The following is a 110,613-nucleotide window of genomic DNA, read 5'->3' on the forward strand; positions in this document are numbered from 1 at the left end:
GGCCGGCCCGCAGCGGCCCGGCGCCCGCCCTGCCGCGCGGTGCGCTGACGGAGGGCGAGGCGAAGCGGCTGCTCGCCGCCTATGGCATCCCTGTCACGCGGGAGGAGAGTGCGGCGACGGCGGATGATGCCGTCGCCGCGGCGAAGCGCATCGGCTTTCCGGTCGTGCTGAAGGGTGTCAGCCGCGCGGTGGTGCACAAGTCGGACCTAGGCCTCGTGCGGCTGAACCTGCGCGACGAGGCGGCGGTGCGCGGCGCCTTCGCGGAGGTCGCCGCTGCGCTCGACCGCGCCGCGCCGGGCAGCGGCGAGGGCTGCGTGATCCAGGAATTGGCGCGCGGCGAGGCGGAGCTGTTCCTCGGCGCCACCCACGACCCGCAATTCGGCCCGATGGTGCTGGCGGGCGCCGGCGGTGTGCTGGTGGAGTTCCTGAAGGATGTGGCGACGGCACCCGCTCCGCTCTCGCTCGCGGATGCGCGGGCGCTGATCGCCGGGCTGCGCGTCGCGCCGCTGTTGGGTGGCCTGCGTGGGCGACCCGCCGCGGACATCGATGCCGCGGCCGATGCGCTGATGCGCCTGTCCTGGCTCGCGGCCGATCTCGGCCCGCGCCTCGCCGAGCTTGACATCAACCCCCTGATCCTGCGCGCGGCCGGGCAGGGGGCGATTGCCGTAGATGCCCGCGCCACTCTGACGGAGGAAACGACGCCATGACGGTCCGCCTGTCGCGCCGCGTACTCGGCGCAACCCTGTTGGCCCCGGCCCTGGCCCGGGCGCAGGAGGTCTGGCCCACGCGACAGGTCGTGCTGGTCGTCCCCTATCCGCCCGGCGGCAGCACGGATAACGTCGCGCGACCGCTGATGCAGGAATGGTCGAAGATCATCGGCCAGACCATCATTATCGAGAACCGGGGTGGTGCCGGCGGCACGATCGGCGCCGAATACGTCGTCCGCTCGCGGCCGGACGGCTACACGCTGCTGCTGTTCCCGACGGCGATCTTCACGATCAGCCCGACGATGATGCGGCCGCCCTACGATACCGACAAGGATCTTGTCCCGATCGCCCGCGCGGCTGCCTCGGATGCCTTCGTCGTGGTCAACCCGAACGTGCCGGTGCGCAGCATCCAGGAACTTGTCGCCTACGCGAAGGCGCATCCGGGAACGCTGCGGTTCGGCTCCGCCGGCAACGGCACCATCACCCAGCTTCAGTGCGAGATCTTCGGGGACCATGCCGGCGTGCGGCTGGAGCATGTGCCCTATCGTGGCTCGGGTCTCGCGGTGAATGATCTGGTCGCCGGCCATATCCAGATGATGTGCGACCCGGCGACCCTTCCCATGGTGCGGCAGGGCCAGTTACGGCCGCTCGCGACCTTCGGCGAGCAGCGGCATCCCGAGTTCCCGAACGTCCCGACGCTGATGGAATCCGGCCTCGCCGATCGCGGCGCGATGTCCTGGTTCGGCATCGCCGCGCCGGCCGGGACGCCGCTGCCGGTGCGCGAGCGGATTGCCGCTACGCTGGAGCAGGCGCTGAAGTCCGAGGATGTCGCGCGCGGTCTCGCACTCGGCGGGCTGCGGCCGGCCTTCGAGCAGGGCGAGGCCTTCGCCAACCGCATCACCGGCGATCGCGCCATCTTCGCCGAGATCATTCGTCGTACCGGAGCAGGAGTGAACTGACGTGGAATTGGTGAAGGTCTCGGACGAGGGTCCAATCCGCATCGTCTCGCTGAACAACCCGGCCAAGGGCAACGCCATCAGCAAGCCCATGGCCGAGCAGTTGCAGCGCGCGATGCAGGAATTCGAGCAGCGGGCCGATCTGCGCGTCGCCATCATCACCGCCGAGGGCACGCGCGCCTTCACCTTCGGGGCTGATGTCAGCGACCCGCCGGAGCTGTGGCGGGCGATCCCGACCGTCGGCTTCAAGCCGCTGAAGCCGGTGATCTGCGCGGTGGAAGGGTGGTGCGTCGGCGGCGGCATCGTGCTCGCCATGATGTGCGACCTGATGGTCTGCGGTGCGAGTGCGAAGTTCTACTACCCGGAGGCGAAACTTGGCCTGACAGGCGGCATGATCGCCGGCCTGGTCAGCCGCATTCCGCACAAGATCGCCATGGAGATCGCGCTGCTGTGCCGCACTATCGACGCGCAGCGCGCCGAGCGCGTGGGGCTGGTGAACGAGGTGGTGCCGGAGGGCGAGGCGCTGGCCAAGGCGAAGGAGTGGGCGACCGACCTGCTCGGCATGGCGCCGATGGTACTGGGCGAGATCAAGCGCATGGTGACGGAGGAGATCATCCCGCGCGGCCCCTCCGAGCAGATGGCGATCCATGGGCAGCGCATGGCCGCCATCCGCAACTCGGAGGACTTCAAGGAAGGCGTCGCGGCCTTCCGCGAGAAGCGGCCGCCGAACTTCGACGGGCGCTGAGCGGTGCCCGGACCGCTCGCCGGCCTGCGCGTGCTGGAATTGGCGGGGATCGGGCCGGGCCCGTTCTGCTGCATGATGCTGGCGGATCTGGGCGCGGAGGTGCTGCGCATCGACCGCCCGGACGGGCCGCCGGGCGGGCATCCGGCGGATGTGCTCGGGCGCGGGCGGCGCAGCGTGGCGATGAACCTGAAGTCGCCGGCCGCCATCGCCGCGGTGCTCGGGCTGGTCGGGCGCGCGGATGTGCTGGTGGAAGGCTTCCGTCCCGGCGTGATGGAGCGGCTCGGACTGGGGCCGGCGGCGTGCCACGCGCGCAATCCGCGCCTCGTCTATGGGCGCATGACCGGCTGGGGACAGGACGGCCCGCTCGCCCAGGCGGCGGGGCACGACATCACCTACATCGCGCTGACCGGCGCGCTGTGGTCGATGGGCCGCGCGGGCGAACGGCCGGTGCCGCCGCTGAACCTGGTAGGCGATTTCGGCGGCGGCGGGATGCTGCTTGCCTACGGCATCATGGCCGCGCTGTTCGAGGCCGGGCGGAGCGGGCAGGGCCAGGTGGTGGATGCGGCGATGACGGACGGGTCCGCCACGTTGATGGGCGGATTCTTCGGGCTGCTGGCCCAGGGGCGCTGGCGGAACGCGCGCGAGAGCAACATGCTCGACGGCGCCTGCCCTTACTACGACACCTATGAATGCGCTGACGGGAAGTTCGTCGCGGTCGGCGCGCTGGAGCCGCAGTTCTTCGCGCTGCTGCTGGACGGGCTTGGCCTCGATGCCGCGCGCTTCGCCGACCGTACCGATCCGGCACGCTGGCCGGCGATGCGCGACGAATTCGCCGCTATCTTCCGCACGCGGCCGCGTGACGAATGGGCGGCCGCGTTCGACGGTACGGATGCCTGCGTGGTGCCGGTCCTCGACCTCGAGGAAGCACCGCGCCACCCGCACAATGCGGCGCGCGGCACCTTCCTCGCGCGCGGCGGAGCGATGCAGCCGGCGCCGAGCCCGCGCTTCTCCCGCACGCCAGCGGCGATGCCGGCCCCGGCGCCGGCTCGCGGGAGTGGCGGCGATGCTGCGCTCGCCGACTGGGGCCTGTCCGCCGAGGTGATCGCGGCCCTTCGCGGCGGCTGACAAGCCGACCGACCGCACGGTAGGCTCGCCGGAACAGGCGAGGAAACGATCATGGACTCAGCAGCCCGGACGGGCGGGATGGCGCGTGGCGTCTTCACGGCCGACCACGAGATCTTCCGCACCCAGGTGCGCCGCTTCTTCGAACGCGAGATCGTTCCTTTCCATCGCGACTGGGAACGCGCCGGCATCGTGCCGCGCGAGGTGTGGCGCAAGGCCGGCGCCGAGGGGCTGCTCTGCCCCATGATGGCGGAGGAACACGGCGGGGCGGGAGCGGATTTCGGCTATGCCGCCGTCATCATCGAGGAGATCGCGCGCAGCAACGCCTCGGGCATCGGCTTCCCGCTGCATTCCGACATCGTCGTGCCGTATGTGGAGGAATTCGCGCTGCCGCAGAAGAAGCGCGAATGGCTGCCGCGCATGGCGAAGGGCGAGATCATCACCGCCATCGCCATGACCGAGCCCGGCATGGGTTCCGACCTGAAGGCGGTGCGCACCACCGCTCGGCGCGACGGGTCGGACTGGATCATCAACGGGTCGAAGACCTTCATCTCGAACGGGCAGAATTGCGGGCTGGTCATCGTGGTCTGCAAGACCGATCCCGGCGCGGGGCGGAACGGCATCAGCCTGATCTGCGTGGAAGAAGGGACGCCCGGCTTCACCAAGGGACGCAACCTGGAGAAGGTCGGCATGCATGCCGCGGACACCTCCGAACTGTTCTTCGACGAGGTGCGCGTGCCGGCGGAGAACCTGCTCGGGGAGGAGAATGCCGGCTTTTCCTACCTGATCAGGAACCTGCCGCAGGAACGCCTGGTCATCGCCATTCGCGCGGCGATGTCGATGGACGTGATGCTCCAGAAGACCATCGACTACGCCAAGGACCGCAAGGTCTTCGGCCAGACCGTGTTCGACTTCCAGCACAACCGCTTCAAGCTGGCGGAACTGCGCGCCAACGCCACCATGTTCCGCGTCTTCGTCGACCACTGCCTGGCGGCGCACATGAATGGCGGGCTGTCGATCGAGATGGCCGCGCAGGCCAAGCTGCTCGGCACGGAGATGCAGAACCGCCTGCTGGATGACTGCCTGCAGATGCATGGGGGCAATGGCTACATGGCCGACTATGAGATCGGCCGCGCCTGGGCCGACGCGCGGGTCGGGCGCATCTATGGCGGCAGTTCCGAGATCATGAAGGAAATCATCGCGCGCAGCCTTTGAGTCACCAGGGAGGAACAACAAGAATGACCATCACCCGACGCGGCGCCATCGGCGCCGCCCTGGCCGTGCCCTTCATCCGCGGTGCCGCGGCGCAGGAGCGTTTCCCAAACCGGCCCATCACCATCCTCGTGCCCTTCACGCCGGGCGGTGCGACCGATGTGCAGATGCGCGCCCTGGCGGAAGCCGCGACGCGGCATTTCGGTCAGACCGTGCTGGTCGAGAACCGGCCCGGCGCGGGCAGCACGCTTGGCGCCGCCGCGGTCGCGCGGGCACGGCCCGATGGCTATCTCGTCGCGCAGATCACGCTGCCGGTGCTGCGCCTGCCGCATATGCAGCGCATGCCCTACGACGCGACCAAGGACTTCACGCCGATCATCCACCTGACCGGCTACCTGTTCGGCGTGCTGGTCTCCGTCAACAGCCCCTACATGACCTGGCAGGATCTGGTCGCGGATGCGCGGCGCCGCCCGGGGCAGGTGCGCGTCGGTAATACGGGCGCGAACGGCACGCCGCATTTGACCATGGTCGACCTGGCGGCGCGCGAGAACATCGAGTTCATCCACGTCCCCTTCCGCGGTGAGTCGGAGGCCGCGCCGCAACTCATGGGTGGCCATATCGAAGCCCAGGCCGCCGGCTCCGGAATCGGCGCGCTGGTCGATGAAGGCAAGCTGCGCATGCTGAACGTCTGGGTGCGGGAACGCTCGCCGCGCTGGCCCACCGTCCCGACGCTGATCGAACTCGGCTACCGGGACATGGTGGTGACCTCGCCTTACGGGCTCGCCGCGCCGGCGGGGCTCGACCCCGCGGTGCGCGCCGCGCTGCATGATGGCTTCAAGGCGGCGCTCTACGACCCGTCGCATCTCGCCGTGCTGCGGCGGCTCGACCAGCCGGTGGAGTACCTCAACGCCGAGGATTACGGGCGCAACCTGCTCCAGGTCTATGAGGAGGAGCGGCAGCGCGTGGAGCGGCTCGGACTCAGGACGGGGTGAGGTAGCGTTCCTTGAGGATGCGGCGCAGCAGCTTGCCCGCTTCGCTGCGCGGCAGTTCCTCGGCGAATTCCCAGGAGCGCGGGCGCTTCGGCCCGGCGAGCAGGTCGCGGCACAGCGCGTCGAGTTCCGCGCGCAGTACCGCCTGGTTGGCGCGCGGGTCGCGCGGGACCACGACCGCATGCACCTGCTCGCCGAAATCGTCGTTGGGGATGCCGACCACGGCGACCTCGGCGACGGCGGGATGGCGGGTGATCGCCGCCTCGATCTCCGCCGGGTAGAGATTCACGCCGCCTGACAGGATCAGGTCGGCGCGGCGGTCGGAGAGGAATAGCCAACCTTCGTCATCCACGCGGCCGAGATCGCCGAGGCTCGCCCAACCCTGCGCGGTGTACGCGGCGGCGGTCTTCTCGGGCGCGTTGTGGTAAGCGAAGCGCGGCGCGCCTTCGAAGCAGATGCGCCCGACCTGGCCCGCTGGCAGTTCCCTGCCATCATCGTCGCAGATGTGCAGCGCGACACCGTTCACCGGCCGCCCGACGGTGCCGGGACGCGCCAGCCAGTCCTGCGGGGCGGCGACCGTCGTCCCGACGCCTTCCGACCCAGCATAGTACTCCCACAGGATCGGCCCCCACCAATCCATCATCCGCTGCTTGACTGCGACGGGGCACGGGGCCGCGGCATGGATCGCACAGCGGTGGGATGAGAGGTCGAAGCGCGCCCGCTCTTCGCCCGGCAATGCCAGCAGGCGGGCGAACATGGTGGGCACCCACTGGCTGTGGGTCACGCTGTATGAGTCGATCAGCGACAGCGCCCGCAGCGGGTCGAACTTTGCCATGATTACCGCCGTGCCGCCTTCCCCGATCGTGCGGCGGATCGCGTAGCCATGCGGCGCGGCGTGATAGAGCGGCGCCGGCGAGAGATAGACTGTGTCCTCGTCGAAGCCGTAAAGCGACTTCCACGTCATGTCCCAGTCAGGCGCGTCGCGCTTTTCCCACTCCAGCATCGGCCGCTTGATGCCCTTGGGCAGGCCGGTCGTGCCGGAGGAATAGAGGAATTCGCGCCCCACCGGCCGGGGCGGCAGGTCGGCCGGTGCGGGATAGGCGGCGAGGGCCGCTTCGAAGCCCGCATAGCCATCGAGGCCTTCGCCGACGGCGAAGCGCGGCATCGCGCCGATCGAGCCTTCGCGCAGCAGTGACGTCGCCAGTTCCGCGAGGCCGGGGGAGACGATGATCGCCTTCGCGGCCGCATCGCCGAGCATGTAGGCGACTTCGGCCGGGCGCAGATGCACCGACAGCGGCGTGTAGTAGAGGCCGGCGCGCCGGCAGGCATAGACCAGCTCGATGAATTCGGGGCGGTTGTCCATCAGCATGGCGATGCCCTCGCCGGGCCGCAGGCCCAGGCCGATCAGCCATTGCGCGATGCGGTTGGCCCGGGCGTCCAACTCGCCGAAGGTGATGGCGATGCCGCGATCGGGGAAATGCGCGGCGACCTTGTCGGGAAACTTCGCCGCCCAGCGCGCGATCTGCGCCATGCCTGTTCCTCCCTTGTTTTCTTCGGCGCAAGCCTGCTGTGCGTCCCCTGTGGCGTCAACGCGCCTTGCCGCCGGGCTGCGGTCGCGCTGCAATGGGCAGATGTCCGAACCTGTGCCTGCCCGTCCTGCCTCCACCGTCCTGCTGCTCCGCGACGGGGTGCAGGGGCTCGAAGTATTCATGGTGGTGCGCCACCACCAGATCGACTTTGCCTCGGGCGCGCTGGTGTTTCCCGGCGGCCGCGTGGAGGCGTCGGACCAAGTGCTCGCCGGCGGCGATGCCGAAGCCGCCTTCCGCGTCGCCGCCATCCGCGAGACCTGGGAAGAATGCGGTGTCCTGCTCGCGGCGCCGGGCACGGCGCCGGCCGCTGAAGGGGCCTTCGCCACGATGCTGGCCGAGCGCGGCCTGGTGCCGGACAGCGCCTGCCTGGCGCATTTCGCGCATTGGATCACGCCGGTGCGGGTGCCGAAGCGCTTCGACACGCATTTCTTCCTCGCGGCTGCGCCATCGGACCAGGATGCGCTTCATGACGGGCAGGAAGCGGTGGATAGCGTCTGGATCCGCCCCGCCGATGCGCTGGCCGAGGCCGAGGCGGGTACGAAGAAGATCGTCTTCCCGACGCGGATGAACCTGACGAAGCTCGCGCGCAGCAACAGCGTTGCGGAGGCCTTCGCCGCAGCCCGCGCGAAGCCCGTGGTGACGGTGCAGCCGATCCAGCGCGATGCGCCGGAAGGCCGCTATCTCAGGCTGCCGATCGAAGCCGATTACGGCGGCGAGGAATTCCTGGCCGGCGACCCGCCATCGATCTGACGGCGCGGCCGGCCCCAGCAGAAGGAAACGTCCATGGCTGCGCGTCGCCTCCGCTTCGGCATCTTTCTGGCCCCGTTTCATCGCGTCGGCGACAATCCGACGCTCGCCATGGATCGCGACATGGCGCTGATCCAGTGGCTGGATTCCCTCGGCTATGACGAGGCCTGGATCGGCGAGCATCATTCCGCCGGCTGGGAACTGATCGCGAGCCCCGAGATCATGATCGGCGCGCTGGCCGAGAAAACGCGGCACATCACACTGGCGACCGGCGTCACCAGCCTGCCGTACCATCACCCCTTTCTCGTGGCACAGCGCTTCGTGCAGCTCGATCACATGACGAAGGGGCGCGTCATCCTCGGCTGCGGGCCGGGCGCGCTGGTGTCGGACGCCTTCATGATGGGCATCGACCCGGCACATCAGCGGCGGCGCATGGATGAATCGCTGACCGCGATCATGAAGCTCCTGGCCTGCGAGGAGCCGGTCAGCATGGAGACGGACTGGTTCACGCTGCGCGAGGCGCGGCTGCACATGGCGCCGTATTCCGAGCCGCGCTTTCCGGTGACCGTCGCATCATCCACCACGCCGTCGGGCGCTCTCGCCGCGGGCAAGCATGGGGTGGGGCTGCTGTCGCTGGGTGCGGGGCTGCATGGTGGACCGAAGATGCTCGCCGAGCAGTGGCGCATGGCCGAAGCCGAGGCCGCGAAGAACGGCAAGACCATGGATCGCAGGAACTGGCGGCTGGTCGTGAACATGCACTGCGCCGAGGATGACGAGCGCGCGCTGCGCGAGGTGCGCCATGGCGAGGCGCTGGAGACGCTGACCTATTTCTCCGAGACGCTCGGCCGGCCGCCGATGCGGTCGGAGGACCCGCTGCGTGACGGGTTGGCGCAGGGATCGACGCTGGTGGGCTCGCCGGAGACCGTCGCCGCCGGCATTGAACGCCTGCTGTCCTACACCGATGGCGGGACGGGCGGCATCCTGTTCCGCGCGCATGAGTGGGCGGATCGCGAGGCGACCTGGCGGTCGTTCGAGTTGTTCGCGCGCTGGGTGATGCCGCGCTTCCAAGCGACGCTCGCCATGCCGCAACAGTCGCGCGACTGGGTCAGCGCGAACCGCGAGACGATCCTGGCACCCAACATCGCGGCGCTGAAGCAGGCATTCCGGGATGCCGGGCAGGACGCACCGGACTTCGTGCGGCTGCAACTGCATACGGGGAAGGTGGAGATGCCCGGGGGCGGGTGAGGGTGTCAACGGGCGGAACCGAGAGGGGCTCTGCCCCTCCCGGACCCTCCCCGCCAAAGGCCGAAGGGCCTTTGGAAACCTTGACCTGGTGTTGGGCAGAGCGCGCTGGTCGTTGACGGTTTAGGTCGCGTTGCGCCCGGCAGCGAGATTTTTCTCCGGCGGCCGGCGCAACGGTCCGTTCAAGCGATCCGAACGCTTGGCCCCAGCACCAGTTGGAGGTTTCCAAAGGCCCTTCGGCCTTTGGTGGGGAGAGGTTCGGAGAGGGGCAAAGCCCCTCTCCGATGCGCAGAGCGTCAGTTGATCCGCAGGTTCAGCCGCCGGATCATCGTCCCTTCCTCTTCCATCACCTGCCCGACATAGGCCGTGTAATCCGCACTGTTCTTGTAGATGACGGGCATGTCGTAGCGCGCCAGCACCTCCGCATGCGCAGGGTCCATCAGGGCGGCCTTGAAGGCATCGTGCAGTGCGCGCACCACGCCGGGGTCCATGCCCTTCGGGCCGGCGAGGCCGTAGGGCGAGGCTGAGACGATGTTGATCCCGACCTCGCGCAGCGTCGGCACGTCGGGGAAGCGGGCGGCGCGGTTCTCGCCCCAGGTGACGAGCAGGCGGAGCTGTCCGGCTTCGACCAGCGGCGCCCAGCCGGTGGAATCCGCATTTGCCTGGGTCTGGCCCGACAGGACGGCCTGGATGTTGTCGGCCCCGCCGCGGAAGGGCACGTGCAGCCAATCGATGCCGTTCTCGGCTGCGATGCGTTCCATGGTGATGTGCAGGGTGGAGCCGACGCCGGGCGAGCCATAGGCGACCTTGCCCGGGTTCGCCTTGGCGTACGCCATGAATTCCTGCCAGGTCCGCCACGGGCTGTCGGCCTTCACCACGACACCGAACAGGTAGCCGGTGAGGTGGATGACGTATGTGAAGTCCTTCATCGGGTCCCAGCCAGGACGCGAGGTCATCATCGGCATGCGGAAGGCGGTGATCGGCAACTGGCCGACCAGATAGCCGTCGCCGCGCTGCTCCGCCGCCATCATCTGTGCGCCGAGCGTACCAGACACGCCGCTGCGGTTCTCAATGATCACGGGTTGGCCGAGATGTCGCTGCGCGATGTCGGCGAGGGAGCGCAGTTGCCCATCGGTGGAGCCCCCGGGGGGCCAGGGTACGATCAGCCGGATGGGGCGGTTGGGAAAGCCGGCCTGCGCAACGGCGGGTGCTGCGAGCAACGCGCCGCCGGCCGCCAGTAGCGCACGGCGGGATGCCGTGATGATCATCTTGTTGTTCCTCCCTGCATTGTATCGGTCTTGCGGCCCCGCGGTCGTTGCCGCGGGGCCGGTCGCGCGACGTTACGGCCGCTGGTTCGAGAAGACGACGGTGCCGGAGGCGGAGAACATGCCGCCCACGCCATGCGCCACGCTGATGGTCACATCCGGCACCTGGGCGGGGGCGATGCCGCGCACCTGGCGGACGCTCTCCTGCAGGGCGAACATGCCGTACATGCCGGTGTGGGTGTAGGACAGGCCGCCGCCATTGGTGTTCAGCGGCAGCTTGCCGCCGGGGCGGGTATTGCCTTCCCAGATGAAGTCCTTCGCCTCGCCACGCTGAACGAAGCCGAGGTCTTCAAGCCCGTACATCGGCAGATGCGCGAAGGCGTCGTAGATCATCAGGTGATCGACATCGCCATGCTTGATGCCCGCCATGCGGAAGGCTTCCGGCCCGGCCACGCGGAAGGCGCGGGAGGAGGTGAAATCCTCCATCTGGCTGACCATCGTCGTCTCGACGGATTCACCGCTGCCGAGGATGTAGACCGGCTTCTGCGGGAAATCCTTGGCACGATCGGCCGAGGTCAGGATCAGCGCGCCGCCGCCATCCGTCACCAGGCAGCATTGCAGCAGGCGGAACGGATAGGCGATCATGCGGGAGTTCAGCACGTCCGCGACGGTGATCGGGTCGCGGAACGCCGCGCGCGGGTTCTTCGCCGCCCATTCCCGCTGCACGACGGCGACCTGCGCCATCTGCTCATGCGACACGCCGTACTTCTTCATGTAGCGCAGCACGGGGATCGGGAAGAGCGTCGGCGGGCCCATCGGGCCGAACGGTGCCTCGAACTGGCCGTTCAGCGATTGCGGCTCGGGCGGGCGCGGGGTCGCGTTGATGCGCGACTTGCCGCTCTCGCCATGGGTGATGAGGATGGTCTTGGCATAGCCCGCATGGATGGCCGCCGCGGCGTGGCGGACATGCAGCATGAAGGAACAGCCGCCGACACCGGTGCCGTCCACCCATTTCGGCGTGATGCCGAGGTAATGCGCGATCTGCTGCGGCATCATCGGGCCGACGCAGGCCACGCCGTCGATGTCGGCGGGCTTCAGCCCCGCGTCTTTCATCGCGTTCAGCGCCGCATCCGCATGCAGCATGATCTGCGCCATCTCCGGCACGGTGCCGATGCGCGTGGATTCCGCGGCACCGACGATGGCGATCTCGCCCGGCTTGATCGTCATGGCGTCAGGCTCCCTTCGCGGGGCGGAACAGCGGCAGGGTGATGTCGTCGTCCATCTTGGTGAAGGCGACTTCCACCGGCATGTCGAGCACCAGCGCCTCGGGCGTTTGCGGGCAATCGACGATGTTCGTCATCATGCGCGGGCCTTCCTCCAGCTCGACCACGGCGATCGCATAGGGCGGCTTGAAGCCCGGCACGGGGCGATGGTGGATGACGTAGGAATGCAGCGTCGCCTTGCCCGAGGCCTCGAACACCTCGACATTGCGCGTGCCGGTGTAGGGGCTGAAGGGGCGGGGCGGGAAATACGCCTTGCCGGTGTCGGTGCAGCGCTGCAGCAGCAGCTTGCCGTTGCGGGTGCCGTCCCAGAAATGCTTGGTCTCGGGCGTCGGTTCGGGCCGCGGGCGGCCTGGTTCGAGCGTCATGCTATCGCATCCTCCTGCATGGATTGGCGGCATGTTCGCCCGCCTCGCGGCGGCTGGAAAGGGGGCCCGACCGCCCGGTCGGCCGGGATGGTGCCGCTGCCCTGCAGGCTGCCCGGAGGCTGCTGCGCGCGTGGTCCGACCCGGGCGGCCTTGTGCGGCCCTACAATTCCAGGATGCGTTCCGGTGCCGCGCGGCCGCGCAGCAGATCCCACAAGCCCAGCATGTTGCCGCGGAAGCGACCCCGGCGATCCGCCCAGGGTTCCGGCTTCACGGAGCGCACGAGGTTGATCAGGCAGTGCCGCGCGGCGCTCGGGATGGCGTGGCTCCAGGGGAAGGTGCCTTTGCGCGCGAGATAGACCGGGTTGACCACCTGCGAGTAGCCGAGACGCAGCTGCGTCACGCGGCCGGACTTGGACCCCAGATGCACGCCGCGCGCGCCGGCGAGGCGAAGGATGGTGCCGTGCACGCCGAGCTGGCGCGAGACGTCGATATCCTCATACCAGCCGTAAAGCGGCAGACGTTCGTCGACGCGGATACCGTGCTCGCGCACCGTCGCCATACGGAAGGCCATGTTGCAGCCGTAGCCGTTGAAGTGCGGAGCGCTGGCGGTGGGGTCGGCGGGCGGGGTGTCGGCGGCGAGCAGCGCGGCGCCTTCCTCAAGCGAATATCCCGGCCCATTCGCGCCATCCGCGACGACCGTGCCGGTCGCGACGACCATGTCGGGATGCGCGACGAAGGCCGCTTCCAGCACCGCGAGGAAATCCGGCGCGCAGAGGAAATCGTCATCGAGGAACAGCACCACGTCGCAATCCGTCGCGGCATCTAGGATCGCGTTGCGCTGGCGCGGCAGGCCGGCCGGGGCGGTGATGAACTCGGCGCGGGTGCAGCCCGTGACGTCATCCGGCGTTACGTGGCACACGATGATGCGGTCGGGCTGGCGGGTCTGCCGACGCAGGTCCTCCAGCACGCCGGCCAGGATCGCCGGGCGCCCGCGCGTCGGGATGCCGATGGCGATGCGCATCACTCGATGTCCGTCAGCGGTGCGAGCACGGCGGGCTGGCGCGCTTCCGGCGCCATCATGCCGGCGAGCCGGCCGCGGAAGGTCATCCAGTAGTACCCGGCATTGTGCATCCGCCCGCGCAGCAGGCTGGCGGCGACGCCGCCGAGCGGGCGCATGAGGAAGGTCATGCGCGCACCGAGCGGCGCACCGTTCCGTTGCAGCGCGAAGCCAAGGCCGCGCCCGTAGCGTTCGGCGCGCTCGACCGCGACATCGGACAGCCGCTTGTCGGGATGGATGATGCGCAGCGCCGCGTCGTAGCGGGCGCCGAGACCCCGGGCCAGCGCGCGGCAGACCAGGTCGTTGCCCTCGGCGGATCCGAAGGGGCTGCCCGGCCCCATGCCTTCATCGAAGCCGCCCAGGGCCAGCGCCGTCTCGCCGCGCAGGAAGATGTTGAACTCGATGACGCTGGTCCAGACGGTCACGAGGTCGATCGGCCCGGTCTCCTCGCGCCAGCGGCCCGATCCAAGCCCGCCCTTCGGCGAGGCCGCCGGCCCGGTCAGCACATGCAGCTTGGGATCGGCGGTGAACGCTGCGTCCACGCTGTCCAGCACGCCCGGCGGATACAGGCAGTCATCGTCGGGAAAGGTGACGATCTCGCCACGCGCGTGGCGCAGGCCGAGGTTCCGCGCATGGTTCGCGTTGCGCACGGACGACCGCAGCCGCCGAAGCGTAACGCGCGAAGCATACGCCGCTTCGATCGGTCCCAGCCGGTCGTCGTCATTCTGATCGACGAGGATGACCTCGAAGTCCAACCGCCCCTGCGCCAGCAGTGTGTCCAGCAGTGCCGCGATATCCGCGTCACGTCCCAGCGTGGCGACGACGAGCGAGAACCTCATCGCCGCGCATCCTCGACCACGCGGCGCATCGCTGCGCGGAAGGCGGCGTGGCTGAAGCGTTCGGCATTGGCGCGGCACTCGGCGGGGGAGACCGCCAGCGCGTCGAAGGCGTTCACCGCGGTGATGATGGAATCGGCCGTCTGTTCCTCGAAGAACAGGCCGGTCTGGCCGGGCAGGATGATGTCGCGCGCGCCACCCTTGCCGAAGGCGATGACCGGCGTGCCGCAGGCCTGCGCCTCGACGGTCGCGATGCCGAAATCCTCCTCGGCGGCGAAGACGCAGGCGCGGGCGGTTTGGGTCAGGCGCACCAATTCCTCGGTGCCGAGGCGGCCGCGCAACTCGATATTCGCCGCGCCATTCGCTGCCGCGCGCACCTGCGGCGCATTCGGCCCGTCGCCGACGATGACCAGCCTGCGCTCCGGCATCCGGCGGAAGGCCTCGGCGATCAGCTCGATGCGCTTGTACGGAACCATGCGCGACGCGACGAGGAAGAAATCCTCCTTCGCCTCATGCAGCGCGAAGCGGTCCACATCGACCGGCGGATGCACGACGATGCTGTCGCGTCGCCACGCTTTGCGGATGCGCTCCCCGATATAGCTGGAATTCGCCACCACCACGTCCGGGTTCAGCGCGCTGGCGCGATCCCACAGGCGCATCCGATGCAGCAGGCGGCGGGTGTAGAGGCCCTTCAGCCCCGTCTCCATGCCCGCTTCGCGCAGATACTGGTGCTGCAAATCCCACGCATAGCGCATCGGGCTGTGCACGTAGCTGACATGAAGCTGTCCCGGCCCGGTCAGCACGCCTTTCGCGACAGCATGGGACGACGTCAGCACCAAATCGTAGCCGGACAGGTCCAATTGCTCGATCGCCAGCGGCATCAGCCCAAGGAACTTGCGGAAATGCTTCCGCGCGAAGGGCAGGCGCTGGATGAAGGTGGTCGTCACGGGCCTGCCGCGCAGGAAGCCGCGCTCGCCTTCCGCCATGAAGTCGCAGACGGCGAAGAGGTCCGCCTCCGGCCATTCGGCGATCAGCTGCTCGACGACACGCTCGGACCCCGCATAGGTGTCGAGCCATTCATGGACGATGGCGACCTTCATGCGCGCAGCCCCTGGATTTCCGCGAGCAACGCACGCGCCGCCGCATCCCAGGTGAAGCCCCGGGCGCGCTTCAGCCCGGCGTCTCGCATGCCATCGCGCAAGCCAGTCTCCTCGATCAGTCGCAACAGGGCGTCGCGCAGCGTCTCGGGCCGCGCGGGGTCGAACCACAGGGCGGCCTCGCCGCAGACTTCCGGCACCGCGCCGGCATGGGCCGCCACCACGGCGCAGCCGCAGGTCATCGCCTCCAGCGGCGGCAGGCCGAAGCCTTCGTAGCGGGACGGGAAGATCAGGCAGAGCGCGTTCTCGTAGAGCGTCCGCAACTCCGCGTCGGTCACGCGGCCGAGCACGCGCGCCGCCTCCGCAGCCACGCCCCCGCCGGCGCGGAACACCGCCGGGTCTGCGGCGCCGGCGACCGCGAGCGTCAACCCGTGTTCCCCCAACGCCTCCGCCGCGGCCGTCAGCGCCGACAAATTCTTGTGCGCCGCCGGATTGCCGACGACGAGCGCATAGCGCCCCGGTTCCAGCCCGTGCTTGCCGAGCACCGCGCCGTCTGCGGGGATGCGCAGCACATGCTCGCCGCCTTCCGGCAGCACGCCGATGCGCGCCGCATCGATGCCGAGCGCCGCCGCGATCCGGCCGCGCGAGAACTCCGACACCGTCAGGATACGCGCGCCGCCGCGCGCCAGCCGCTTCTGCAGCAGCCGGTACCAGGTGCGGAAGGCCAAGGAGTATGATTCCGGCGTGTCGAAGGCGCCGGCGTCATGGATGACCACGGCCTGCCGCGCGCGGGCGAAGACCGGCGCGGTGTTCCCAAGGTTCAGCAGCACATCGCCCGCCAGCGCGCGCGGCAGGTCGATCTGTTCCCAGGCCTGCCCGCCGCGGCGGCCGACCGCCTCAGCATGGAAGGATGCCAGCCCGGCATCGCGCGCCCCGGCGGGATGCAGCACCCGCGCCGCCGGCCAATCGCCCCGCGCGGCCAGCGCATCCGCCGCCGCGACGATCTCCGTCGCGAAGCGCTGCACGCCCGTCATGCCCTGGGTGAGATACCGTCCGTTGATCGCAATCATGCCAGCCGCACCCGCCGTAGCAGCATGGTGCGATCCTCCTCCGGCGCGATGCGCCAGCCCAGCAGGGCCACAGCGCCGAAGGTCGCGACCCCCAGCAGGATCGGCAGCACATAGCCCGGCGAGACCACCATAAGCGCCAGCCCCGCACCGGCCACCGCCAGGAGCGGGAGCAGCGATCGCCCGGCCTCGGCCGCGGGCGGGTAATACCGCGCCGCCAGCAGGAACCGCCCCGCGCAATCCGTCGCCGCGCGCGCTACCCAGGCGATCGCCGCGCCCTCGATCCCGATCACCAGCAACAGCGCCGCGCCCAACGGCAGGAACACCGCCGCCTGGATCAGCGAGAAGGTCGCCGTCACCTCCGGCTTCCCGATCGCGTCCAGCAAGATGCCTGGCACGAAGGCGAGGCAGGAGAAGAAGATCCCGACGCCGAGAATCCGCAGCACCAGCCCGCCGCCATCCGCGAAGGCGGTGCCGAGCCACAGCCACAGCAGCCAATGTGCCAGCGCGACGAGCACCAGGCAGGCGGGCAGCACCAGCCCCGCCACGATCAGCGCGCCGCGGCGCAGCAGCAGCACGGTGCGCTCGGGCGAGGAGCGGTAGGACGACGCGATGGCCGGCATCAGCGCCTGCGCCACCGCCACGGGCAGGATCCACATGCGCATGACGAGGTCGAGCGGTGTCGCATAGAAGGCCACCGCCGTCAGCCCGATCAGCGCCCCGATCAGGAAGCGATCCGCATACAGAAGCATCTGGGTCAGCGCGCCCGACAGGCTCATCCACCCGCCCTGGCGCAGCAGCGGCCGCAGCAGCCCGAAGCGGGGCCGCGCCAGCCCCAACCCCGGCACATCCCGCCACGCCAGCGCGGCATAGGCCAGCCCGCTGACGAGGCGCACCAGCACCAGCGCCACCATCACGCCGACCAGGCTGTCCCACGCCATCAGCGCCAGCACCGGGCCGAGATAGTAGAAGACGCTCACCGGCATGTTGACGATGTTCGCCGCCCGGAACCGCTGCCATGCGGCGAGCACGCCCCACAGCGCCGCGTTCAGCACCACCAGCGGCGCGGCGGCCGCCAACACGCGGAACGCCGCCAGCGCCTCGGCTTCCAACCCCGGCGGCACAATTAGTATCCGTCCGATCAGCAGCGGCATGAAGGTGTAGGCGAGGGCGGCCATGATCGAGGACAATCCCAGCAGCGCCCAGATCGTGGCGCCCACCAGGGCCGGCGCGTCACGTCCGCGCCCTTCGCCGATCGCCTCCGACACCGCCCGCGTCAGCGCCATGCCGAGGCCCAGGTCGAACACCCCAAAGATGCCCACCATGGCCAGCGCGAGGGTGAACAACCCCCAGCGATCCGTGCCCAGCAGATGCACCAGCACCGGCGTAATCGCCAGCGCGACGATCAGCGGAACGCCGCGCCCCAACGCGTTCCACACCACCCCGGAAACGAGGCGGCGTCCGCCGGCCCGGTCTTCCGGGCCCTCGGACGCCGTAGCGGTCATCGAATGGAACCCCTGGTTAGCCCCGGGGGATTAGCACGCACCGCGGCGGGACAGCACCGCCACCGGAGTCTTGATCAGGATCCGCATGTCCGCCATCAGCGACGGCTGCGAGACATAGGCCACATCAAGCGCGACGCGCTGGTCGTAGGAAGTCTCGGAGCGGCCCGACACCTGCCACAGGCCGGTGATGCCCGGGCGGACCGTCACGTAGTGCGCGGCAGCCGCGCCGTAGTAGCTGTCCAGCTCCGACTGCGTGACCGGGCGAGGGCCGACGATCGCCATCTCGCCAAGCAGCACGTTGATCAGCTGCGGCAGCTCGTCCAGCGAGGTGGCGCGCAGGAAGCGCCCGGTGCGGGTGATGCGCGGGTCGTTCTTCAGCTTGCGCGTCGTCTCCCATTCCTCCCGTGCCGCGGGGTCGGAGGCGAGCAGCGCTTCGAGCCGCGCTTGGCTGTCCACGACCATCGAGCGGAACTTGAGGCAGCCGAAGATACGGCCGTCCCGACCGACGCGGGGATGCGCATAGAACGCCGGACCGCCATCGGCCCGTACCAGCAGGGAGACGACTAGGAAGAAGGGGGCGGCGAAGAGCAGCGCGGCCGCGGCGATCGCGACATCCGCCGCGCGCTTCACGACCGGCGTGAAGCCGATGACGGGACGGACGCCCGAAACGACGCCGGCGACGGCGCCATGGGGGGGGAGGGGACCAACCGGAACGCTGGACATCGGTGTCAGCAACCTTCTGGATGTCGCGCCGCCGGCGGGGGCCGGCAACGACCAAGGTGGATCACTCGGGGTCGGGCGCCGTTCCCCCTACGGGAAGACGACAAAACCGGCCCTTCGGTTCACCGTGAAAGTGACCCTTGGCGCTGTCGGATTTGGGACGTGGTTGCGGCGCAATTGTGGCGACGCAGCATCCGGATGCGGGATTTTCTGCTGGAATTTCAGGGGGTCAGCCGGCGTTGTCCGGCTGCCTGCCCCCGTTGCGGCTCATTCGCCCTGTCGGCAAGCGCTCGGTAGCCATTGATTTTGCGCGCATCGTCGCGCATCGCGATGGCGTCGGCCCGATTGCGGAGTACGAATCCTGACCCCCAAGCTCGACGCCGTCCTGTCATACGCCTTCGCCGCATTGCTCGGCGCGACGCTGGTCGCCACGACCTTCCCGCCGGACTTCCTGCTGCCCCGGGCGGGCGGCCCCTGGGCGCCGCAGGGCGATGCCGCGCAGCACGCCATCGCGCAGCGCTACTTCATCGGCGATGCGTGGCGCTGGCCGTTGCTGCAGGTGGGCAACATGCTGCCGCCCGACGGCTTCAACCTCGCCTTCGCCGATGGCATCCCGTTGCTTGCCTTGCCGCTCAAGCTGCTGCGCAGCGTGCTGCCGGAGGGATTCCACGGCATCGGCCTCTGGTATGGCATTGCCTGGCTGATGCAGCCCGTCGCCGCGGTGTGGTGCCTGCGGGGGGCCGGCGAGAAGCGGCTGGTGCCGGCCATCGGGGTTGCGCTCGCGGCCTCCGCCATGCCGGCCTTCATCAACCGCTACGGCCACGCCGCGCTGACAGGGCATTTCACGTTGCTGGTCGGGCTCGGGCTGTATCTGCGCCTTGTCCGCGCAGGTTCATGGTGGCTGTGGATGGCGGCGGTGCTGGCATCGGCCGCGACGCTGCTGATCCATCCTTATCTGGCGGCCATGGTGCTCGCGCTGCTCGGTGCCGTGCCGCTGACGGTTCTGCTGCGCGGGGATCGCGGCTGGTTCGTCGCCGGACTCGGCGTCCTCGCCTGCGCCGCGGCTGTCGGGGCGTCCATGGCGGCGCTCGGCTATCTCGGCGCGGCGGGGGATGGCGGGTATGGGTCATACGCGCTGAATGTGCTCTCGCCGGTCTGGCCTTATCGGTCGCTGGTCCTCGGTGGGTTCGCGGGGCAGGAGATCGATGCGACCGGGCACGGCGGTTGGGAGGGCTACAATTGGCTCGGCCTGGGCCTGCTCGTGGGTCTCGTTGCCGCGCTGCTGCTGGCGCCACGGGATCTGTTGCGCATGCTGCGCCGTCATGCCGGGCTTGCGATCGTCCTGGCCGGGCTGACGCTGCTCGCTGTCTCATTTCGCGTCGGGCTCGGTGACGCCATCGTGCTCGACCTCGGCACGCCGCCGGGGTTCCTCGAGCAGTTCCGCGCTTCCGGGCGCTTCTTCTGGCCGGTGGGCACCGCGCTGCTGGTCGGCACGGTCGCGCTGCTGGCGCGGTTGCGGCCGCCGCGCCTCGCGGCCTTTGCCGTGCTGGGGCTAGGGCTGCTGCAATTCGCCGATGCCCAGCCGAACCGCACCGCGATCCGTGACTGGGCCCAGGCCCGCACGCCATGGACCGTCGATGCACCCGCCCTGCGCCGGCTGCTTGCCGAGGCCGACCGCCTGACTTTGCTCCCGACTTGGCTCTGCGTGCCGAAGCCGGACGTACGCGACGATCACGCGCGGCAACTGCAGGTGCTGAGCCTCGCCGCGGAACGGCCAGTGCCGGCGAACACCATGTATCTGGCGCGCTGGCGCGGTGACCGGCCGCGCTGCGACGACACGGCAGCGATCGCGGCGCCGCTCGCCCCCGGCGAGTTGCGCGTCATCCTGCCCGGTGCGCGTGAGGCGGCGCTGGCGGGGATGCCCGAAGCGGCGACGGCCTGCGCCGATGTGGGCGAATTGCTCGTTTGTCGGAGACGGTGATCGGGAAGGGGCGCCGCCGCATCCCGAACCCTACCCCGCCAAAGACCGAAGGGCCTTTGGAAACCCGGCCTTGGTGCTCGGCGCCGCGGGCGGACCTGATGATCCGACCCCGTCCATCCGGCTCGGCGCATACCGCTCCGTGAAGTACAGCGGCCGCTGCTTCGTCTCGTTGAAGATGCGCCCGAGATACTCTCCGATGATCCCCAGCATCATCATCTGCACCCCGCCGAGGAACAGCACGACGGCCAGAAGGCTGGGATAGCCGGCGACCGGGTTCCCGAAGAAAAAGGTGCGGAACAGAAGCTGCGCGAGATAAGCCACCGCGGCCACGGACGTGACGAGCCCGACATAGGTCGCCACCTTCAATGGCGCGACCGTGAAGGAGGTGATCCCCTCCAGCGAGAAGTTCCACAGCTTCCAGTAGTTCCACTTCGTCGTGCCGGCCGCGCGCGGCGCGCGGTCATAGCGCACGGCCCTGGATGGGAATCCGATCCAGGCGAAGAGCCCCTTCATGAAGCGGTGCTGCTCGCGCAGCTTCAACAGGGCATCGATGGCCCGCCGGGACATCAGGCGGAAGTCGCCGGTGTCGGGCGGCAGCTGCACCTTCCCGCCCAGGCGTTGCATCAGGCGGTAGAAGCCGGCGGCCGTCGCCTTCTTCACCCAGGTCTCGCCCTCGCGCGTGTTGCGCTGGGCATAGACGACGTCGAAGCCCTCCCGCCAGGTCTCGATCAGCGCCGGGATCAGCTCGGGCGGGTCCTGCAGGTCGGCGTCGATGACGACGATCGCCTCACTGCCGCGCGCATGGTCCAGCCCCGCGGTCAGCGCGATCTCCTTCCCGAAGTTGCGGGAAAGATTGACGATGGCGACGCGCGGGTCGGCCGCCTGCAGCCCGGTCATCACCGACAGCGTGGTGTCGCGGGAGCCATCGTTCACATAGACGACCTCCCACTCCATGCCGATGGCGACCAGCGCTTCGGCCAGGCGGCGATGGAACTCGGGCAGGACCTCCTGCTCGTTGTAGGCTGGGACGACGACGGACAGGGCAGGCGCGGCTTCACTCATCATGGGGCATCCCGGTGGGCCGATGGCTGGCCCGCATGAAGGCACGAGGAACAGCACTCATCGGGCCGAATCAAGGCATTGATCCCCCCGCCGTCGCCAATCCGGGCGAAACCGCGTAAGCCCGCGGGTAAGTGCCGCAACGGAATATGGAGGAAGCGTGCTCGATCTCACAGGCAAGGCCGCCATCGTGACGGGGGCGGGTTCGGTCGGTCCGGGCTGGGGCAATGGCAAGGCTGCAGCCGTGCTGCTGGCGCGCCAGGGTGCCGCCGTCTTCTGCATCGACAACAACCCCGAGGCGGTTGCCGAGACGGTCGGCATCATCGCCAAGGAGGGCAATCGCGCCGTTGCCCACACGGCCGACGTGACCGACAGCGACGCGGTGAAGGCCGCCATCGAGGCCGCGGTCGCCGCCTTCGGCCGGCTCGACATCCTTGTGAACAATGTCGGCGGCTCCGCGCCGGGCAGCGCCGAATCCATGAGCGAGGAGGTCTGGGACCGCCAGTTCGACATCAACCTGCGCAGCGCGTTTCTCGGCTGCAAGCACGCCATGCCGCATTTGCGGGCGCAGAAGACGGCGGCGATCGTCAACATCGCCTCGATCGCCGCGCTGAGGATGTCCGGCGACCGGCCGCACATCGCCTATTCCGCGTCCAAGATGGGCATCATCGGGCTGTCGAAGTCGGTCGCCATGGACCAGGCCCGGCACGGCGTCCGCTGCAACACCGTCATCCCCGGGCTGATGAACACGCCGTTGGTGGAGAACCGGCTGCTGCGCCAGCTCGGCGCCAATGACGCGGCGACGCTGATCGCGAAGCGCGACGCGCAGGTGCCCACCGGCAAGATGGGCACCGGCTGGGACGTGGCGCATGCGGTGCTGTTCCTCGCCTCGGACGAGGCCGCCTACATCACCGGGACCGAGATCATCGTCGATGGCGGGATGTCCGCCATGATGCCGGGAGCTTCCGCATGAGCACGCGCTTTCCCCCCATTCCGCGCGAGCAACTCGACGACGCGCAGCGGGCGGTGTTCGACGCCATCGTGTCCGGCCCGCGCGGCCAGGTCTCGGGGCCCTTCAACGTACTGCTGCGCGCGCCGGTCGCGGGCGATGCCGCGCAGCGGCTCGGCGCCAGCCTGCGCTTCTCCGGCCTGCTGGACGACCGGTTGCGGGAAATCGCGATCTGCACCGTCTCCCGCCGCTGGTCGGCGCAGTATGAATGGTTCGCCCACCACCCGATCGCGGTGAAGGCGGGCGTCGATCCGGCGGCGCTGGAACGGCTGCGCCAGGGCGAGGACCCGCGCTTCGCCGATGCGGCCGAACAACTCGTCTGGCGCCTGTCGCGCACGGTGCTGGAGCACGGACGACTGAACGACGCCGAGTTCGCCGAAGGGCGGGAGGCGCTGGGCGAGGCGCGGCTTGTCGAGCTGCTGGTCGTGCTCGGCTACTACACGCTGCTCTCCTTCGTGCTCAATGTCGGGGAGGTGCCGGTGCCTGACCCGAGGCCCTTCCCCGAAGCGACCTGAACTGAACGATGCGTCACCGGAGGAAACGACAATGAACATCCAGCTATCGCGCCGGTCGCTGCTCGGCGCTGGGGTTGGCACGCTCGCCGCGCCGGGCATCGCCTGGGCTCAGGGCAGCCTGGCGGGTAAGACCATCACGCTCGTCGTGCCGTCGCCGGCCGGCGGCGGCACGGATTTCTCGGCCCGCCTGGTCGCCGAGCCCTTCGGCCGCGCGCTCGGCGCGACGATGGTGGTCGAGAACCGGCCGGGCGGGAACGACGTGGTCGGGCTGCAATCCGTGCTGCGCGCGCCGGCGGACGGTACGACATTGCTCTGCGGCTACTGCGCCACCATGACGGCGCGGCCCGCGATCGGCGGCATCGGGGAGATCCAGCCGATCCGCGACTTCCAGGCGGTCGGGCAGATCACCGACACGCCGCAGCTGTTCGTCACCCATCCCTCGGTGCCGGCAACCGACCTGCGGTCCTTCATCGCGCTGGCCAAGCAACGGCCGGGGCAGTTGAACTATGCCTCGGCCGGCAGCGGGTCGATGCACCACATGGGCACGGAGTATCTGAAGCATCGCGCCGGGATCGACCTGGTCCATGTGCCCTATCGCGGCACCGGAGAGACGATCCGCGACCTGATCGCGGGACGCATCCAGTTCTACATGAACTCGCCGCCGCCGCTGACGCCGCTGGTGCGCGACGGGCAGTTGCGTGCCCTCTGCGTCAGTTCGAACGAGCGGCATCCGGGCCTCCCGGACGTGCCCTCCGCGGCTGAGCAGGGCATGCCGGATCTGGGGCTGAATGTGTGGTTCGCGGTGTTCGCCCCGCGCGGCGTGCCGGCGGGACAGGTGGCGATGCTGTCGGAGAAGCTGCGCGAGGTGCTGGCGGACCAGGGCATCCGCGATCGCGCCTTCGCCGCCGGCGCGCTTGTCGCACCGAGCACTGCCGAGGCGCTCGCAGACCGGGTGGCACGGGAGACGGAGAGCTGGCGGCAGATCGCTCGGACGGCGAACATCACGGCAGGGTAGACGCCGTCACCTTCTGCCCGCGAAGAGGAGCGGCCCGGGGCTTCTGCCTCGGGCCGCAAGGCTCGAGTGTGGTCACACGGCCAGTCGCCGCCGGTGCCACGACGCGAAAGCCGCGGCGCCGGCACCGAGATCAGCTAGAACGTCCAGCTTACCGAGGCGATGAAGCGGTTGTCGCAGATCTTTAGCCCGCCGCATTCCGCTTCGCTGATGTTCGTGCCGTAGAACCCGACGGCCGCCGAGAAGCCGAGCGCGATCGGCACGGTGGCGTAGATGCTGTAGGCGAAGTAGTCGGGCGCGCCGAAGCGGGCGTTCCGCTCGATCCACTGGTAGCCCACGCGGCCTGACAGCGTGATGTCGAGGATCGGGAGCTTCACGTCGAGGCCCGTTTCGAGCCACCAGCCGGTGCCGGAGGAGCCGAAGAAGTCCGGCGACCAGGCGGCGGTGCCGACGAAGGTCACCGGCTCCAGCTCATACTTCAGCTTTAGGATGGTTTCGAAGAAGGCGATGTCGTACTGGCCCGGCTGCGCGGTGTAGCCCGGGTAGCTGTAGTAGACGGCGCCGACGTCGAAGCTGAAGCTGTCGATGGTGTGGCGGAAGCCGCCGATGGCATCGACCTCTTGCCGCGCATTGGTGTTCGGGAAGGCGACGTTGCTCGCGAAGGTGCCGATGTAGAAGCCGGACTCGTGTGACAGTTCCAGGGCACCCTGGATGGCCGGCCGGCTGCGTGTCTGGCTGATGTTGCGGAACACGTAGTCGCTGGTGGCGGTGGCGGTTCCGGTGATGGAGAAGCCCGCGCCGAGGTCGACCTGTGCGGCGGCCGGGCTGGCCAGCAGGCCAAGCCCCAGGGCGAGGGTGGCGATCTTCCTGAACATGAACCTTCGGTTCCTTCTCTGCGCCCGTGGCGATGGCCGGCGCCGTGATGGCGACGGGACGCGTAACGGTTCAGCAAGCCCTGTGCCGCTGTGGAGCGAGCTGATCACCGGATGGGCAATGTGTTGCGAAAATACTACGGCGGCCCGGCGCCACCGGATGCGGGGCTGGCCGCGCGCGGCATCGGGCAGCAGCGCGTAGAGCCGCCATGGGCGATTGGCGGCTGCGGCGCAAAGACGAAGGGCGGCGCCGGTGCCCCGGGGCCGCCCTTCGAATGGGTCGATGCGCCGCCGTCAGGCCGGCAGCGGCATGGCCCGCTTGCGCCAGGCCGAGGCCTGTACCGCCGAGGACTTCACATGCACGACGACGGGGCGGTCCGTCACGGCGAAGGCCGCGGCCAGCATCGGCTCGATGTCGTCCTCGCTTTGGATGTCGAAGGCCGCGGCGCCGAAGGACTTGGCCCAGGCGACGAAATCCGGGTTCACCAGGCTGATCGCCCTGTCGTAGGAGCGCCCCGGGTAGCGGACCTCATGGTGCATGCCGATCGTGCCGTAGTGCGAGTTGTCCGACAGGATGATCACCGGCGCGACGCCTTCCCGCATGGCGGTTGCGATCTCGTTGCCGGTCATCAGGATCCCGCCGTCGCCGACGAAGGCGACCGCCCGCTTGCCGGTGCGCCGCAGCGCCGCCGCCACCGCCATCGGCACCGCGGAGCCCATGGCGCCTACATTTGAGGCAAGGAACATGTGGCTCTGCTTGAACGGGAAGTAGCGGTGCAGGAAGGAGGAGAAGTTGCCGGCGTCCGAGGTGACGGCCGCATCGGCCGGGATGTGGCGGGACATGGCGGCGCAGACGGCGCCGAAATTGACGCCATCCTCCATCTTGTCCCATTCTGGGGCCAGCAGGCCGCGATGGATGGTGTTCAGCCCCTTCACCCACGCCTTGCGCGCTTCGCTCGCCTCCGGCGCGTTGCGCGCCAGCAGGGCACGGATCACGGCATGCGGATCGGCCGCGATGGGCAGGTCGACGCGCCAGACGCGGCCGATCTCGTTGGCGTCCGGCCACACCTGCACCAGCGGGAGCTGCGGCTGCGGCGCGGCAGGGAAGGTATAGGACTGGCTGATGCTGTCCGAGAGGCGCTCGCCCAGGCAGATCATCAGGTCCGACTTCTTCATCTCGTCCAGCAGCGGCTTGGGCACGCGGATGCCCATGTAGCCGCCGTAGTTGGGATGGTTGGCGTCGAACAGATGCGGGCGGCGATGCGTCGGGCTGATCGGCAGGGTCCAGGCCTCGGCGAGGCGCGTGAGGTCCGCCAGCGCCTGGTCCCCGCCGGCAGCCATCGCACCGCCGACCAGCACCAGCGGGCGCTCGGCATTGGCGAGCATCTCGGCGAGCTGGTCGAGGTCGTCGCTGCGCGGCCCCGCCTTCGGCAGGGGGGAGGGCTTCACCACCGGCCCCTCGGCGGGCAGATCGAAGATGTCCTCGGGCAGGATGACGGCGACCGGGCCCGGCGTCCCGGACTGCGCGAGGTGGAAGGCGCGGGCGATCACCTCGCTCGCCTGGATCGGCTGCATGACCTCGAGCACGCCCTTGGTCACGTCGGACAGCAGGCGGGCGTAGTTCTGTTCCTGCAGCGCGCCGCGGCCGACGTCCTTGCGCTCGACATGGCCGATCAGTGCAACCAGCGGCGTTGCGTCGTGATAGGCAGTGTGCAGCGCGATCATCGCGTTGGTCACGCCGGGCCCGCGGGAGACGAGCACGACGCCGGCGCGCCCGTCGCGCATCCGCCCGTCGGCGGCGGCCATGAAGCCCGCGCCGCCCTCATGCCGGCAGACCACGAGGCGGATGCTCGGCACGTCGGTCAGCGCATCGGTCAGGCCGAGATAGGATTCGCCCGGCACGCAGTAGATGATGTCGACATCGTGTGCGGCGAGGCTCTCGGCCAGGAGGCGGCCGACGGTGCGGGTCATGGGGCGTTCCTTATTGCGGTTGGAGACCGGCGGCGCGGACCAGCGGCGCGAAGGCCGCGAGTTCGTCACGGATGAAGGCAGTGTAGCTTTCGGGCGTGGTGTCGGGCGGCGCGCCGCCCAGTTCCTCGAGCCGCGCGCGCGTCGGCGGATCGTTCAGCACGGCGCGCAACTCGGTCGACAGGCGCTGCACGACCGGCGCAGGCAGGCCGGCGGGCCCGGAAATGCCGAACCAGGCATAGGAGACGACGTCGAGCCCACCCTCGCGCAGCGTCGGCAGTTCGGCGAAGCTGTCGGCGCGTTCGGCGCCGCTGACGGCCAGCGCCCGGAGCGCGCCCGAGCGCACATGCGGCCCGCAGGAGGGCAGGCTGTCGAGCATCGCCGGCACCACGCCGCCCATCAGGTCGGTCAGCGCCGGGCCGGCGCCGCGATACGGGATGCTTTCCGTCCGCACGCCGAGCGCCATGGCGAGGCGCACGCCCGCGAGATGGGACGAGGTGCCGACGCCGGCGACGGCGAAGCGGATCTCGCCGGCCGTCCGGGCCGCCGCGGCGAAATCCCCGAGGTTCCGATACGGGCTGGCCGGGTTGACCAGCAGCACGGAAGGCGAGCGCGCGATCATTCCGACATGGGTGAAGTCGCGGAGCGCGTCATACGGAATGTTCGGATAGAGCGCGGGGGAGACCCCGTGCGAGGTGGAGGAGGAGACGAGCAGCGTCAGCCCGTCCGGTTCGGCGCGCGCGACCTGCTGCGCGCCGAGCGTCGCACCGGCGCCCGCCCGGTTCTCCGTGACGACCGGCTGGCCGAGCCGCGCGCCGAGCCTTTCCGCGACGATGCGACCGACGACGTCGGTGGTGCCGCCCGGTGCGAAGGGGACGATCAGGCGGACCGGCCGCGCGGGCCATGGTGTCTGCGCAATGGCGGGGCGCACCAGCAGCGGCAGGGTGGCCAGCGCGAGGTGACGACGGGCGATCATGGATAGGCGTTCCTCAGTCCCTGGCACGCATCCTGCCGCATCCCGCCGTCACCGCAAGCCAGCCTCACTCGATACTGACACCCGCGCGACGCACCACCGGTTCCCACCGCGCCGCGTCCTCGGCGACGAAGCGCGCGAAGGCGGCGGGGCTTTCGCTCGGCTCGACGTCGATGCCTCCATCCTCGAGCTTGCGGCGGATCTCGGGGTCGCTGATCGTCGCAGACAGCGCCTCGAACAGCCGCTGCACACGGTCGGGCGGGGTGCCGCCGGTGGTCAGCAGCGCATACCAGGTCGCCGCCTGGATGTCGGGGAAGCCTGCCTCGCCGGTCGTCGGCACATCGGGCAGCGCGGCGTTGCGGCGCGTGCCGGCGATCGCGAGCGGACGCACCGTGCCCGCCTGGATCTGAGACTGCATCGGCGCGAGTGCGTTGGTGAAGACCTGTATGCGTCCCGCCACGACATCGTTCATCGCGGGGCCGGTGCCGCGATACGGCACGTGCTCCATCTCGGCGCCGAGCACCTGGGTGATCAGCGCACCGGCCGCGTGGCCCGTGCTGCCGACGCCGGGGGAGGCGTAGTTCAGCGGCGGGCTCGCGCCGCGCGCGGCGGCCTGCAGTTCGCGCAAATTCGTCGCACGCACAGACGGATGCACGACGATGACATTCGCGCCGCTACCGATCATCCCGACCGGGGCGAAGGCCGTGGCCGGATCGTAGGGCAGGCGCTTGCGGACGAGCTGGTTGATCGTGAGGCTGCCCGAACCGCCGAGCAGCAGCGTGTAGCCATCGGGTGCCGACTTCGCGACGACCTCGGCGCCCAGCGCGCCGCCGGCGCCGCCGCGATTCTCGATGACGACGGGCTGGCCCAGGCGATGCGACAGACCGTCCGAGACGAGGCGCCCGACGATGTCGTTGGTGCCGCCCGGCGGCCAGGGGATGACGAAGCGCAGCGGCCGGTCAGGATAGGCCTGAGCGAGGGCAGGGACGGGCAGGCCGGCGGCAGCGGCAAGCAGCAGCACGCTGCGCCGCGACTGGCGCGGTCGGGTCATGGACGTTCTCTCCGGCGCGGCCGGTTCGCCGGGCCGCGGTTTCATGATTCAGGCTGGACGCTGCGCGTCGCCCTGTCCAGCCTCAGCCGGCCTGCTTCTCCACCCGGCGCTGCCGCAGGCCGAGCCAGACGCTGAGCACGGCCCAGGCAATGCAGACAGGGACGGTGGCCGCGGCGATGCCGGTGAGCGTGAGGCCGAGCGCGAGCAGGCCGGCGTAGCTCCAGGCGGCCACTTGGTCGCCGCCGCGATAGACCACGGTATCGATGAAGTTCTTCGCCTTGTAGCGGTCCTCGCGCGGAACGGCGGTGAACAGCACTTCCCTCGACGGACGGGCGAGGGCGAAGTTGGACACGCGCCGCGCCACCTGCACCACGACGAACACCGCAACCGTCGGCCAGCTTGCGAGGGCCGCGAAGCCGAAGATGCTCAGCGCCGGCAGGACGGTCAGCATCACCGCGACGCCGAGCCACGCCGTCAGCCGCCCCGTCAGGAACAGTTGGAAGCCGAGCGTCAGCACGTTCACCCAGAAGTCGATGTTCGCGAAGAACGCGGTGCGGGCCGCGCGGCCCGGGAAGTTCGCTTCGGCGATGGAGGCCTGCTGGAAGTAGAGCACCGTGGAAGTGATCGAATAGAGCAGGATGAAGCCGGCGATGCCGAGCAGGTAGGGCGAGCGCAGCGTATGCGTCAGGCCCGCGAAGATGCCGCCGCCGAGCGGGCGGTGCGGATCATCCCCCTGCACGGATCCCTGGAAGGCGTCGGTGATGCGGGACAGTCGCCGCACGGCGAAGACCGCGACCTCCAGCAGTACGATCGAGGCGAGCAGCAGCCAGTTCTGCCCGAGATGCTCGACGAAACCCGAGGTCAGCGCGGAGCCGGCGATGCCGCCCAGCGTCGCGCCTGCGGCGAGGAAGCCGAAGAGCCGCTTGCCCTGGTCCGAGTCGAACACGTCGACGATGAAGGACCAGAAGATGGAGACCACGAAAAGGTTGAAGACGGAGGTCCAGATGAAGAAGGCGCGGCCGATCCACACATGCTGTTCCGGCGTCGCCACCATCAGCAGGACCATGAAGACCAGCAGGTTCAGCATGAAGAAGCGGTAGGCGATGGCGATGAAGGTCTCGCGCGGCCAGCGCCGCACCGCATAGGCAAACAGCGGATTGGCCGCGAGCATCGCCAGCAGCGTGCCGGTGAACAGCCAGGGCAGGTTGCGCACGCCGCCCGCGACGCCGAGCTCGTCGCGGATCGGGCGCAGGACGTAGTAGGCGAGGAACAGTGCGAAGACGTAGAGCCAGGACCAGGCCAGCGCGCGCGCCTCGCCGGGGCGGATGTCGATCACCCGCCGCAGCAAGCCGTGCAGGACCCCATCCGCCGGAACGGCGGCGGCGGCCTCAGAGGCCATCGATGAACTGCTCCATCCGGCGGCGCATCGCGGCGTCGGGCATGCGCCCCTGCGCGGCCTTCAGGTTGTCGTCCACGTAGCGCGCCTGCGCCATGCCCGGCACCGCGCAGGTCACGGCGGGGTGCGAGACGAGGTACTTCAGCATGAGCTGCGCCCAGGTCGTCACGTCGATCTCGGCCGCCCAGTCGGGCAGGGGCTTGCCCTGGGTCGCGCGGAACACGCTGCCGCGGCCGAAGGGCAGGTTGATGAAGACCGCCATGCCGCGTTCGGCGGCGAGGGGGATGATGCGTTCGGCGGCGTTGCGGTTGTCGAGCGCGTAGTCGATCTGGATCGCATCCAGCGTCTCGCGCCGCATCATCTGCTCGAAGGCTTCGTATTGCCGGTCGAAGGACGTCGTTGCGCCGACATAGCGGACGCGGCCAGCCTGCTTCAGCTCGCGCAAATAGGCGAGCTCGTTCGTGATGTCGCGCAAGTTGTGGACGGCCAGCAGATCGATCCGGTCGGTGCGGAGCTTGCGGAAGGATTCCGCAATCTGGGCGCGGCCCTGCTCGATGTTGTCGACGCCGACCTTGGTGCCGATGAACAGGTCCCGGCGGATGTTCAGGCTGGCGATGATGTCGCCCATGATGGCTTCGGCGTTGCCGTAGGACGGCGCCGTGTCCACCACCGTCCCGCCGAGTTCGTGGAAGCGGCGGAAGGTGTCGCGCAGCGGTGCCATGTCGGCCTCGGTGCTCGCTTCCTCATACCGGCGGGCGGAGCCGAGGCCGATGATCGGGATCAGCTCCCCGCTGCTGGGAATCGGCTTCTTCAGGAGCGGCGCGGCCTGGGCGAGGGCGGCTGGGGCCGCGGCGCCGGCCGCGAGGCCGGCAAGCAGGGTGCGACGGGGCAGGGTCATGTCTCGTCCTCTCGGCACGCTGATGTCGTTGGCACGGGCGAGGCGGACCGGCCCGCACCTGCCGAGTGTGAGCCAGGCGCGGGCGATTTCAAGTGGCTCCCGGACGCGGAGCCGGCTTGTTACTTGGCAGTTACTTTTTGCGCGATTCCCAATCCGCCAGCGGGATGCGCGGAATCTCGACGCGATCGGTGGTACGGGCATACCAGCCGCGCCCATGCATGCGCCCGACGAGTTCGAGCTTCGGCGTGTCGAGATAGAACTTCGCCGCATCCAGCACGCAGTCGTCGCGGATGTACTGCGCGATGACCTTGCCCATGACGATGGTGTGCTTGCCGGCGGGGACGAACTGGAACACCTCGCATTCCAGCGCGACCGGGCTTTCGGCGATGCGCGGCACCTTCACGCGAAGGCTCGGCGCGGTGGTGAGGCCGGCCTCGTCCAGTTCGTTCACGCCGTGCGGGAAGTCGATGGCGGTGACGTTCATCTGTTCGGCATTCGCGGCGGAAACCAGGTTCACCACGAACTGGCCGGTCGCCTCGATATTGGCGAGCGTGTCCTTCACCGCGCCGGGCGGGCGGCGGCCGCAGCCGATGCCGACCACGACGGGATTGTCGGAGAACGCATTGAAGAAGGAGTAGGGCGCGGCGTTGATGCGCCCCTCGCGGTCCTGGCTGACCACCCAGGCGACCGGCCGCGGCACGACGGAGGCGACGACGAGCTTGTAGGCCTGTTCGTGCGGAATGGTGGTGAAGTCGAAATGCATCTGTGGGTGGTCCTTGGCTTCAGGCGGCGCGGTGCGGCGGGTTCTGGCCCTTGAGCAGCAGGGCTTCGAGGTTCTCGATGCAGCGATTGCCCATCGCGTCGCGCGTCTCGATGGTGGCCGAGCCCAGATGCGGCAGCAGCGCGACATTCTCGAGCGTCATGTAGCCCGGGTCGATCTTCGGTTCGGCGGTATAGACGTCGAGGCCGGCGGCGCGGATCTGGCCGGATTTCAGCGCGGCGACCAGCGCCTCATCATCCACCGACGGGCCGCGGCCGGTGTTGATGACGATGGCGCCCTTCTTCATCTTCGCGAGCCGCGCCGCGTTCAGCCATTTGCGCGTGGCGTCGCCGCCCGGGACGTGCATCGAGATCACGTCGATCGCGCCGAGGAAGCTGTCCTCATCGGCGTGGAAGGTCGCACCCTTTTCCAGTTCCGCCGACAGGCGCTGGACGTCGTGGTAGTGGATCTTCATCTGCATCCCGCGCGCCATGTCCGCGAGTTCCCGCCCGATACGGCCGAAGCCGAGCACGCCGAGCGTCTTGCCCTGCAGCGTGACGCCCATCAGCTGGGTCGGTGCCCAGCCCTCCCACTTGCCTGCGCGGACCATGCGCTCGCCTTCACCGGCGCGCCGGGCGGCCATCAGCATTAGGGTGAAGGCGGTCTCGGCGGTGGCGAAGGACAGCACCTCCGGCGTGTGCGTCACGGCGATGCCGCGCGCCTTGCAGGCATCGAGAGCGACATGGTCGACGCCGACGCTGAAGGTGGTGACGATCTTCACGCTGTCGGGCAGGGCGCCGATGGTCTGCGCGTTCATCGGATCGCCGGCGGCGCAGAGCACGCCGGCCGCGCCCACCTCCGTCGCGCGCTTCGCGATCGCCGCGCCGTCGCGGAACCAGGGCTCGTCATTCGGATTCAGCCGCGCATCGAACAGGGACGTCAGCCGCGCCTCGATGTGGTCGGGCAGCTTGCGGGTGACGAGGATGACCGGCTTTGCCATGGGACGCTTCCTGCCTGGAGTGACGGGTTGGGCGCGCACCATGGCGCGACGGGGGCCGTCTTGCCAGGGGGCGGGGGAGGAGGCAGGGTCCGCACCCATTTCCACAGTCGATTTTCGGGAGGGTGAGCATGGATCTCGGTCTGAAGGGCAAGCGCGCGCTGGTCATGGGCGGCGCGAAGGGGCTCGGGCGGTCGATCGCCGATGCGCTGGCGGCCGAAGGCACGGTGCTGACGATCAGCGGCCGCGACGTCGCCGCGATGGAGAAGGCGGCGGCTGACCTGAAGGCGCTCGGCGCGCCGTCGGTGTCCGTGGTGCAGGCGGATGTTTCGAGCAGCGCCGAGATGGACAAGCTGGCCGATGCCGCGGTGAAGGCGATGGGCGGCGTGGACATCCTGGTGCTGAACCATGGCGGCCCGCCGGTCTGCACGGCCTCGGAGATGACCGAGGAGAACCTGACGAAGTGGTTCCAGAACATCGTCGTCTCGCCGATCCGCATCACCATGAAGCTGATGCCGGCGATGCGGGCGCAGAAGTTCGGCCGCGTGATCGTGGTGGGGTCGTCGGGAATGCACCACCCGATCCCGACGCTGGCGCTGTCCAATACGCTGCGCGCCTCCATCTGGGCCTGGCTCAAGACGCTGTCCGCTGAAGTGGCGGCCGATGGCGTGACGATGAACATCCTCGCGCCGGGCTCGATCCGCACCGACCGCATTACCCAGACCGCCGCGGTGCGCGCCGAGAAGGCCGGCACCACCGTGGATGAGGAGATCGCGCGCGCCGGCAAGGAAGTGCCGATGGGCCGCGTTGGCGAGGCGAGCGAATACGGCCCGATGGGCGCGTTCCTCGCGGGCAAGACCGGCACCTACATCACCGGCACGATGGTCCGCGTGGATGGCGGGCGCGTGCGGTCGATGCTGTAGTATCCGATGACCGAAGGGCGCAGGCGCCGCGAGGCGCCGAGCACCCGGAGGTCTGGATAGGAAAGGCGTTGCGGTTGCAGACGTCAGAGGGGCTTTGCCCCTCCGACACCACCCCACCAAAGGCCGAAGGGCCTTTGGAAACCTCGACCTGGTGCCTGGCATCGTTGTCGGGATGCCCCGCCGAGACGCGCTCTCGCGCCCGAAGCGTGCGTAGTGGCCTGCGGGCCTGTGATGCCCGGCGCCAACAGATTGTGGTCCAGGGGCTCCAAGCCCCTGGCGGGTGGAGGTTCGGAGGAGGGCAGGGCCCTCCTCCGATCGTCCCGAGCGGAATCAAGACAATCATCAAGAAAGGCCGCCCATGCTGCCGAACCTGACGCCGGACATCGATCTGGCCGACGAACTCTTCACCGGCCTCAGGGCCGGCAGCACCGATGGCGAGGGCGTGACGCGCGAGGCCTACGGCCCCGGTGAGCGCATGGCGCATGCCCTCGTCCGCGCCGCGGCGGAGAAGATCGGGCTGGAATGCTCGACCGACGTCGCGGGCAACATGTACATGACGCTGCCCGGCACCGACCGCGCGGCGAAGCGCATCATCATCGGTAGCCATCTCGATTCCGTCCAACAGGGCGGGAATTACGATGGCGCGGCGGGCGTGCTCGCGGGGATGGCGGCGGTGGCGGGGATGAAGCGCGCGGGCTTCGTGCCGGGCCGCGACATCACCGTTATGGCGATCCGGGCTGAGGAGGCGGGCGCCTGGTTTCCGGTGTCCTATCCCGGTTCGCGGATGGCGCTCGGGCTGTTCAAGGCGGATGGGCTCGCCATTCCGCGCAACGACAGCGGCCGCAGCCTTGCGGATCACATGCGTGAGGAAGGCTTCGACCCCGATGCCGTCGCACGGGGCGACCATGCGCTCGGCCCGCACAACGTTGCCGGCTTCCTGGAACTGCATATCGAACAGGGTCCGGTGCTGGAGGCGGAGCAGGTGCCGATCGCCATCGTCACGGGCATTCCCGGCAGCCGCAGGCTGCGGCAGGGGCGGGTGATCGGGGAATACAACCACTCGGGCGCGACGCCGCGGAAATACCGTCGGGACGCGGCAGCGGCTCTGGCGGAACTCGTGCACCGCATGGACGAGGAATGGTGCCGGCTCGATGCGGTGGGTCAGGTGCTGGTTTGCACCTTCTGCACCATGGCGACCACGGCCGATGCGGGCTTCACCAAGATCGCCGGGGAGGCGACCTTCCAGCTCGATGTCCGCAGCGTCTCCCCGCATGCCTGCGACCTGATGTTCGAGGCATTGCACCGCTTCATGGCCGGGATCGAGGCACGCCACGGCGTACGCTTCGAGTGCGGCCCGGAAACCGGCAGCCGCGCCGCGATCATGGATGAGGGGATCCGCGACGGCCTGGCGCGCGCGGCGGACGGCCTCGGCATCGCGCATATCGCGATGTCGTCCGGTGCCGGCCATGACGCGGCCTCCTTCGCCGAGGCGAAGATCCCGTCGAGCATGCTGTTCGTGCGCAACCAGAACGGCAGCCACAATCCGCATGAGGCGATGCGGATGGAGGATTTCGCAAAGGCCTGTGCGGTGGTGCAGCGCTGGGCTGCCGAGGCTTCGCTTTGACAGCCGCGCCCGGCACCAAGTAACGGTTTCCAAAGGCCCTTCGGCCTTTGGCGGGGTGAGCCCGCGAGGGGCGGCGCCCCTCTCGGAATCCCATGCGCGACCTCCGCTCGCTCGAGACCGTCATCTGGATCGCCCGCCTCGGCGGCTTCCGCGCGGCCGCGGCGCGACTGAACACCACCCAGTCAGCCATCTCGGCGCGCGTCGCGCAGCTCGAACAGGAACTCGGCATCCGCATCTTCCAGCGCGGCGCGCGCGTGACGCTGACCGCCGAGGGCACCGCCCTGCTGCGTTACGCCGAGCAGATGGTCGATCTGCGCGAGGAGATGCTGCGGGCCATCGCCGACCCGGCGGCGATGCGCGGCCTGCTGCGCATCGGCATTTCAGAGACGCTGGCGCATACGCTGCTGCCGCGCCTGGTGCAGCGCATCGGCGCGACGCATCCGGGGATCGTACTGGACATGGTCGTCGACATCACGCCGGCGCTGCGGCAATCCCTGGCTGCCGGGCAGATCGACATCGCCATGCTGGCCGGCACGGTGGAGGACCCGCGCGCGGTGAACCAGCCGCTGTGTTCCTACCCGCTCGGCTGGCTGGCGAGCCCGGCGCTCGGCCTGCCGGACCGGCCGTTGCGCCTGGCGGAGCTGACACGGTGGCCGATCCTGTCCTTCTCGCATGATACTGAGGTCTCGGCGGCGCTGCGGGCGCTGTTCGACCAGGCCGGCGCGCCGGGGGTCCGGCTTTGGGGAAGCACCTCGATCGCGACGATGGCGGAGCTGGCCCGGGCCGGGGTCTGCGTCAGCGTCATGCAGATGGTGGCGGCCGATCGCGAATTGGCGTCGGGAGCGCTGCGTCGGCTCCAGGTCTCGGATGTCGAACTGCCGGATATTCCCTTCCATGTGGCCTATCTCCGCCAGCCGGACAGCCATGTGGCCGCGACCATCGCGGCGCTGGCCCGGGAGATTGCGGGGGCATCCGATTAGAATTTTCGATCGCGCCGATCCAGATTTCGCGTTCGACAGGGCCCGCTTTCGGGTCTGAACTGTGACAGGCAACCCCGAGGAGGCATCCGCATGGACCACAGTGCCGCTCTGCGCGAGACGGGGTGGGAGGTGCGCCAGCGCATCCGCCGCGGGGAATGGACGCGGCCGACGGGTGGCATGGCGCCGGGCTATGTTCAGGCGAACCTCGCCATCCTGCCGCGGGACCTCGCCGCCGATTTCCAGCGTTTCTGTGCGCTGAACCCGAAGCCCTGCCCCCTGCTGGCGTCCTCGGAACCCGGCGACCCGTCGCTGCCGAGCCTTGGGCGCGACATCGACATCCGCACCGATATCGGCACCTACCGCGTCTGGCGCGACGGCGTGATGGTGCAGGAAGTCCACGACATCACCGAACTCTGGCGGGATGACCTTGTCGCCTTCCTGCTCGGCTGCTCCCATTCCTTCGAGGAAGCGCTGCTCGCCGATGGGCTGAAGCTGCGGCATTTCGATGAGGGCAAGGCGGTGCCCGTCTACACCACCGACGTGCCGACCGTGCCGGCCGGTCCCTTCCATGGCCCGCTCGTCGTGTCGATGCGCCCTTTCACGCCGGCCGAGGCGATCCGCGCCATCCAGATCACCTCACGCTTCCCGTCCGTGCATGGCGCGCCGGTGCATATCGGCAAGCCGGAGATGATCGGCATCCATGACATGTCGAAGGTCGATGCCGGCGACGCGGTGACCGTCGCCGAGGATGAGTTGCCGCTATTCTGGGCCTGCGGCGTCACCCCGCAGGCCGTCGTCGCCGCCAGCAAGCCACCCTTCTGCATCACCCACGCACCGGGCTGCATGCTGGTGACGGACCTGATGAATTCCCGTCTGGCGGTCTTCTGATCGCCGCTGGCGCGGGGTATGCATGCCCCGCGCATCACCCTCCCGATCTTCCAGGACAGCATGACCAAAGCACGCCTTGCCGTCGATATCGGCGGCACATTTACCGACCTTGCCATCGAAAAGGGCGATCAGCGCTGGACCGCCAAGGTCCTGACCACGCCCGCCGCGCCGGAGAAGGGCGTGCTGGAGGGTGTCACCCAGGTGCTCGGCAAGGCCGGCATGGCGGCGAGCGATCTAGACCTCGTCATCCACGGCACCACGCTCGCGACGAATGCGATCATTGAGCGCAAGGGCGCGAAGACGGCGCTGATCACGACGGAGGGCTTCCGCGACGTCCTCGCCCTGGCCAATGAGGCCCGCTACGACCAATACGACCTGAACATCGAACTGCCGCAGCCGCTGGTGCGCCGCCGCTGGCGCGTCGCGGTGCCGGAACGGCTGGACAATACCGGCAAGGTGCTGGTGCCACTCGATGAGGCCGCGCTGCGTGAGCAGGTTGAGTTCCTGAAGGGCGAGGGGATCGAGAGCCTCGCCATCGGTTTCCTGCATGCCTTCGTGAATCCCGCGCATGAACGCCGCGCGGCGGAGATCGTGAAGGAGATGTGGCCCGGGATGGCAGTGTCGCTGTCCTCGGAAGTCTCGCCCGAGATGCGCGAATGGGAGCGGTTCTCCACCACCGTCGCGAACGCCTATGTGCAGCCGCTGATGGCCTCCTATCTCGGTCGGCTGGAGGTCGGGCTGCGCGCGGCGGGCGTGTCCTGCCCGCTGTTCCTGATGCTGTCGGGCGGTGGGCTGACGACGATCGAGACCGCTTCGCGCTTCCCGATCCGTCTGGTGGAATCCGGCCCGGCGGGCGGCGCGATCTTCTCCGCCTTCGTCGCCAAGCAGCGCGGCTTCGACAAGGTGCTGTCCTTCGACATGGGCGGCACCACGGCGAAGGTCTGCCTGATCGACAGCTTCCAGCCGCAGGCGTCGCGCACCTTCGAGGTCGCCCGCGTCGGGCGCTTCAAGAAGGGCTCCGGCCTGCCGCTGCGCATTCCCGTCATCGAGATGGTGGAGATCGGCGCGGGTGGCGGCTCCATCGCTCAGGTGGACAGCATGGGCCGCATCCAGGTGGGGCCGGAATCGGCTGGCGCCGATCCGGGCCCGGCCTGTTACGGCCGCGGCGGCACGCATCCGGCGGTGACGGATGCGAACCTCTCGCTCGGCCGCTATGAGCCGTCGCTGTTCGCCGGCGGTTCGCTGCCGCTGAAGCCGGAACTGTCGGTCGCCGCGCTGGCGGAGCATGTCGGCGGCAAGCTCGCGCTGTCGGGTGAGATGGCAGGCCTCGGCGTCGTCGAGATGGTCGACGAGAACATGGCGAACGCCGCCCGCGTCCACGCCATCGAAAGCGGCAAGGGCTATGAGGGCCGTTTCGTCATCGCCTTCGGCGGCGGCGGGCCGGTCCATGGCTATCGCGTCTGCGAAAAGATCGGCGTGAAGCGCATGCTGGTGCCGTCGGGCGCCGGCGTCGGTTCCGCCATCGGCTTCCTGCGCGCGCCGGTCGCCTATGAGGTGGTGAAGTCGCTCTACCAGCGCTTCGGCACCTTCGACATCGCGGCGGTGAACGGGCTGCTGTCCTCGATGTCCGAGGAAGCCCGGAAGGTCGTCTCCGAAGGCGCCTTTGGCGCCGAGGTCGAGGAGACCCGCATCGCCTACATGCGCTACGTCGGCCAGGGCCACGAGATCGCCGTCGCCCTGCCGGCGCGTGCGCTGACGGCCGAGGACGTCGCCGCGATCCGCGCTGACTACGACGCCGAATACACCCGCTTCTACGACCGCCCGGTGCCGGGGTCGGATGTGGAGATCCTGTCCTTCGCCGTTACCGTGCGCACCGTGGTGCCGCATGTCGCACCCGCCGCCGCGGTGGCAGACGCCGCCGCGCCCAAGCCGATCCGCGTGCAGATGGTGCGCGACACGGCGAACGGCACGGTCAGCGAATGGCCGGTGTATGACCGCGAGCACCTGGTGCCCGGCGCGACAGTCAAAGGCCCCGCCATCGTGGCGGAGACGGAGACCAGCACCCTGATCGGCCCGTCCTGGACATGCCGGATGGATGGGCTCGGATACCTCGACCTGACGCAGGAGGCCGCGTGATGAGCAAGGAAACCGGCGCGCTGGCCACCATCCAGCGCCAGATCCAGTGGAACCGCCTGATCGCGGTGGTCGAGGAACAGGCGCAGACCATGATCCGCACCGCCTTCAGCACCACGGTGCGCGAGGCGGGCGACCTTTCGGCCGGCATCTTCGACCTGGAAGGGCGCATGCTGGCCCAGGCCGTGACCGGCACGCCGGGCCATGTGAATTCCATGGCGGAATCGGTCGGGCACTTCCTGAAGAAGTTCCCGCCGCACGGCATGAACCCCGGCGACCACTACATCACCAACGATCCGTGGCTCGGCACGGGGCACCTGCACGACCTGACGGTCGTCACGCCCGCCTTCCGCAACGGCAAGATCGTCGGGCTGTTCGCGAACACCGCGCACATCATCGACATCGGCGGGCTCGGCATGGGGCCGGAGGGTCGGAGCGTCTTCGAGGAAGGCCTCTATATCCCCATCGTGAAGTGCTTCGACCGCAACATGGCGAACGAGACGTTCTTCGATTTCCTGCGTGCGGGCTCCCGTACGCCGGTGGAACTCGAAGGCGACGTCTACTCGCTGTGCGCCTGCAACGATGCCGGCGCGAAGCGGCTCGTCGAGATGCTCGACGAGTTCGACATGGACACGCTGGACGACCTCGCGGGCTATATCTTCGAGGCGAGCACGCGGGCGACGCTGGCCGAGATCGCGAAGCTGCCGCGCGGCACCTACAGCGCGTCGATCAAGTCGGACGGGTATGAATCCGAGGTCACGCTCAACGCGGCGATGACTACGCATGCCGATCGCATCGTGGTGGATTTCGCCGGCACCTCCGGCCTGTCCAACCGCGGCATCAACGTGCCGCCGGCCTATTGCCGCGCCTATGCCTGCTTCGGGATCAAATGCGTCGTCGCGCCCGAGGTTCCGAACAACTGGGCGTCGCTGCTGCCGTTCCAGATGGAGATCCCCGAGGGCTGCATCCTCAACGCGCCGCGGCCCTATCCGGTGTCGGTGCGCCACATCGTCGGCCAGCTTCTGCCGGACCTGATGATGGGCTGCCTGCATCAGGCGGTGCCGGGGCGCGTCAATGCCGAAGGCTCCTCCGCGCTCTGGAACCCGCCGCTGCGCGGTGGCTCGCAGGTTTCCGGCCAGGCGGCGGAGACCGAGGATTTCGAGATCATCACCTTCAACTCGGGCGGCACGGGCGCGCGGCCAGGCAAGGACGGGCTGGACGGCACGGCCTTCCCCTCGGGCGTGCGCACGATGCCGGTGGAAGCGACAGAGAACGTCGCGCCGGTGATCTTCTGGCAGAAGCAGCTTCGCCCCGATTCGGCCGGCGCCGGCCGCACCCGCGGCGGCTTCGGCCAGGTGATGGAGATCGGGGCGAAGGGCGATGCCGAATTCGCCGTGAACGCCATCTTCGATCGCGTTGCCAACGCGCCGAAGGGGCGCGAGGGCGGCGGGGAAGGGGCCACCGGCTGGGTCGGGCTGAACGATTCGAACGGCACCGTGTTGCGCACCAAGGGCTTCCAGATCGTGCCCAAGGGCCGGCGCCTGCTGCTCAAGCTGCCCGGCGGCGGCGGCATGGGCAACCCGAAGGACCGCGACCCTGAACTGGTGCAGCGGGATGTCGAGGACGGGTTGGTCAGCCCGGAGGCGGCGCGCCGTGTCTATGGCGTTCGCGGCGGCTGACGCCTAACCGCGCCGCGTCCTCGAGAATGGCAACGGCGGACAGGTTCTGTCCGCCGTTGAGTCGCCCAGACGCGCCGGGAAGTGGTCGGCCGGATTCCTTAATCCGCGCGCCGGGTCGGCTTCCGCCGGGATGAGCGCTTCGACCTTGACAGCCGCGAGCGACAACTTGATGTCCTCGCTCGCGCCGCGGCAGCGCTGGTAGACGTCTTTCGCCCTGTATTCGGCTCCTGGTCCATCCGGTCGCTTCGCGAGGTCGGACAGCGGGCCGGTGTGGGTTTGGTTCTGTGACTTCCTTGGCGAGGTCGTCCGCACGGCGCCATGTCGGCGCATGCGCGCAGGCGGTGTGCGTCCTGTCGGTTGGAAGGGCAAGTTGGATGACATTGCTGGTCAGCGCGGGCGTCTTCGTCATCACCCTCGTCGCCGGGCTGATCGGGCTCGGCCTGCATGGCCGCCTGCCCGAGCACCATCGCGGCAATGAATCGAAGGATGTCGTGCGCCTCGTGCAGGCGCTCATCGCGTCGATCGCGACGCTGGTGCTCAGCCTGCTCATCGCTTCGGCCAGCAGTCATTTCCGCGACCAGGCGGACAGCGTCTCGGTGCTGGCGGCCGACATCCTCGTACTCGATGCTGCACTGGCGCAGGCGGGGCCCGATGCGGACAGGGCTCGCAGCGCGCTGCGCGGCATGGTCGCCGCGGCGGTCGATGGGCATGCCATAGACCGGCGGTTCGATGGCACGCCCATCGAGCCCGCCACCATGGACGCCTTCTACAACGCCATCGCGGCGCTACAGACGACGAATGCGGCGCAGCATGCGGCACAGCAGCAGGCGCTGGGCATGGCGGGGCGGCTGGTCCAGGCGCGTGCGACGCTGATGGTTCGCAGCCTGACCGACGGGACGCAGTGGCCGTTCCTCACGGTGCTCGTCGCGTGGCTGTGCATCCTGTTCCTCGCCATGGGCCTGTTCGTGCGGGCGAACACCATGGTCGTCCTCGCACTGGCGGCCGGTGCGATTGCCGTGGCCGGGGCGATCTTCCTCATCCTGGAGCTGGGGGATCCGCATGCGGGCCTGCTGCGCATCTCGGATGCGCCGCTGCGCCTTGCGCTGCGGTATCTGAACTGATCGATCAGGCGATCTGCAGGCCCTGCAACGACTCCTCCAGTTCCTGAAAGCTCGGCATCAGGCCGGAGGGGACCATCTTGCGGCCGGTCTCCACCGCCACCTGCGGCGCATTCCCGTGCAGATGCGCCACTAGCACGGCGCGGATCACCTCGAAGAATTTGCTTTCCTCATCCACCACGCCCTTCAGCCGCGCCGCGAAAGGCCCCATCAACCCATAGGCCAGCAGCACGCCCAGGAAGGTGCCGACCAGCGCGCCGCCGATCATCTTCCCGAGCACCGCCGGCGGCTCGTCGATCGATCCCATGGTCTTGATCACGCCCATCACGGCCGCGACGATACCGAGCGCGGGCAGCGCATCCGCCATCGACTGCATGGCGTGGGAGGGGTGCATCTCCTCCTCCTTCATCTTCTTCAGCTCCCGCGCCATCACATCCTCGATCTGGTGCGGGTCGTCGGCATTCATGCCGACCATCCGCAGGTAGTCGCAGATCAGGTGGACGACGTGGTGGTCGCCGGCGATGCGCGGGAACCTGTTGAAGGCCGCACTTTCCTCCGGCTTCTCGATATGCGGCTCCAGCGCCATCGGCCCCTTGGTCTGTGCGAGGCGCACCAGGTAGTAGAGGAGGCCCAGCAGGTCCATGTAGTCCTGCCGCGTGTATCGCGATCCTTTCAGCAGCTTCCCGAAGCCGCCGCCGACATGCTTCAGGTCGGCCACGCTGTTCGCCATGACCAGCGTGCCGATCGCCGCGCCGCCGATGATGGCGAATTCGAAGGGCAACGCTTTCAGGATGATGTCCAGCTTCCCGCCGGCCGCGATGTAGCCGCCGAACACGCAGGCGAGCAGGAAGCCGAATCCGGCGAGCGAGATCATGGCGGGGTGTCCGGATTCTGCCGCAGCACGGTGATGGAGACGCGCCGGTTGGCCGCGGCGTTCGGTGCGTCCGGCAAAAGCAACTCACGTTCGGCGTGGCCCGAGACGCTGCGGACGCGCACCTCGGGCAGCCCGGCCTCGACCAGCAGGCGGCGCGTGACGTTGGCGCGCTCGGCGGAGAGGTCCCAGTTGCTGCGGTCCCCGCCGCCGCGGAAGGGGGTCGCATCGGTGTGGCCGGCGATGGCGATGGGGTTCGGCAGGCGCTGCGCCGCCTGCGCGACGCGCGCGAGCAGCGCCCGCGCGCGGTCGTTCGGGGCGCTGCCGCCCAGGGCGAACATCGGCTGGCGGTCGGCGTCGATCAGCTGGATGCGCAGCCCTTCGGGCGTCTGTTCCACCAGCATCTGACGGGCCAGGTCGGCCAGCGCGGGATCGGCGGCGACCGCCTCGCGGATCTGGGCGGCCACGGCTTCGAAGGCCTCCCCTTCGCGGCGGGCCAGCTCGCGGCGCAACTCGGCCTCGCCGATCGCCTCGGGGCGGGCCTCCGACACGGCGGTTTCCGCCGGGCCGCCGCGGGGCGGTTCGGGGCCGGCATGGGTGCCCGGCGGGCTCGCCTGGGCGGTGCGGGGGTGCTCGGCCTCCTCAGGGCCCTCGGGCCCGTCGCGGCGGGTCATGGGCCGGGCGGGTGTGTCTGTGTCGTCCTCCTCGATGTCCATCACCAACGGCAGCCGGCCGGGCTGGATGGTCATGGCACCCTGGGTCGAGGTGACGTTGCCGTCGTCATTCGGGGTCTGGCCGCCGAAGGGCTGGCCGGAGCCGGAAACCGAACGCGCCAGGAGGTTGGTCGGCGCGAAATAGTCGGCGAGGCCGCGGCGCTGTTCCTCGGTGGTGGCGTTCAGCAGCCACATCAGCAGGAAGAAGGCCATCATCGCCGTGACGAAATCGGCATAGGCGACCTTCCAGGCGCCGCCATGGTGGCCGGCCTCCCCGCTTTCCTCGCGCCTGATGACGATGGTGCCGCCGCCCCGCGGCGCTTTTGCCTTGCCGGACATGGGTCCGGACAGTGCGCAGGGGGTGCTGACCAATCCCCTAACCATGGCGCGGAATTGCGGAACTATGCCTGTCGCGTGACATGAACGGGGCGCTATGGTTTGGTCGTTCGCTCATGGACCTTCCCGCCCACGCCCTGGCAGCGCCGGCCGAGACCGCGCCCTTCGTGATCTCCCGCCCGGCGCGGCAGACGATGCCGGTCGTCTTCGCGTCCCCGCATTCGGGGCAGGCCTATCCGGCGCAGCTCGTGGCCGAGGCGCGACTCGCGCCGCTCGCGCTTCGCCGAAGCGAGGATTCCTTCGTCGACGAGCTGTTTGCCGCCGCCCCCGCCCATGGCGCGCCCCTTCTGGCCGCAACCTTCCCGCGCGTGTGGTGCGACGTGAATCGGGAACCCTGGGAACTCGACCCCGGCATGTTCGACGGGCCGCTGCCGCCCTGGGTGAATACGTCCAGCCCCCGGGTCGGAGCCGGGCTCGGCACCATCGCCCGCATCGTCGCGACGGGGGAGGCCGTGTATCGCCGTCGCCTGTCCTTCGCCGAGGCGGAGGCCCGCATCCGCAGTTGCTGGGAACCGTATCACGCCGCGCTTGCCCAACTGATTGCCGAGACGCGGGCCCGGTTCGGCTACTGCCTGCTGATCGACTGCCATTCCATGCCGGCGCACCCCGCGCAGACCGCGAACCCGCCGGACGTGGTGCTGGGAGATGCGCACGGCACCGCCTGCGCGCCGCGCGCGACCCGGCTGGTCGAAGAAGTGCTGCTCGGGCTCGGATATCGCGTCCGGCGCAATGATCCCTATGCCGGTGGTTTCGTCACCCGGCACTACGGCCGGCCGAGGGAGGCGACACACGCCCTGCAGATCGAGCTTGCTCGCTCACTCTACATGGATGAGGCGCGGATCGAGCGCGGCGCGGGCCTGACGGCGCTGCAGCGCGACCTCAATACCCTGATGCGCCATCTGGCGGAGACGGAGTGGACGTTTCTGCGCGCCTGATGCGCCGCAGCATGACGGAGAATGATCATCTCCTTGTGGAGAAGATTGTGCTCCTGCCTGGCAGAAAAAAGAAAGGCGGTGCCCGAGGGCACCGCCAAGTTTAGGGAGGAAACGTCCAAGAAAGACAGCGAGCGGCTAGGCCAACCCGCTGCCTGGCGACTATTTATGATGCTCCCCTTGCCGGCGCAAGGGGTTTTTTGCGATGCAGCATAAATGACGCAATGCAGCATGACGGCGCGCATGAAATTGCGTGGCATGGGCCTTGCGCATTCGCTGGCATGTGGAATCGCCTCTCCGCCCTGCCGTGGCTGGTCGCGCTGCTCTCCCTGACGGGATTCGGCAGCAGCGGCCAAGCCCAGTCCTCGCCCGACCCCGGGGCCGCCTGTCGTGCCGCCATCGCGACCGCCGAGCGCGAGCGGGCCATTCCCGCGGGCCTGCTGCAAGCGATCGGACGGGTTGAATCAGGCCGCCGCAACCCGGCGACCGGTGCGTTCTCCCCCTGGCCCTGGACGATCAATGCCGAGGGGCGCGGCATGTTCTTCCCCAGTGCGGCGGCAGCGATTGCCGAGGCGCGGCAACTCCAGGCCCGCGGCGTGCGCCTGATCGACACCGGCTGCATGCAGGTGAACCTTCACCACCACCCAAACGCCTTCCCAAGCCTGGAACAGGCCTTCGACCCGCTCGCGAACGCCCGTTACGCCGCGCAGTTCCTGTCCGAGCTGCACGCGGCGAGCGGGGATTGGGCGCGTGCGGCCGGCCACTATCATTCCCACACGCCGGAGCGCGCGGAACCTTATCGCGCGCGGGTGCTTGCGGCCTGGGCCGGCGAGCAGGGGCGCCCGCCGAGCGACCCGGCCGCGGAGGCCGAGCTGCTGGCGCGCTTCGCAGCGGGGGGGGCGGGGCCGCTGAGCCTGGCCAATCGGGCGGAGAGGGCTCAGGTGATCCCGTTGGCCCGTAGCTCGGCCGGGCAGGGCAGGGGGCTCGATGCCTACCGCGCGGCGCCGATCATGGCGATCGGGCGGGCAGTGCCGGCACCGCCCCCCGTGGAGGGGCCGCCGGCGCGAGTCCCGTTCTTCCGGCGGCCGACGTGACGACTGGTGGGGGCTGGCCCCCCTTCCTAGGCAGCAAACTCCGCCCGGATCTTCGCGCTGTGCTCCCCAAGTGAGGGAACCGCACCGAACGGCCGCTCGCCGTCCGACAGCCGCGCCGCGGGCAGGGCGATCAGCACCGGACCCTTCTCGGTCTGCACCGGCTTGCGCTTCAGTACCGGGTGCTCCTTGAGCCCGCCGCAATCGTTCACGAAGCCGTAGGCGGTATTCGCCTTGCGCAGCTTCGCGGCGCATTCGTCGCGGGTCAGGGTCGAGAACATCGCCTGGATATGCGCATCCACCATCGGGCGGTGGGCGACGCGGTCGTTGTTCACCGTGAAGCCGGGCTTCTGCGGCAGGTCGGGCTCATCCATGAAATGCGCGGAGAAGGACGCCCATTCGCGCTCATTCTGGATGGCGATCAGCACGTCGTGACCGTCCTTGGTCTGGAACGCGCCGTAAGGGCAGATCGACGGGTGCGCGAGGCCGATCCGAGGCGGATTCTTGCCCGTGCCTTCGTATTGCAGCAGCGGCACGGACATCCAGTCGGCCATGCCGTCGAACAGGGAGACGGCGATGCCGCGGCCCTTGCCGGTGATGCCGCGCGACAGCAGCGCCTCCAGCACCGCGGCGTAGGCGTGCATGCCGCAGCCGATGTCGCAGGCAGAGACGCCGACGCGGCCCGGGCCTTCCGCGCGGCCGGTGACGTAGGCCAGGCCCGATTCAGCCTGCACCAGCAGGTCATAGGCCTTCATGGTGGCGTAGTCGCCTTCCTCGCCATAGCCGGAGATGTCGACCGTGATCAGGCGCGGGTGCTTCGCACGCAGTTCCGCGCTGCCGAAGCCGGCGCGCTTCATAGCGCCGGGGGCGAGGTTCTGGATGAACACGTCGGCCTTGGCGATCAGCCGTTCCAGCAGCGCCTTGTCATCGGGCTTCTTGATGTCGAGGCAGATGCTTTCCTTCCCGCGATTCAGCCAGACGAAGTAGGAGGACATGCCGTTGGCGACGGCGTCGTAGCCGCGGGCGAAGTCGCCTTCCGGTCGCTCGACCTTGATCACCCGCGCACCGGCGTCGGCAAGGCGCGAAGCGCAGTAGGGTGCGGCCACCGCCTGGTCCATCGCGACGACGAGAAGGCCCTCGAGGGGCAAGTTCGGCTGGATCATGGACGTTCGTTCTCTTGCTCGGTCGGGCAGGGGCCTTCCCGCGCGGCGGCCAGCGGCAGCAACGCGTCGGGCCAGGGGTTGGGAAACGGATAGACGGGGACGGTGACGCGCCGGGCCTCGCAGATGCGGCGCCCGTCGGCGCCGATGGCGATGCGCTGCGTCAGCCGCGCGCCGGAGACCGCGCCGCCGCTGACATAGGCGAAGCGCGGGCGGCCCTGGGCGTCGAAATAGGTCTCGGCGGTGAAGGCGCTGTCCTCGCCGCCCGAGCGCAGCGAGGCGCGGCGCAGTACGCCTTCCGCGTCGCGCCATTCGGTGACGGCCGCACCCAGCGGCGGGCAATCCGGATAGTCGCGCCGCAGCGGCGCGCGGCCGCGCGCGGCGTCGATTGCAGCGGTGCGATACGCCTCGGCGGCGGCGAGCGGCGCCGCGCAATCCTCCGCGCGGAGCGGCGTGGCGGTGAGCAGCAACATCATGCAGGCCGCGGCGCGCATCAGGCCCGGCGCACCCGCTCGCGCGCGGCGAGAAGGTCGAGCACGGCGAAGACCCGCTGCTCGACCTCGCTGCCCTCGCTGTAGTCGGCGGGAACGGCGCAATGGACGCGGCCTTCCTTGATCAGCTTGCGGGTGCGTGCGGCGCGACCTTCGTCGCCGGCGGGGAAGACGGCGATGGAATGCCCGCCCTGTTCCTTCACCGTTCGGAAGCAGGGAATGTCGGTGTCGCCGTCGCCGATGAAGATGATGTTGGTGAAGGGCACGCGCCGCTGGTCCTGCGGCTGATATGCGTTTACCGCGGTGTTGTCGGCGAGATCGAGCGCATGCTTGTTGATGCGGAACAGATACTGCGTCTTCGTGGTGTAGTTCACGGCGATGGCCGGCGCGATCGCCGCACCGGACGCGTTGTAGAGGAAGCCCGAGGCGAACACCGCGCGGAAATGCCGTCGGATCGGCGTCCCATCGATCAGTTCGCGCAGGCCGGAGGAGATGACGTAGTGTTCGATCGCCAGCCCGCGTTCGGACGCTGCCGCATTCACCCGATCGAACCAGCTCTCGACGCCGGGAAACAGGGTGATGCCGGCGCCATGCGCCGCCCAGTCCTCGCGCCGCATCGGGATGTCGGCATGCGCGGCCTCTACCAGCATGCGATGCATGTAGGTGAGGATCGGGTCGCCCTGCTGCTCCTCGGCTAGCAGGTTCGACCGTTCCCAGAAGGCCCGCACATTCAGGCCGAGCTTCGGCAGGAACACATGTTCCTGCATGTTGCCCGGTGCCAGCGTGCCATCGAAGTCGTAGGCGATGGCCACCGGCACCGGATCTCGCGCCACGCTCAGTAGCTCCGCGGCATCCCGAGCACGTGCTCGCCGATATAGGACAGCACGAGGTTCGTGCTGATCGGCGCCACCTGGTACAGCCGCGTCTCGCGATACTTGCGCTCGACATCGTATTCCTCGGCGAAGCCGAAGCCGCCATGGGTCTGGAGGCAGGCCTCGGCCGCCATCCACGCCGCATCGGCGCAGATCATCTTGCCCATGTTGGCTTCCTCGCCGCAGGGCAGACCGGCCTCGAACTTCTGCAGGCCCTTCTGCAGCAGGGCTTCCGCCGCGCGCATCGCGGCGTAGGACTTCGCGATCGGGAACTGCACGCCCTGGTTCTTGCCGATCGGGTTGCCGAACAGCACGCGCTGCTTGGAATACTCGACCGCCTTCTCGATGAACCACTTGGCGTCGCCGATGCACTCGGCCGAGATCAGCATCCGCTCGGCGTTCATGCCGTCGAGGATGTAGCGGAAGCCCTTGCCCTCGATGCCGACCAGGTTCTCGGCCGGCACTTCCATGTTGTCGAAGAACACCTCGCACGAATTGTGGTTCATCATCGTGCGGATGGGGCGGATGGTCAGGCCGTTGCCGAGCGCGGCCTTCATGTCCACCAGGAAGGTCGAGAGACCGTCGGTCTTCTTCGCCACCTGATCCTTCGGCGTGGTGCGCGCCAGCAGCAGCATCAGGTCGGAATGCTCGGCGCGGGACGTCCAGATCTTCTGGCCGTTGATGATGTACTTGTCGCCCTCGCGGCGCGCCACGGTGCGCAGCGCGGTGGTGTCGGTGCCGCTGGTCGGCTCCGTCACGCCGAAGGCCTGGAGGCGCAGCTCGCCGGTCGCGATCTTCGGCAGGTACTTCTGCTTCTGCTCCTCATTGCCGTGCTTCAGCACGGTGCCCATCGTGTACATCTGGGCATGGCAGGCGGCGGCGTTGCAGCCGGAGGCGTGGATCTCCTCGAGGATCGCGGCGGCCGCCGAGAGCGGCAGGCCCGACCCGCCATATTCCTCGGGGATCAGCGCGGCGAGCCAGCCGGCCTCGGTCAGCGCCTGGACGAATTCAGTCGGGTAGCCACGGCGGGCATCCAGTTCGCGCCAGTATTCGCCGGGGAAGCGGGTGCAGAGCTTGCGCACCTCCTCCCGGATCTCGGCATGGGCGTCGGTGGGCGGCATCTGATGGTCCATGGGTTCTCTCCCGCTGTGCTTGGGATTAGTGCCGGGGGGTCAGGCTGGCAAGGTGATGGTGGTGCCACGCGCGTGCGGCCCGAGGCTGAGCCCCGGGCCGATCGTAGAACGACGATGAAATCGGTTCCGTTGGCGCGATCAGGCGGCAACCCCCAGCGCGGCCTGCATCCGGCCACGGACATAGGCGCCGTCGCGGGATGGCAGAACGCGCGGCGCCTCCGCCGGGTCGATCTCGATCACCGCGACGCGCGGCCCGCTGCCGGGCTTCGTGATCGCGGTGGCGAGTGTCTCGACGCCCGCCATGTCGGCGATGCGCGACGCCTCGGCGATCCCACAGCTCCGCGCCACGGCGGCGAGATCGACGCCGCGGCCGGTATGGCTCTGCTGCCCGCCCGTCTCGCCATACAGCCCGTTGTCGAGCACGACGACCGTCAGGTTCGCCGGCGCCTGCAACGCGATGGTCGCGAAGCCGCCGAGGCCCATGAGCTGCTCGCCATCGCCCGTGACGACGACGACCGGCTTCTCCGGCTGCGCCAGCGCCAGCCCGAGCCCCATCAGCGCCGCCCCGCCCATCGCGCCCCAGAGGTAGAAGTTGCGCGCATCGTCACCGGCCGCCGCCACGTCATAGGTCGCGGCGCCGAGCCCCGTGACGACCATCGTCTCGCCGCGATTGGCCAGCAACCGCGCGACCACATCCCGCCTGTCGAGCATGGTTCCCATCCCCCTCAGAATACCTTGGCGCCGATCAGGCGCTGGCCGAGCAGCACGGCGACCGCGCTGCCGCCCTCAAACACCATGCGCGCCGCGGCGTTCACCGTGTCCGCCACGTCCTCGACGCGGTCGGCGCGGCGCGTCTCGACGCCCATCAGCTTGAAGGCCGCCTCGGTGGTCGAACCCATCGGCACCTGCCACGGGTTGAACTCGCCCCATTCGCCCCGCATCGTGACCAGCGCGAGGAACGGGAAGCCGCAGGTCTTCACCAGCGACAGCATGTTCACGCAATTCCCGACGCCCGAGGACTGCATGAGCATCACGCCCCGCTGCCCGCCGAGCGCGGCGCCGGACAGTACCGCGATGCCTTCCTCCTCGGTCGTCAGGGGGATCGCGCGCATGGACGGCTCGGCATGGATGCTGCGGATCAGCCGCGCATGGCCGCCATCGGGCACATAGACGACCTGGCGCACCTGCCACTGCCGCAGGGCGGCGAAGATCGCATCGGGCCAGGCGACGGCCTCGGCCGAAACACTTCCATCCATGGACATAACTCCAGCATCGGATGGCCGGCGTTATGCGATTGTCACGGACTTCGCGGAATTCGAAATCAGGGATAGAAGCCATCGCAGAATGCGAAGGGATGCGCGATGGATTTGCGGCAGCTCCGCACCTTCCGGGAGATCGCCGAGGCCGGCTCGCTGAGCCGCGCCGCCGACCGGCTGCGCATCGCCCAGCCTGCGCTGTCCCGCCAGATGCGGCTGCTGGAGGCGGAAGCCGGCATGCCGCTGTTCACGCGCCACGGCCGCGGCATGTCGTTGACGGAGGCGGGGCGGGAATTGCTGGCGCGCGTGCTCGGCCCCATGCGGCAGCTGGAACATGCCGTCGCCGAGGTCCGCGCCCTGGCCGGGACCGTCGCCGGGCAGGTGGCGCTGGGCATGATGCCGACGGTCGCGGCGGTCCTGGCCGGCCCGCTGTCCCGTCGCGTTGCGCAGCGCCATCCGCAGGTCTCGCTGCGCGTGGTCGAGGGCTACACCGGCCACCTGATCGAATGGGTGCAGCGCGGTGCGACGGATGCGACGCTGCTCTATGGTCGCACGACCGATTTCCATATGCCGGTGCGCGACCTGTTCGTGGAAGGGCTGGTGCTGGCCGGGCCGCCGGGCAGCGGGCTGTCGCCGGAAACGCCTGTGACCCTCGCCGCCGCGGCGCAGCACCCCCTGGTGCTGCCCAGCCGCCCGCACGGTCTGCGCGCCATCGTCGATGCCGCCGCCGGCCGGGCCCGGATCACGCTGAACCTGCGGCATGAGGCGGATTCCTTCCTTGTGCTGAAGGACCTGGTGGAATGCGGGCTGGGCTTCGCCATCCTGCCGCGCTCCGCCATCCGGCGGGAGGAAGCGGAAGGCCGCATGACCGTCGCGCCGCTGGTCCGGCCCGTGATCCGCCGCCAGGTGGTGTTGGCCCTGCCACCGGACCGCCCGCCAGGCCGGGCGACGGAGGCGGTGCTCGCGCTGCTGGCCGAGGAGGTCGCCGCGCGCGCCGCGGAAGGGGATTGGCGAGTCAGCACTTGAATGAGGCAATGATTGGTCGGTAGATTTCTACCATGAGTAGAATTCTGGCGATGATCGCGCTGCTGTCCGGTGCTTCCGCGCCGGCCCTCGCGCAGACCGGCAGCCTGGTCGTGCCGCCGGGCAGCACCGTCGTCATCGGTCCACGCAGCCAGCCCGCGCCGCGTCCGCATCTGGCGCCCGCGCGGCCGCAGCAGCAACGCATGGTCGTTGTCTCGCCGCAGGGCGAAACGCTGTCCGGCCCCGCCGGCTGGGTCGCCGCTGGGATGGCAGCGGCGGCGCTCGCCGCCGTGCTGTTCGCCGGCGGTTCGGGCGGGGGAGGGGGCGGGAGCAGCGGCGGGTCGGCCACCGGCAGCGCGAGCGGCACCGTCGGCCGCTGACACCCCCCTTGCGCGGCGACGGGGCCGCGGCCAGGGTCGCGCCGGACCTGAATCCGGAGACCATCAATGCTGCCGCCGAGCGATCAACTCACTGTCCTCTTCGCCCATGTCGCCTATCGCTTCGGTGATCGCTTCGCTCCGCGCAACACCGGCATCCGCTTCATCGAGGCGCGCTCGCGCGAGGAACTCGACGCCAACCTGCCGCATTCGGATGTGCTGGTCTGTTCCGGTATGTGGCGCAACGACATCCCGGCGATCGCACCGAAGCTGCGTTTCATCCAGTCCTGCTCGGCGGGCACCGACCAGTATGATCGGGAGGTCCTGAAGAAGGCCGGCATCCGGCTGGCGAGCGGGCAGGGGATCAACGCCAACGCCGTGTCCGAGCATGCCATCGCGCTGATGCTTGCTCTGCTGCGCCGCATCCCGGAAGCGCGCGACAACCAGGCGAAGCGCATCTGGCGCGGCATGCAGGGCGATTTCGCGAAGCGCGAGGACGAGGCCGGCGGCAAGACCGCGGTCGTCGTCGGGCTGGGTCGCATCGGCGGGCGCATCGCGCGGCTGTGCAAGGCGCTCGGCATGAAGGTCGTGGGCGTCCGGCAGAACGTCGCCGGTGGGCCGGAAGGCGCGGATGAGGTGCATTCCTTCCGCGACCTGAAGTCGCTGCTGCCGCGCGCGGATTTCCTGATCCTGTCCTGCCCGCTGACGGATGAGACGCGCAACCTGGTGGATGCGGCGGCCCTCGCGGCGATGAAGTCGACCGCGCAGATCATCAACGTGGCCCGAGGTCGCGTCATCGACGAGCCAGCGTTGATCGCGGCGTTGCAGGCCGGGAAGATCGTCGGCGCCGCGCTCGATGTGACGGCGGATGAGCCGCTGCCGGCCGACAGCCCGCTCTGGGCGATGCCGAACGTGCTGGTCACGCCGCATACCGGTGGCGAGACGCATATGTACGAGGACAATGTGCTCGACTTCATGGTCGAGAACATCGCCCGGCTGCAGCGGGGCGAGGCGGCGCTGGTCAATCAGATCGTCTGACTGAGCGCGCCGCGAACGGTCCCCGCCACGGCGGGGACTACCCTTCCGCGTAGCCCTCGACGAAGGCCACGTTCGAGCGCGTGGTCTCGGACCGTAGCTTCAGCAGCGGCGCATATTCGGGACTGTCGTAGAAGGCGCGTGCGGCTTCCATCGACGGGAACTCGATCACCACGAAGCGGTCGAAGCCGAGATCGCCTTCGAGCGGATGGACAGTTCCGGCGCGGACGTGGAAGCGCCCGCCAAATTGTTCGACGACTGCGGGGACCTTGGCGCGATAGGGCGGAAACCGCTCGGGATCGGTTACGGTGATGTTTGCGACGAGGTAGGCGGTCATAGCCATGCCCTCCGTGGATCCGTGACCCGGCGCGTCGCATTACCACAACCCCCCGCCGGCGGAGATAAATTGTTCCGGCTTCGACAGGAGGGGCTTTGCGCTTCGGCGCAAGCCGGCTTACGGGTGCGGGATCGAACGATCCTGCCGGATGCATGGAGTAGACAATGCCCACGCGTGAAGCCGCCCTGTCCCGCGCCGCCTCCTTCTTCGACGATGGCGGCTTCAAGTCGCTGCTCTCCGACCTCGTCGCCATTCCCTCGACGGCGCAGGAGGAAGGGCGCGAGGCCGATCTCGATCGCTACCTGAATGGCGCGATCCGGCCCTGGCTGGAACGCCTCGGCTTCGCCGTCCAGGTGCGGCCGAACCCGCGCGAGGGCTTCGGCCCGATCCTCACCGGCATCCGCATCGAGGACGCCTCCCGCCCCACGGTTCTCTTGTACGGCCACGGTGATACCGTCCGCGGCCTCGACGACCAGTGGCGCGCGGGCCTTGAGCCCTGGAAGCTGATCGAGGAAGACGGCCGCTGGTACGGCCGCGGCACCGCGGACAACAAGGGCCAGCACGCGCTGAACATCGCGGCGCTGGAGGCGGTGATCGCCGAACGCGGCGGCAAGCTCGGCTTCAACGTGAAGGTCGTGCTGGAGATGGCCGAGGAGCGCGGCTCCACCGGCCTGCGTGAGTTCATCGCGGCCAATGCCGAGGAGCTGAAGGCCGACGTCCTGATCGCCTCCGACGGTCCGCGGGTCGAACCCGAGATCCCGACCATCGCGACCGGCACCCGCGGCACCTTCCACTTCGACCTGGTGCTGAAGCTCCGCCCGGGCGGCGTGCATTCCGGCCACTGGGGCGGGCTGACGCGCGACCCGGCGATCCTACTGGCCCATGCGCTGTCCACCATGATGGATCGTAACGGAAAGGTGCTGGTTCGTGGCATCCTGCCACCATCCCTGTCCAATTCCGTCCGCTCGGTGCTGGACGGCTGCCCGGTCGGCGGCGGAGACGGTGCCGCGACCATCGACGAGGGCTGGGGCGAGCCCGGCCTGTCCTCCGCCGAGAAGATCTACGGCTGGAACAGCCTGATCGTGCTGGCGATGATCTCCGGCCGGCCGGAGAACCCGGTGAACGCCGTCGCCCCCGAGGCGCGCGCGCACATGCAGGTGCGCTACACGGTGGACAGCGACCCGGCGACCTTCGCCAAGGCGGTGCGGGACCATTTGGACGCCCATGGCTTCCAGGACATCGCGGTCGAGAAGGCGGGGCTGCGCATGCCGGCGTCCCGCACCGATCCCGACCACCCCTGGGTGCGCTGGGCGCAGGCGTCGATGCAGAAGTCGCTGGGCAAGAAGGTGCAGATCATCCCGAATTCCTCGGGCGGACTGCCGGGCGATGTCTTCGTGGACCATCTCCGCGTGCCGCTGGTCTGGGTGCCGCACAGCTACAATGGCTGCAAGCAGCACGGCCCGGATGAGCATTACCTCATCGCTCCGGCGCGCGAGGGCATCCTGGGCTTCGCCGGAATGTGGTGGGATCTGGGCGAGCCCGGCACACCCTGACCACGGTTGCGTTACCCTTCCTCACCCGTTCGGGCATGCCCCGCAATGCCGGCGTTACAGAGCGGGCGCAGTTTTCCGATCAGCGGCGCAAGGCCGCCGGAAGAAAGGGGACTGAGATCATGAGGAAGACGACAATCGCGGCGCTGAGTGCGGTGGTTCTGGCGGGCGGCATCGGCCTCGCCGTGGCGCAGCCCACCCCGGGCGCCCCCGCCACGCCGGCAGCGCCCGGCGCAACGGCGGAACGGCAGCATGCCGGCCCGCCGGGCCATCGCGGTGGTCCGCACCATGGCGGCCCGCGCGGCGCCGGAAGCTTCGCGATGGGCGAGGCCTTCGCCCGTGCCGACACCAACAACGACGGCAAGGTCAGCCGCGAGGAAGCGATGACGTGGGTGCAGGCTCGCTTCACCGAGATCGACGTGAACCGTGATGGCGCGACGATCGAGGAGTTCCGCGCTTTCGTGGACGCGCAGCGTCCGCAGGGCCGCCGCGGTCCGCCCCCGGGCGCGCGGCAGGGCATGCAGCAGCGCGGCGCGGCGATGTTCCGCTTCGTGGACGTCAACATGGACGGCCGCGTGACGATGGATGAGCTGCGCCCGATGGTCGAAGCGGCTTTCCGTGCCGCCGACCGCGACGGCGACGGTTCCCTGTCGCGGGAGGAAGTGCGCTTCCGCAATGGCCCCGGCCCGCGCCGCGGCGCGCCGGCGGCGCCGGCCCAGCCGGCCCCCGCCACGCCGCGCTGATCCTGATCCGGGGCGGCTGTCTCGCCGCCCCGGGTCACCATGCAGGGCCGTCGCGGAACGCTCCGCGACGGCCTTCGCGTGTCCGCCATCCGCATTGACCCCCCGGACATGCTCGCGCAGTTTCCCGCCGTCAGGACGGTATCGGGGGAAGCGGTCGTGCAGTTCGCGTTGACGGAAGACCAGGAGGAACTGCGCACCCAGGTGCTGCGTCTCTGCGCGCGGTTCGATGACGATTACTGGCTTGCCCGCGACCGCGACGGCGTCTTCCCGCACGAATTCCACGCCGCCATGGCCGAGGGCGGCTGGCTCGGCATCGCCATGCCGGAGGAATTCGGCGGCGGCGGCCTCGGCATGATGGAAGCCACCATCATGATGCGCGCGGTGGCCGAAAGCGGCGCCTGCATGACGGGCGCCTCGGCCATCCACATGAACATCTTCGGGCTGAACCCGGTTGTGGTGTTCGGCACGGAAGAACAGAAGCAGCGCTTCCTGCCGCCGCTGATCGCCGGTCGCGAGAAGGCGTGCTTCGGCGTGACCGAGCCGAATGCCGGGCTGAACACCACCGAGCTCAGGACCCGCGCCGAGAAGCGCGGCGACCGCTATGTCGTGAACGGGCAGAAGATCTGGATCTCCACGGCCCAGGTCGCCGACCGCATCCTGCTGCTGGCCCGCACCACGCCGATCGAGGAGGTGAAGCGCAAGACGGACGGGCTGACCCTGTTCTACACGGCGCTCGATCGCACGAAGGTCGAGGTGCGGCTGATCGAGAAGATGGGCCGCCACGCCGTCGATTCGAACATGCTGTTCTTCGACGGGTTGGAAATCCCGGAGGAAGACCGCATCGGCCCCGAGGGTGCCGGCTTCAAGCAGATCCTGCACGGGATGAACCCCGAGCGCATGCTGATCGCTGCCGAGGCTGTGGGCATCGGCCACGCCGCGCTGAACCGCGCGGCGACCTATGCGAAGGAGCGCATCGTCTTCAACCGCCCGATCGGCAAGAACCAGGCGATCCAGCATCCGCTCGCACGCTGCTGGGCGAATCTCGAAGCCGCCTGGCTGATGACGATGAAGGCTGCCGCGCTCTACGACGCCGGCAAGGAGTGCGGTGCCGAGGCGAATGCTGGAAAGTACCTCGCCGCCGAAGCAGGCTTCACCGCCGCCGAGACGGCGGTGATGACCCATGGCGGCATGGGCTACGCCCAGGAATACCATGTCGAGCGGTACCTGCGCGAAAGCCTGATCCCGCGCATCGCCCCGGTCAGCCGGGAACTGATCCTGAGCCACCTGGCCGAACGGGTGCTCGGCCTGCCGAAATCGTACTGACGGGGCCGTTCCGGCCGGCTGCGATACCGACCGGATACGCCGTTGCCGGTCAGGGCGTCGTGGCGGCGACCGGCGGCGTGCCAAGGCGCGGCGTGTGGCCGGTAACATCCTTCCGCAGCATGCCGTCGGGGATGCCCCACATGAACAGGCTGTTGAAGTCCGCGATCGACATGCGGCTGTCCGGCGCGCGTTCCGGGTCGTGGATGATCACCTCCTGCGAGGCGTCGTCCACGCCGATCAGCGCGGAGCAATGCCCGTAGGTCGCGCCGTTGTGCGTCTTGGTCCAGGAGATGAGCTGCGGGCCGTATTTGTTGAGCAGGTCCGCGAGGCCGGAGATCGTCCAGTCGTTCATCGGATACTGGACCTCAACGAGGTGCTCGTTCTGCTGCAGGTTCGTGCTGTCCGAGATCACCTCGTGGCCTTGTGGCGTCCACAGGGTCGGGTCGCCGAGCCGCGGACCAACCTCGAAGTAGTAGCCCAGCATGCAGGCGCTGGCGTACCAGCAGCCGGTGGGGTCATCGATCGTGCCGTTCTGCCCGTATCCGAGCTGGGTGATGAAAGGGACGTCGAGATAGATGCTGGCCATTGGGGGGTGCCTCCGCAGCGAACGCTGCGTGGACGCTACTCCGGCGATGGCCGGCGCGCTCGCAACGAATTCGCGACAGTGTGCGCCGGATCACAGGCTGAGGCAGGCTTGGGATGGTGGGCGCGACAGGGATTGAACCTGTGACCCTTCGCGTGTGAAGCGAATGCTCTACCGCTGAGCTACGCGCCCATCCTGCGGGGAGCGCGGACATAGAAGGCGTGGGGTGGGGGTGTCAAGCGCCCGCCCTCTTGTTCCGGCGAAAGGAACGACCATTCTCCTGATATGACCCCGCGCCTCGCCGCCGCGCTGCTGGTTGCTGCTGCCCTGCCGGGCGGCGCGCGCCCCGCGACGGCTGCGCCGTTCGAAGCGCACTACTCCGTCTATCAATCCGGCCTGCCGGTGATGGATGTGCAGCTTGCACTGCATCTCACCGACGCGTCCTACCGCCTGTCCAGCATATCCCGCGCCCGGGGGATTGCCCGGCTGTTCCTGCCGAGCGAGCAGCGCGCCGAGGTGCAGGGCGGGCTGGCCGGTCGGGACGTGCGGCCGCAGCGCTACACGGCCGAGGGCAACTGGCGCAGCGGCACGCGGCGCACGGTGATGGACTTCCTGGCCGGAACGCCGCGCCTGTCGGTGCTGGAGCCGCCCGAGGGCCCCGACCGGATCCCGGTGACGCCTGACCAGATGCGGGGCACGATCGACACGCTTTCGGCGCTGGTCCGGCTGTCCCTCGCCGCGGCGGCAACGGGGCGCTGCGACCTGGATGGCTCGGTGTTCGACGGGCGGCGGCGGCTCGAATGGTCGTCGCGCACGCTCGGCGTGGGGCCGTCGCCGCTCGACGGCGTATCGGCCCAGGCGCTGCGGTGCCGGCTGGAGAGCCGCCTCGTCGCCGGTTTCCGTCGCGGCGACGACCCCGTCCAGGCCGGCCGCCCGCGTGAAGCGGAAGCCTGGATCGCCGCCCTTGGTCCCGGACTGCCGCCGATGCCGCTGCGAGTGGAATTCCCGTCGACCTTCGTCGGCTCGCTGCGGCTCGACCTGGTTAGGGTCAACCGCTCAGGCGAATAGCCCCGCAATCATCCGCGGCAGCTCGCCCGGCGCGGTAGCGACGGGCGCGCCATCGGCCATGGCGACCGGCCCGTAGCCCCAGCCGGCGAAGATGCAGGGTACGCCGGCGCCGGAGGCCGCCTGCACATCATTGCGGTGGTCGCCGATCATCACCGCCCCCGCCGCGCTGCTCGCGGCCGCGGCCAGGGTCGCCAGCAGGTGCTGCGGGTCGGGCTTCCGCACCGGGAAGGAATCCCCGCAGCCGAGCGTGACGAACCGATCCGTGAGGCCAAGTTCGTTCAGCAGCACCCGCGTCGCCTCGGCCGGCTTGTTGGTGCAGACGGCAAGCCGCCAACCCTGGGCGGCGAGCGCGTCGAGGACCTCGGGAATGCCCTCGAAGGGCCGGGTCAGGACGGTGGCCTGGGCGGTGTAGTCATCGACGAAGCGCGCCAGCACCGCCTCGTCCAGCGGCCGCCCGCGGGCGGCCAGCGCCTTGGTCATCAGGGCGCGCACCCCGTCGCCGATCATCGCGACCACCTCGGCGCGGCTGAAGCCCGGCAGGCCGAGCCCGGCCATCGCCCGGTCCAGCGAGACGTGGATGTCGGCCGCGCTGTCCACCAGCGTGCCATCGAGGTCGAAGACGGCGATCCTGTCCATGGGATGGGCGTACGCAGGCCACGCGCGGCCCGCAAGGGGGTGCGACACACGCGGCAAACCAACTTGACCACGAGCGCGCTGGACGCGGCGCGCCCTGACTTGTTACCGGGAGGCATGTCAGCTGCCGCCATCATCCTCGCTGCCGGCCTGGGCACCCGCATGCGGTCCGCCAGGCCCAAGGTTATGCACCCGCTCGCCGGCAGGCCGATGATTCGGCATCTGCTCGCGGCCTGTGAGGCGCAATTCGAGCGCATCGTGATCGTCGTCGGCCCGGACATGCCGGATCTCGAGAAGGCGGTCGCGCCGCACCAGGTGGTGGTGCAGCACGAACGGCTCGGTACCGGGCATGCGGCGCTGCAGGCGCGGTCGCTGCTCGGCGGATACAACGGCGATGTCGCGGTCCTCTATGGCGACAACCCGCTGGTCACGCCGGAGACGATCGGGCGCTTGCTCGCGGCACGGCGGGAGGGCGGCATCCTCGCGCTGCTGGCCATGCGCCCGGCCGATCCGGGCCGCTACGGCCGGGTGATCCAGGATGCGGATGGGTCGGTGACGCGCATCGTCGAATGGGCCGATGCGACGGAGCAGGAGCGCGCTGTGCCGCTGTGCAATGCAGGCGTCGTCTGCGCGCCGGCGCAGGATCTGTTCGACTGGCTCGGCCGCGTGAAGAACGACAATGCCAAGGGCGAGTACTACCTGACCGACGTCGTCGCCATGGGTTACCGCTCGCCGACCGGCACCCGTCGCGTGGTGGCGGTCGAGGCCCCGGAGGCCGAACTTCGCGGCATCAACAGCAAGGCGGAACTCGCCGCCGCCGAGGCCGAGCTGCAATCGCGCCTGCGCGTTGCGGCGCTTGATGCCGGCGTGACCATGACGGCGCCGGAGACCGTGTTCCTGTCCCACGACACGGCGCTGGCGGCGGATGTGGTGATCGAGCCGCATGTCGTCTTCGCCCCGGGCGTCATTGTCGAAGCGGGCGCGACCATCCGCGCTTTCAGCCATCTGGAAGGCTGCGTGGTGAAACGCGACGCCGTCATCGGCCCCTATGCGCGGCTGCGCCCGGGCACGGTGGTCGAGCCGCGCGCCCATGTCGGCAATTTCGTGGAGCTGAAGGCGACGACGCTGGGCGAGGGCGCCAAGGCGAACCACCTGGCCTATCTGGGCGACGCCAGCATCGGTGCGGGGGCGAATATCGGCGCCGGCACCATCACCTGCAATTATGACGGCGTGCACAAGCACCGGACGGCGATCGGGCAGGGCGCCTTCATCGGCAGCAACACCGCCCTGGTCGCCCCGGTACAGGTGGGCGATCGCGCGCTGGTGGGCGCGGGCAGCGTCATCACCGCCGACGTGCCGGACGATGCGCTGGCGATCGCGCGCGGGCAGCAGGCGGTGAAGCCGGGGCGTGGCTTCAAGGGCAAGAAGGGGTAGCACGGCATGTGCGGAATCGTCGGCGTCGTCGGGCGCGAAGCGGCCGCGCCGCGCATCCTGGAGGCGCTGCGGCGCCTGGAATACCGCGGCTATGACAGTGCGGGCATCGCCACGCTGGTGAACGGTCACATCGACCGCCGGCGGGCCGAGGGCAAGCTGTCGAACCTCGCTGTCGTGCTGGACAACAACCCGCTGCCCGGCACCACCGGCATCGGCCACACGCGCTGGGCGACGCATGGCGCGCCGACCGAGCGCAACGCGCATCCGCACGGCACGCCGCGCGTCTCGGTCGTGCACAACGGCATCATCGAGAACCACGCCGACCTGCGCGCCGAGCTGGAAGCCAAGGGCCAGGTCTTCGAGACGGAGACCGACACCGAGACCTTCGCCCGGCTGGTCGACCAGAACATCGCCGAGGGCATGACGCCGGAGCAGGCGGCGGGTTCGGCGTTGAAGCGCGCCCATGGCGCCTATGCGCTGGCGATGATCTTCACCGGCCATCCGCGCAAGCTGATCTGCGCGCGGCAGGGCGCACCGCTCGCGGTCGGCTACGGGGAAGGGGAGATGTTCGTCGGCTCCGACGCGCTGGCCCTCGCCCCGCTGACCCGCCGCATCGCCTATCTCGACGAAGGCGACTGGGCCGTGGTGGACGAGGCCGGCGCGCGCTTCTTCGACGTGCATGACGCGCCGGTGGAACGCGCCATCCGGTTGACGTCGGTGTCGGGTGCGGCGACCGGCAAGGGCAACTACCGCCACTTCATGGAGAAGGAGCTGCATGAGCACCCCGTCGTGCTCGGCGACACGCTGACCCAGTATCTCGACCCGATGACGCGCAGCGTGACCCTGCCGCCGCTGCCCTTCGACCCTGCGACCGTGCCGCGGATGACGATCACCGCCTGCGGCAGCGCGTTCCTGGCCGGGCAGGTCGGGCGATATTGGATCGAACAGCTTGCGCGCATCCCGGTCGATGCCGATGTCGCCTCCGAGTTCCGCTATCGCGAGCCGCCGCTACCCAAGGGCGGCGCGGCGCTGCTGGTCAGCCAGTCCGGCGAGACCGCCGACACCATGGCCGCGATGCACCTGTTGCAGCGCAACGGCCAGAAGGTCGTCGCGGTGGTCAATGTGCCGGAGAGCAGCATGGCGCGCGAAGCGGACGGCGCCGTGCTGACGGTCGCCGGCCCCGAGGTCGGCGTCGCCTCCACCAAGGCCTTCACGGCGCAGCTTGCGGTGCTGGCGTGCCTGGCGATTGGCTTTGGTCGCGCCCGCAGCACGATCACGGCTGAGCAGGAGGCGGAACTGACCGCCGCTCTGCTGGAAGTGCCCGGCATGGCCGCCCAGGTGCTGGAACAGGATGAAGAGATCCGCGCCATGGCCGCGGAAGTCGCGAAGGCGCGCGACGTGTTGTTTCTCGGCCGCGGCACGCTGTTCCCGATCGCGATGGAAGGCGCGCTGAAGCTCAAGGAGATCAGCTACATCCACGCCGAAGGCTACGCCGCCGGGGAGATGAAGCACGGCCCCATCGCGCTGATCGATTCCGCGGTGCCGGTGATCTCGCTGTGCCCGTCGGGGCCGATGTTCGAGAAGACCGCGTCGAATCTCCAGGAAGCGGCCGCGCGCGGAGGGCGGATCATGGCCTTCACCGACGACATCGGCGCGACGCGGCTGCGTGCCTTCGCGGAGCGCGTGGTGGTGCTGCCGCGCGTCGGTGCTTTTTCGGCCCCGATCCTGCATGCCATCCCGGTGCAGTTGCTGGCGTATCATGTCGCGGTGCTGAAGGGCACGGATGTGGACCAGCCGCGTAACCTGGCGAAGAGTGTGACGGTGGAGTGAGGCGATGGAAGTACGTCTGGTGCCGGGTGAGGCGGCGCAACTGATCGAGCCGACCGACCTGCGGCGGTTCAGCGTGACCGTCGCGGGTACGCCGGAGGCACTGCCGGTGCTGGCGGAGGGGCTTCGCGGCATCGTGGATTTCGAGGGCAGCGAGCATGCCTGGGTGTCGGTGGCTTGGCTGCTGGAAGCGTCGAACCGCGCCGACTGGGCGGATTGGCGGTACGAGTTCGCCAACATGATGAAGTACGCGGAAAGCAAAGGGTGGACGCGGTCCGACCCGGATGCGATCCGCGGGCATGTGGTGTGGGTGCCGGCCTGACTGTCGGGCCCGGTGGAGCGCTGCTCTTCCTACTTTCTCACACGCGCGGCCCGAATCGGAGCGATGGCGGGGACAGGGCTGCTTCCATTCGCGCCGGCGCGGCTTCGACTTCGGCCCCCGTTCGCCGAGCATCACCATCCGACGACGTGATGCCGCTCGATCGGTACCTTGTAGCGCCTGCTTGTAAGCTACTTGGTGTAAAAGATGCTGCCTGGACAGGCAGCGAGGACGGCGAAGTTGAAGACGATGATCGCCACGCCGATCTTCAAGGCGACACCCACAGCCGGATCAGCGAAGCGTGCCCGAGCCTCCGGATCCGATGTGCTGATCCGCTCGCGATTGTTGAACACATGATAGAGGAATTGCCCGAGGCTCATGTCTGGCTTTCGACGCCACCAGATTGCAACGGAGGCGACGAATAGAACCAGGAATGACAAGGCAATCACTATCCAGCCGTCATGCACGTAAAGCCCGCAGACCGCCTCCCCCACGTCACTACGCTCCCTACGACAAACCTAAAGCCTGCGAGTGTGTCCCATCTGCGCCTCAGTCCGTCGAGGGTGGCGGCGGGATAGCGAATGCCGCCGAAGCTTAGTGCGATGTGGAGGAGGATTGCTTGTCGTGCTTCAGCCAGGAGGGTCGAGTACCAAGAGACTGCGGTCCAGGATGCCCAGCATCCTGGCGGGGTGAGGTTTGGAGAGGGGCGGGGCCCCTCTCCAATTCTCTCAGCGCCGAGTCACTCCGGCCGCACGCCCAGGTCGCGCAGGATGCGGCCGTAGGCCTCGTATTCCCGCTGCACCATCGCGGTGAAGTCGGCGCGCGACATGTAGTTCACAGGCACGCGCTGGGCAGCCGCGACGCGGCGGAAGTTCGCGTCTTCCACGCCGGTGCGGCAGGCTTCCTCAAGCCGCGCCATCACCGGTTCCGGCGTGCCGCGCGGGGCGTAGATGCCGACCTGGCTGAGCTGTTCGGCATCGATCCCCTGTTCGCGCGCCGTCGGCACGTTCGGGTAGTCCGGGTGCCGGCGCGCGGAGAACACCGCGATCAGCCGCACGCGGTCGCCGTCGATCAACCCGCTCGCCGAGGCCACGACCGCCGCGGAGAAGTCGAGCCGCCCCGCGACCAGCTCATTCAGGTGCGGCGGGTCGCCGCGGAAGGGGATGTGGGTGAATTCGACGCCGGTCGCCTTCGTCACCCGCACCACGCCAAGCTGCGGCAGCGAGTTCGGCCCCGGGCTACCGAAGGTCAGCGACCGCTGCCGGCCGGCGGCCACCAGGCCCGGCAGGTCGCGGATGTCGCTGTCGGCGCGGACGAGGATGCCGATGATGTTCTCGTTGGTGCCGCAGACCGGGGCGAAGCTGTCCGGCCCGATGCCGAGGTTGCGCACCATGTGCGGCTGCACCGCGACGGGCGTCACCGGCGTCAGGCCCAGCGTGTAGCCATCCGGCGCGGACTGCGCGACGAAGCGCATGCCGACGACGCCCGAGCCGCCATCGCGGTTCGTCACCACCACAGGCTGGCCCATGATGCGGGTGAAGTGCTCGCCGAGCGCGCGGCCATAGGCGTCCGACGCGCTGCCGGGTGCGTAGGGCAGAACCACGGTGATCGGCCGGTCGGGGAAGTTCTGGGCCTGCGCGGCGAAGGGCGCGAGCAGGCCGAGGGCGAGAAGAAGACGACGCACGCTGCTCACTCCTCGATGATCGCGACGGCGCGGGTCCAGCCCGCGGAGGCGCGATGGATCTTCACGGGGAAGCAGGCGACCATGAAGCCGTCTGACGGCAGGGTCTCGAGCTTCGACAGCTTCTCGATGTGGCAGTAGCCGATCTCGCGGCCGGCGCGGTGGCCTTCCCAGATCAGCCCGGCATCGCCGGTTTCCTGCACCTTCTTCTTCGTCAGCGAGAAGGGCGCGTCCCAGGACCAGCCGTCGGTGCCGGTGACGCGCACGCCCTGTTCCAGCAGCCACAGCGTCGCGGCCTTGCCCATGCCGCAGCCGGAGTGGATGTAGTCGTCCTCCCCATACCGCGCGCCCGCGCTCGTGTTCACGACAACGATCTCCAGCGGCTTCAGCGTGTGGCCGATGCGCTTCAGCTCCGCCTGCACGTCGCCGGGCGTGGCGACATAGCCATGGTCGAAATGCCGGAAGTCGAGCTTCACCGCCGGCTGGAAGCACCATTCCAGCGGGATCTCGTCGATCCGCCAGGACGGTTCGCCGCCGGGCACCGTGCGCTCGTTCATGCGCGGGAAGAAGTGGTACGGCGCGTCCAGGTGCGTGCCGTTGTGCGTGCTGAGCTTCACCTTCTCGACCGCGGCGTAGTTGCCTTCCGGCAGCTGGTCGATGGCGATCTCGAATTCCTGCGCCATCATCGGCGCGGTCATCTGGTGGTCGAGGTATTCGATCTCGGGCAGCGAGCGAGGCGGGTCCGAGGCGATGCCGGATTTCAGCGCGACCGAGATGTCGACGATACGACGGGGCATGTTCAGCGTTTCCTGTTGTTGATTATGCGGGCCAGGCGATGGCGGGGTTCAGCACGCCGCGGCATTCGCCGAAGCCGATCGGCACGGCGCCAGGCGCCTCGGCGCGGCCGCGGAAGATGATGTCGTCGCCATCCTCGATCCAGCGGCGCTCCTCGCCGGTCGGCAGGGTGACGGCGCCGGTCTGGTTGATCTCGGCGAGGCAGGCGCGCGCGATGTCGACGGGCCCCGAGACGGTGCCGCTGCCGAGCAGGTCGCCGGCCAGCAGGTTGCAACCGTTGGAGGTGTGGTGGGCGACCATCGCGGCCGCGGTCCAGTACATGTCGGAGAACTGCGTGTCGGTCAGCAGGAAGGGCTCGATGCCTTCGGCCCGCATGCGCGCGGTCTGGATTAGCGCGGTCATCCGCACGGACAGCGCGCCGTTGCTGCGGTTGAACGGGCTGTCGAGATGCGGCAGGCAGGGCGGGTCCTGCGCGGGGGCCGCGACCGCGAAGGGGATCAGCGCCTCGGCGGTGACGATCCAGGGGGAGACGGAGGTCGAGACGGACTTCCCGAGGAACGGTCCGAGCGGCGGCATCTCCCACCGCTGCACGTCGCGCACGGACCAGTCGTTCAGCAGGCCGTACCCGAAGATGCGATCGGGCGCGGCGGACATCGGCACGGGCTGGCCGAGCGCGTTGTCCCCGGCGATCCAGATCGCCATTTCCAGTTCGTAGTCCATCGCCTCGGTCGGGCCGAAGCGCATGGCGCCGTCCTGCTGCTTCCATTGACCGTGCGGGCGCGTCACGGCCTCGCCCGACACGCGCACAGACGACGCGCGCGAATGATAGGCGACGGGGAGCTGATGGAAGGCCGGGGGGAGGGGATTGGCCGGGTCCCGCCGGCGGCCGGATCGCAGGCAGTGGTCGTAGCTGACCATGAAATCGGTGAAGTTGCGGACCGTGGCCGGCAGATGCATCCGCGCCTTGGCCATCGGCACGAGCAGCGCGTCCTCCTGCCCCTGCGCGGGTGAGCCCTGCGCCAGCAGCGTGGACACCTCCGCCCGCAGCGCCGCTGAGGCCGGCCGCCCCTGCGCCATCAGCGCGCTGAGCGAGCCATCCGTCACCGCGCGATTGGTCACGAACCCCGCGGCATAGGCGGCCGTCAGGTCGAGGATCGAATCGCCGATCGCCACGCCGCAGCGCGGGTCCATGCCATCCGTCGTGAAGACGCCGAGCGGGAGGTTCTGGATCGGGAAGTCCGTGCCCGGCGCCTGCGCCGAGGCGACCCAGCTCTTCCGCGCAGGATCATGAGTGGCATCGCGTTGGGCCAAGGGTCGCTCCGTTTCGCTCCGAATGCTCACGATCATGCGCGTGTTGATCGAGATGGCAACCCGAAATATATTTTCGAGATGGAGACAGAACCGGCGACCGCGGTCGAGGCCGCGACTCATCGCCTGCGGGAAGAGATTGTCGCCGGATCGCTGCCGGCAGAGGCGCGGCTGCGCCTGCGCGACCTGACGGCCCGCTTCGGCTACGGGGCGACGCCGCTGCGGGAGGCGTTGTCGCGCCTGGCCGCCGAAGGCTTCGTTCTGTTCGAGGGGCAGAAGGGCTTCTCGGTGCCGCCGGTGACGCGGACGCATCTGCTGGACATCACGCAATCACGGCAGTTCGTGGAGCCGGAAGCGCTGCGCCTTGCGATGGAACACGGCGACGCGGCTTGGGAGGACGAGATCGTCGCTTCCGTCTCCCTGATGCGCCGGGAGATCGAGCGCCGCCGCGCCGACCCGGACTGGCTCGACATCTACGAAGCCAAGCACCACCGGCTGCATCGCGCGCTGATCGCCGCCTGCCCGCTGGTCGCGCTGAGGGCTTTCTGCGACGAGCTCTACATGCAGACCACGCGCTATCGTCGCCTGATGAAGAGCGCGATGGAGGATTGGCCACGCAGCTCCGCCGCGCACCAGTCCCTGGCCGATGCCGTGCTGGCGCGCGATCCGGCGGCGCTGCAGGGAATGCGCGACCATATCGGGACGACGTCGACGCGGGTGCTGGCGATGCTGGGGGAAACGCCGGCACCCTGACAGCAGCCCCGACCGGGCCTATCTTCCGGCCACACCCGGAGGAAAGGGACGCCGCCATGCTCGACACCGCCGCCAAGGTTCCGTTGAAGGATTCGGAGCTCTTCCGCCAGGCCAACTACATCGACGGCCAATGGGTCCAGGCCGACAGCGGCAAGACCCTCGCCGTGCGCAACCCCGCGACGGGCGAGGTGATCGGCACCGTCCCCGCCATGTCCGGCGCCGAGACGCGTCGCGCCATTGAGGCCGCCAATGCCGCCTGGCCGGCCTGGCGCGCGATGCTCGCGAAGGACCGCGCGGTCATCCTGCACAAGCTTGCCAAGCTGATGCATGAGAATGCGGACGATCTCGCCGCGATCATGACGGCCGAGCAGGGCAAGCCGCTCGCGGAAGCCAAGGGCGAGGTGGTCTATTCCGCCTCCTTCATCGAGTGGTTCGCCGACGAAGGCCGCCGCGTCTACGGCGAGACGATCCCGCAGAACGCCAAGGGCCGCCGCGTCATCGTGACGAAGGAGCCGATCGGCGTCTTCGCCGCGATCACGCCGTGGAACTTCCCCTCGGCCATGATCACCCGCAAGGCCGGCCCGGGCTGGGCCGCGGGCTGCACGGGCGTGATCCGCCCGGCGTCGCAGACGCCGTTCTCGGCGCTCGCCATCGCCGTGCTGGCCGAACGCGCCGGCATGCCGAAGGGTGTGTGCAACGTCATCACCGGGCCGTCCGGTGAGACCGGCAAGGAACTCACCGCCAACCCGATCGTGCGCAAGCTGTCCTTCACCGGATCGACCGAGGTCGGCCGCGTGCTGCTCGCGCAATGCGCCGCGACCATCAAGAAGACCTCGATGGAACTGGGTGGCAACGCGCCCTTCATCGTGTTCGACGATGCGGATCTCGATGCCGCGGTGCAGGGCGCGATGGCGTCGAAGTACCGCAACACCGGGCAGACCTGCGTCTGCGCCAACCGCATCCTGGTGCAGGACGGTGTCTATGACGCCTTCGCCAAGAAGCTGAAGGAAGCGGTGGAAGGCCTGAAGGTCGGCCCCGGCATGGAACCGGGCGTGACGCAGGGCCCGCTCATCAACGCGGATGCCGTTGCGAAGGTCGAGGAGCACATCGCCGACGCGCTCGCCCAGGGTGCGACGATCGTCACCGGCGGGCACCGCCACAAGCTCGGCGGCAACTTCTTCGAACCGACCGTGCTCGCCAACGTGCCGCATGGCGCGAAGATCTTCGGTGAGGAGACCTTCGGCCCCGTCGCCCCGCTGTTCCGCTTCAAGACGGAGGAAGAGGCGATCAGGCTGGCGAACGACACCGAGTTCGGCCTCGCCTCCTATTTCTACGCCCGCGATGTCGGTCGCATCTTCCGCGTCGCCGAGGCGCTGGAATACGGCATTATCGGCATCAACGAGGGCATCATCTCGACGGCCGAAGTGCCCTTCGGGGGCTTGAAGCAGTCCGGCCTCGGCCGCGAAGGCAGCCATCTCGGCATCGAGGAGTATCTGGAGGTGAAGTACCTCGCCCTCGGCGGCATCGGGACGTGAGCGAGCCGATCTACCTCGAGGACCTGACCGTGGGCCGGCGCTTCACCGCCGGCCCGGTGACGATCACCGAGGAGGAGATCATCGCCTTTGCCTCCCGCTACGATCCGCAGCCTTTCCACACCGATCCGGCGGCGGCGGCGAAGCATCCGGTGTTCCAGGGCCTCGCCGCCAGCGGGTGGCATACGGCGGCGCTGGCGATGCCGCTGGTCGTCCAGGCCGCGGGCAACATCGCCGGCGGCATCATCGGCAGCGGCGGCGAATTGCGCTGGCCGAGGCCGGTGCGCCCCGGCGACAGCCTGTCCGTCGAGATCGAGGTGACGGAGGCGACGCCCTCCCGCTCGCGCCCCGACCGCGGAACGGCGGTGATGCACATCCGCGTCCTGAACCAGAACGGGGAGGAGGTGCAGACCTTCACCCCGCGCATCGTCGTGCCGCGTAGGCCCGCGCCATGAAGCTCGGCTACGTCATCCACTACGTGCCGGACGTGGCCGCGACGGTCGCCTTCTACGCGGCGGCCTTCGGCTTCGCGCAGCGTTTCGCCGCCGAGGACGGCACCTATGCCGAGATGGATACCGGCGCGACGGTGCTGGCCTTCGCGTCCGAATCCATGATCGAGGAGCAGGGTGCGAGCTTCCGCCGCACGCGTCCCGGCGAGACGCCGCCGGGCATGGAGATCGGCCTCGTCACCGAGGATGTCCGCGGCGCCTTCGCCACGGCCGTCGCCGCGGGCGCGGTGCCGCTGCTGCCGCCGAAGGAGAAGACCTGGGGCCAGACGGTCGGCTATGTGCGCGACCTCAACGGCGCGCTGGTCGAGATCTGCTCGCCGATGGGCTGACCAGGATCAGCGCAGCGCAAGGCCGCGGATGCGCCGCGCGTCGATCCCGTCATGGCGCTGCGCGGTCCCGTCAGCGAAGGTCGCGCGCAGTGCGTAGAGGCCGATGCAGGATGGCAGCGTGATCGTCTCGGCCGCGCCGGGCGCGAGGCCGTTCGGCAGGCGGTTGAAGGTGCTCGGCGCTTCCTGCGCGCTGTCGACGTAGAGCGCCACCACCTGCTGCGCGGTCTCGTTGCGCAGCTCGATGCGGGTCGGCAGGGCGCAGGCGAGCAGCGGCGCCGGCGCGGCGAGCAGGCCTGCCACGAGCGCGACAAGGCAGCGGCGCGGCGTGTCGGTTCGCGGTGTCATCGCCGCGTGGCGGTGTCGCGGGCGGCATTGGCGCCCGGACGGCGCTGCCTGCCGGCCGCGGCTTGAGCCAGGAGCGACGCCTGCCAGGTCCCGCATCGCGACATGCCGGTCCGCGGTTCCGACAACCACGCGCCGAGGGGCAGGTCGGCCGTCCCGTTGGCGCGCGGCGTTTCGGGCCGGTCGATCGGGGCGGCCTGCGCGCCATCCTGCACGGGCGCGTGTGTCGGAATTCCGCAGGCGATCGCCGTGCCTGGGAGGGCTGCGGCGATCATCGCGATTGCGGCGAGTGTGCGGAACATCCTGCAATCCCTCTCGGTCCGGCGGAGACTAGGCGTCGGCGGTGCGTCCGCGCAGCGAAGTGCCTCACAGCCGGAAGGCGGTGGGCTGGCGCCTTCGCGTGCGCTCACATTCATCCGAACGCGATCTGCGCCGGAGACGTCCGTTCACCTCAGATCCTGCCGTCCGCGAGCATCGTCGCCTGCTCGGCCGGGCGCAGCCGGGCAGGATCTGCCCTAGGTGAGGCCAGCCGCGATCTCCGCCGCCACCTGCCGCAGCGCCGGCTCAGGGCGCGCCGCCAGCCGCTCCACCATGCCCCGGCGGAAGTCGTCATGGGCGGTGCGCGCGGCCTCGCGGAACCATCGCGTGGCTTCGTCCATCTCCCCCCGGTCGGCCAGCAGCACGCCGAGATTGAACTGCCCGCGGAAATCCCCCCGCTCGGCGGACGCCGCGTAGAGCAGCGCGGCGCGGGCGGGGTCGCGCGCCACCACCCAGCCTTCCTCGTAGAAGCGGGCGACCATGTTGATCGACTTGGCGTGCCCCTGCGCCGCCGCTGCATGATACCAGCGCAGCGCCTCGGCACGGTCCTCGGCGATGCCGTCCCCGCGCAGATACATGTTGGCCAGGTTGTACTGGCCCCAGTCGAAGCCGGCCTCGGCCGCGCCGCGGAACCAGCGCACCGCCTCGGCGTAGTCGGCGGCGATCCCCCAGCCATTCTCATAGCAGCGGCCCAGCATGTTCATGCCGGCGGCATCGCCCGCCCGGGCGGCGGAGCGGAACCACTCCGCGGCGGCCGCCTGGTCCCGTGCCACGCCCCCCAGCGCATCCAGAAGGTACTGCCCCCACAGCACCTGCGCGCGCGCCTGGCCCAGCATCGCCGCGGCCTCGATCCAGGGCGCGGCCTCCTCGGGCGGCGCCGCGAAGGCGGCCGCGAGGGTTTCGGGGCTGGCCTGCTGGATCGTGCTGAGCGGGATGGTACGGCGCTGCGGGCGGGCCGGGCGGTTGCGGCGGATCATGATCGGTGTCTGGGCGGCGGCGGGGGTCCCGGCAAGCCCCGCGGCCCAGTCGCCTGATCCCATCGGGTTGCGGTGGCATCAGGCGGCTGGTTGGGGGTGCGGTGTCGGAACCGGGCAGGGGCTGGCCGGCCCCTGTCCTGACGGCAAGCTACTGCATCTGATAATGAGTCGCAATTGGCCCGGTTGGCGAAATCCGCATTCGGCCCGATATCCTGTCTGCACTGAACAGGAGACTGCCGCCCATGCCCGCCCGTGATTTCGACCTTTTCGTCATCGGCGGCGGTTCGGCCGGCGTTCGCCTGGGGCGCATCTCGGCGGGCTACGGCGCCCGCGTCGGCGTGGCGGAAGAACGCTTCTGGGGCGGCACCTGCGTCAATGTCGGCTGCGTGCCCAAGAAGATCATGGTCAACGCATCGGAATACAGCTGCTGGGCACAGGATGCCGCGGCCTTCGGCTGGGACATGGAGGTCCATGGCCATGATTGGCTGAAGCTCGCCGCCGCGCGCGATGCCGAGGTCACCCGGCTCTCCGGCATCTACGGCAAGCTGCTGGCCGGCGCGGGCGTGACCTCCTTCGACGCGCGCGCGAGCTTCATCGACGAGCACACGCTCGATGTCGGCGGGCAGCGCGTGACGGCCGATCGGATCGTCATCGCGACGGGCGGCACGCCGCATCGGCTCGACATTCCAGGGCAGGAACTCGCCTATGTCTCGGATGATCTGTTCACGCTGAAGGCCCTGCCGAAGCGCGCCCTGGTCATCGGCGCCGGCTACATCGCGGTGGAATTCGCGACCATCCTGTCCGGGCTGGGGTCCGAGGTCGAACTCGCCTACCGCGCGCCGCAGCCCCTGCGCGGCTTCGACGAGGACATCCGCGCCGCGGCGGTCGAGGCACTGGTCGCCCAGGGCATGGTGCTGAGCCCCGACGTCAGCCCCGTCCGCATTGGGCAGGTCGAGAACCACCTGATGGTCACCCTGTCGAACAGCGGCGTGCGGGAGGCCGATGCGGTGTTCTTCTGCACCGGCCGCACGCCGAACACCGCGTCGCTCGGGCTGGACAAGGCCGGCGTCGAGATGAAGGACGGCGGCGCGGTCATCGTCGACGACGAACACCGCACCAGCGTCCCGCACATCTACGCGATCGGCGACGTGATCGACCGGGTGAACCTGACCCCGATGGCGACCGCCGTCGGCCACGCGCTCGCCGACACGCTGTTCGGCAACAAGCCTCGCCGCGCCAGCTACGAGAACGTGCCGACCGCGGTGTTCATGTCGCCGCCCATCGCCTCGGTCGGCCTGACTGAGGCCGATGCGGCGAATATCGGCCCGGTCGACATCTACGCGACGCGCTTCACGCCGCTTCGCCACACCATCACCAAGCGGGAAGGGCGGCGGACGCTAATGAAGCTGGTCGTCTGCCAGCGGACGCAGAAGGTGCTCGGCGCGCATATGCTCGGCGAAGATGCAGCGGAGATCATGCAGGGCGTCGGTATCGTGATCGCCATGGGCGGCACCAAGCAGGATTTCGACCGGACCATCGGCATCCATCCCACGGCGGCGGAGGAGCTGGTGACGCTTCGGACCCGCACGCGGGAAGCGGGCGTGACGTCCGCGGCGGCGCAGTAAGGTCGGGGGAGGGGAACCTCCCCCGAACCCCCTCCCTTTTTCTGTCTGTCAGCCTGTCGGTCCGGCGCCGCGGCCGGGAGCCATCAGGCGGCGTTCAGGGTCGCTTCGAAGTCCCGGAACAACGTCACGGCCTTGGCATCGAAGAAGGGCAGGACCTGCGAGATGAAGATGCCGGTCGTCCCGCGACCGTGATCGATCCAGTAGTAGCAATTCGCCATCCCGGCCCAGGCCAGCCCGCCGGCCGAGCGGCCCTGCGGCGAGGGGTGACGGTTGATCAGGAAGGACAGGCCCCAGCCGCAATGCTGGCCGGGGAAGAAATCGGCGTCGTTGCTCGCCGCCGGGACGGCTGAGATCATCGGCTGCACCGCCATGCGCGGAATCTGGTCCTGCGCCATCATCGCGATCGTCTCGGGCCGCAGCAGCCTCTCCCGCCCGTGCCGCCCGCCATTCAGGATCATCCGGGCGAAGGCCAGGTAGTCGCGCGCCGTGGAGTAGAGCCCGCCACCACCGCTGTCGAACTCGCGCTCCACCTCCACCCCACGCTCGAGCGGCGTCAGCGAGCCATCCGGCCCGCGCGCATGGATCGGTGCGAGCCTTGCGCGCATCGCATCGGTCAGCTGAAAGCCGGTATCGGCCATGCCGAGCGGCGCGAAGATCGTCTCGGCGAAGTGAGTACCGAGGCTCTGGCCCGTCACCGCCTCCACCATGCGCCCGGCCCAGTCGACGCCGATGCCATAGTGCCAAGCCTCGCCCGGGTCGAACAGCAGCGGCAGGTTCAGGGCCGCAAGCTTCCCGCTTGCCATCGGGGGCAGGCCGAGCGCCCGGCGCGCCTTGATCGTGTCCGCGCTCCACATCTCATAGGAGAAGCCGGAGGTGTGGGTCAGCAGATGGCGCAGGGTGATCGCCACGCGGGGCGCGCGCAGCAGCGCCTTGCCATCGGCATCGAAGCCGTCCAGCACCTGGATGCGCCCGATCTCCGGCAGGACCTCCGAGGCGGGGGCGTCGAGCGCCAGCCGCTTCGCCTCGACCAGCCGCATCGCCGCCGCGGCCGTGACTGCCTTCGTCATCGAGGCGATCCAGACGACGGTATCCGGTGCCATCGGCTCGGCCCCGCCGAGCCGCCGGACCCCGAAGCCCTGGACGAAGCCCGCGTCCTCGCGCCCCGCCGCGGCCACCACGACGCCCGGTATATCCCCCGCCTGGACCGCCGCCTGCATCCGCAGCGCGACCTGTTCCTGACCTCGCATCCGTGCCTCTCCCCCCACATGGCCGCCCGCCACCCTCGCACGGCGCCGCGGCTTCCCCCACCCCCGCGATCGTGGACGAAGGACCGGCACCTTGCCGCACCCCCACCCGGCCACCTACCTCAGCATCCCGGCATGTGGCCGGGCGCGGCCGGGTGCCCGATCGGGAAACGCGCCAATTGGCGGGTTTCCAATGCGGCGCTAAGGTGCGCGACTTTCTTGGAGGAGAGTGCCAGACAATGACCGCGCGTGGCTGGAGCCCTGATTCATGGCGGGCGATGCCGATCCGGCAGGTGCCGGACTATCCGGACCAGGCGGCGCTTGCCGCGATGGAAGGGAAGATCGCGCGATTTCCTCCCCTCGTTTTTGCAGGTGAGGCGCGCCGCCTGAAATCGGCGCTGGCCCGCGCCGGGGATGGCGAGGCCTTCGTCCTGCAGGGCGGCGACTGCGCCGAAAGCTTCGGCGACTTCACCGCCAACGTCATCCGCGACACCTTCCGCGTGCTGCTGCAGATGGCGGTGGTGCTGACCTTCGGTGGCCAGGTGCCGGTGGTGAAGCTCGGCCGTATGGCCGGGCAGTTCGCCAAGCCGCGGTCGAGCGACACCGAGACCAAGGGCGGCGTCACCCTGCCGTCCTATCGCGGTGACATCGTGAACGGCCCCGACTTCACGGACGCCGCCCGCATCCCCGACCCGTCGCGCCTGGAGTTCGCCTACATGCAGTCGGCGGGCACGATGAACCTGCTGCGCGCCTTCGCGACGGGCGGCTATGCCGACCTGCACCATGTCCATCGCTGGAACCTGGGCTTCGTCGCGCGCAGCCCGCTGGCCGATCGCTACGCGGACCTCGCGACGCGCATCGACCAGACGCTGAACTTCATGCAGGCCTGCGGCATGTCCGACCTGCCGCAGGTGCGGGAGACGGATTTCTACACGAGCCACGAGAGCCTGCTGCTGCCCTATGAGCAGGCGCTGACCCGCGTCGATTCCACGACCGGCGACGCCTATGCCTGCTCGGCCCACTTCCTGTGGATCGGCGACCGCACCCGCCAGCCGGACGGCGCGCATGTGGAATTCCTCCGCGGGGTGAAGAACCCGATCGGCATGAAGGTCGGCCCGACCATGGAGGCGGATGAGCTGGTCCGCCTGACCGAGATCCTGAACCCGGCGAATGAGAAGGGCCGCCTGACCCTGATCTCTCGCATGGGCCACGACAAGGTCGAGGCGAAGCTCGCCCCGCTGGCGCGCGCGGTGCAGAAGGCTGGCCGCAACGTGGTGTGGCTGTGCGACCCGATGCACGGCAACACCACGACCGTGGCCGGCTACAAGACCCGCGTCTTCGATTCCATCATGGGCGAGGTGCGCGGCTTCTTCGATGTGCATGAGGCCGAGGGCAGCATCGCCGGCGGCGTGCATGTCGAGATGACTGGCTCCGACGTGACGGAATGCCTTGGCGGCGCGCATCGGCTGTCGGAGACGGATCTCTCGGCGAACTACGCCACCTCCTGCGACCCGCGGCTGAATGCCGAGCAGTCGCTGGAACTGGCGTTCCTGATCGCCGAGGAGCTGAAGGCCCGAAAGGCCGCGATCCAGGCGAGCCCCGCCCAGGCGGCCCAGTGAACAAGCCCACCGCGCTCGGCGAGGCCACGCTGGGCGCGGCGCTCGCCACGGGTATCCCGCGGCGAGCGGCGGCACCGGCGGCGGCGCCGGACACAGACGACGCGGTCATCACCGCGCGCACCGATTCCTACTTCAACCGCACCAAGCAGATCGTGCAGCGCTTCGGCGATGCGCGCGTGACCTATGCGGTGTTCCTGCGCCGGCCGGTCGTCTCGGCGCCGCGGCTGGCGCTCGACTGGATGCGGGCGGTGGCGAAGGCCCGCGGCGTCGAGATCCAGATCGATTTGGTGCATGAGGAAGGGACATGGGTCGGCGCCGGTGATCCGCTGATCTACGTCACCGGGTCCTTCGTCGCGCTGTCGGACCTCGAGACGCTGCTGTTGCAGAAGCTCGGCGCGGCCTGCGTCGCCGCCCACAATGCGTACCAGATGTGCCTTGAACTGCCGAAGGTCGCTTTCCTCGCCATGGAGGCCCGGCACTGCGCCGGGGCCGAGATGCAGGAGATGATGGCCTATGCCGCGGCGATCGGCAGCCGCGCGGCGCAGGCCGAAGGCGCCAAGGGCTTCATCGGCAATGCCAACGACCTGACCGCGCACTGGTTCGGCCAGAAGGCCGGCTACGGCACGATGCCGCATGCGCTGATCGGCTATGCCGGCAACACCGTCCGCGCCGCCGAGATGTTCCATGAGGCATTCCCGAGCGATGCGCTGACCGTGCTGGTCGATTATTTCGGGCGGGAGGTGACGGACGGCCTCGCCGTCGCGCGGCGCTTCCCGGAACTGGCGGCGGCGGGCCGGCTGTCGATGCGGCTCGACACCCATGGCGGCCGCTTCCTCGAAGGGCTGGACCCGGCAGAATCCTATGCCGTGCTGGAACGGCACGCGCCGGGGGCGATCCGCCGCTACCGTTCCGAGACCGAGCTGCGCTACCTGGTCGGCACCGGCGTTTCAGCAGCGGCGATCTGGAGCATGCGCGAACAACTCGACGCCGCTGGGTTTCCCAAGGTGCGCATCGTCGCCTCCTCCGGCTTCGGTGTCGGCAAGTGCCGCGTCATGGCCGAGGCAAAAGCGCCGATCGACGTGGTCGGCACCGGCAGCTTCATCCCCGATGCCTGGTCCGAGACCTACGCCACCGCGGACATCGTGGACTATGACGGCACGCCGCGGGTGAAGGTGGGCCGCGAATTCCTGCTGCGGCACGAACAGCGCCGCAAGCGCAACGGCGGCGGCCAGTAGCGCCGCCTTGTCGTCCTCCGCAGCCGCCGCCGCACCCGGCGCCGCCCGCCAGCGCGCCCGTGACCGGCGGATCGGCTGGGCCGCGGCGCTCGGCGTGCTGGCGGTCTGGGTCGGCTTCCAGCTGATCGGCCGATATGCCGTGCGGCAGGATTTCACGCCCTGGGACATGGGGGCGCTGCGCTATCTGGGGGCCTTCATCCTGGCCATGCCGCTCGCCTGGCACTTCGGCCTGCCGCGGATCACGCCGTCGCGGCTGGCCGCGGTGATGCTGATGGCGGGGTTCGGCTTCCCGCTGCTCGCCTATTTCGGCTTCGCCAATGCGCCGGCGGCGCATGGTGCGGTGATCATGTCGGCGGGCCTGCCGCTGGCGACGACGGTGCTTGCCTGGGTGATGCTGCGGGAGGTGCCGAGCCTGCTCCGGATCGCCTGCCTCGCGCTGGTGGTCGTTGCGGCGCTGCTGTTGGCCCTGGATGGCAAGGCGAGCCCACCAGGTGCCTGGATCGGCGATCTGTTCTACGCGGCGGCGTCCGTCTCCTGGGCGGCCTATACGCTGCTGGTGAAGCGGTGGGGGCTGCCGCCGCTCGGCACGACGCTGTTGATCGCGCTGCTCGGGGCGCCGGTGTTCCTGCCGGTCTGGTGGGTGGCCTTGCCCTCCGCGATGGCGGCGGCGCCGACCGGCGCGATCCTGACCCAGATCGTCTACCAGGGCTTCCTGTCGAGCGTCATCGCTGGCTTTCTCTACACGACGGCGGTCGCGCGGATCGGCCCGGCCTCGACGACGTTGATCGGCGCGCTGGTGCCGGGGCTGGTTGCGGCCGCGGCCTGGCCCCTGCTGGGCGAGACGCTGGGCGTGGCGGGCATGCTGGGCGTTGCCCTCGCCATGGCGGGGATGGCGCTGGGCGTCGCGGCGTCTCGTTAAGCACGCCCGACTTCGGCCGCGGCTGCGTTCGATGTCGCGCTCAATCCGAGTTCTCGGTGATGATGTAGATCGATGCCGCGTCGCGGAGCGCCTTGACGCGCATGTAGGGCCCGAGCTGCCCCCAGAGTTCATCCGGCAGTGCTGTCAGGCGATCAAGAGACTGACGGCTCAAATCGATCGGGTAGGCACCTTCGGCGAGGAAGCGCGAGACCCGATGTCGAAAATGATGTTCGGCAGAAAACCCGAGCCGGCCGATCGCGGCCTCGTAGGCTGCAATGTTCTTCTCGTAGTAATCTCGTAGATCCCTGTCGCCGGTTTTCAGAAAGCTCTCGTGGTCGATGCAAAAGCTCCCGCCAAAAGAATGGTAGTAGGATCGGCAAAACTCGCCGATAGGACCAACCATCGATGGCATGATTGATGCCGGAAAGACCGTGAAATACTGTTGGATGCAATGATGGCCGCCGGTCTGATGACTTAGGCCCATCATCGGTCGGACGGACTCGATATCCTCCGCAGCGAGCGCCAGAAGAGGGTCGAAGCTGTCAGGCCAGCCCACGAAGGCACCGAATCGGACCGCCCGCGTGGTTGCGGGAATCGTGGCGAACTCGACGGCGGTTTCGTAGGGCAGCCATTGCCGCACGCCATCCTCCGAATACGTATCCCCGATGATGAGCCCCTTGGCGCCAAGGAGGCCTGGCAGGCCCAGACCGTCTGTCACTCGTCGATCGTCCTTCCTCTGGCCGGCTGCCACCCGCTCCGCCAACGTCGGCGTCTCGTTGACCCCCCGAACCCGCATCCCTAGGTTCCGCCCATCATGGCCGACACGCTGAAGATCGCGCTTGCGCAGATCAACACCACCCATGTGGGGGCGCTCGACAGGAACGCCGACCGCATCCGCGCCGCGCGCGCCGAGGGCGCGCGCCTCGGCGCCGATCTGGTGGTGACGCCGGAATTCTCGGTGGGCGGCTACCTGCCCGAGGACCTCGTCCGCAAGCCGGCCTATGTCGCCGCCTGCGCCGAGACCATCGCGGCGCTCGCCGCCGAGACCGCCGATGGCGGCCCGGGGCTGATCGTCGGCGGGCCCTGGGCCGATGGCGACAAGCTCTACAACGCTGCCTTCCTGCTCGAAGGCGGCCGCATCGCGGCCCGGCGGGCGAAGCACGAACTGCCCAATTACGGCGTGTTCGATGAGAAGCGCGTCTTCGATGCCGGCCCCGCGCCCGGCCCGGTGCCCTTCCGCGGTTTCCGCATCGGCCTGATGGTCTGCGAGGATTGGTGGCTGCCGACCGTCGCCGAGACACTGTGCGAGACGGGCGCCGAGATCCTGCTGTCCATCAACGGTTCGCCCTTCGAGGAAGACAAGCACGAGAAGCAGCGCCTGCCGCTGTCCGTGACGCGGGTTGTGGAGACGGGGCTGCCTTTCGTCTTCCTCGGCCAGGTGGGCGCGCAGGATGAGATCGTCTTCGACGGTGCGTCCTTCGTGCTGAACCCCGACCGCTCGCTCGCGCATCTGATGCCGAGCTTCGTCGAGGAGGTGCGCCTGACGGAGTGGCGGCGCGAGGGCGAGCGCCTGGTCTGTGCCCCCGGCGCCGTGGTCGCGCCGCCGGCGCCGCTCGGGCAGGTCTATGCGGCGATGACGCTCGGCCTGCGGGACTATGTGAACAAGAACGGCTTTCCGGGCGTGGTGCTCGGCCTGTCGGGGGGTATCGATTCCGCGATCTCGGCGGCGGTCGCCGTCGATGCGCTTGGCCCGGATCGCGTCCATGCGGTGATGATGCCGTCGCCCTACACCAGCGGGGAAAGCCTGGAGGACGCCGCGGACTGCGCGCGGCTGCTCGGCATCCGCTACGACACGATCGGCATCGGGCCGGCGATGGATGCCTTCGGCGGCATGCTCGCGCCGGTCTTCGGCAATCGTCCGCCGGACATCACCGAAGAAAACCTGCAGTCGCGCATCCGCGGCGTCACGCTGATGGCACTGTCGAACAAGTTCGGTTCGATGCTGCTGACGACAGGCAACAAGTCCGAGATGTCGACCGGTTACGCCACGATCTATGGCGACATGTGCGGCGGCTATTCCGTGCTGAAGGACGTGTACAAGACGATGGTCTTCGCGCTGTGCCGCTGGCGCAATGCGAATGTTCCCACCGGCGCGCTGGGTCCGGCGGGGGCGGTGATGCCCGATCGCGTCATCACCAAGCCGCCTTCCGCCGAACTGCGCCCGAACCAGAAGGACCAGGACAGCCTGCCGGAATACGAGGTGCTGGACGCCATCCTGGAAGGGCTGATCGAGGGCGAGAAATCCGTCGATGCCCTGGTCGCCGACGGCTTCGACCGCCCGACCGTGCTGCGCGTGTGGAAGCTGCTCGACCGCGCGGAATACAAGCGGCGGCAGGCCCCGCCGGGCGTGAAGATCACCGCCCGCGCCTTCGGTCGCGACCGCCGCTACCCCATCACCAACGGTTTCACGGCGCTGGTCAAATGAGCGAAGAATTCGAAGCCGAGGTCTTTCCGAAGGGCGAATACGCCGTTCAGATCATGGACATGTCGGGGGCGAACGGCGACGAGCCGGTGGAGACCGTCACGGGCTTCATCAGCATCGAGCACGCCAACGCCTTCGCGCGCCGCTACGTCCGCGATTCCGTGGAGCGCTGTCGTGCGCCGGGGGCGGATGCCAAGGCGACGCTCGATGCGTGGTTCGCCTTTGGCGAGGATGCGGAGGTGCTCGGCGCTGGCGACGACGCCTGGGTCAGCCGATCCGAGTTGAAGGACTTCGCCGACGCGCCCGTCCGCGACGCCGAGGAACGCAACTGGCGCGTCCTTGACCCTCGCCGCGACGAGGATGACGACGACGCTGAGGATGAGGCGTGAACGGGATGATGCGGGACCGGAGGGGCGCCGCCCCTCCGGACTACCCCGCCAGGTGCTTGGAGCACCTGGACCGCAAACATCTGCTGCCGGGCGACAGCGGCGCGCCTTCTGCCGATGGCGCACGGCGCCAGGTTGAGGTTTCCAAAGGCCTTTCGGCCTTTGGTGGGGTGGCTTGGAGGGGCAAGGCCCCTCCAATCCTTCAGCGGAAGCCGCCCCGTCGTCAGGACGCTGGACGCCTTGACGTGGCGCCGGCTGGCCGGGGCAGGGTCGGGGCGTGAGCCATTCTGTCCTCTGCGGCGATTTCGCGCATTACCAGGACCCGGACGAGGAATGGTCCGTCGACGGTTTCCGCACCGCGGACGCCGCGACCGAATACGCCCGTCGCTTCATCCGCGACCAGGTGGAAGGGCTGCGGCCCGAATACCCGGACCCCGCGGCGCTGGAACAGGCCTTCCTGTCCTTCGGTGAGTACGCCATCGCGCCGGGCTTCGACCTAAAGCCCTGGCTCGCCCACTGCATCGCGACCCCCGCCACCAAGCGGGTGGAAACCGACTACCAGGCGCTTGATCCCAACACATGAAACTCCGCTTCGCCCCGTCTCCCACCGGGCTGCTGCATGTCGGCAATCTGCGCGCCGCCCTCGCCAACTGGCTGCATGCGCGCCGGCACGGCGGCAGCTTCATCCTGCGCCTGGATGACACCGACCTCGAACGCTCGAAGCCGGAATACGCGGCGGCGATTGAGGAAGACCTTCGCTGGCTCGGCATGCCGTGGGACGAACTGGTTGCGCAGTCTACTCGGCTCGACCGCTACGCCGCGGCGGCCGAACGGCTGAAGGCCTCCGGCCGGCTGTATCCCTGTTTCGAGACTGAGGAAGAACTCTCCTACAAGCGCGAACGCCGCCGTCGTGAAGGCAAGCCGCCGCTCTACGACCGCGAGGCGCTGAAGATGACGCCCGAGCAGATCGAGCGCGCGCTCGCGAACGGCAAGCAGCCTTACTGGCGCTTCAAGCTGTCGATGCGGTCGGTGGCGTGGCGGGACCTCGTGCTCGGGGAGCGCAGCGTGAAGCTGTCGACGATCTCCGACCCCGTGCTGGTCCGCGCGGACGGCTCGCCGCTCTATACGTTCACGAGCGTCGTCGACGATATCGAGATGGGCATCACCCACGTCATCCGCGGCGAGGACCACGTCACCAACACCGGCATCCAGCTCGACATCTTCGAGGCTCTGGGCGGCAATCCGAAGACGCTGACCTTCGGCCATCTGCCGCTGCTGACCGACCAGGATGGCGGGCCGCTGTCGAAGCGGCTCGGCTCCATCTCCCTGCGGCATCTCCGCAAGGACGGGATCGAGCCGGCGGCGCTGGTCGGCTACCTCGCCGCGCTCGGCACCTCGGCCGATCCGGTGCCGGGCATGCCGGCCGATCTCGCGCCGGGCTGGGACATCAGCCGCGTCTCCCACGCGACGGCGCGGTTCGATACACGCCAGATGCTGGCGCTGAACCGCCGCGTGCTGCACGAGGCGCACTTCGAGACCGTCCGCGACCGGCTGCCCGACGGCGCCGACGAGGCGTGGTGGGTCGCCATCCGCGGCAACCTCGACCTGATGCGCGAGGCGCGGCCCTGGTTCGACATCGTCCGCGGCACGATCGTGCCGCCGGTGCTGGAGGGGGAGGGCGATTTCCTGCGCGCGGCGCTGGATGCCCTGCCGCCGGAACCCTGGGGCGCGGACACCTGGCCGGCCTGGACCAACGCGCTGAAGGCCGCGACCGGCCGCAAGGGCAAGGCGCTGTTCCTGCCGCTGCGCCTCGCCTTGACGGGCGAGGACCATGGCCCCGACCTCGTGACGCTGCTGCCGCTGATCGGGCGGGAGAAGGCGGCGCTGCGGCTGCGCATCGCAGCCGGCGCTTGAACCTGGCGCGGATTCCGCGCCATAAGAACGCCATGTCCGTGTCCAGGCTCCGCGCGCCCGCGCTCTGTCGCTGATCCGCCTCTCGGGGGAAGAACTTCCCCGCGCGCCTGCTCGACCGACCCATTTCCGCCGGACACCACCATGACCGACCTTCTCATCCACGACAGCGCCGCGCGCACCAAACGTCGCTTCGTGCCGATCGATCCCGGCAATGTGCGGCTCTATGTCTGCGGCCCGACGGTCTACGACCTCGCGCATCTCGGCAACGCCCGCCCGGTCGTGGTGTTCGACGTGCTGGCCCGTCTGCTGCGCCGGCTCTATCCGCGCGTCACCTACGTCCGGAACATCACGGATGTTGACGACAAGATCAACGCGCGGTCCCGCGACTCAGGCGAACCCATCGCCGCCATCACCGCGCGCACCACGGAAGACTTCCACCGCGACATGGCGGCGCTGAACGCGCTGCCGCCGGACGTCGAACCGCGCGCGACCGGCCACATCCCGGCGATGATCACGCTGATCGAACGCCTGATCGCCAATGGCAACGCCTATGCCGCCGACGGCCATGTGCTGTTCTCCGTCCCGTCCTTCGCTGATTACGGCAAGCTGTCAGGCCGCAGCCCGGATGAGCTGCTGGCTGGCGCGCGCATCGACGTCGCCCCCTACAAGCGCGACGTCGGCGACTTCGTGCTGTGGAAGCCCTCCGACGACACTACCCCCGGCTGGGACAGCCCGTGGGGCCGGGGCCGGCCGGGCTGGCACATCGAATGCTCCGCCATGTCCTGGCAGCATCTCGGCGAGGAATTCGACATCCATGGCGGCGGCCACGACCTGATCTTTCCGCACCATGAGAACGAGGTCGCGCAATCCGTCTGCGCCTTCCCCGGCCATGCCTTCGCGCATTACTGGATGCACAACGGCATGCTGCTGGTGGACGGCGAGAAGATGTCGAAGTCGCTCGGCAATTTCCGCACGGTGCGCGACATCCTCGCCGAAGGCCCCTGGGCCGGAGAGGCCTTCCGGCTGCTGCTGCTGCGCACGCATTATCGCCAGTCGCTGGACTTCACGACCGAGGCGCTGCGCGAGGCGAAGGCCGAACTCGACGACCACTACGCCATGCTGTCGCGCGCGCCCGCAGCGCCCGCCGGCGGTGCTGCCGAACGCCTTACCGAGTGGGTGCTCGCGCCGCTGATGGACGATCTCAACACGCCGCTCGCCCTCGCGCGGCTGCGCGACCTGCGCACGCTGGAGAATGCGGTGACGGTCGGTGGATCGCCCGCCGTGGCGATGGAACGCGCCGGCCTGTCCGCGCCGCCCGTCCCCGGCGTGGCCGCCGCGGCCTTCCGCGAGGCCGCTGCCATCCTCGGCGTCGCGACCGGTGACCCCGCCGCCTGGCGCCAGGGCGGCGCGGACGACGGCGCGGCGGTCGAAGCCGCCATCGCCGCGCGCCTCGCCGCCCGCAAGGCGAAGAACTGGGCTGAGGCCGACCGCATCCGCGATGACCTCACCGCCCAGGGCATTCTGCTGGAGGACGGCCCCGGCGGCACCACCTGGCGCCGCGCTTGACCTTGCCGCCATGGGAAGCCCGATCACCCCGCCCGGTCATCACCAACCGGGAAGCTCTGCCATGAACCGCCTGATCCTCGCCGCCGCTGCCGCGCTTTTCGTCCTGCCCGCCGCGGCCCAGCACGCCGGCCACGGTTCCCACGCGCCCGCGCCGGCCACGGCGGCGCAGGAGCCGGCCTCCACGGCCGCCTACCGCGCCGCCAGCGATCGCATGCACCGCGACATGACCATCACCTACACTGGCAATGCCGATCGGGACTTCGCCGCCGGCATGATCCCGCACCACCAGGGCGCGATCGACATGGCCCGCGTGGTGCTTCAGTACGGGTCCGATCCCGACATGCGCGCCCTCGCCGAGAACGTGATCCGCGCGCAGGAGGCCGAGATCGCCCAGCTCCGCGCCTTCCTCGCGCGCACGCCGCGATGACCGGCGGGCGCAAGGACGGCCGCGCGACGCTGACGCCGCCCGCCGGCGAGAGCCCGATCGTCGTCCTCGTGCGCCCGCAGATGGCGCGCAACATCGGCACTACGGCGCGCGCCATGGCGAATGGCGGGCTTTTCCACCTGCGCATCGTCGCGCCGCGTGATGGCTGGCCGCAGCCCGACGCCTATCCATCCGCCTCGGGCGCGGACGCGATCCTTGATGCGGCGATGGTGTTCGACAGCGTCCCGGATGCGGTGGCGGACTGCCATCGCGTCTTCGCCACCTGTCCGCGGCCGCGTCACGTCGTGATTCCGGTCTTCACCGCGCGCGCCGCGGCCGAGGATCTGCGGCAGATCGCGGGCCGCGGCCTGCGTTCGGCCGTGCTGTTCGGCCCGGAACGCGCGGGGCTCGAGAACGAGGACATGGCCTGCGCCGACACGCTCGTGCGCTATCCGCTGAACCCCGAGCACATGTCGCTGAACCTGGCGCAGGCAGTGATGATCCTCGCCTATGAATGGTGGACGGCCGCCGAGGCGACGCCACCCCGCGCCCTGATGACGAACGAGACGCGGGTCGCGACCAAGGGCGAGCTGGAGCTGTTCCTGAACCGCCTGGTCGGTGAGCTCGACGCCACGGGCTTCCTCGACAACATCGAGAAGCGGCCTGGGATGGTGCGCAACCTGCGCCACTGGTTCCAACGGGGCGAAGTGACGGAGCAGGAACTGCGGACGCTGCACGGCGTGGTCACGGAACTGTCCCGCGGCAGGATGCGGCGGGGCCGCCCGGATGTGACGCCACCCTGGGAAGGGTAAGGAAGCCTCGGCGCCTACCCTTGCCGGCGCTGACCGGTGCCAAAGCCGCGACCGCGGACCCGGTAGTCCGTCGACACTGACCAGCGTCCGGCGCCAGAGGGCAGGACAAGGTCGACCACGTCGGCCGCTGGTATCAGACGCCGAGCTCTCCCAGCAGGATCGCCTCAACCTCCGCGCCTGCCTCCACCGCGGGCGCATAAGGTGCACGCAACACCAGCGCATCCGCCCGCGCCAGCGTCGCGAGCATCGAGGAATCCTGCGTAGCCGCGGGCGTCGCGACCATCCGCCCGGCGGCATCCACGGCCAGTATCGCGCGCAGATGGTCTGCGCGCTTGTCGTTCTCCACCAGCGCCACGCCCGAGATCACGCGTCGCGTCGGCGCCGGCGCGCCGGGCAGGCCCGACAGCTTCCCCAGCGCCGGGATCAGGAACACCACCGCGCAGACCAGCGCCGAGACCGGGTTGCCCGGCAGCCCCAGCACCGGCGTCCGCCCCAGCCGTCCCCAGATCAGCGGCTTGCCCGGCCGCATCGCGATCTTCCAGAAGCCGAGCTCGAATCCTTCGCCGCCCAGCGCCGACTGGATCAGGTCATGCTCGCCGACGCTCGCCCCGCCGGTCGTCACCAGCATGTCGAACGCATGGGCCGTGGCAGCGACCTCCGCGATGGCCGCGGTATCGTCAGGTGCGATCGGCAGCACGACCGGATCGCCACCCGACACGCGCACCAGCGCCGCCAGCGCATGCGCATTCGAGGACACGATGCCCCCCGGCGGGATCGGATCGCCGGGCAGGGCGATCTCATCCCCCGTCGCGAGGATGCCGATGCGTGGCCGCCGATGCACCGCCAGCCAGGGATTGTTCGCCGCCGCCGCCAGCCCGATGTCGCGCGCCGTCAGCTTCCGCCCCGCCGGCAGCACCTCCGACCCCTCGCTGAAATCCAGGCCCCGCCTGCGGATGTGCCGCCCGGCCTTCACCGTCTCATTCACGCGGACGCTGCCGCCGGACGCCGTCGCATCTTCCTGCAGCAGGATCGCATCCGCGCCGTCAGGCACGAAGCCGCCGGTAAAGATCCGCACCGCCTGACCGCTGCCCACCGTGCCCTCGAAGGGCCGCCCGGCCGGTGCCGCGCCGATCAAGGCAAGGCTCGCGCCCTCCACCGCATCCGCCGCGCGCACCGCATAGCCATCCATCGCGGAGACATCCGCCGGCGGCTGCGTCAGCCGCGCCGCGACAGGCCGGGCCAGAACACGCCCGGCACCTTCGGCCAACGTCACCGTCTCCGCCGCCGTCGGCGTCAGCGCGGCAATGATGCGCGCGCGTGCTTCCTCGACAGGCAGCAGGTCACTCGCCATGGAACTCGCCCGACTTGCCGCCGGCCTTGTGCACCAGGCGGACATCCTCGATCCGCATGCTGCGATCGACGGCCTTCACCATGTCGTAGACGGTCAGCGCCGCGACGGTCACGGCCGTCAGCGCCTCCATCTCGACCCCCGTGCGGCCGTTCAGCGACACCGTCGCCTCGATCGCCACGGCGTCCTCGCCCTCCGGCTCCAAATTCACCGTCACCTTCGAAATCATCAGCGGATGGCAGAGCGGGATCAGCTCGGCGGTCCTCTTCGCCGCCATGATGCCGGCGATGCGCGCGACGCCAAGCACGTCGCCCTTGCCGGCACGGCCTTCACGAATCAGCGCCAGCGTCGCGGGCTGCATGACGATGCGCCCGCGCGCCGTCGCGGTGCGCGCCGTCTCATCCTTGCCGGAGACATCCACCATCGCGGCGCGGCCGGCGTCGTCGAAATGGGTGAGCGTCATGGGCGACCCGAACTGCTTGCGGCGGCGGGTGCAGGCGGGGAGGGGCTTTGCCCCTCCCCGGACCCCACCCCACCAAAGGCCGAAAGGCCTTTGGAAACCTTAACTTGGCCTCGGGCGTCCGGGGCGCTCCCGCACATCGAACCGCGGGCAGTGCGCAACGCGATCAGCCGCTCGCCACGGGCAATGAAAATCTGCCGATCTCCGGAGGACATTTGCGAGGCGATACCGCCGAGGGCGTGCCAAACCTTCCCGCTGGCAACCGTCCCGCCGCGCCGGGCCCCAATTCTCCCCTCCCTCGGCGCCCCGCTTCCGCCAGGGCAACGCCGCACAACCGTCGCGCCCGGCGCCAAGTCGAGGTTTCCAAAGGCCTTTCGGCCTTTGGTGGGGTGGCTTGGAGGGGCAAAGCCCCTCCAACCTTCGCCGCGATCCATCACCCCGCGCTTAACGCGCGTCGACTAGCTCGCGCGCCGCGGCCGTCACGTCCTGCTGCCGCATCAGGTGCTCCCCGACCAGGATGCAATGCGCGCCTGCCATCGCCATGCGCCGCACATCGGCGGGCGTGCGGATGCCGCTTTCCGCCACCGGCAGGCGGTCGGCGGGCACCAGCGGGGCCAGCGCCTCGGTCGTCGCGATGTCGGTCTGCAGCGTCCGCAGGTCGCGGTTGTTGATGCCGATCAGCCGGGTCTGCAGGCCCAGCGCGCGGTCAAGTTCGCGACGGTCGTGCACTTCCGCGAGTACCGCCATGTCGAGTGACAGGGCGATGTCCTCCAGCTCGTTCGCCTTCTCATCGGACAGCGCCGCCATGATCAGCAGGATGGCGTCCGCGCCCATGGCGCGGGATTCGAAGACCTGCCACGGGTGGATCATGAAGTCCTTGCGCAGCACGGGCAGCTTGCAGGCGGCGCGGGCGGCTTCCAGGTCCTCGCGCTTGCCTTCGAAATAGGGCGCGTCGGTCAGCACGGACAGGCAGGCGGCGCCGCCTTCCTCATACGCCCTGGCGAGCGCCGGCGGATCGAAGGGGTCGCGGATCAGCCCACCGGAAGGCGAGGCGCGCTTGATCTCGGAGATCAGGCCGGTGCGGCCTTCGCCGATGCGGTGGCACAGCGCGCCCACGAAGTCGCGCGGCTTCGGGGCGTCGCGGGCGGCCTTCTCGATCTCGGAACGGGAGGTGGCGGCCATGCGTGCCGCGACCTCCTTCTCCTTGTCGGCCAGGATGCGGACCAGCACGTCGGGCACGGAACCGGCATCGGCGGGCTTGGTCATGATAACGGGCGCATTCATGCGGCGGCGTCCTTGGGGGGGCGGCAGGCGGCGCGAAGCCGGGTCAGTACGCCGAGCGCGGCGCCCTCGTCTATGGTTCGGGCGGCGATGGCCGCACCGTCTCGGAGGTCCCCTGCGCGGCCCGCGACAATAAGCGCGGCGGCGGCGTTCAGCAGGACCACGTCACGATATGGGCCGGGGGCGCCGTTCAGCAAAGCCTCCAGCGCGGCGGCGTTGTGGGCGGGATCGCCGCCCTTCACCGCTTCCGTCGGCGCGCGGGGCAGGCCGGCATCCTCCGGAGTGACGGTGAACTCGCGGATCGATCCGTCGGCGTCGAGCGAGACGACCTGGCTCTCCCCGGCCAGGGTCAATTCGTCGAGACCCTGGCCATGCACCAGCCAGGCGCGCTCCGTGCCGAGCCGGGCGAGCGTCTCGGCCATCGGGCGCAGCCATTCGGGCGCGAAGGCGCCGGTCATCTGGCGCTTCACCCGCGCCGGGTTCGCCATGGGGCCGAGCAGGTTGAAGATGGTGCGCGTGCCGAGTTCGACGCGCGGCCCGGCGGCGTGCCGCATCGAGGCGTGGTGCCGCGGCGCCATCAGGAACACCATGCCGGCCTCGGCCAGCACCGCGGGCAGGTGGTCGATCGGTACGTCCAGCGAGATGCCGAGCGCGCTGATCGCATCCGCGGCACCGGATTTAGACGACAGGTTGCGGTTGCCGTGCTTCGCCACCGGCACGCCGGCGCCGGCCACCACCATTGCCGTGGCAGTCGAGATGTTGAGCGACCCCGCGCCATCCCCGCCGGTGCCGACGATGTCCATGGCGTCCGGCGGCGCCTCGATGGCCGTCATGCGGGCGCGCATGGCGCGGACGGCGCCGGTCAGCTCGGCAACCGTCTCCCCGCGCACGCGCATGGCCATCAGCAGGCCGGCGATCTGCGCGGGGGTGGCCTCGCCGCCCATGATGATGCCGAAGGCGTCCTCGGCCTCGGCTTCCGTCAGTCGTTCCGCATTGGCAAGGCGGGCCAGGATGGGTTTGAGGGACATCCCGTCAGGCCGCGGCGGGCGCGGCGAGGCGCGCGCCGGCGAGCGTCAGGAAGTTCCGCAGCAGATCGTGCCCATGGGCGGAGGCGATGCTCTCCGGGTGGAACTGCACGCCGGAGATCGGCAGTTCCTTGTGCTTCACGCCCATCGCGATGCCGTCCTCTGTCCAGGCGGTCACCTCCAGACAGTCGGGCATGGTCGCCCGGTCGACGATCAGCGAGTGGTAGCGCGTGGCCGGGAAGGGGGAGGGGATGCCGGCGAACACATCACGGCCCTCGTGATGCACCTGCCACACCTTGCCGTGCACCGGTTCCGGCGCGCGGATGACCTGCCCGCCGAAGGCCTGGCCGATCGCCTGGTGGCCGAGGCAGACGCCCAACACCGGCAGCTTCACCTCGGCGGCGAGGCCGATCAGCGGCAGGCAGATGCCCGCCTGGTCCGGCGTGCAGGGGCCGGGCGACAGCACCACCGCATCCGGCTTCATGGCGAGCACCCCCTGCGGATCGATCGCGTCGTTCCGCCGGACCTCCACCTGCGCGCCGAGATCGCCCAGGAAGTGGAACAGGTTGAAGGTGAAGCTGTCGTAGTTGTCGATCAGGAGGATCATGGGGCGGATCGTTGGCCCCGCTGGCCGATGAAATCAAGTCAGCGCTGACTGATATCGGAGCCGGCCTCTCGCCGCGCCCCGAATCGCGTATGGTCGCGTACCAAGGCGGCGCCGCAACGATCGGCGATCGCCCAATATCCAGGAGGAAACGATGACGCTGCTGTCTCCGGGCGGTCCAGGCCGCGCGACCGTGAAGGCGCTGGGGCGCCTCGCCTGCGGGCTGGCCGGGCTGCTGGCCGTGGCGGCGGCCGCGCCCGCCCGCGCCGCCGACCTGCCCGACCGGCCCATCCGCATCATCGTGCCCTTCACCCCGGGCGGGACCAGCGACATCGTCGCTCGTGTCCTGGCCGAGGCGGCCGGGCCACATCTGCCGCGCGGGGCGGTCATCGAGAACCGCGGCGGTGCGGGCGGCAATATCGGCATGGCCGAGGCCGCGCGTGGTGCAGCCGATGGCAGCACGCTGATCCAATGCGCCTTCGGCCCCTGCGGCGCCAATCCGGCGCTCTACACCAACCCGGGCTACGACCTGCTGAACGACTTCGCGCCGGTCATCCTGACGGGCGCGGTGCGGAACGTGATGACGGCGCGGCGGGAGTTGCCGGCCCAGAACGTGCAGGAATTCATCGCGCTCGCGCGGCGGCAGACGCTGTCCTTCGCGTCCTCGGGCGTCGGCGCGTCGAACCATCTCGGGCCGGAGCTGCTGAGGTCGATCACCGGGATCGAGATGACGCATGTGCCCTATCGCGGATCGGGCCCGGCGATCACCGACCTGGTCGCGGGGCGCGTCGATGTGTTTTTCGACAATTTGCCCTCCATCCTGCCGCATATCCGCTCGGGCACGGTGCGGGCACTGGCGGCGGTGAGCGACCAACGCATCCCGGAACTGCCCGACGTACCGACCTTCGCGGAACAGGGCGTGCAGGGCATGGCGATCGATTCCTGGTTCGGCTTCATGGCGCCGGCGCGCACGCCGCCGGCCGCGATCGCCGCGCTCAACGCCGCCTTCGCCCGCGCCTTGCAGGACCCGGCGGTGCGCACGCGCATGGCGGAACTCGGCGCCACGCCTCTCGGCGGCACGCCGGAACAGATGGGCGCGCATGTCCGCGCCGAGGCCGCCCGCTGGGCGGAAGTGGTCCGCAAGCAGGGAATCCGCGCCGAATGAGCCGCATCACGAGCATCCGCACGATCCGGATCGCCGAACGCCCCAACCTCCTCTGGGTCGAAATCACTACGGATGAGGGGCTGACCGGCCTCGGCGAGGCCTTCCGCGGCGCCGCGGCGGTCGAGGCCGTCATCCACGAAAGTGCGGCACCGCTGCTGCTCGGTAAGGATTCCCGCAACATCGAGGGATTCTCGCGCGCGCTGCTCACCCCCTATGTCGGCTTCGGCGCGTCCAGCGCCGAGGTCCGCGCGGCATCCGCCATCGACATCGCGCTGTGGGACCTGATGGGCCAGCGCCACGGCATCCCGGTGCATGAGGCGCTGGGCGGCCGCGCCCGCGACCGGGTCCGCAGCTACAACACCTGCGCCGGCTACGACTACAACACGAAGTCCGCGCAGCGGCGCGACATCGGCGCCGCCGACGAATCGCGCGGCCCCTATGACGACCAGGTCGCCTTCATGCGCGATGCCGGGGTGCTGGCGGAAAGCCTGCTCTCCGAAGGCTTCAACGCCATGAAGATTTGGCCCTTCGACATCTACGCGCCCGCCACGCAGGGCGTGTCGATCACGCTGTCGGACCTCAAGAAGGGCATCGAGCCCTTCGCGAAGATCCGCCGCGCCGTGGGCGACCGGATGGAGATCATGGCCGAGCTGCACTCGCTCTGGTCGATGCCCGCCGCCTTCCAGATCTGCAAGGCGCTCGAGGAATTCGACATCACCTGGGCGGAAGACCCCATCGCCAAGATGGACGACGTCGCCTCGCTCGCTGAGCTGCGCCGTGCCGTCCGCACGCCGATCTGCGCGAGCGAGACGCTGGGCGGCAAGGTCGCCTTCCGCGACCTGCTGGTGGCGGGGGCGACGGACATCGTCATGCTCGACCTCGCCTGGTGCGGCGGGCTGACGGAAGCGCGCAAGATCGCTGCCCTGGCCGAGGCGTGGTCGCGCCCCGTCGCGCCGCATGATTGCACGGGGCCGATCACGCTGATCGCCTCCGTCCACCTCGCCATGCACGCGCCGACCGCGATGTTCCAGGAGGTGGTGCGCGCGACGCTCGCGACGTGGTATCGCGACCTCGTGACGGAGCTGCCGCGCGTGGAACAGGGCTGGGTGCTGCCGATGGAAGGTCCGGGCCTCGGGGCGAGGCTGCTGCCCGCCGTGGCGCAGCGTGACGATGCGATCCTGCGGGTCAGCGCTGCGTGATCGATGACGTGCCCGGCATTCCCTGGGTACAGCCGCTGGTCCTGGCGCTGCTGCTGTTCGGCGGGCTGGCGCTGCGCCGCTGGGGAAGCGGCCGGGCACCGGCGATCGGCATGGCGCTGCTGGGCTCGCGGTCGGCGTCGCCACCGGCTGGTTCACCTGGAGTTTGACGCAGGCGCTGGCGCTGATCGAGCCGGGCTAGCGACCGCGCTCGTGCCCTGCCTCTCGATCCTGTGGCGAGACCTGTGTATGCCGGCGCCGCCCGGCAGGCCGGCGCGGCGGGAACTCCGCGGCGCCCCGCCTGCCACGGCATCGAAGCGAGCAATCATGATGACGAGCCTGCGCATGACGATCACGACAGGGATGGCCGGCGAGCGGATCGCGCTGCCGGTCCGGCCCGCAGGGGTGCGGTGGCGCTGGCGTGCGATGCAGGGGATGTCCCGCGCATGATGGCCGCCCTCGACGCCATGCCCTGGGCGATGCCCGCGCTGCTGACGCTGTTGGTCGGAACCGGCGCGATCCTGCGGCGCGGACACGGTGCGGGGCGCAAGCGCGCCGCATCGATCGTGATGGGCGTTGCGCTGGCGCTGGGCGCGGTCTGGATCGTGGCGAGCATCGCGCTCGCGCTGCGCGCCATCGACTGATGGACGGCGCCGTGCTGGCGACCGCGCTGGTCGCCGCGGTGGCGGGTCTGGCGCGCGGCTTCTCGGGATTCGGCGCCGCGCTGATCTTCATTCCCCTCGCCAGTGCGCTGCTCGGGCCGCGCATCGCGGCGCCGCTGCTGATGCTGGTCGACAATGTTCTCGCCGCACCGCTGGTCCCGGCGGCCTGGCGGCAGGCGTCGCGTCGCGAGGTCGCCATGCTGACCGCCGGCACGCTGGTCGGCACGCCGATCGGCGCCTGGCTGCTGCTGCATGGTGACCCGCTGACGCTGCGCTGGGCGATGAGCGGCCTGGCGCTGGCGATGCTCGCCTTGCTGGTGTCGGGCTGGCGGTACCAGGGGAAGCCGTCGCTGCCGACGTCGCTGGGCGTGGGAGCGACGGCGGGGCTGTTCTCGGGCGCGGTGCAGATGGGTGGGCCGCCGGTGGTGGCCTACTGGCTCGGCGGCGCCATCCCGGCCAGCCGCGTCCGCGCGAACATCGTCCTGTACTTCGCGGCGAGCGGGCTGATCAGCGCGGTGGTGTATCTGCTCGGCGGGCTGCTGACGGTCGAGGTGGTGCAGCAGGCCCTGGTCATCGGCCCTGCCTACGGGCTGGGGCTGCTGTGCGGCAGCCGGCTGTTCGGCCTCGCGAGCGAACGGCTGTTCCGCAGCATCTGCTTCCTGCTGATCGCCGCCGCCGCGGTGCTGGGGGCGCCCGTCTGGGGGTAGGGATCGCCGTGCCGCTATGGCCCCGGAATGCCGAACAGCCGCGGATCCCACTCGACCCGCACGGGATCATCCACGACGATCCGGGCGGCGTCGGGATGCAGCGGGTTGATCAGGTAGTTCGCTTCCTCGGGCACGATCACCGACGGCACGCGCAGCACGGCCGTGCGGCCGGACACCGCCCAGGCCGTGCCCGCCGCCATGGCGGCCGGGCTGTCGATTTCCTGCCACCCGTGCGGCAGCGTGGTCAGCTCCTCGATGGGCAGGTCGTCCGGGATGGTCGCGGTCACTGCATGGCGCGGCGCGGCCATGTCGCCGCCCTGTACCAGCACCTCCAGCATCGCCAGCGCCTTGCTGGATGCCGCGTAGATGACCGGCACGCCGACCGCGTTCCAGCGACCGCCGACCATCGCTGCATCCGCGCCCGACCACAGCGGATGCGCCGCCCGGGTGATCCGCACCACGCGCGTCGGCACGCCTGTCAGGCCGGCAGGTCGTAGAGGATGTTCGCCAGCAGCCGCTCGGCGTGCCGCGCCCCGATCTCCGTCCTGGCGAGTTCCAGCGGCGTCATCCGCCCCAGCATCGGATGCGCGGTGGTCAGCCAGGCGACGCCCTTGGCGCGGTCGCCGAAGGCGCGCTCGGCGAGGGCCGTCAGCCGTGCCACGCGCTGCACGCGCTCCCCCGCCGCCAGTGGCAGCGGCCCTGGGCGCTTCATGGTCGAGACGGAGGTGAACAGCGCCGCGAAATCCTGGCTCGGCATCACATCGGCGAAGAAGCGGGCGAGATGGGCCACCGCCGCCTTGGGCACGCCGTCCAGGATGACCTTGTGCAGGTCGAGCATCGACTGCACGGGGGCCTTCAGCACCTTCTCGCCGCCCATCGTCTCGGCGATCGCGTGCGGCTCGATCAGGGTGATGGCGTTCATGTGAGCCAATATGGGAGCTCACATGGTCTGGGGCAAGATAATCCCTACGCGGCCGCCGGCGGCAGGTTCCTCGTGTGGACCAGCAGCGCCGCCTGCCGGGCCGCCGCCGCCCAATCCGCCGTGCCGTCCGGGCAGCGCACCAATCGTACCGTCGGGTACCATACCGGCACCTCCGCCGCGTGCAGCCAGCGCCAGTCCGCGTTTCGCCCGTGCGTCAGCATCAGCGTCGGCCGCCCGAGCGCCCCGGCCAGGTGCAGCACGGCGGTGTCGACCGCCACGACCAGGTCCAGCGCCTCGATCGCCGCCGCGGTGTCCAGGAACCAGTCCGGCCCGCCATCCATCTCCGGCCCCAGACGGTCGAGCGGGAAGGGAGCCTCCTGCTCCTCGCCCGGTCCCTTCTGCAGCGCGAACAGCCGCACGCCGGGCAGCGCTGCGATGGGCGCGAAGGCGGCGAGCGGCGCCGAGCGGTTGGCGTCGACCGGCGCCGCCGGATTCCCCTGCCAGACGATCCCGACGCGGAAGCCCTGCCCGCCGATCCGTGCGCGCATCCGTGTCAGCCGGTCCCGCTCCGCCGCCAGATAGGGGATCCGCCCGCGATAGTGCTGCGGCGACAGGCCGAGCGCCCGCGGCAGGTTCAGCAGGGGCAGCCAGGCCCTGACGCCGGCGATGCTGCCGGGCGCGGTGCTCGACCGCAGTTCCATCCCCGCCGTCAGCGGCGCCAGCAGGTTGTGCAGCCGCGGGTCCAGCACCGCATGCACACGGATGCCCCGCGCCGCCAGCAGCGGCAGGTAGCGCGCGAACTGGATGGTGTCGCCGAGCCCCTGCTCCCCCATCACCAGCACGGCTTCCGGCTGGCCCTGGCCGCGCCAAATCGGCAGCGGCTCCGCGCCGCCATCCGGCCGTCGCCGCGTTACCCGCGGAAAGGCGGAGGGCAACAGCTCGAAGCGGATCTCGTAGGTATCCCAGGCCTCGTTCCACAGGCCGGCCTGGAACAGGCACCGGGCGAGGGCGGCCTGTACCGGCGGATGTCCCGGCACGAGCGCCGAGAGGTTGCGCAGGGCCGCCACGGCTTCCAGCGCCTGCCCGCGAGCGCGGGCATCCTCGGCAAGGGCGAGGATCGCCGAGACGTCAGGCGTTGCCGCGCTCACGCTTGCCCGCGGCGAAGCGTACCGCTTCCTCGGCCGCGCGGAACAGCGCGCGCGCCTTCTGGTGTGTCTCCTCGTATTCCGCCTTGGGGTCGGAATCGGCGACCACGCCCGCGCCCGCCTGGACGTGCATGATGCCGTCCTTCACCAGCGCGGTGCGCAGCGCGATGCAGGTGTCCATGCCGCCATCGGCGCCGAAATAGCCGATGCCGCCGGCATAAAGGCCGCGCCGCGACGGCTCCAGTTCCTCGATGATCTCCATGGCGCGGATCTTCGGCGCGCCGGTCAGCGTCCCGGCCGGGAAGCCGGCGGCGTAGGCATCCAGCGCATCCAGCCCGTTCCGCAGCCGCCCCTGCACCTCCGACCCGATATGCATGACCTGCGAATACCGTTCGATCTGGAACTGCGCCGTCACCTTCACCGAGCCGATCGCGGCGACGCGCCCGACATCGTTGCGGCCGAGGTCGAGCAGCATCAGGTGCTCGGCCCGCTCCTTCGGGTCGGCGAGCAGTTCGAGCTCCAGCGCGTGATCTTCCTCCGGGGTCGCGCCGCGGCGGCGCGTGCCGGCCAGCGGCCGCACCGTGACCGTGTTGTCGCGGCAGCGCACCAGGATCTCCGGGCTCGCCGCCACCACCGAGAACCCGCCGAAATCCCCGAACACCAGGAAGGGCGCCGGGTTGATCCGCCGCAGCGCCCGATACAGCGAGAAGGGCGGCAGCGCGAAGGGCACGGAGAAACGCTGAGACGGCACGATCTGGAAGGCATCGCCCGCGCGGATGTACTCCTTCGCCTTCTCCACCGCCGCGATGAAGCTCGCCTCGGTGAAGTTGCTGTCGGGCTGGGCGAGCTTCGGCAGCACCGCCGGCGGGGCAGGGCGCGGCACCGGCCGGTCGAGCGCCGCCTCGGCCTCATCCAGCCGCGCCTCGGCGGCTTCCAGCGCCGCGGTCGGCTCCCCGCCCGGCCAGACCGGCGCGCAGAGCGTCAGCGTGTCCCGCACATGGTCGAAGATCGCCATCAGGGTCGGCCGCGTCAGCACAGCGTCCGGGATGCCGAGCACGTCCGGGTTGGTCTCTGGCAGCTTCTCGATCAGCCGCACCATGTCGTAGCCGAGATAGCCGAACAGCCCGGCCGCCATCGGTGGCAGGCCCGGCGGCACCGGCATTCGGGCGGCCGCGATTACCCGGCGCAGGCTGTCGAGCGCCGGGCCGGGTTCCGGCTCGAAGGCATGCGGTGCGGACAGGGCGTGCCGATTGATCTCCGCCTTGCCGCCCTTGCAGCGCCACACTAGGTCCGGTGCCAGGCCGATCCCCGAATACCGCCCGCGCGCCGCTCCCCCCTCGATCGATTCCAGCAGGAAGGCATTGGGCTGCGCCCCGCCGGTCAGCTTCAGGAAGGCGCCCACGGGCGTGTCGAGGTCGGCGACGCGCTCCCGCACCAGCACCGTGCCGCGCCCGGCCTCCAGCGCCGCGCGCGCCGCCGTGTAGTCGCTGCCGCTCATCGTCCGGTCACCTGTTCGAGCAGCTGGGTGTTCACCCGCACATTCGCCCGCGCGCGGATCGCCGCCGCGAACTGGGCATCGAGCTCGTCCTGCATGGTCTGCTCGATCTCGCTGCGCACGCGCGCCCGCGCGGCGTCGTCGCTGGTCGGGTCGAAGGGGGTGATGCTGGTCAGCTGCGCCACGGCGAAGCCGTCCCGCGTCTCGACCATGGACGCGCCGTCCTGGGTCAGTTCGAACAGCGGCGCCACCAGTTCGGGCGGCATCGGCGCGGCGAGCGCCGGGTCGCGCGTGACCGGACCCATCTCCTGCACCGTCAGCCCGGCTTCCGTCGCCGCCTCGGCGATCGGCTTGCCGCCCCGGACTGCGGCGAGAAGCGCGGCCGCCCGCTCCTCCGCCGCCCGCCGCCGCTGGTCGGTCAGATAGGCGGCGGCGACCTCGTTCTCGACGCTCGCCAGTGGTCGCAGCGCGGGGGGGACGATCTCTCGGATCTGGATGGCGACGAAGGCGTTGCCCATCTCGGTCATGCGCGGCGCATCGCCCTGCCGTGCGGCGAAGATCGCCCGCAGCAGCGCCGGCCGCTCGCCTTCGGCCACCGGTAGGGTGACGGCGGCGTTCTCCTGGTTGCGGCCATTCGCATCGAGCGTCGCATCGGTCAGCGTCAGGCCGAAGCGTTCCGCCACCTCCGCCAGCGGCGTCCCGCCGGCGAGCGCGTCCTCGACCCGGTTTGCGCGTTCATAGGCGATGTCGAGTGCCCGGTCGTGCGCGACGGCGCGGCGCAGCTCGTCCCGCACATCGGCGAGCGTCCGCCGCGTCTCGGGCTCGATCTTCTCCACCTTGATGACGTGCCAGCCGAAGGGGCTCTGCAGCGGATCGGTCACCCCGCCTTCCGGCGCCGCGAAGGCCGCCGCCGCCACCGCGGCGTGCGGCAGCGACGCGCGGTCGAGCAGGCCGAGATCGGCCGCCCCGCCGTCGTCGGCGCGGGCCTGATGCTCGATGGCTTCGAGAGTGGCGCCGCCCCGCCACGCCTCGGCGATGGCGCGCGCCTGTTCCTCGTTCGGCACCACGGCCTGGTAGATCAGGCGCCGCTCCGGTGTCTCGTATTGTGAACGGCGTTGCTCGAACGCCTGTTCCAGATCGGCGTCACTGACCGAAACCTCTCCGGACAACGTCTCGGCCGACAGCGCCAGCACCGCGACCTCCCGGTACTCCGGCGAGGAGAAGCGCGCCGGATTGTTCTCCTGATACCGCTGGAGCTGCGCCTCGGTCGGCGTTTCCGGCGCCGGCATGGCGGCCCTGGTGATCAGCACAACCTCCGCCGTCCGCCGCTGGAAGGCCCAGGCGAGCAGCGGCCCGGTCATCGCATCGGGCGCTGCCGCCCCGGAGCGCACCGCGCCGGCCAGTTGCTCACGCAGCACCTCATCCGACATCACGGTCAGGAACTGCTGCTCGTTCAGCTCGTTGTTGCGCAGGAAGCTGTCGAAGACGAGGCGCGAGAAGCTGCCATCGGCCCCGCGCAGCCCCGGAATGGCGAAGACCGCGTCGCGCACAACCTCGGGCGGCGCCGCGAGGCCCTGACGGTGCGCCTCGGTTCGCAGCGAATATTGCTGGACCAGCCGCTCGAGCGCCGTGGCCGCCACCGCTCGGCGGATATTCTCATCGGGCTCGAAGCGGTTGCCGAGCTGGCGGGCGATGCGCGACATCTCGCGCCGCGCGGCGGCCTGGGCCTCCGGCAGCTCGATCGCGCTGTCGCCGACGCGCACGACGGCGCTGTCGCGGCCGAAATTCCGCACGACGTCCTCGATACCCCAGACGAGGAAGGAGGCCAGGAGCAGCATGAAGAGGAGCTTGGCGGGCCAGGTGCCGGCCAGGCGGCGCATTGCGGTGAGCATGCGCGCGTGATTAGCCGGGCAGGGGGCGGGACGGAAGGGGCGGGGGCGTTTGGCGGCGCAGCAGGGGTTGGAAAGGGGCTCCGCCGCTCTCCAGACCTCGCCCCGCCAAAGGCCGAAAGGCCCTTGGAAACCTTCACCTGTGCCGGGCAGGACAACCGCCTGGCAAGGGTGAGGGTCGCGCTGTGCACGGTGCGGGGTCATCGCGGGCATCGCGCCCGGAGCGCGGCCCCTTCACCGCCGAGCACCAAGTAAGGGTTTCCGAAGGCCTTTCGGTCTTTGGTGGATGGGCAAGGCCCATTCCGAGTCCACCCCCAGCCATGGACAGCCCGCCCCCTCGCCGCTAACCGAATGCTGTACGAGAAGGGGAGAAGTCGCCCGTGACGCCTGGACTGCGACCGCTGATCGCCGGGAACTGGAAGATGCACGGCACGCTGCGCGAGGCCGTGACCCTCGCCGAGGCCGTCCGCGCCGGCGCCGGGGGCATCTCCGCCGAGCTCCTGGTCTGTCCGCCGGCGCCCTACGTCCATCCGGTCGCCGTCGCCATGCTCGGCCAGCCGGTCGCGGTGGGGGGGCAGGACTGCCATCTCGCCGTGAAGGGTGCCCACACCGGCGACGTCGCCGCCCCCATGCTGCGGGATTGCGGCGCGACCTATGTCATCCTGGGTCATTCCGAGCGCCGCGCCGACCATGGCGAGACAGATGCTGTGGTGAAGGCCAAGGCCGTCACGGCCATGGCCCATGGCCTGACGCCCATCATCTGCGTCGGCGAAACGCTGGCCCAGCGTGAGGCGGGGCAGGCCGAGGCGATCGTCCGCGCCCAGGTCGCCGGCAGCCTGCCGGACGGCTTTGCGGCGGCCGGGGGCGTGGTGGCCTATGAGCCCGTCTGGGCCATCGGCACCGGCAAGACGCCGTCCGAGGCCGATATCGCCGCGATCCACGCCACCCTGCGCGAAGCCGTGGGCGGGACGACCCGGCTGCTCTACGGCGGCTCGGTGAAGCCCGGAAACGCGGTGGCGATCCTGGCGCTGCCGCATGTGGACGGCGCCCTGGTCGGCGGGGCGAGCCTGGTCGCGGAGGATTTCCTGGCCATCGCCCGCGCGGCGGGGTAGCCGCAGCCCTTGGTCTTCTATAGAAGCGCGCCGCCATGACCACCGTCCTGCTCGTCCTGCACCTTTTCATCGCCCTGGCCCTGATCGGCCTCGTGCTGCTCCAGCGCAGCGAGGGTGGGGGGCTCGGCATCGGTTCCTCCCAGGGCATGGGCGCCTTCATGGGCGGGCGCGGCACGGCCAATCTGCTGACGCGGGCCACCGCGATCTGCGGCACGCTGTTCTTCATCGTCGCACTGGTCCTCGCGCTGATGACGCGCGGGGCGAGCCAGCAGAGCCGCTCGATTCTCGATTCGCCGCCGCCCGCGAGCGCCCCGGCCGCCCCCGCGGTGCCGGCGCTGCCCGCCGTGCCGAACAACTAGACCCGTCGTTTCAACCACTTCCGGGCGCGTGGCCGCCCTGCGCATCGCGCGGGTGGCGGTGACGCGCGCGGCTTGTTATGGAGGCCGCCCATGGCGCGGTTCGTATTCATCACCGGCGGCGTGGTCTCCTCCCTTGGCAAGGGTATCGCTTCCGCCTCCCTCGGCGCGTTGCTTCAGGCACGCGGCTATAAGGTCCGGCTCCGGAAGCTGGACCCCTATCTCAACGTCGATCCGGGGACGATGTCCCCGTATCAGCATGGCGAGGTCTACGTCACCGACGACGGTGCCGAGACCGACCTCGATCTCGGCCACTATGAGCGTTTCACCGGTGTCGCGGCCGCCAAGCTCGACAACTGGACGACGGGGCGCATCTATTCGGATGTGATCGCGGCGGAACGTCGCGGCGATTACCTGGGCGGTACTGTTCAGGTCATTCCGCACATCACTGACAAGATCAAGGAAGTCATCCAGGCCGAGACGGACAATTACGACTTCGTCCTGGTCGAGATCGGCGGCACGGTCGGCGACATCGAGAGCCTGCCCTTCCTCGAGGCCATCCGGCAGCTCGCCAATGAACTGGGCCCGCAGCGCGGCCTGTTCATGCACCTGACGCTCGTGCCCTACATCCCCTCCGCCGGGGAGCTGAAGACCAAGCCGACGCAGCATTCGGTGAAGGAACTTCTCGGGCTCGGCATCCAGCCGCAGATCCTGCTGTGCCGCTGCGACCGGCCGATCCCGGAGAATGAGCGCCGCAAGATCGCGCTGTTCTGCAATGTCCGCCCCGAAAGCGTCATCCCCGCCCTCGATGCGAGCTCCATCTACGAGGTGCCGCTGAAGTACCATGAGGAAGGGCTCGACCAGGAAGTGCTGCGCCATTTCGGCCTCTCGGCCTATGGCGAGCCGAACATGGCGCGCTGGGAACGCATCGTGCACGCGTTCAAGCAGCCGGAAGGCGAGGTGACGATCGCCGTCGTCGGGAAATACACCAATCTGCTCGACGCCTATAAGTCGCTCGCGGAGGCGCTCGCCCATGGTGGCATCGCGCACAACGTGAAGGTCAACCTCGATTGGGTGGACAGCCAGATCTTCGAGAATGACGGCGAGGCCGTCGCGCGGCTCGAGAAGGTGAACGGCATTCTCGTCCCCGGTGGCTTCGGCGAACGCGGGGCGGAAGGCAAGATCGAAGCCGTGCGCTTCGCGCGCGAGCGGAAGATACCGTTCTTCGGCATCTGCTTCGGCATGCAAATGGCGGTGATCGAGGCGGCGCGGAACCTGCTCGACATCAAGGGCGCGTCCTCGACCGAATTCGGCCCGTGTAGCGAGCCGGTGGTCGGCCTGCTGACTGAATGGCTGCGCGGCAACGAGGTGGAGCGCCGCAACCTGAGCGGCGACCTCGGCGGGACGATGCGCCTCGGCGCCTATCCGGCGAAGCTCGCGGAAGGCTCTCTCGTGCGCGCTGTCTATGACGATAAGGGCACCATCGAGGAACGTCACCGGCACCGCTACGAGGTGAACGTCGCCTACAAGGACCGGCTGGAGGACGCTGGGCTGCGCTTCTCCGGCATGTCGCCCGACGGCGTGCTGCCGGAGATCGTGGAGTACCCGGACCACCCCTGGTTCATCGGCGTGCAGTATCACCCCGAGCTGAAGTCGAAACCGTTCCAGCCGCATCCGCTGTTCGCGGGTTTCGTGGGGGCGGCGGTGAAGCAGGCGCGGCTGGTCTGATAGCCGGGCTCGCCCTGGCTAAGGCCCGCGGGCCATACGAATGACTGGCCTGGTCGATCGGAGAAGGGCTCTGCACTCCTCCGAGCCTCCACCCGCCAGGTGCTTGGAGCACCTGGACCGCACACTGTTGGTTCCCGGCAGCGGGTCCGCCACCCCTTCAGGCGCGCGCCGGGCGCAGGGCCGGGTTTCGGCTCCGTTCCTGACCGTTGCGCACGGCGCCAGGTCGAGGTTTGCAAAGGCCCTTCGGCCTGGGGTGAGTCCGAGAGGGGCAAGGCCCCTCTCGGTTCCACAGCGGAGAACCAAGGGCCATCAGGAGCGCCCCCGCCTTGCCCGGGAAGATGGCGGGGCGGATAACTGAATTCCTCGCGTGGCACGGCTCGGCCGCCTGCGCATCCGGAGCAAGCAATGCGTCACGTCTCGATCGGCCCCATCACCATCGGCAACGACCTGCCGGTCGCCTTCATCTGTGGCCCCTGCCAGATCGAGAGCCGCGCGCATGCGCTGGAGACGGCCGCCGTGCTGCAGGAGATGGCCAAGGCTGCCGGCGTCCCGCTGATCTACAAATCCTCCTTCGACAAGGCGAACCGGACGTCGGTCTCGGCCGCGCGCGGCATCGGCATGAAGGAGGGCCTCGCCATCCTGGCCGAGGTCCGTGAGCGCACCGGCCTGCCGACGCTCACCGACGTGCACCTGCCCGACCATTGCGCGCCGGCGGCCGAGGCGTGCGACGTGCTACAGGTCCCGGCCTTCCTGTGCCGCCAGACCGACCTGCTGCTCGCCGCCGGCGAGACCGGCCGGGCGATCAACGTGAAGAAGGGCCAGTTCCTCGCTCCATGGGACATGAAGAACGTCGCGGCGAAGATCGCCTCCACGGGCAATGAGAACATCATGCTGTGCGAACGTGGCGCGTCCTTCGGCTACAACACGTTGGTCGCGGACATGCGTTCCCTGCCGATCATGGCCGCCACGGGGTATCCGGTGGTGATGGATGCGACGCATGCGGTTCAGCAGCCGGGCGGTCAGGGCACTTCCTCGGGCGGGCAGCGGGAATACGCACCGGTCATGGCCCGGGCCGCCGTCGCGGTCGGCGTCGCGGCGGTGTTCATCGAGACGCATGAGGATCCGGACCGCGCTCCGAGCGACGGCCCGAACATGATCCCGCTGCGCGAGATGCCGGCGTTGATCGCGCGGCTCAAGGCGTTCGACGCGCTGGCCAAGGCGGGCTGACGTGCTTCGGCGCGCCGTCGCCTTGCTCCTCGTGGTCGTCGGCGGCGCCACCTTCATTCATGCGATGGCGGGCTTCGGTGGCGGCGAGGCGGTTGCCGTGCTGGGCCTGTTCGGCATCGCGGTCGGTGCCAGCCTCGCCTGGAACGGCTCGCGCATTCCGCCCGACCCGAAGGGGGACGGCATCCATTCCACGACTTCCTGGGACGGCGGAGACGACAGCCGATGATGGCCCGCCCGCCCGGTCTGCCGCCCATGCCGCAGCGGCCCATCCCCGCGATCCTGCTGGCCGCCGCGCTGGCGGCGGTGTTGTGGTTCTCCCTGCCCGCGGCGCTGCGCGTGCTGCGCGAATCCGGCTGGCACTGGGAGACGGTGCTGGTCGTCGCCGGCTCACACGCCGTGGTGGTCGGCGCGCTTGGCTGGATTGCCTGGCTGTTCTGGGCAGGGCGGCGGCCGGGGGATGGCGGCTGACGCGCGTCGGGCCTGGACGCGCCGCAGGATCCCAGTTCGAAGCCGCGTGAGCTCACCGTACGTTGTAGGTCGCCGACGGATTCGGCGAAGGCGTCGCGCCGCGCGCGATATGCCGTTCACATCATCCAGTCGAGAACCGGCGGGCCGGCGCGGTGCCCGAGTCGCGGCGTCAGATCATCTGGCCGCGCAGGAAGCCGAGGGCGGGCAGCGGCGTCCACTTCCTCGGCAGGTCGGAACGGCGGATGGGGGTGACGGAATAATGCGGCACGGGCTGCTTCGCCCGCACCAGCCAATCGGCATAGGCGTTGACCTGCTGGTCCCGCCACGCGCGGTCGTCCAGCGCCTGCGCGCGGGAGCGGAAGACCTCCGCTACGCGGCTCTTGCGCCCGACCGTCGCCACGACGGCCCAGAGCGTGTCCTCCTCACGGGATCGGACGCTGACGAGAGTCCCCACGGGGGCAGCGTGGCAAATCAGGCAGGCAGGGGTCAAGCGGCTGGGCCTGGCAGGGACGCCTTGCCGGGCGCCCCGCGTCGCGCTGATCTGCGGTCACAGACGTGGGAGTGGAAGTGTGATCGTCATCGGCCGGGGCAGCGTGCAGCAGGAGGAATGCGACGTGATGGGGCACATGAATGTGCGCCATTACGTCGCGCGCGCGGCGGATGCGCTCGCCTGGCTGGCGCTGGAGGCCGGATTGCCGCCATCGCGCGGCCGGCTTGCGGTGGTGGACCAGCATCTGCGCTTTCTTCGGGAACTGGCGCCCGGCACGCCGTTCATCATCCGCGGCGGGGTGCTTCGGCTGGGGGTGGACCGGCTGCGAACCGTGGTCGAGATCCGCAATAACGCCGCGGATGCGCCGGCGGCGACGCTGGTGACGGACCTCGGCGTCTGGGCGGGGCCGGAGGGCGGTCTGGCGGCGCTGCCGGCAGAACTGGAGGCCCGGTCGCTGCTCGTCGAGATGCCGGCGCATGCCGGCCCGCGGGGCCTCGGCTTCGATCCGCCGGCGCCTTTGCCGGACCGCGCCGCGGCGCAGGCGATGGGGCTGACGGAAGGCTATCGCGGCGCCGTCCGCCCCCATGAATGCGACCCGGATGGCACGATGCGCGCCGATGTCATCATCGCCCGCATCTGGGATGGCGTGCCGAACCTGCGCAACCGCGGCACCGGCCTCGGCATCAAGGAAGAAGGGATGGGCTCGGCTGCGCTGGAATACCGGGTCGCGCAGTTCCAACCGCTGCGCGCGGGGCAGTTGCTGACCGTGTGCAGCGGGCTGAAGGCGCTGGGTGAGAAGACGACGACCTGGACGCACCTGGTCCATGACGGTGAGACCGGCGTCATCGTCGCCGCGGCCGAGGCGGTGGGCATCGCCTTCGACCTCAAGGCTCGCAAGGCCGTGGCCATCCCGGCCGAACGCCGCGCCGCGCTCGAATCGCTGCTGGTCCGGGGCCTCGGGCTGTAGTCACCCGGCGGCGAGCAATTCCGTGGTCAGCGGATCGGGTTCGCTGCCGCAGAAGATCGCGAGCGCCTCCGGGAAGATCGCGGCGGGGTCGGCCTTCGCGAACAGCGTCATGCAGGACCGGAACTTCATGTCGTCCGGACTGCCGAGGATGGCTTGGAGGCTGCGGTCCCGATGGGTGCAGACGAGGCCCGTGCATTCCAGCAGGCGCGGCCCGAGCAGCGGATGCGTCAAATAGGCCTGCGCCTCGGCCAGCGAGGCGATGCCGTAGTGCACGGCCGTCGTGCTCCGCCCGAGCGCGCGAAGCTGTGGAAAGACGAACCACATCCAATGCGTGCGCTTTCGCCCGGCACGAAGCTCCTCACGCACAGCCGCAAGCACCGGCGCCTGTGCCGTCACGAAGCGGTCGAGGTCGAAGGGATCCTGCATGTCGACCATCATAGCCGCCGGCACAATCCCGCCGCGCCTCCAATTCGGGCGCGATCGGTCCTCATCCGCTGCCGGACCAGCATTCGCAGGATGGGCCATGCTGCCGTGTTCGTGCTGTCCTGCTGACAGACAGAAAAAGGAGGGGGTCCGGGGGAGTTCTCTCCCCCGGCCTTATCTGCCCGATGCGCGAAATCCGCCTGAACGCCTTCGACATGGCCTGTGTCGGGCACATCCAGCAGGGCCTATGGACGCATCCGCGCGACCGCTCGCCTGACTATCTGACGCTGGGCTACTGGACCGACCTGGCACGCCTGCTGGAACGCGGGCTGTTCGACGGCCTGTTCCTCGCGGATGTGCTCGGCGTCTACGACGTGCATGGCGGCAGCCAGGATGCGGCGATCCGGCATGGCGTGCAGATCCCGCTGCTGGATCCGATGCTGCTGGTGCCGGCGATGGCGGCGGTGACGTCGGATCTCGGCTTCGGGGTGACCGTCAATCTGGCGTGGGAACCGCCGGCGCTGCTCGCGCGGCGCTTCTCGACGCTGGATCACCTGACCGGCGGGCGGATCGGGTGGAATATCGTCACCGGGTATCTGGACAGCGCGGCGCGGGCGATGGGGCTCGACCGGCAGATGGCGCATGACGACCGCTACGGCATGGCGGACGAGTTCATGGCCGTGGCGTACCGGCTGTGGGAGGAATCCTGGGCTGCGGATGCGGTGAAGCGGGACCGGGCCGCGGGGCTGTACGCAGACCCGTCGCGGATCGCGCGGGTGCGGCATGAGGGGCGGCAATACCGGCTGGACGCGCCGCATCTGGTGGAGCCGTCGCCGCAACGGACGCCGGTGCTGTACCAGGCCGGGGCATCGGAACGCGGGCGGGAGTTCGCGGCGACCCATGCGGAATGCGTGTTCATCAATGGCGGGCCGAAGGCGCATGTGGCGGGTCTCGTCGCGGATCTGCGCCGCCGGGCAGGGGGGCGGCCGATCCGGGCGTTCATGGGGGCGACGCTGATCGTCGGGCGGACGGAAGCGGAGGCGCGCGACAAGCTGGAGGACTACCGCCGGCATGCGAGCGTCGAGGCCGCGCTGGTGCATGCGTCCGCATCGCTCGGCATCGATCTGGCGCGCTTCGGGATGGATGACGAACTGCCATCGTCGTCGGAGGCAATCCGGTCGAATGTCGAGGCGCTGCGCGCTGCCGCGCCGCGCGCGACGAAGCGGGCGCTGATCGACCGCATGGTGCTGGGAAGCCGCCAGCCGCCGATCGTCGGCAGCGTCGAGGCGGTGGCGGAGACGCTGATCGGCTGGGTGGATGGTGCCGATATCGACGGCTTCAACCTCTCCCGCACGGTCACGCCGGAATGCCTCGATGATGTGGTGACGATGCTGATCCCGGCGCTGCAGGAACGCGGGCGGTACAAGCGAGGCTACGCGCCCGGTACCTACCGGGAGAAGCTGTTCGGTGCCGGGCCGCGTCTGGCCGCGCCCCATCCGGCCGCTGCCGTAGCCCGGTGACTTGCCCGAATGTCGCTGGACGCTAGGGTTCGTCCCATCACTCCGGGGAAAACCATGACGATGGACGGAAACCAGATGCCCGCCGCCGCGGCGGCAATGACCGCCCGCTACGGCGCCGGCGCCGAGCCCAAGGCGGGGCCGTGGAATGAGACGCTGGCGGTACTGATGTCGCATCGTTCCGTTCGTGGCTTCAGAACGGATGCGCCGCCGGAAGGCACGCTCGAGACCCTGGTCGCGGCGGCGCAGTCGGCCGCGACATCGTCCAACCTGCAGACCTGGTCAGTGGTGGCCGTCGACCGGCCGGAGGTACGCAAGGAAATCGCCGCGATCGCCGGCAACCAGAAGCATATCGAGGTCTGTCCTATCTTCCTCGTCTTCCTGGCCGACACCTCGCGCAACGGGCGTCTGGCGCAGGAGGCGGGGGTGGAACTCGCCGGGTTGCCATACCTCGAATCCTTCCTCGTCTCCTCGATCGACGCCGCGCTCGCCGCGCAGAATACTGTGGTGGCGGCGGAGAGCCTGGGCCTCGCGAATGTCTATATCGGCGCGGTGCGCAACGACGTGACACGGGTGGCCGAGCTGCTCGGCTTGCCGCCGGGCGCGGCGCCGGTCTTCGGCCTATGCATCGGCTACCCGCTCCCGGGGCGGGAAGGGGAGGTGAAGCCCCGCCTGCCGCAGGACGCTATCCTGCACCGGGAAACCTACGACGCGGCCGATAGCGGACACCGCGCCGCCTATGATCCGCGCATGGAAGAATTCTCCCGCCGGCAGGAAATGGCGGGCAGCACCTGGTCCCAGCGGGTGATCGCGCGGCTCGGGACGTTCAAGGCGCTGCACGGGCGCGAGAAGCTAAAGGAGAAGATCATCGGGCTCGGTTTCCCGCTGCGGTAAGCGCAGGGACCGCGTCGGGCAGATCGGAGGGGCTCTGCCCCTCCGAACCTCCCCGCCAGGATGCTGGGCATTCTGGACCGCATTCTGTTGGTGCCGGGCAGCAGGGGTGCGGCGACCCGTTGTGCGCGGGGGCTGCGGGACTGCCAGCCGCGCCAGGTCGAGGTTTGCAAAGGCCCCTCGACCTTTGCTGGGGTGGTATGGAGGGGCAAAGCCCCTCCAACTGCGAAATGGAAGGAACGCGGGTCCCACATCGACCGAGCCAGACGCTGCGCCCCTCTCCCATCGACGGGCGGCCCGGCTATGCTCCCCGGACCATGTGCGGCCGATACTTCCAGCAACGCTCCTCCGGCGAGATCGCCGCGCATCTGGGCGTCCAGACCGCGATCCCCAACCTGCCGCCGTCCTTCAACAAGGCGCCGACGCAGGACGGCCTCGTGGTGCGCCGGCACCCGGAAACAGGGGAGGCGCACCTCGATGTCCTCCGCTGGGGCCTGGTGCCGCACTGGGCGAAGGATGCCTCGGGGGGGGCGCGGATGATCAATGCGCGCGGCGAATCGATCGCCGGGAAGGCGGCCTTTCGCGACCCCTTCCGCAAGCGCCGCTGTCTCGTGCCGATGGACGGCTTCTACGAATGGCGGAAGCACGGCGCCGCCAAGCAACCCTTCGCCTGCGCGTTGCGCTCCGGCGGTCCAATGGTCTGCGCCGGGCTATGGGATGGCTGGAAGCAGCCGGAGGGGGAATGGCTGCGCAGCTACACCATCGTCACCTGCGCCTCGGCCGGGCGGCAGGCGCTGCTCCATGAACGCATGCCGGTGATCCTGCCGCGGGAAGCCTGGGACCGCTGGCTCGACCCGACCGCGGGCGATACCGAGTTGCTGGGGCTGCTCAAGCCAGCCGAGGATGCGCTCCTCGGCTTTTGGCCGGTGCCGACGCGGGTTGGCCGGGTGGCAGAAAACGACGCCGGGCTGATCGCGCGCGACCCCTTGGCGGTCGCACCGCCGGAACTGGACGATCCGCCGCCCGGCCAGGCGCCGTTCGCAGGGGTCGCCTGACGCGTTCAGTCGTCGCGGTGGACGCGTTCCATGCGCTCGTGGCGCTCCTGCGCCTCAATGCTCATGGTGGCGATGGGGCGGGCTTCGAGGCGGCGCAGGCCGATCGGCTCTCCGCTTTCCTCGCAGTATCCGTAGGTCCCGGTTTCGATCCGGTCGATCGCCTGATCGATCTTGCTGATCAGCTTGCGGGCCCGGTCCCGGGT

115 protein-coding genes and 1 tRNA gene (1 of these 116 only partly in view) are annotated in these 110,613 nt (G+C 69.6%); 63 read left to right on the forward strand and 53 right to left on the reverse strand.

The window, feature by feature from the left end; translation table 11 throughout:
- The 6 genes from GXW78_RS14620 to GXW78_RS14645 all read left to right on the forward strand — a co-directional run.
- The coding region (locus GXW78_RS14620; protein ID WP_211869571.1) for an acetate--CoA ligase family protein at window positions 1-707 on the forward strand (707 nt) is incomplete at its 5' end.
- On the forward strand, window positions 704-1,666 hold the full coding sequence (locus GXW78_RS14625) for a Bug family tripartite tricarboxylate transporter substrate binding protein (RefSeq protein WP_211869572.1): 963 nt from the start codon (window positions 704-706) through the stop codon (window positions 1,664-1,666). The genes GXW78_RS14620 and GXW78_RS14625, both read left to right, overlap by 4 nt.
- A gap of 1 nt (window position 1,667) precedes the next feature.
- Window positions 1,668-2,408, forward strand: coding sequence for an enoyl-CoA hydratase/isomerase family protein (locus GXW78_RS14630; protein ID WP_211869573.1), 741 nt, complete (start codon window positions 1,668-1,670; stop codon window positions 2,406-2,408).
- Between the two features lie 3 nt (window positions 2,409-2,411).
- Window positions 2,412-3,533, forward strand: coding sequence for a CaiB/BaiF CoA transferase family protein (locus GXW78_RS14635; RefSeq protein WP_211869574.1), 1,122 nt, complete (start codon window positions 2,412-2,414; stop codon window positions 3,531-3,533).
- 51 nt (window positions 3,534-3,584) lie between these two features.
- Window positions 3,585-4,745, forward strand: coding sequence for an acyl-CoA dehydrogenase family protein (locus GXW78_RS14640; protein ID WP_246522225.1), 1,161 nt, complete (start codon window positions 3,585-3,587; stop codon window positions 4,743-4,745).
- Between the two features lie 23 nt (window positions 4,746-4,768).
- Window positions 4,769-5,734: a Bug family tripartite tricarboxylate transporter substrate binding protein gene (locus tag GXW78_RS14645; protein ID WP_211869575.1), complete on the forward strand. Its 966-nt coding sequence runs from the start codon at window positions 4,769-4,771 to the stop codon at window positions 5,732-5,734.
- Here GXW78_RS14645 and GXW78_RS14650 read toward each other — a convergent pair.
- Window positions 5,721-7,262, reverse strand: coding sequence for an AMP-binding protein (locus GXW78_RS14650; RefSeq protein ID WP_211869576.1), 1,542 nt, complete (start codon window positions 7,260-7,262; stop codon window positions 5,721-5,723). The two genes, GXW78_RS14645 and GXW78_RS14650, sit on opposite strands and share 14 nt — an antisense overlap.
- A gap of 100 nt (window positions 7,263-7,362) precedes the next feature.
- Here GXW78_RS14650 and GXW78_RS14655 point away from each other — a divergent pair, with 100 nt between their 5' ends.
- Together GXW78_RS14655 and GXW78_RS14660 are read left to right on the forward strand one after the other, a co-directional pair.
- Window positions 7,363-8,070, forward strand: coding sequence for an NUDIX hydrolase (locus tag GXW78_RS14655; RefSeq protein ID WP_211869577.1), 708 nt, complete (start codon window positions 7,363-7,365; stop codon window positions 8,068-8,070).
- 33 nt (window positions 8,071-8,103) lie between these two features.
- Window positions 8,104-9,312, forward strand: a complete 1,209-nt coding sequence (locus GXW78_RS14660; RefSeq protein WP_211869578.1) for an LLM class flavin-dependent oxidoreductase — start codon at window positions 8,104-8,106, stop codon at window positions 9,310-9,312.
- A 293-nt stretch (window positions 9,313-9,605) separates the two neighbouring features.
- Here GXW78_RS14660 and GXW78_RS14665 read toward each other — a convergent pair whose 3' ends face one another.
- From GXW78_RS14665 to GXW78_RS14705, 9 genes are all read right to left on the reverse strand, one after another.
- Window positions 9,606-10,577: a tripartite tricarboxylate transporter substrate binding protein gene (locus GXW78_RS14665; RefSeq protein ID WP_211869579.1), complete on the reverse strand. Its 972-nt coding sequence runs from the start codon at window positions 10,575-10,577 to the stop codon at window positions 9,606-9,608.
- Between the two features lie 72 nt (window positions 10,578-10,649).
- A complete protein-coding gene (locus GXW78_RS14670; RefSeq protein WP_211869580.1) occupies window positions 10,650-11,801 on the reverse strand; it encodes a thiolase C-terminal domain-containing protein in 1,152 nt (383 codons plus the stop codon).
- Window positions 11,802-11,805: 4 nt separating this feature from the next.
- Window positions 11,806-12,222, reverse strand: a complete 417-nt coding sequence (locus tag GXW78_RS14675; RefSeq protein ID WP_211869581.1) for a Zn-ribbon domain-containing OB-fold protein — start codon at window positions 12,220-12,222, stop codon at window positions 11,806-11,808.
- 160 nt (window positions 12,223-12,382) lie between these two features.
- Complete coding sequence (locus tag GXW78_RS14680) at window positions 12,383-13,243, reverse strand: glycosyltransferase family 2 protein (RefSeq protein ID WP_211869582.1); 861 nt, start codon at window positions 13,241-13,243, stop codon at window positions 12,383-12,385.
- Complete coding sequence (locus GXW78_RS14685; RefSeq protein WP_211869583.1) at window positions 13,243-14,118, reverse strand: glycosyltransferase family 2 protein; 876 nt, start codon at window positions 14,116-14,118, stop codon at window positions 13,243-13,245. Before GXW78_RS14685 ends, GXW78_RS14680 begins: the two co-directional genes overlap by 1 nt.
- Window positions 14,115-15,215 (reverse strand): glycosyltransferase, encoded by a 1,101-nt coding sequence (locus tag GXW78_RS14690; protein ID WP_211869584.1) that lies wholly within the window; start codon window positions 15,213-15,215, stop codon window positions 14,115-14,117. The genes GXW78_RS14685 and GXW78_RS14690 overlap by 4 nt, the downstream gene beginning before the upstream one ends.
- Window positions 15,212-16,282, reverse strand: a complete 1,071-nt coding sequence (locus GXW78_RS14695; protein WP_211869585.1) for a glycosyltransferase family 4 protein — start codon at window positions 16,280-16,282, stop codon at window positions 15,212-15,214. The genes GXW78_RS14690 and GXW78_RS14695 overlap by 4 nt, the downstream gene beginning before the upstream one ends.
- Window positions 16,279-17,784, reverse strand: a complete 1,506-nt coding sequence (locus tag GXW78_RS14700; RefSeq protein WP_211869586.1) for a flippase — start codon at window positions 17,782-17,784, stop codon at window positions 16,279-16,281. Before GXW78_RS14700 ends, GXW78_RS14695 begins: the two co-directional genes overlap by 4 nt.
- A gap of 30 nt (window positions 17,785-17,814) precedes the next feature.
- Window positions 17,815-18,507, reverse strand: a complete 693-nt coding sequence (locus tag GXW78_RS14705; protein WP_211869587.1) for a sugar transferase — start codon at window positions 18,505-18,507, stop codon at window positions 17,815-17,817.
- A 137-nt stretch (window positions 18,508-18,644) separates the two neighbouring features.
- Between GXW78_RS14705 and GXW78_RS14710 the strand changes: the two genes are divergently transcribed.
- Window positions 18,645-18,869 (forward strand): hypothetical protein, encoded by a 225-nt coding sequence (locus GXW78_RS14710; protein WP_211869588.1) that lies wholly within the window; start codon window positions 18,645-18,647, stop codon window positions 18,867-18,869.
- A 41-nt stretch (window positions 18,870-18,910) separates the two neighbouring features.
- Window positions 18,911-20,485, forward strand: coding sequence for a DUF6311 domain-containing protein (locus GXW78_RS14715; protein WP_211869589.1), 1,575 nt, complete (start codon window positions 18,911-18,913; stop codon window positions 20,483-20,485).
- 30 nt (window positions 20,486-20,515) lie between these two features.
- Here GXW78_RS14715 and GXW78_RS14720 read toward each other — a convergent pair whose 3' ends face one another.
- Window positions 20,516-21,550 carry a glycosyltransferase family 2 protein gene (locus GXW78_RS14720; RefSeq protein WP_211869590.1) on the reverse strand — a complete coding sequence of 345 codons (1,035 nt, stop codon included), beginning with the start codon at window positions 21,548-21,550 and terminating at the stop codon, window positions 20,516-20,518.
- Between the two features lie 154 nt (window positions 21,551-21,704).
- Between GXW78_RS14720 and GXW78_RS14725 the strand changes: the two genes are divergently transcribed.
- The 3 genes from GXW78_RS14725 to GXW78_RS14735 are packed head-to-tail and all read left to right on the forward strand — an operon-like array spanning window position 21,705 to window position 24,083.
- A complete protein-coding gene (locus GXW78_RS14725) occupies window positions 21,705-22,517 on the forward strand; it encodes an SDR family NAD(P)-dependent oxidoreductase (RefSeq protein ID WP_211869591.1) in 813 nt (270 codons plus the stop codon).
- Window positions 22,514-23,068, forward strand: a complete 555-nt coding sequence (locus GXW78_RS14730) for a carboxymuconolactone decarboxylase family protein (protein ID WP_211869592.1) — start codon at window positions 22,514-22,516, stop codon at window positions 23,066-23,068. Before GXW78_RS14725 ends, GXW78_RS14730 begins: the two co-directional genes overlap by 4 nt.
- Window positions 23,069-23,099: 31 nt before the next feature.
- Entirely contained in the window at window positions 23,100-24,083 is a 984-nt protein-coding gene (locus GXW78_RS14735) for a Bug family tripartite tricarboxylate transporter substrate binding protein (RefSeq protein WP_211869593.1), read from the forward strand.
- Window positions 24,084-24,217: 134 nt separating this feature from the next.
- On the opposite strand, the gene GXW78_RS14740 is transcribed toward GXW78_RS14735, so the two are convergent.
- From GXW78_RS14740 to GXW78_RS14775, 8 genes are all read right to left on the reverse strand, one after another.
- Entirely contained in the window at window positions 24,218-24,955 is a 738-nt protein-coding gene (locus GXW78_RS14740; RefSeq protein ID WP_211869594.1) for a TorF family putative porin, read from the reverse strand.
- Window positions 24,956-25,246: 291 nt separating this feature from the next.
- Window positions 25,247-26,923 (reverse strand): thiamine pyrophosphate-binding protein, encoded by a 1,677-nt coding sequence (locus tag GXW78_RS14745; protein ID WP_211869595.1) that lies wholly within the window; start codon window positions 26,921-26,923, stop codon window positions 25,247-25,249.
- 10 nt (window positions 26,924-26,933) lie between these two features.
- Window positions 26,934-27,896 carry a Bug family tripartite tricarboxylate transporter substrate binding protein gene (locus GXW78_RS14750; RefSeq protein ID WP_211869596.1) on the reverse strand — a complete coding sequence of 321 codons (963 nt, stop codon included), beginning with the start codon at window positions 27,894-27,896 and terminating at the stop codon, window positions 26,934-26,936.
- A gap of 64 nt (window positions 27,897-27,960) precedes the next feature.
- A complete protein-coding gene (locus GXW78_RS14755) occupies window positions 27,961-28,944 on the reverse strand; it encodes a Bug family tripartite tricarboxylate transporter substrate binding protein (protein ID WP_211869597.1) in 984 nt (327 codons plus the stop codon).
- A gap of 82 nt (window positions 28,945-29,026) precedes the next feature.
- Window positions 29,027-30,343, reverse strand: coding sequence for an NTP/NDP exchange transporter (locus GXW78_RS14760; RefSeq protein WP_211869598.1), 1,317 nt, complete (start codon window positions 30,341-30,343; stop codon window positions 29,027-29,029).
- Complete coding sequence (locus GXW78_RS14765; protein ID WP_211869599.1) at window positions 30,333-31,238, reverse strand: aldo/keto reductase; 906 nt, start codon at window positions 31,236-31,238, stop codon at window positions 30,333-30,335. Before GXW78_RS14765 ends, GXW78_RS14760 begins: the two co-directional genes overlap by 11 nt.
- Window positions 31,239-31,368: 130 nt before the next feature.
- The gene (locus GXW78_RS14770; protein ID WP_211869600.1) at window positions 31,369-32,001 is read right to left on the reverse strand and encodes a flavin reductase family protein; all 633 of its coding nucleotides are present in this window, start codon (window positions 31,999-32,001) and stop codon (window positions 31,369-31,371) included.
- 19 nt (window positions 32,002-32,020) lie between these two features.
- Window positions 32,021-32,998: a 2-hydroxyacid dehydrogenase gene (locus GXW78_RS14775; RefSeq protein WP_211869601.1), complete on the reverse strand. Its 978-nt coding sequence runs from the start codon at window positions 32,996-32,998 to the stop codon at window positions 32,021-32,023.
- A gap of 128 nt (window positions 32,999-33,126) precedes the next feature.
- On the opposite strand from GXW78_RS14775, the gene GXW78_RS14780 reads away from it, so the two are divergent.
- The 7 genes from GXW78_RS14780 (at window position 33,127) to GXW78_RS14810 (ending at window position 42,343) form a co-directional block, all read left to right on the forward strand.
- Complete coding sequence (locus tag GXW78_RS14780) at window positions 33,127-33,918, forward strand: SDR family oxidoreductase (protein WP_211869602.1); 792 nt, start codon at window positions 33,127-33,129, stop codon at window positions 33,916-33,918.
- Between the two features lie 358 nt (window positions 33,919-34,276).
- Window positions 34,277-35,542 carry a Zn-dependent hydrolase gene (locus GXW78_RS14785; RefSeq protein WP_211869603.1) on the forward strand — a complete coding sequence of 422 codons (1,266 nt, stop codon included), beginning with the start codon at window positions 34,277-34,279 and terminating at the stop codon, window positions 35,540-35,542.
- A gap of 92 nt (window positions 35,543-35,634) precedes the next feature.
- Window positions 35,635-36,522, forward strand: a complete 888-nt coding sequence (locus GXW78_RS14790; protein WP_211869604.1) for a LysR family transcriptional regulator — start codon at window positions 35,635-35,637, stop codon at window positions 36,520-36,522.
- 90 nt (window positions 36,523-36,612) lie between these two features.
- Window positions 36,613-37,410 carry a putative hydro-lyase gene (locus GXW78_RS14795; RefSeq protein ID WP_211869605.1) on the forward strand — a complete coding sequence of 266 codons (798 nt, stop codon included), beginning with the start codon at window positions 36,613-36,615 and terminating at the stop codon, window positions 37,408-37,410.
- 60 nt (window positions 37,411-37,470) lie between these two features.
- Window positions 37,471-39,546, forward strand: a complete 2,076-nt coding sequence (locus GXW78_RS14800; RefSeq protein WP_211869606.1) for a hydantoinase/oxoprolinase family protein — start codon at window positions 37,471-37,473, stop codon at window positions 39,544-39,546.
- Window positions 39,546-41,222, forward strand: a complete 1,677-nt coding sequence (locus GXW78_RS14805) for a hydantoinase B/oxoprolinase family protein (RefSeq protein ID WP_211869607.1) — start codon at window positions 39,546-39,548, stop codon at window positions 41,220-41,222. Before GXW78_RS14800 ends, GXW78_RS14805 begins: the two co-directional genes overlap by 1 nt.
- Before the next feature lie 374 nt (window positions 41,223-41,596).
- A complete protein-coding gene (locus GXW78_RS14810; protein ID WP_211869608.1) occupies window positions 41,597-42,343 on the forward strand; it encodes a bestrophin-like domain in 747 nt (248 codons plus the stop codon).
- 4 nt (window positions 42,344-42,347) lie between these two features.
- Here GXW78_RS14810 and motA read toward each other — a convergent pair whose 3' ends face one another.
- Both motA and GXW78_RS14820 read right to left on the reverse strand, forming a co-directional pair.
- Window positions 42,348-43,214 carry a flagellar motor stator protein MotA gene (gene motA / locus GXW78_RS14815; RefSeq protein WP_211869609.1) on the reverse strand — a complete coding sequence of 289 codons (867 nt, stop codon included), beginning with the start codon at window positions 43,212-43,214 and terminating at the stop codon, window positions 42,348-42,350.
- Window positions 43,211-44,263 carry a flagellar motor protein MotB gene (locus tag GXW78_RS14820; protein ID WP_211869610.1) on the reverse strand — a complete coding sequence of 351 codons (1,053 nt, stop codon included), beginning with the start codon at window positions 44,261-44,263 and terminating at the stop codon, window positions 43,211-43,213. Before GXW78_RS14820 ends, motA begins: the two co-directional genes overlap by 4 nt.
- Window positions 44,264-44,376: 113 nt before the next feature.
- On the opposite strand from GXW78_RS14820, the gene GXW78_RS14825 reads away from it, so the two are divergent.
- Window positions 44,377-45,255, forward strand: coding sequence for an N-formylglutamate amidohydrolase (locus tag GXW78_RS14825; protein WP_211869611.1), 879 nt, complete (start codon window positions 44,377-44,379; stop codon window positions 45,253-45,255).
- 278 nt (window positions 45,256-45,533) lie between these two features.
- Complete coding sequence (locus GXW78_RS14830; protein ID WP_211869612.1) at window positions 45,534-46,346, forward strand: transglycosylase SLT domain-containing protein; 813 nt, start codon at window positions 45,534-45,536, stop codon at window positions 46,344-46,346.
- 26 nt (window positions 46,347-46,372) lie between these two features.
- Here the strand turns inward: GXW78_RS14830 and GXW78_RS14835 are convergent, their stop codons facing one another.
- The 6 genes from GXW78_RS14835 to GXW78_RS14860 form a co-directional block, all read right to left on the reverse strand.
- Entirely contained in the window at window positions 46,373-47,506 is a 1,134-nt protein-coding gene (locus GXW78_RS14835; RefSeq protein WP_211869613.1) for a CaiB/BaiF CoA transferase family protein, read from the reverse strand.
- Window positions 47,503-47,979 carry a hypothetical protein gene (locus GXW78_RS14840; RefSeq protein WP_211869614.1) on the reverse strand — a complete coding sequence of 159 codons (477 nt, stop codon included), beginning with the start codon at window positions 47,977-47,979 and terminating at the stop codon, window positions 47,503-47,505. Before GXW78_RS14840 ends, GXW78_RS14835 begins: the two co-directional genes overlap by 4 nt.
- Window positions 47,980-47,996: 17 nt before the next feature.
- Window positions 47,997-48,827: an HAD family hydrolase gene (locus GXW78_RS14845; RefSeq protein ID WP_211869615.1), complete on the reverse strand. Its 831-nt coding sequence runs from the start codon at window positions 48,825-48,827 to the stop codon at window positions 47,997-47,999.
- Between the two features lie 2 nt (window positions 48,828-48,829).
- Window positions 48,830-49,999 (reverse strand): acyl-CoA dehydrogenase family protein, encoded by a 1,170-nt coding sequence (locus GXW78_RS14850; RefSeq protein ID WP_211869616.1) that lies wholly within the window; start codon window positions 49,997-49,999, stop codon window positions 48,830-48,832.
- A 138-nt stretch (window positions 50,000-50,137) separates the two neighbouring features.
- A complete protein-coding gene (locus tag GXW78_RS14855; protein ID WP_246522227.1) occupies window positions 50,138-50,710 on the reverse strand; it encodes a thiamine pyrophosphate-dependent enzyme in 573 nt (190 codons plus the stop codon).
- A 14-nt stretch (window positions 50,711-50,724) separates the two neighbouring features.
- Window positions 50,725-51,255, reverse strand: a complete 531-nt coding sequence (locus tag GXW78_RS14860) for a thiamine pyrophosphate-binding protein (RefSeq protein WP_211869618.1) — start codon at window positions 51,253-51,255, stop codon at window positions 50,725-50,727.
- 105 nt (window positions 51,256-51,360) lie between these two features.
- Here GXW78_RS14860 and GXW78_RS14865 point away from each other — a divergent pair, with 105 nt between their 5' ends.
- From GXW78_RS14865 to GXW78_RS14875, 3 genes are all read left to right on the forward strand, one after another.
- Window positions 51,361-52,281, forward strand: coding sequence for a LysR family transcriptional regulator (locus tag GXW78_RS14865; RefSeq protein ID WP_211869619.1), 921 nt, complete (start codon window positions 51,361-51,363; stop codon window positions 52,279-52,281).
- A gap of 32 nt (window positions 52,282-52,313) precedes the next feature.
- Window positions 52,314-52,658 carry a hypothetical protein gene (locus tag GXW78_RS14870; protein ID WP_211869620.1) on the forward strand — a complete coding sequence of 115 codons (345 nt, stop codon included), beginning with the start codon at window positions 52,314-52,316 and terminating at the stop codon, window positions 52,656-52,658.
- 66 nt (window positions 52,659-52,724) lie between these two features.
- Window positions 52,725-53,693: a D-2-hydroxyacid dehydrogenase gene (locus GXW78_RS14875; RefSeq protein ID WP_211869621.1), complete on the forward strand. Its 969-nt coding sequence runs from the start codon at window positions 52,725-52,727 to the stop codon at window positions 53,691-53,693.
- A gap of 37 nt (window positions 53,694-53,730) precedes the next feature.
- On the opposite strand, the gene GXW78_RS14880 is transcribed toward GXW78_RS14875, so the two are convergent.
- Window positions 53,731-54,027, reverse strand: coding sequence for a DUF1330 domain-containing protein (locus GXW78_RS14880; RefSeq protein ID WP_211869622.1), 297 nt, complete (start codon window positions 54,025-54,027; stop codon window positions 53,731-53,733).
- 164 nt (window positions 54,028-54,191) lie between these two features.
- On the opposite strand from GXW78_RS14880, the gene GXW78_RS14885 reads away from it, so the two are divergent.
- From GXW78_RS14885 to GXW78_RS14895, 3 genes are all read left to right on the forward strand, one after another.
- Window positions 54,192-55,580 (forward strand): M20 family metallopeptidase, encoded by a 1,389-nt coding sequence (locus GXW78_RS14885; protein ID WP_211869623.1) that lies wholly within the window; start codon window positions 54,192-54,194, stop codon window positions 55,578-55,580.
- A gap of 119 nt (window positions 55,581-55,699) precedes the next feature.
- Window positions 55,700-56,320: an EF-hand domain-containing protein gene (locus GXW78_RS14890; RefSeq protein ID WP_211869624.1), complete on the forward strand. Its 621-nt coding sequence runs from the start codon at window positions 55,700-55,702 to the stop codon at window positions 56,318-56,320.
- A gap of 39 nt (window positions 56,321-56,359) precedes the next feature.
- Window positions 56,360-57,643 carry an acyl-CoA dehydrogenase family protein gene (locus tag GXW78_RS14895; RefSeq protein WP_246522229.1) on the forward strand — a complete coding sequence of 428 codons (1,284 nt, stop codon included), beginning with the start codon at window positions 56,360-56,362 and terminating at the stop codon, window positions 57,641-57,643.
- Between the two features lie 49 nt (window positions 57,644-57,692).
- On the opposite strand, the gene GXW78_RS14900 is transcribed toward GXW78_RS14895, so the two are convergent.
- Together GXW78_RS14900 and GXW78_RS14905 are read right to left on the reverse strand one after the other, a co-directional pair.
- Window positions 57,693-58,229: a papain-like cysteine protease family protein gene (locus GXW78_RS14900; RefSeq protein ID WP_211869625.1), complete on the reverse strand. Its 537-nt coding sequence runs from the start codon at window positions 58,227-58,229 to the stop codon at window positions 57,693-57,695.
- Window positions 58,230-58,343: 114 nt separating this feature from the next.
- A tRNA-Val gene (locus GXW78_RS14905) sits at window positions 58,344-58,418 on the reverse strand.
- A 93-nt stretch (window positions 58,419-58,511) separates the two neighbouring features.
- Between GXW78_RS14905 and GXW78_RS14910 the strand changes: the two genes are divergently transcribed.
- Entirely contained in the window at window positions 58,512-59,294 is a 783-nt protein-coding gene (locus GXW78_RS14910) for a DUF3108 domain-containing protein (protein ID WP_211869626.1), read from the forward strand.
- Here GXW78_RS14910 and GXW78_RS14915 read toward each other — a convergent pair.
- Complete coding sequence (locus GXW78_RS14915; RefSeq protein WP_211869627.1) at window positions 59,283-59,930, reverse strand: HAD-IA family hydrolase; 648 nt, start codon at window positions 59,928-59,930, stop codon at window positions 59,283-59,285. The two genes, GXW78_RS14910 and GXW78_RS14915, sit on opposite strands and share 12 nt — an antisense overlap.
- 114 nt (window positions 59,931-60,044) lie before the next feature.
- On the opposite strand from GXW78_RS14915, the gene glmU reads away from it, so the two are divergent.
- The 3 genes from glmU to GXW78_RS14930 are packed head-to-tail and all read left to right on the forward strand — an operon-like array spanning window position 60,045 to window position 63,510.
- A complete protein-coding gene (gene glmU, locus GXW78_RS14920) occupies window positions 60,045-61,361 on the forward strand; it encodes a bifunctional UDP-N-acetylglucosamine diphosphorylase/glucosamine-1-phosphate N-acetyltransferase GlmU (RefSeq protein WP_211869628.1) in 1,317 nt (438 codons plus the stop codon).
- 6 nt (window positions 61,362-61,367) lie between these two features.
- Window positions 61,368-63,191: a glutamine--fructose-6-phosphate transaminase (isomerizing) gene (glmS, locus tag GXW78_RS14925; RefSeq protein ID WP_211869629.1), complete on the forward strand. Its 1,824-nt coding sequence runs from the start codon at window positions 61,368-61,370 to the stop codon at window positions 63,189-63,191.
- Window positions 63,192-63,195: 4 nt separating this feature from the next.
- Window positions 63,196-63,510 carry a hypothetical protein gene (locus GXW78_RS14930; RefSeq protein WP_211869630.1) on the forward strand — a complete coding sequence of 105 codons (315 nt, stop codon included), beginning with the start codon at window positions 63,196-63,198 and terminating at the stop codon, window positions 63,508-63,510.
- Between the two features lie 188 nt (window positions 63,511-63,698).
- On the opposite strand, the gene GXW78_RS14935 is transcribed toward GXW78_RS14930, so the two are convergent.
- The 4 genes from GXW78_RS14935 to fahA form a co-directional block, all read right to left on the reverse strand.
- Window positions 63,699-64,001, reverse strand: a complete 303-nt coding sequence (locus tag GXW78_RS14935; protein WP_211869631.1) for a hypothetical protein — start codon at window positions 63,999-64,001, stop codon at window positions 63,699-63,701.
- Between the two features lie 245 nt (window positions 64,002-64,246).
- Window positions 64,247-65,191: a Bug family tripartite tricarboxylate transporter substrate binding protein gene (locus GXW78_RS14940; protein WP_211869632.1), complete on the reverse strand. Its 945-nt coding sequence runs from the start codon at window positions 65,189-65,191 to the stop codon at window positions 64,247-64,249.
- A 5-nt stretch (window positions 65,192-65,196) separates the two neighbouring features.
- Window positions 65,197-65,985, reverse strand: coding sequence for a cyclase family protein (locus tag GXW78_RS14945; protein ID WP_211869633.1), 789 nt, complete (start codon window positions 65,983-65,985; stop codon window positions 65,197-65,199).
- A 22-nt stretch (window positions 65,986-66,007) separates the two neighbouring features.
- Window positions 66,008-67,294, reverse strand: a complete 1,287-nt coding sequence (fahA, locus tag GXW78_RS14950; protein ID WP_211869634.1) for a fumarylacetoacetase — start codon at window positions 67,292-67,294, stop codon at window positions 66,008-66,010.
- Between the two features lie 78 nt (window positions 67,295-67,372).
- Here fahA and GXW78_RS14955 point away from each other — a divergent pair, with 78 nt between their 5' ends.
- From GXW78_RS14955 to GXW78_RS14970, 4 genes are read left to right on the forward strand one after another with little or no spacing between them, the layout of a single operon-like run.
- A complete protein-coding gene (locus tag GXW78_RS14955; protein ID WP_211869635.1) occupies window positions 67,373-68,044 on the forward strand; it encodes a GntR family transcriptional regulator in 672 nt (223 codons plus the stop codon).
- Between the two features lie 56 nt (window positions 68,045-68,100).
- The gene (locus tag GXW78_RS14960; protein WP_211869636.1) at window positions 68,101-69,579 is read left to right on the forward strand and encodes an NAD-dependent succinate-semialdehyde dehydrogenase; all 1,479 of its coding nucleotides are present in this window, start codon (window positions 68,101-68,103) and stop codon (window positions 69,577-69,579) included.
- On the forward strand, window positions 69,576-70,031 hold the full coding sequence (locus tag GXW78_RS14965; RefSeq protein ID WP_211869637.1) for a MaoC family dehydratase: 456 nt from the start codon (window positions 69,576-69,578) through the stop codon (window positions 70,029-70,031). Before GXW78_RS14960 ends, GXW78_RS14965 begins: the two co-directional genes overlap by 4 nt.
- Window positions 70,028-70,414, forward strand: a complete 387-nt coding sequence (locus GXW78_RS14970) for a VOC family protein (RefSeq protein WP_211869638.1) — start codon at window positions 70,028-70,030, stop codon at window positions 70,412-70,414. The genes GXW78_RS14965 and GXW78_RS14970 overlap by 4 nt, the downstream gene beginning before the upstream one ends.
- A gap of 6 nt (window positions 70,415-70,420) precedes the next feature.
- Here the strand turns inward: GXW78_RS14970 and GXW78_RS14975 are convergent, their stop codons facing one another.
- The 3 genes from GXW78_RS14975 to GXW78_RS14985 all read right to left on the reverse strand — a co-directional run bounded on the left by GXW78_RS14975 (window position 70,421) and on the right by GXW78_RS14985 (window position 72,051).
- A complete protein-coding gene (locus tag GXW78_RS14975) occupies window positions 70,421-70,759 on the reverse strand; it encodes a hypothetical protein (RefSeq protein ID WP_211869639.1) in 339 nt (112 codons plus the stop codon).
- Entirely contained in the window at window positions 70,756-71,058 is a 303-nt protein-coding gene (locus GXW78_RS14980; RefSeq protein WP_211869640.1) for a hypothetical protein, read from the reverse strand. Before GXW78_RS14980 ends, GXW78_RS14975 begins: the two co-directional genes overlap by 4 nt.
- A gap of 213 nt (window positions 71,059-71,271) precedes the next feature.
- Window positions 71,272-72,051, reverse strand: a complete 780-nt coding sequence (locus GXW78_RS14985; protein ID WP_211869641.1) for a tetratricopeptide repeat protein — start codon at window positions 72,049-72,051, stop codon at window positions 71,272-71,274.
- Between the two features lie 242 nt (window positions 72,052-72,293).
- Here GXW78_RS14985 and gorA point away from each other — a divergent pair, with 242 nt between their 5' ends.
- On the forward strand, window positions 72,294-73,676 hold the full coding sequence (gorA, locus tag GXW78_RS14990; protein ID WP_211869642.1) for a glutathione-disulfide reductase: 1,383 nt from the start codon (window positions 72,294-72,296) through the stop codon (window positions 73,674-73,676).
- Window positions 73,677-73,759: 83 nt separating this feature from the next.
- On the opposite strand, the gene GXW78_RS14995 is transcribed toward gorA, so the two are convergent.
- Window positions 73,760-74,923 (reverse strand): serine hydrolase domain-containing protein, encoded by a 1,164-nt coding sequence (locus GXW78_RS14995; RefSeq protein ID WP_211869643.1) that lies wholly within the window; start codon window positions 74,921-74,923, stop codon window positions 73,760-73,762.
- Window positions 74,924-75,159: 236 nt separating this feature from the next.
- Here GXW78_RS14995 and GXW78_RS15000 point away from each other — a divergent pair, with 236 nt between their 5' ends.
- Genes GXW78_RS15000 through GXW78_RS15010 form a run of 3 tightly spaced genes read left to right on the forward strand, consistent with a single transcriptional unit; the run spans window position 75,160 to window position 78,693 of the window.
- Window positions 75,160-76,539, forward strand: a complete 1,380-nt coding sequence (locus GXW78_RS15000) for a class II 3-deoxy-7-phosphoheptulonate synthase (RefSeq protein WP_211869644.1) — start codon at window positions 75,160-75,162, stop codon at window positions 76,537-76,539.
- A 53-nt stretch (window positions 76,540-76,592) separates the two neighbouring features.
- Window positions 76,593-77,774, forward strand: a complete 1,182-nt coding sequence (locus GXW78_RS15005) for a beta/alpha barrel domain-containing protein (protein WP_408904195.1) — start codon at window positions 76,593-76,595, stop codon at window positions 77,772-77,774.
- Between the two features lie 7 nt (window positions 77,775-77,781).
- Window positions 77,782-78,693 (forward strand): DMT family transporter, encoded by a 912-nt coding sequence (locus GXW78_RS15010; protein WP_211869645.1) that lies wholly within the window; start codon window positions 77,782-77,784, stop codon window positions 78,691-78,693.
- A gap of 40 nt (window positions 78,694-78,733) precedes the next feature.
- On the opposite strand, the gene GXW78_RS15015 is transcribed toward GXW78_RS15010, so the two are convergent.
- Window positions 78,734-79,555, reverse strand: coding sequence for a hypothetical protein (locus GXW78_RS15015; RefSeq protein WP_211869646.1), 822 nt, complete (start codon window positions 79,553-79,555; stop codon window positions 78,734-78,736).
- On the opposite strand from GXW78_RS15015, the gene GXW78_RS15020 reads away from it, so the two are divergent.
- The 7 genes from GXW78_RS15020 (at window position 79,508) to GXW78_RS15050 (ending at window position 86,277) form a co-directional block, all read left to right on the forward strand.
- A complete protein-coding gene (locus GXW78_RS15020) occupies window positions 79,508-81,178 on the forward strand; it encodes an NAD+ synthase (RefSeq protein ID WP_211869647.1) in 1,671 nt (556 codons plus the stop codon). The genes GXW78_RS15015 and GXW78_RS15020 overlap by 48 nt on opposite strands.
- Window positions 81,175-81,564: a hypothetical protein gene (locus GXW78_RS15025; protein WP_211869648.1), complete on the forward strand. Its 390-nt coding sequence runs from the start codon at window positions 81,175-81,177 to the stop codon at window positions 81,562-81,564. The genes GXW78_RS15020 and GXW78_RS15025 overlap by 4 nt, the downstream gene beginning before the upstream one ends.
- 274 nt (window positions 81,565-81,838) lie before the next feature.
- A complete protein-coding gene (locus tag GXW78_RS15030) occupies window positions 81,839-82,144 on the forward strand; it encodes a hypothetical protein (RefSeq protein ID WP_211869649.1) in 306 nt (101 codons plus the stop codon).
- Entirely contained in the window at window positions 82,141-83,475 is a 1,335-nt protein-coding gene (gene gltX / locus GXW78_RS15035) for a glutamate--tRNA ligase (RefSeq protein WP_211869650.1), read from the forward strand. Before GXW78_RS15030 ends, gltX begins: the two co-directional genes overlap by 4 nt.
- 141 nt (window positions 83,476-83,616) lie before the next feature.
- On the forward strand, window positions 83,617-85,041 hold the full coding sequence (cysS, locus tag GXW78_RS15040) for a cysteine--tRNA ligase (RefSeq protein ID WP_211869651.1): 1,425 nt from the start codon (window positions 83,617-83,619) through the stop codon (window positions 85,039-85,041).
- A gap of 61 nt (window positions 85,042-85,102) precedes the next feature.
- Window positions 85,103-85,468 (forward strand): CopM family metallochaperone, encoded by a 366-nt coding sequence (gene copM / locus GXW78_RS15045; protein WP_211869652.1) that lies wholly within the window; start codon window positions 85,103-85,105, stop codon window positions 85,466-85,468.
- The gene (locus GXW78_RS15050; RefSeq protein ID WP_211869653.1) at window positions 85,465-86,277 is read left to right on the forward strand and encodes an RNA methyltransferase; all 813 of its coding nucleotides are present in this window, start codon (window positions 85,465-85,467) and stop codon (window positions 86,275-86,277) included. Before copM ends, GXW78_RS15050 begins: the two co-directional genes overlap by 4 nt.
- 133 nt (window positions 86,278-86,410) lie before the next feature.
- Here GXW78_RS15050 and GXW78_RS15055 read toward each other — a convergent pair whose 3' ends face one another.
- The 5 genes from GXW78_RS15055 to GXW78_RS15075 form a co-directional block, all read right to left on the reverse strand.
- A complete protein-coding gene (locus tag GXW78_RS15055) occupies window positions 86,411-87,616 on the reverse strand; it encodes a molybdopterin molybdotransferase MoeA (RefSeq protein ID WP_211869729.1) in 1,206 nt (401 codons plus the stop codon).
- A gap of 1 nt (window position 87,617) precedes the next feature.
- On the reverse strand, window positions 87,618-88,088 hold the full coding sequence (gene moaC / locus GXW78_RS15060; RefSeq protein ID WP_211869654.1) for a cyclic pyranopterin monophosphate synthase MoaC: 471 nt from the start codon (window positions 88,086-88,088) through the stop codon (window positions 87,618-87,620).
- A 441-nt stretch (window positions 88,089-88,529) separates the two neighbouring features.
- Window positions 88,530-89,369 (reverse strand): indole-3-glycerol phosphate synthase TrpC, encoded by an 840-nt coding sequence (gene trpC / locus GXW78_RS15065; RefSeq protein ID WP_246522232.1) that lies wholly within the window; start codon window positions 89,367-89,369, stop codon window positions 88,530-88,532.
- Window positions 89,366-90,394: an anthranilate phosphoribosyltransferase gene (trpD, locus tag GXW78_RS15070; RefSeq protein WP_211869655.1), complete on the reverse strand. Its 1,029-nt coding sequence runs from the start codon at window positions 90,392-90,394 to the stop codon at window positions 89,366-89,368. Before trpD ends, trpC begins: the two co-directional genes overlap by 4 nt.
- 4 nt (window positions 90,395-90,398) lie before the next feature.
- Window positions 90,399-90,998, reverse strand: coding sequence for an anthranilate synthase component II (locus GXW78_RS15075; RefSeq protein WP_211869656.1), 600 nt, complete (start codon window positions 90,996-90,998; stop codon window positions 90,399-90,401).
- Window positions 90,999-91,149: 151 nt separating this feature from the next.
- Between GXW78_RS15075 and GXW78_RS15080 the strand changes: the two genes are divergently transcribed.
- From GXW78_RS15080 to GXW78_RS15100, 6 genes are all read left to right on the forward strand, one after another.
- The gene (locus GXW78_RS15080) at window positions 91,150-92,160 is read left to right on the forward strand and encodes a Bug family tripartite tricarboxylate transporter substrate binding protein (RefSeq protein ID WP_211869657.1); all 1,011 of its coding nucleotides are present in this window, start codon (window positions 91,150-91,152) and stop codon (window positions 92,158-92,160) included.
- On the forward strand, window positions 92,157-93,359 hold the full coding sequence (locus tag GXW78_RS15085; RefSeq protein ID WP_211869658.1) for a mandelate racemase/muconate lactonizing enzyme family protein: 1,203 nt from the start codon (window positions 92,157-92,159) through the stop codon (window positions 93,357-93,359). The genes GXW78_RS15080 and GXW78_RS15085 overlap by 4 nt, the downstream gene beginning before the upstream one ends.
- Window positions 93,356-93,526 carry a hypothetical protein gene (locus tag GXW78_RS15090; RefSeq protein ID WP_211869659.1) on the forward strand — a complete coding sequence of 57 codons (171 nt, stop codon included), beginning with the start codon at window positions 93,356-93,358 and terminating at the stop codon, window positions 93,524-93,526. The genes GXW78_RS15085 and GXW78_RS15090 overlap by 4 nt, the downstream gene beginning before the upstream one ends.
- A 157-nt stretch (window positions 93,527-93,683) precedes the next feature.
- A complete protein-coding gene (locus tag GXW78_RS28305; protein WP_272876849.1) occupies window positions 93,684-93,806 on the forward strand; it encodes a hypothetical protein in 123 nt (40 codons plus the stop codon).
- Window positions 93,803-94,000, forward strand: a complete 198-nt coding sequence (locus GXW78_RS15095) for a hypothetical protein (protein ID WP_211869660.1) — start codon at window positions 93,803-93,805, stop codon at window positions 93,998-94,000. Before GXW78_RS28305 ends, GXW78_RS15095 begins: the two co-directional genes overlap by 4 nt.
- Before the next feature lie 11 nt (window positions 94,001-94,011).
- Window positions 94,012-94,725: a sulfite exporter TauE/SafE family protein gene (locus GXW78_RS15100; protein WP_338147752.1), complete on the forward strand. Its 714-nt coding sequence runs from the start codon at window positions 94,012-94,014 to the stop codon at window positions 94,723-94,725.
- Window positions 94,726-94,739: 14 nt separating this feature from the next.
- Here GXW78_RS15100 and GXW78_RS15105 read toward each other — a convergent pair whose 3' ends face one another.
- The 5 genes from GXW78_RS15105 to GXW78_RS15125 are packed head-to-tail and all read right to left on the reverse strand — an operon-like array spanning window position 94,740 to window position 100,179.
- Window positions 94,740-95,198, reverse strand: coding sequence for an RES family NAD+ phosphorylase (locus GXW78_RS15105; protein WP_211869662.1), 459 nt, complete (start codon window positions 95,196-95,198; stop codon window positions 94,740-94,742).
- A 5-nt stretch (window positions 95,199-95,203) separates the two neighbouring features.
- Window positions 95,204-95,647 (reverse strand): antitoxin Xre/MbcA/ParS toxin-binding domain-containing protein, encoded by a 444-nt coding sequence (locus tag GXW78_RS15110; RefSeq protein WP_211869663.1) that lies wholly within the window; start codon window positions 95,645-95,647, stop codon window positions 95,204-95,206.
- A 44-nt stretch (window positions 95,648-95,691) separates the two neighbouring features.
- Window positions 95,692-96,795 carry a tetratricopeptide repeat protein gene (locus GXW78_RS15115; protein WP_211869664.1) on the reverse strand — a complete coding sequence of 368 codons (1,104 nt, stop codon included), beginning with the start codon at window positions 96,793-96,795 and terminating at the stop codon, window positions 95,692-95,694.
- Window positions 96,776-98,290: an anthranilate synthase component I gene (gene trpE, locus GXW78_RS15120; protein WP_211869665.1), complete on the reverse strand. Its 1,515-nt coding sequence runs from the start codon at window positions 98,288-98,290 to the stop codon at window positions 96,776-96,778. Before trpE ends, GXW78_RS15115 begins: the two co-directional genes overlap by 20 nt.
- On the reverse strand, window positions 98,287-100,179 hold the full coding sequence (locus GXW78_RS15125) for a peptidyl-prolyl cis-trans isomerase (RefSeq protein ID WP_211869666.1): 1,893 nt from the start codon (window positions 100,177-100,179) through the stop codon (window positions 98,287-98,289). The genes trpE and GXW78_RS15125 overlap by 4 nt, the downstream gene beginning before the upstream one ends.
- A 389-nt stretch (window positions 100,180-100,568) precedes the next feature.
- Between GXW78_RS15125 and tpiA the strand changes: the two genes are divergently transcribed.
- The 6 genes from tpiA (at window position 100,569) to GXW78_RS15155 (ending at window position 105,067) form a co-directional block, all read left to right on the forward strand.
- Complete coding sequence (gene tpiA / locus GXW78_RS15130; RefSeq protein WP_211869731.1) at window positions 100,569-101,288, forward strand: triose-phosphate isomerase; 720 nt, start codon at window positions 100,569-100,571, stop codon at window positions 101,286-101,288.
- A 35-nt stretch (window positions 101,289-101,323) separates the two neighbouring features.
- Window positions 101,324-101,647, forward strand: a complete 324-nt coding sequence (gene secG, locus GXW78_RS15135) for a preprotein translocase subunit SecG (protein ID WP_211869667.1) — start codon at window positions 101,324-101,326, stop codon at window positions 101,645-101,647.
- 90 nt (window positions 101,648-101,737) lie between these two features.
- Window positions 101,738-103,372, forward strand: coding sequence for a CTP synthase (locus tag GXW78_RS15140; protein WP_211869668.1), 1,635 nt, complete (start codon window positions 101,738-101,740; stop codon window positions 103,370-103,372).
- Between the two features lie 405 nt (window positions 103,373-103,777).
- Entirely contained in the window at window positions 103,778-104,599 is an 822-nt protein-coding gene (gene kdsA, locus GXW78_RS15145; RefSeq protein ID WP_211869669.1) for a 3-deoxy-8-phosphooctulonate synthase, read from the forward strand.
- A gap of 1 nt (window position 104,600) precedes the next feature.
- Entirely contained in the window at window positions 104,601-104,825 is a 225-nt protein-coding gene (locus tag GXW78_RS15150) for a hypothetical protein (RefSeq protein WP_211869670.1), read from the forward strand.
- Window positions 104,822-105,067 (forward strand): hypothetical protein, encoded by a 246-nt coding sequence (locus GXW78_RS15155; protein ID WP_211869671.1) that lies wholly within the window; start codon window positions 104,822-104,824, stop codon window positions 105,065-105,067. Before GXW78_RS15150 ends, GXW78_RS15155 begins: the two co-directional genes overlap by 4 nt.
- A gap of 169 nt (window positions 105,068-105,236) precedes the next feature.
- Here GXW78_RS15155 and GXW78_RS15160 read toward each other — a convergent pair whose 3' ends face one another.
- The gene (locus tag GXW78_RS15160; protein WP_211869672.1) at window positions 105,237-105,521 is read right to left on the reverse strand and encodes a hypothetical protein; all 285 of its coding nucleotides are present in this window, start codon (window positions 105,519-105,521) and stop codon (window positions 105,237-105,239) included.
- A 115-nt stretch (window positions 105,522-105,636) separates the two neighbouring features.
- On the opposite strand from GXW78_RS15160, the gene GXW78_RS15165 reads away from it, so the two are divergent.
- Window positions 105,637-106,524, forward strand: a complete 888-nt coding sequence (locus GXW78_RS15165; protein ID WP_211869673.1) for a thioesterase family protein — start codon at window positions 105,637-105,639, stop codon at window positions 106,522-106,524.
- Here GXW78_RS15165 and GXW78_RS15170 read toward each other — a convergent pair whose 3' ends face one another.
- A complete protein-coding gene (locus GXW78_RS15170) occupies window positions 106,525-106,950 on the reverse strand; it encodes a DUF1810 domain-containing protein (protein WP_211869674.1) in 426 nt (141 codons plus the stop codon). It lies immediately after the preceding gene.
- A gap of 182 nt (window positions 106,951-107,132) precedes the next feature.
- Between GXW78_RS15170 and GXW78_RS15175 the strand changes: the two genes are divergently transcribed.
- The 3 genes from GXW78_RS15175 (at window position 107,133) to GXW78_RS15185 (ending at window position 110,410) form a co-directional block, all read left to right on the forward strand.
- A complete protein-coding gene (locus tag GXW78_RS15175) occupies window positions 107,133-108,467 on the forward strand; it encodes an LLM class flavin-dependent oxidoreductase (RefSeq protein ID WP_211869675.1) in 1,335 nt (444 codons plus the stop codon).
- Window positions 108,468-108,521: 54 nt separating this feature from the next.
- Window positions 108,522-109,358, forward strand: coding sequence for an NADPH-dependent oxidoreductase (locus GXW78_RS15180; RefSeq protein WP_246522234.1), 837 nt, complete (start codon window positions 108,522-108,524; stop codon window positions 109,356-109,358).
- 314 nt (window positions 109,359-109,672) lie between these two features.
- Window positions 109,673-110,410, forward strand: coding sequence for an SOS response-associated peptidase (locus GXW78_RS15185; protein ID WP_211869676.1), 738 nt, complete (start codon window positions 109,673-109,675; stop codon window positions 110,408-110,410).
- A 5-nt stretch (window positions 110,411-110,415) separates the two neighbouring features.
- Here GXW78_RS15185 and dksA read toward each other — a convergent pair whose 3' ends face one another.
- Window positions 110,416-110,613: the 3' portion of an RNA polymerase-binding protein DksA gene (gene dksA / locus GXW78_RS15190; RefSeq protein ID WP_211869677.1), read on the reverse strand. It continues 219 nt past the right edge of the window; 198 of the gene's 417 nt are visible here — the last part of the coding sequence; its start codon lies off the right edge, out of view — the gene reads right to left on this strand; it ends in the stop codon at window positions 110,416-110,418.

Source organism: Neoroseomonas terrae (genome assembly GCF_018129025.1).
Lineage (GTDB): Bacteria > Pseudomonadota > Alphaproteobacteria > Acetobacterales > Acetobacteraceae > Neoroseomonas > Neoroseomonas terrae.

Coding starts and splice junctions, on each gene's coding strand:
- GXW78_RS14625 (WP_211869572.1), top strand. CDS start 704: ATGACGGTCCGCCTGTCGCGCCGCGTACTCGGCGCAACCCTGTTGGCC.
- GXW78_RS14640 (WP_246522225.1), top strand. CDS start 3,585: ATGGACTCAGCAGCCCGGACGGGCGGGATGGCGCGTGGCGTCTTCACG.
- GXW78_RS14645 (WP_211869575.1), top strand. CDS start 4,769: ATGACCATCACCCGACGCGGCGCCATCGGCGCCGCCCTGGCCGTGCCC.
- GXW78_RS14650 (WP_211869576.1), bottom strand. CDS start 7,262: ATGGCGCAGATCGCGCGCTGGGCGGCGAAGTTTCCCGACAAGGTCGCC.
- GXW78_RS14655 (WP_211869577.1), top strand. CDS start 7,363: ATGTCCGAACCTGTGCCTGCCCGTCCTGCCTCCACCGTCCTGCTGCTC.
- GXW78_RS14660 (WP_211869578.1), top strand. CDS start 8,104: ATGGCTGCGCGTCGCCTCCGCTTCGGCATCTTTCTGGCCCCGTTTCAT.
- GXW78_RS14665 (WP_211869579.1), bottom strand. CDS start 10,577: ATGATCATCACGGCATCCCGCCGTGCGCTACTGGCGGCCGGCGGCGCG.
- GXW78_RS14670 (WP_211869580.1), bottom strand. CDS start 11,801: ATGACGATCAAGCCGGGCGAGATCGCCATCGTCGGTGCCGCGGAATCC.
- GXW78_RS14675 (WP_211869581.1), bottom strand. CDS start 12,222: ATGACGCTCGAACCAGGCCGCCCGCGGCCCGAACCGACGCCCGAGACC.
- GXW78_RS14680 (WP_211869582.1), bottom strand. CDS start 13,243: ATGCGCATCGCCATCGGCATCCCGACGCGCGGGCGCCCGGCGATCCTG.
- GXW78_RS14685 (WP_211869583.1), bottom strand. CDS start 14,118: ATGAGGTTCTCGCTCGTCGTCGCCACGCTGGGACGTGACGCGGATATC.
- GXW78_RS14690 (WP_211869584.1), bottom strand. CDS start 15,215: ATGAAGGTCGCCATCGTCCATGAATGGCTCGACACCTATGCGGGGTCC.
- GXW78_RS14695 (WP_211869585.1), bottom strand. CDS start 16,282: ATGATTGCGATCAACGGACGGTATCTCACCCAGGGCATGACGGGCGTG.
- GXW78_RS14700 (WP_211869586.1), bottom strand. CDS start 17,784: ATGACCGCTACGGCGTCCGAGGGCCCGGAAGACCGGGCCGGCGGACGC.
- GXW78_RS14705 (WP_211869587.1), bottom strand. CDS start 18,507: ATGTCCAGCGTTCCGGTTGGTCCCCTCCCCCCCCATGGCGCCGTCGCC.
- GXW78_RS14720 (WP_211869590.1), bottom strand. CDS start 21,550: ATGATGAGTGAAGCCGCGCCTGCCCTGTCCGTCGTCGTCCCAGCCTAC.
- GXW78_RS14730 (WP_211869592.1), top strand. CDS start 22,514: ATGAGCACGCGCTTTCCCCCCATTCCGCGCGAGCAACTCGACGACGCG.
- GXW78_RS14735 (WP_211869593.1), top strand. CDS start 23,100: ATGAACATCCAGCTATCGCGCCGGTCGCTGCTCGGCGCTGGGGTTGGC.
- GXW78_RS14740 (WP_211869594.1), bottom strand. CDS start 24,955: ATGTTCAGGAAGATCGCCACCCTCGCCCTGGGGCTTGGCCTGCTGGCC.
- GXW78_RS14745 (WP_211869595.1), bottom strand. CDS start 26,923: ATGACCCGCACCGTCGGCCGCCTCCTGGCCGAGAGCCTCGCCGCACAC.
- GXW78_RS14750 (WP_211869596.1), bottom strand. CDS start 27,896: ATGATCGCCCGTCGTCACCTCGCGCTGGCCACCCTGCCGCTGCTGGTG.
- GXW78_RS14755 (WP_211869597.1), bottom strand. CDS start 28,944: ATGACCCGACCGCGCCAGTCGCGGCGCAGCGTGCTGCTGCTTGCCGCT.
- GXW78_RS14760 (WP_211869598.1), bottom strand. CDS start 30,343: ATGGCCTCTGAGGCCGCCGCCGCCGTTCCGGCGGATGGGGTCCTGCAC.
- GXW78_RS14765 (WP_211869599.1), bottom strand. CDS start 31,238: ATGACCCTGCCCCGTCGCACCCTGCTTGCCGGCCTCGCGGCCGGCGCC.
- GXW78_RS14770 (WP_211869600.1), bottom strand. CDS start 32,001: ATGCATTTCGACTTCACCACCATTCCGCACGAACAGGCCTACAAGCTC.
- GXW78_RS14775 (WP_211869601.1), bottom strand. CDS start 32,998: ATGGCAAAGCCGGTCATCCTCGTCACCCGCAAGCTGCCCGACCACATC.
- GXW78_RS14780 (WP_211869602.1), top strand. CDS start 33,127: ATGGATCTCGGTCTGAAGGGCAAGCGCGCGCTGGTCATGGGCGGCGCG.
- GXW78_RS14785 (WP_211869603.1), top strand. CDS start 34,277: ATGCTGCCGAACCTGACGCCGGACATCGATCTGGCCGACGAACTCTTC.
- GXW78_RS14790 (WP_211869604.1), top strand. CDS start 35,635: ATGCGCGACCTCCGCTCGCTCGAGACCGTCATCTGGATCGCCCGCCTC.
- GXW78_RS14795 (WP_211869605.1), top strand. CDS start 36,613: ATGGACCACAGTGCCGCTCTGCGCGAGACGGGGTGGGAGGTGCGCCAG.
- GXW78_RS14800 (WP_211869606.1), top strand. CDS start 37,471: ATGACCAAAGCACGCCTTGCCGTCGATATCGGCGGCACATTTACCGAC.
- GXW78_RS14805 (WP_211869607.1), top strand. CDS start 39,546: ATGAGCAAGGAAACCGGCGCGCTGGCCACCATCCAGCGCCAGATCCAG.
- GXW78_RS14810 (WP_211869608.1), top strand. CDS start 41,597: ATGACATTGCTGGTCAGCGCGGGCGTCTTCGTCATCACCCTCGTCGCC.
- motA (WP_211869609.1), bottom strand. CDS start 43,214: ATGATCTCGCTCGCCGGATTCGGCTTCCTGCTCGCCTGCGTGTTCGGC.
- GXW78_RS14820 (WP_211869610.1), bottom strand. CDS start 44,263: ATGTCCGGCAAGGCAAAAGCGCCGCGGGGCGGCGGCACCATCGTCATC.
- GXW78_RS14825 (WP_211869611.1), top strand. CDS start 44,377: ATGGACCTTCCCGCCCACGCCCTGGCAGCGCCGGCCGAGACCGCGCCC.
- GXW78_RS14830 (WP_211869612.1), top strand. CDS start 45,534: ATGTGGAATCGCCTCTCCGCCCTGCCGTGGCTGGTCGCGCTGCTCTCC.
- GXW78_RS14835 (WP_211869613.1), bottom strand. CDS start 47,506: ATGATCCAGCCGAACTTGCCCCTCGAGGGCCTTCTCGTCGTCGCGATG.
- GXW78_RS14840 (WP_211869614.1), bottom strand. CDS start 47,979: ATGATGTTGCTGCTCACCGCCACGCCGCTCCGCGCGGAGGATTGCGCG.
- GXW78_RS14850 (WP_211869616.1), bottom strand. CDS start 49,999: ATGGACCATCAGATGCCGCCCACCGACGCCCATGCCGAGATCCGGGAG.
- GXW78_RS14855 (WP_246522227.1), bottom strand. CDS start 50,710: ATGCTCGACAGGCGGGATGTGGTCGCGCGGTTGCTGGCCAATCGCGGC.
- GXW78_RS14860 (WP_211869618.1), bottom strand. CDS start 51,255: ATGGATGGAAGTGTTTCGGCCGAGGCCGTCGCCTGGCCCGATGCGATC.
- GXW78_RS14865 (WP_211869619.1), top strand. CDS start 51,361: ATGGATTTGCGGCAGCTCCGCACCTTCCGGGAGATCGCCGAGGCCGGC.
- GXW78_RS14870 (WP_211869620.1), top strand. CDS start 52,314: ATGAGTAGAATTCTGGCGATGATCGCGCTGCTGTCCGGTGCTTCCGCG.
- GXW78_RS14875 (WP_211869621.1), top strand. CDS start 52,725: ATGCTGCCGCCGAGCGATCAACTCACTGTCCTCTTCGCCCATGTCGCC.
- GXW78_RS14880 (WP_211869622.1), bottom strand. CDS start 54,027: ATGACCGCCTACCTCGTCGCAAACATCACCGTAACCGATCCCGAGCGG.
- GXW78_RS14885 (WP_211869623.1), top strand. CDS start 54,192: ATGCCCACGCGTGAAGCCGCCCTGTCCCGCGCCGCCTCCTTCTTCGAC.
- GXW78_RS14890 (WP_211869624.1), top strand. CDS start 55,700: ATGAGGAAGACGACAATCGCGGCGCTGAGTGCGGTGGTTCTGGCGGGC.
- GXW78_RS14895 (WP_246522229.1), top strand. CDS start 56,360: ATGCAGGGCCGTCGCGGAACGCTCCGCGACGGCCTTCGCGTGTCCGCC.
- GXW78_RS14900 (WP_211869625.1), bottom strand. CDS start 58,229: ATGGCCAGCATCTATCTCGACGTCCCTTTCATCACCCAGCTCGGATAC.
- GXW78_RS14910 (WP_211869626.1), top strand. CDS start 58,512: ATGACCCCGCGCCTCGCCGCCGCGCTGCTGGTTGCTGCTGCCCTGCCG.
- GXW78_RS14915 (WP_211869627.1), bottom strand. CDS start 59,930: ATGGACAGGATCGCCGTCTTCGACCTCGATGGCACGCTGGTGGACAGC.
- glmU (WP_211869628.1), top strand. CDS start 60,045: ATGTCAGCTGCCGCCATCATCCTCGCTGCCGGCCTGGGCACCCGCATG.
- glmS (WP_211869629.1), top strand. CDS start 61,368: ATGTGCGGAATCGTCGGCGTCGTCGGGCGCGAAGCGGCCGCGCCGCGC.
- GXW78_RS14930 (WP_211869630.1), top strand. CDS start 63,196: ATGGAAGTACGTCTGGTGCCGGGTGAGGCGGCGCAACTGATCGAGCCG.
- GXW78_RS14945 (WP_211869633.1), bottom strand. CDS start 65,985: ATGCCCCGTCGTATCGTCGACATCTCGGTCGCGCTGAAATCCGGCATC.
- GXW78_RS14955 (WP_211869635.1), top strand. CDS start 67,373: ATGGAGACAGAACCGGCGACCGCGGTCGAGGCCGCGACTCATCGCCTG.
- GXW78_RS14960 (WP_211869636.1), top strand. CDS start 68,101: ATGCTCGACACCGCCGCCAAGGTTCCGTTGAAGGATTCGGAGCTCTTC.
- GXW78_RS14970 (WP_211869638.1), top strand. CDS start 70,028: ATGAAGCTCGGCTACGTCATCCACTACGTGCCGGACGTGGCCGCGACG.
- GXW78_RS14975 (WP_211869639.1), bottom strand. CDS start 70,759: ATGACACCGCGAACCGACACGCCGCGCCGCTGCCTTGTCGCGCTCGTG.
- GXW78_RS14980 (WP_211869640.1), bottom strand. CDS start 71,058: ATGTTCCGCACACTCGCCGCAATCGCGATGATCGCCGCAGCCCTCCCA.
- GXW78_RS14985 (WP_211869641.1), bottom strand. CDS start 72,051: ATGATCCGCCGCAACCGCCCGGCCCGCCCGCAGCGCCGTACCATCCCG.
- gorA (WP_211869642.1), top strand. CDS start 72,294: ATGCCCGCCCGTGATTTCGACCTTTTCGTCATCGGCGGCGGTTCGGCC.
- GXW78_RS14995 (WP_211869643.1), bottom strand. CDS start 74,923: ATGCGAGGTCAGGAACAGGTCGCGCTGCGGATGCAGGCGGCGGTCCAG.
- GXW78_RS15000 (WP_211869644.1), top strand. CDS start 75,160: ATGACCGCGCGTGGCTGGAGCCCTGATTCATGGCGGGCGATGCCGATC.
- GXW78_RS15020 (WP_211869647.1), top strand. CDS start 79,508: ATGGCCGACACGCTGAAGATCGCGCTTGCGCAGATCAACACCACCCAT.
- GXW78_RS15015 (WP_211869646.1), bottom strand. CDS start 79,555: ATGGGTGGTGTTGATCTGCGCAAGCGCGATCTTCAGCGTGTCGGCCAT.
- GXW78_RS15025 (WP_211869648.1), top strand. CDS start 81,175: ATGAGCGAAGAATTCGAAGCCGAGGTCTTTCCGAAGGGCGAATACGCC.
- gltX (WP_211869650.1), top strand. CDS start 82,141: ATGAAACTCCGCTTCGCCCCGTCTCCCACCGGGCTGCTGCATGTCGGC.
- cysS (WP_211869651.1), top strand. CDS start 83,617: ATGACCGACCTTCTCATCCACGACAGCGCCGCGCGCACCAAACGTCGC.
- copM (WP_211869652.1), top strand. CDS start 85,103: ATGAACCGCCTGATCCTCGCCGCCGCTGCCGCGCTTTTCGTCCTGCCC.
- GXW78_RS15050 (WP_211869653.1), top strand. CDS start 85,465: ATGACCGGCGGGCGCAAGGACGGCCGCGCGACGCTGACGCCGCCCGCC.
- moaC (WP_211869654.1), bottom strand. CDS start 88,088: ATGACGCTCACCCATTTCGACGACGCCGGCCGCGCCGCGATGGTGGAT.
- trpC (WP_246522232.1), bottom strand. CDS start 89,369: ATGAATGCGCCCGTTATCATGACCAAGCCCGCCGATGCCGGTTCCGTG.
- trpD (WP_211869655.1), bottom strand. CDS start 90,394: ATGTCCCTCAAACCCATCCTGGCCCGCCTTGCCAATGCGGAACGACTG.
- GXW78_RS15075 (WP_211869656.1), bottom strand. CDS start 90,998: ATGATCCTCCTGATCGACAACTACGACAGCTTCACCTTCAACCTGTTC.
- GXW78_RS15080 (WP_211869657.1), top strand. CDS start 91,150: ATGACGCTGCTGTCTCCGGGCGGTCCAGGCCGCGCGACCGTGAAGGCG.
- GXW78_RS15085 (WP_211869658.1), top strand. CDS start 92,157: ATGAGCCGCATCACGAGCATCCGCACGATCCGGATCGCCGAACGCCCC.
- GXW78_RS28305 (WP_272876849.1), top strand. CDS start 93,684: ATGATGACGAGCCTGCGCATGACGATCACGACAGGGATGGCCGGCGAG.
- GXW78_RS15095 (WP_211869660.1), top strand. CDS start 93,803: ATGATGGCCGCCCTCGACGCCATGCCCTGGGCGATGCCCGCGCTGCTG.
- GXW78_RS15110 (WP_211869663.1), bottom strand. CDS start 95,647: ATGAACGCCATCACCCTGATCGAGCCGCACGCGATCGCCGAGACGATG.
- trpE (WP_211869665.1), bottom strand. CDS start 98,290: ATGAGCGGCAGCGACTACACGGCGGCGCGCGCGGCGCTGGAGGCCGGG.
- GXW78_RS15125 (WP_211869666.1), bottom strand. CDS start 100,179: ATGCTCACCGCAATGCGCCGCCTGGCCGGCACCTGGCCCGCCAAGCTC.
- secG (WP_211869667.1), top strand. CDS start 101,324: ATGACCACCGTCCTGCTCGTCCTGCACCTTTTCATCGCCCTGGCCCTG.
- GXW78_RS15140 (WP_211869668.1), top strand. CDS start 101,738: ATGGCGCGGTTCGTATTCATCACCGGCGGCGTGGTCTCCTCCCTTGGC.
- kdsA (WP_211869669.1), top strand. CDS start 103,778: ATGCGTCACGTCTCGATCGGCCCCATCACCATCGGCAACGACCTGCCG.
- GXW78_RS15155 (WP_211869671.1), top strand. CDS start 104,822: ATGATGGCCCGCCCGCCCGGTCTGCCGCCCATGCCGCAGCGGCCCATC.
- GXW78_RS15170 (WP_211869674.1), bottom strand. CDS start 106,950: ATGCAGGATCCCTTCGACCTCGACCGCTTCGTGACGGCACAGGCGCCG.
- GXW78_RS15175 (WP_211869675.1), top strand. CDS start 107,133: ATGCGCGAAATCCGCCTGAACGCCTTCGACATGGCCTGTGTCGGGCAC.
- GXW78_RS15180 (WP_246522234.1), top strand. CDS start 108,522: ATGACGATGGACGGAAACCAGATGCCCGCCGCCGCGGCGGCAATGACC.
- GXW78_RS15185 (WP_211869676.1), top strand. CDS start 109,673: ATGTGCGGCCGATACTTCCAGCAACGCTCCTCCGGCGAGATCGCCGCG.